This window comes from Microbacterium sp. Leaf288 (genome assembly GCF_001422925.1).
Taxonomy (GTDB): Bacteria; Actinomycetota; Actinomycetes; order Actinomycetales; family Microbacteriaceae; genus Microbacterium.
On the sequence record NZ_LMNI01000001.1, the window covers coordinates 572,864 to 686,497 of the forward strand.

Sequence of the window (113,634 nt, forward strand, 5' to 3'; positions counted from 1 at the left end):
GCATGCGGTGCGGGAAGGCGACGGTCTCGCGCAGCGCCGGGATGCCGGAGGCGTCGAGCACTCCCCCGGTCGCGTGGCGCACGATGTCGAGGGCTTCAAGGGCGCGGCACGCGCCGTTCCACCAGTACGCGTACCCCTCGTCGATGGCGCCGTCGGCCGGCAGCACCGAGACGTATCGGTCGATGCCCTCGATGGCCAGGGCGACGATGCGCGCCCGCTCGTCGGCTTCGGCCGGGTCGTCGAGCAGCCGCAGCGCCGCGGTGATCACGTTGCCGTGGATCCACGGGTTCCAGTTGTGCACGTCGCCGTCGAGGCCGATCCAGTGCCAGTCGCGGCGCTCGATGAACGGCTGGAACACGCGCACGCGCGCCTCGTGGCGGATGCGGGAACGGATGCCGGGGTACCGGGCTTCGAGCCGTGCACCGAGGAGCTGGTCGACCCACGTGAGCAGGGCGACCGCCTCGCCCGCGCCGAGGTCGAGGTACGGGGCGGTCACCGTCGGGAGGACGGATCCGCGCTCTCGGAAGGCGTCGTCGTGGGCCGGCCAGCACCACGTGCTCTGCTCGCAGATCAGCCAGACGCCGTCGAGCACCTCGGCGAGCCACGCGGGGCCGAGCTCGGGGTCGTCGGCGTGGTGCGCGGCGGCGATCGCGGCGCGGGCCAGGCGGAACTGGCGCTCGAAGACGACGGTCTCCCACCCGACGCGGTCGCCGTCGTCGTGGATGCGCGCCGCGGCGGTGGCGAGGGGGACGCCCCACGGGCGGCCGAGATCCGCGTGGGCCCGGGCGAGGACGTCGGCGACGGCGACAGGATCGGCGCTGCCGTCAGGTCCCCAGACGGTGCGGTCCTCGGCGGGTGCCACCGGGAGTGCGCGCTCGGACTCCTCGAGGAGGGAGGCGAGTGCCGCGCCGAAACCGGCGGCGTCGATGCCGGCCTGCCGATGGTAGGCGGCGGCCAGCTCACCCTGGAACGTCGCGGGAGAGGCATCCGTCGCGGTCGTCAAGGTTCCTCCTCGTTGATTCACCATGGGTGGGGGATCCACCCGCAGTGAGGCTCGTTATGAACCCAAAGCGATCATAAACGATCATAACGAATCTCAAACAACCTTGCAATGAACGAATTGGGTTGCTACAGTCCCAAACGTTCGCTTTCCGCTGATCTGATTCCGGCGGCGAGAAGAAGGCATCAAGGGAGATCCCAGTGACGGTCCAGCAGCCCACCACGTCGGCGCACATCGCGACGGGCTTCGATTGGACACGCGACGAATGGCTCGCCTACGCCGACCGCCTGCTCGACACCGCCCGCACCCACGCGTCGCCCGGTGCCGGCCGCATCCACTTCCCGGGCGCGGAGGGCGGCTACGGCCACGCCGTCGACGGGCTCGAGGGGTTCGCCCGCACCTTCCTCCTCGCCGGATTCCGCATCGCGGGGGCGCGTGGGCAGGGTACCGAGGAGCTCGCCGACTTCTACCGCCGCGGAATCGTGACGGGCGTCGACCCCGAGGCCGAAGACCGCTGGGTCCGTCTCGAAGAGCACGCGCAGGCCAAGGTCGAGGCGGCATCGCTCGCGCTCGTGCTCGACATGACGCGCCCGTGGATCTGGGACCGCCTCGACGCTCTCACCCAGCAGCGCGTCATCGACTACCTCGCTCCCGTCGTGGGCGATGCGACGTACCCCAAGACGAACTGGCTGTGGTTCCGCGTCGTCGTCCAGACGTTCCTCCGTTCGGTCGGCGGGCCCTGGTCGCAGGGCGACATCGCCGACGACCTCGCGCTGCACGATGTGCTCGTGCGCGAGGACGGCTGGATCTCGGACGGCTTCGAGCGCTCGTACGACCACTACGTCGGCTGGGCCCTGCACACCTACCCCGTGCTGTGGTCGCGCATGCGGGGCGCTGAAGAGCTCGCCGCCGGCCGCACGCCCGGCGACATCGCGCGCCTCGACCGCTTCCTGCAGGACGCGGTCACCCTCGTCGGCGCCGACGGCTCGCCGCTCGTGCAGGGCCGCAGCCTCATCTACCGCTTCGCCGCCGCCGCCCCGTTCTGGGTCGGCGCGATCGCCGAGGTCCCGTCCGTGCCGCTCGGGCAGCTGCGACGTGCGGCGAACGCCGTGGTCGCGCACTTCGACGACGCCGGCGTTCCGACGGCGGACGGCGTGCTCACCATGGGGTGGCACCACGAGTGGCGCGAGCTCGCCCAGTCCTACTCGGGCCCGGGTTCGCCGTACTGGGCCGTGAAGGGCCTCCTCGGCATCGCGCTCCCCGCGGACCACCCGGTGTGGGCCGCCGAGACCGAGCCGCTGCCGATCGAGTCGGGCGACGAGCTGCGCACCGTGCGCCCTGCCGGTTGGGTGATCTCGGGCACGCGGGCCGACGGCATCGTGCGCATCGTCAACCACGGCACCGACCACGCCGCAGGCGGCAGCCTCGTCGGCGACTCGCCCCTCTACGCCCGCATCGGGTACGCGACGGCGGCGGGCCCGCTCGCGAACCAGCGCGCGTTCGAGGAGCCCCTCGAGCAGTCCGTCGCCCTGGTGGACGCCGCCGGCCGCGCGACGCACCGCGCGGCGATGGACCTCATCGATGTGCGGGTGCAGGACGACGAGGGCGGCCGCGTCGGCATCGCCGCGTCCGTCTCGCGCGCCCACTGGATCGACCTCCGCCCGTCGGCCCAGCGCCACGGCTCCGGCATCGACGGCGAGATCGAGATCGCCGGCCTCGTCGAGGTGCACTCGCTCGTGCGCGGCCCGTGGGAGGTGCGCCTCGTCCGCGTCGCCGCGCTCGAATCCCGCGTCGACGCCGCGTCGCTCCGCCTCCGCGTGGGGGGCTGGGCTCTGGCAGACGCCCACACCCCGCGCTCCTCAATTGAGGAGCTGAGCCGAGATGAGGGAGCACACGCCGGGTCGGCCTCCGCCTCTCAGCTCTCGTCCTCAGATGAGGATGCAGGAGGTGGCACGGATGCTGCCGCCTCGGTCGTCGCGAAGGGGCTGAGCAGCAGCATCCGTCCCCTCCTCGGCGACGGTGAGGCGAGCATCGAGACGCGCGAGGACGCCAGCCCGCTGGGGCCCGTCGCCGGTGTGCCGCTCGTGTCGTTCCCGGTCGAGCCGGGCACGTGGAGCGCGACGCTCGTGGAGCTCACCACCGAAGACCTCGCATCGCCCGCCGATGCCGCACAGGTCGTCCTCGACGAGGACGGCGACCAGACCACCGCCACGGTCACCTGGCCGGACGGAACGGCGACCACGAGTCGCCTTGCACACCCCGGATCCCCCGCGAACCGGTAACCCGATGGGCCCGAGGACGGGTCCGCAATCACAAAGGAGTACCCCCAGAATGAAGCGCTCATACGCTGCCGCGGCCGGCATCGCCGTGGTCGCAACGCTCGCTCTCGCCGGCTGCAGTGGCGGCGGCGACGACGCGGCCGCGCCCGAGGAGTCGTCGGGTCCGGTCACGCTCTCCCTCTCGGGCTGGAGCCTCGACACGACGCCGGAGTTCCAGGCGCTCGCCGACGCGTTCCACGAGGAGAACCCCGACATCACGGTCGAGCTCAAGGGCTACGACGCGGCGGAGTACAACACGCTGCTCACCGCCGACCTCGCTGCGGGCTCCGGCCCTGACATCATCACGCAGAAGGAGGTCAAGTTCGTCCCGACGTTCGTCGAGGGCGGCCAGCTCCTCGACGTGTCGGATGTCGAGCTGCCCGACGGCATCAGCGGCGCCAAGTCGTACGAGGTCGACGGCACGGCGTACGCGGTGCCCTACCGCAACGACTCGTGGGTCCTGTACTACAACAAGGCCCTCTTCGACCAGGCCGGCGTCGAGTACCCCGACGGCTCGTGGACGTGGGACGACTACAGCGACGCCGCGGCGGCGCTGACCGAGGGCATCGCCGCTGCGGGCGGTTCGGCCAAGGGCGCGTACCTCCACAACTGGCAGTCGACCGTCCAGGGCTTCGCGAACGCGCAGTCCGACGGCGACATCCTCAAGGGCGAGTACGAGTACATGGAGCCGTTCTACGACAACGTGCTCGCACTGCAGTCGGCCGGCGACCAGGTGGACTTCAACACCGCCAAGGCGAACCAGCTCACCTACCAGGGCGAGTTCGGCAAGCAGAACGCCGCGATGCTCCAGATGGGCACGTGGTTCGTCGCGACGCTGATCGCGCAGCAGGCCTCGGGCGACGCCGACGACTTCGAGTGGGGCATCGCACCGATCCCGCAGGTCTCGTCGAAGACCGCGGGTCTGGAGAACACCCCCGTGACCTTCGGCGACCCGACCGGCTTCGGCATCAACGCCGGCATCGACGAGTCGAAGGTGGCCGCGGCCAAGAAGTTCCTCGCCTTCGCGGCCGGTGAAGAGGGCGCCCAGGTGCTCGCGAACATCGGCATCACCCCGGCGCTGCTGACGGACTCGGTCGTCGAGACCTACTTCTCGGTCGACGGGGCTCCCACCGACGACCTGTCGAAGTTCGCGTACTCGACGCACGAGGTGCACCCGGAGAACCCGACGTCGAGCAAGACGGCGGCGATCCAGGGCATCCTCGGCGACATGCACACCGCGATCATGTCGGGCTCCAAGAGCGTCTCGGACGCCATCAAGGAGGCCCAGGACCGCGTGGCCAACGAGGTCGGCACCGACTGATCTCTCCGGGCCCACCGGGGCCCGACCCGGTGGCCGGTCCGCACCCTGCGGCGGACCGGCCACCGCCCCCCCCCGACGTCACCACCCCACTGGAGGTCCGCCATGGCGACCATCACCGCCACAGAGGCCGGCACCGCGCCGCCGCCCGTGCGCCCTCGGCGCTCGAAGCTGCGGCTGCGCAACACCCTCATCGGGTGGAGCTTCATCCTTCCGAACTTCATCGGCTTCGGGCTGCTCACGCTCATCCCGATCATCGTGCTGTTCTACATGTCGTTCACGAACTGGAACGTGTTCGGCAAGGCCGACTGGGTCGGACTCGCGAACTTCCAGCGCCTCATCGGCGACGGCAGCTTCCGCATCTCGGTTCTCAACACCCTCTACTACTCGGCGCTGCACATCCCGCTGACGATCCTCGTGTCGCTGGGTCTCGCGCTGCTGCTGAACAACAAGCTCCGCGGCGTCGCCTTCTTCCGCACCGCCGCGTTCTTCCCGTACATCACCTCGATCGTCGCGATCGCGGTCGTGTGGAACCTGCTCTTCAGCCCCGAATACGGCCCCATCAACGAGTTCCTCCGCTTCATCGGCATCCAGAACCCGCCCGGATGGCTCACCTCGCCCGAGTGGGCGATGCCCGCCGTCGTCATCGTCGGCACCTGGCGTGACATGGGCTACTACATGATCCTCTTCCTCGCGGGGCTGCAGACCGTCCCGCGCGAGCTGCACGAGGCCGCCCGCGTCGACGGCGCGAACGTGTGGCAGCGGTTCGTCAACGTGACGCTGCCGTGCCTGCGTCCCACCATGTTCTTCGTCACCGTGATGCTGACGATCAACTCGTTCAAGATCTTCGACCTGATCCTCGTCATGACCGACGGCGGCCCGGGTCAGTCCACCCTCGTGATGTCGCAGTTCATCTACCGCAAGGGCTTCGAAGAGAGCCAGTTCGGCTACGCGTCGGCCGCTGCCGTGGCGCTGTTCTTCATGTGCATCATCGTCACGATCGTGCAGTTCCTCTGGAACAAGAAGCGGAGCAGCTGATGGCCGAGCAGATCGAGAAGGACGCCGAGCTCCTCGTCTCCGACTTCACCGCCCCCGCGGGCGCGCGTCGCGGACTGCGCAAGCTCGCCGAACAGACCCCGGAGCCGCAGCCCCAGGTCGCCTACACCGAGAAGATGACCCCCGGCCGCCGTATCGCCCGGATCGCGATGTACGTCGGACTCGTCATCTTCGCCATCGGACTGCTCGCGCCGTTCGTGTGGATGGTGCTGAGCTCGTTCAAGTCGGCCAACGAGGTCTTCTCGGTGCCGGTGAAGTGGCTCCCCGAGACGTGGGTGTGGCAGAACTACATCGACATCTGGACCGAGTCGAACATGCTCGTCTGGATCCGCAACACGCTGTTCCTGGCCGTGGTCGTCACGTTCCTGCAGGTGCTGACCGGCTCCTTCGCGGCGTACGGCTTCGCCCGCATGCGCTTCCGCGGCCGCGACGTGCTGTTCCTGCTCTACGTCGGCACGATCGCCGTCCCGTGGCAGTCGTACATGATCCCGCAGTTCATCCTGCTCTCGAACTTCAAGGTGTCGAACACGCTGTGGTCGATCATCCTGCTGCAGGCGTTCGGTGCGTTCGGCGTGTTCCTGATGAAGCAGTTCTACGAGACGATCCCCGAGGAGCTCTCCGAGGCGGCACGTCTGGACGGCCTCAGCGAGTACGCGATCTGGCGCAGGATCATGCTCCCGCTGTCGATCCCGGCGCTCGCCTCGCTGACGCTGCTCACGTTCGTCAACACCTGGAACGACTACCTCGGGCCGCTCATCTACCTGCGCAACCCCGACCTCTGGACGATCCAGCTCGGCCTCAAGGGCTTCGTCTCGAACCTCTTCGACACGAACTACGCGCTCCTGTTCGCCGGCCTGACGATCTCGGTCATCCCGATCGCGATCATCTTCCTGCTCGGCCAGAAGTACTTCGTCGAGGGCATCGCGACGAGCGGTCTGAAGGGCTGAGGCCATGAAGAAGCTCAACGGGCTGGTGTCGCACGAGACGTGGGCGTCCCTCATCGGGATGATCTATCTCGGGCTCATCGTGAACCTGCTGCTGGTGGTCTCGTCGCTGCCGCTCGTGGTGCTGCTGGTCACGACCGACCCGCTGTACTCGTGGCCGCTGCTCGCGATCGCCGTGCCGCTCGCCGCCCCCGGTCTCGCTGCCGCGTTCCGCGCGTTCCGCGAGCACGGGGAGGGCGGGCTGGGCCCGATCCGCGCGTTCGTCGCGGGGCTGCGCGCCACGTGGCGCCGGGCGCTCCTGATCGGCGCCGCGGTCGCGGCGGTCGTCGTGGTGCTGCTCGTGGACGTACGGATGCTGTCGACCACGGCCGTGGCCGTGTTCACCGTCCCGCTCCTCGGGGTCCTGGCGCTGCTCGCGATCGCGGTCGGGCTCGTCGCCCTCGTCGCGATCTCGGAGGTGCCGACCGCACGCCTGCGCGACGTGCTGCGGGCCGGCCTCTACCTGAGCCTGCGCCGCTGGTACCTCACGGCAGCGTCGCTGGCGGCCTTGGCGGCCCAGGTCGCCGTGTTCGCCACCGCGCCCGCCCTCGGGCTCGGCCTCACGGCCTCCGCTGCCCTCTTCTTCGCGTGGACCAACTCGCGCTTCACGCTCCGCCCCGTGCTCGATCTCGACGAGAAGGCCGCCGCGCAGGCCTGAGCCCGCGGCATCCGTTCTCTGCATATACCTCAGAAGGAATCTCTCCATGACGTCCACCTCGCCCGCCGCGGGCACCACCGAGACCACGACCGACGCGGCCATCGCCGCCGCGCTGTCGACGATCCGGCGCAACATCGCGAAGTTCGGGGGTGCGTACCCCGACGACACGACGGTGGACGACCGCTACGAGCTGCGTCCTGCCGAGGGCGGCATCCCGCTCGGCGGCAACCGCGGCTGGACCACGAGCTTCCGCACCGGCCTGCTGTGGCTCGCCTGGGAGCTCTCGGGCGATGAGGACTATCGCGACGCCGCGCGGATCGACGCGGCCGACTTCGAGCGTCGCGTGCGCGCCGAGGAGGACCTCGACACCCACGACCTCGGCTTCCTCTACACGCTGTCGACGGTCGCCGCGTGGCGCCTGGTCGGCGACCCGAAGGCGCGTGACGCGTCGCTGCTCGCCGCCGACCACCTGATGCGCCGGTTCCTCGAGCCGGCGGGCATCATCCAGGCATGGGGCGACCTCTCCGACCCCGCCCAGCGCGGACGCACCATCATCGACAGCCTCATGAATATGCCGCTGCTGACATGGGCCCACGAGCAGACCGGCGAGGAGCGCTTCGCGGACGCGGTCGTGCGCCACACCGCGCAGCTACGCGAGCACATCCTCCGCGAGGACGACTCGACCTTCCACACGTTCTACTGGGACGCCGAGACCGGGGAGGCCCTGCGCGGCGGCACCGAGCAGGGCGCGGCCGACGAGTCGTGCTGGGCCCGCGGCCAGGCGTGGGGCATCTACGGCTTCGCGATGAACTACGCGGTGACCGGCGACGAGCGCCTGCTCGAGGCATCCCGTCGCTGCACGGAGTACTTCCTGCGCCACCTGCCGGCCGACGAGGTGCCGTTCTGGGACCTCGTCTACACCGACGGCAGCGACGCCCCGCGCGACAGCTCGGCCGGCGCGATCGCGGTGTGCGGCCTTCTCGAGCTCGCCAAGGTCGAGACGGATGCTGAGCGCGCCGCCGAGTGGACCTCCCGGGCGCACTCGATCCTGGCGTCGCTCATCGCGAACTACACGCCGGTGAACGCCGAGGACTCCGACGCTCTGATCCTGCACTCGGTCTACGACCTGCCGAAGGACAACGGCGTCGACGAGGGCACGCTCTGGGGCGACTACTTCTACCTCGAGGCTCTGATGCGCGTCGCGCGTCCGGAGTGGAGGAAGTACTGGTGAGGCTCGTCACCTACGCGGGGGCGGACGGCGCCCGTCCGGCCGCGGTCGTCGCCGGCGATCGCGTGCTCGACCTCGGCGGGATCGCCGGCTCGGTGACGGAGCTGCTGTCATCGGACGCCGCACTGGACGCGGCGCAGGCTGCGGTGGCGTCGGCGGATGCGGATTCCCTGCGGGTGGTCGATGCGGCGGACCTTCTCGCTCCCGTCGTGCCGGGCAAGATCCTCTGCCTCGGGTACAACTACCGTGGACACGTGCCGGACGGCGTCGACCCGACCGCGAACGACCCGGAGTATCCGGACGTGTTCGTGAAGACGTCGAACACGCTCGCCGGCCCGAACGACGCCGTCGTGATCCCGCCGGGTGCGACGGACGTCGACTACGAGGGCGAGGTGGCCGTGGTGATCGGCCGGCGCGCGCAGCGTGTGTCACTCGAGGACGCCCTCGACCACGTCGGCGGCTACACGATCCTCAACGACGTGTCGGACCGCGCGTGGCAGCGCCGGCAGAGCCAATGGGCGCTGGGCAAGTGCTCCGACGGCTTCGCGCCGCTCGGGCCCTGGGTCGTCACGCCCGACGAGGCGCCGGACCCGCAGGACCTCCTCGTGGAGGTCGTGCGCGACGGGGTCGTCACGGTGTCGCAGTCGACGTCGACCACGATCTTCAGCGTGGCGTACGTCATCCACCACCTCAGCCAGGTGCTGACCCTAGAGCCGGGCGACATCGTCTCGACCGGCACGCCGCAGAAGCTGCCCGCCGCCCAGGACGCGCATCGCCCGCTCGCCGCCGGCGACGCGGTCACCGTGCGCATCTCGGGGCTCGGCGAGCTCACCACCCGATTCATCGCAAGCCTGGAGTCCGCCGCATGATCCTCGATTCGTTCCGCCTCGACGGCAAGGTCGCGCTCGTCACCGGTTCGAGCCGTGGTCTCGGCCAGGGCGCCGCCGTCGCCCTCGCCGAGGCCGGCGCCGACGTGGCGCTCCTCGACCGAGGCGACGCATCGGCCACCGCCGAGCTCATCGAGGCGACCGGCCGCCGCGTCCACCGCGTGCAGCGCGACCTCGTGTCGGCCACGCCCGACGAGCTGTCCGCCGCGGTCGACGAGGTGATCGCCGAGCTCGGCGGCCTCGACATCCTCGTCAACAACGCCGGAACCATCCGTCGCGCGCCGGCCGCCGAGTACCCGCTCGGGGACTGGGACGACGTGCTCGCCATCAACCTCGACGCGGTGTTCCACCTGTCGCAGGCCGCGGGCCGCCACATGCTCGCGAACGGCGGCGGACGCATCATCAACGTCGCGTCGATGCTGTCGTTCCAGGGCGGCATTCTCGTTCCGGCATACACCGCCTCCAAGCACGCCGTCGCCGGGCTCACCAAGGCGCTGGCGAACGAGTGGGCGGCCGCGGGCGTCACCGTCAACGCCGTCGCCCCCGGTTACATGGCGACCGACAACACCGCACCGCTGCGTGCCGACGAGGACCGCGCCGCGTCGATCCTGTCTCGCATCCCCGCAGGACGCTGGGGCGAGGCATCCGATCTGCAAGGCGTCTTCGTCTTCCTCGCCTCCGACGCCGCCGCCTACGTGACCGGCGCCGTCATCCCCGTCGACGGCGGCTGGCTCGTCCGCTGACCCTTACGCACCCCCACGCAGAACCAGGAGAGAACTCGTGACCGAGACGCACATCCCGCAGCGCTACGCGACCAACCCCGCCCAGATCCCGGGCATGACGACGCAGGACCTGCGCGACACGTACCTCATCCCCGACGTCTTCGTGCCGGGTGAGATCCGCCTGACGTACACGCACCACGACCGCATCGTGCTCGGCGGCGCCGTGCCCGCGGGCGCGGTGCTCGAGCTCGGCGGATACCCCGAGATCCGCAGCGACTACTTCCTCGAGCACCGCGAGGTCGGCATCATCAATGTCGGCGGCACCGGCACGGTCACCGCCGACGGCGAGGTCTACACGCTCGTCAAGGGCGCGTGCCTGTACCTCGGCCGCGGCATCCGTTCCGTGTCGTTCGCCGACGCTTCGGGCGAGACGGGGGCGCAGTTCTACCTGTTCTCGGCGCCCGCCCACACCGCGTACCCGGCGGCCCTCGTGTCGCCCGGCGAGGGCACCGTGCGCGAGCTCGGCGACCAGCTGACCTCGAACCGCCGCACGCTCAACCAGTACATCCACGAGAACGGCGTGAAGAGCTGCCAGATCGTGATGGGCGTCACCGAGCTGCACCCGGGCTCGATGTGGAACACCATGCCGGCGCACACCCACGACCGCCGCACCGAGTGCTACCTGTACTTCGACCTGCCCGAGGACGCCCGCGTCATCCACCTCATGGGCGAGCGCGAAGAGACCCGCCACCTCGTGGTCGCCGACCGCCAGGCCGTCATCTCGCCCTCGTGGTCGCTGCACTCCGGGGTCGGCACGTCGTCGTACACGTTCATCTGGGCGATGGCCGGCGAGAACCAGGCGTTCGACGACATGGACGCAGCCCCCGTCACCGATCTGCGATGACGCGGTTCGACGCCGCCGGCAGTGCGCCGGCGGCCGCCGGGATCCGGATCTCCGAGTTTCGCGCGATCCCGCCGGGGAGGGCGACGGATGCTGCAGCCTGACTACGCTGGCGGGGTGCCCCGGACTCTGCTCGCGATCGGCGAGACCATGGCTATGGTGACGCCCGTCATCGCGGCTCCCGTCGCCGACGCCGACGCGTTCCTGCTCGATGCCGGGGGAGCGGAGTCGAACGTCGCCGCGCACGTGGCCGCGCTCGGACACCGCGCCGTCTGGTTCAGCCGGCTCGGCGAGGACGCTCTCGGGCACCGCATCGCGCGTCAGCTGTCGGGGCGGGGCGTTGATGTCTCGGGCGTCGTGTTCGACGACGGGCATCCGACCGGGCTGTACGTGAAGGATCCCGGCAACGGGGTGCTCTACTACCGCCGGGGCTCTGCTGCGGCGCATCTGTCGGAGTCCGACGCGGACGACGTGTCGTTCGACGGCGTCGACCTGCTGCACGTCTCGGGCATCACGGCCGCGATCTCGGCGTCCGCCGCCGCGTTCCTCTCTCGTGTGATCGTTCGCGCCGGGGAGCACGGCGTGCCGGTGTCGTTCGACGTCAACCACCGCGCGCCGCTGTGGGATGCCGCGACCGCCGCGCCGGTGCTGCTCGAGCTCGCCCGCAGCGCCGACATCGTGCTCGTGGGCCGCGACGAGGCCGAGACGCTCTGGTCCACCCCGACCGCCGCCGACGTGCGTGCCCTCCTGCCGGACGTCGCCGAGCTCATCGTCAAGGACGGCGACATCGGCGCGACGGCCTTCGTCGGTGACGACGAGGTGTTCGAGCCGGCGCTCGTCGTCGAGGTCGTCGAACCGGTCGGCGCCGGCGACGCCTTCGCCGGCGGGTACCTCGCGGGACGGCTCTCGGGCGACTCGGTGTCCGACCGCCTGCGGGCCGGCCACGCCCGCGCCGCCCGCACCCTCCAGACCACCACCGACTCGATCGACGAGCCCGCCGCCCCGGCTCCGCCCGCCGCTCCGGCTCCCGCCGCCGGCATCCCGACCCCGACGTGACGGGTTCGGGGCGCGTCCCGAGCGTTCGGGGCGCACGCCGCACGCCCCGAACGCACGCCGTGCGCCCCAAACCCGCAACGATGACCGAACCCGACACCCGAAGGACCCGCGAATGACCTCCCAGCCCACCTCATCGAGCGCGATGGTCCCCACGCCCCCTCCGGTCGCCGCTGGCGCGTCGGCCGGAGCCTCCGGGCGCGTGGGCCCAGCTGCCGCCCAGGGCGCGTGGTTCGACACGGCGTTCGCAGGGGCGCCGCTCATGGCGATCCTCCGCGGCATGGGCGTCGAGCGCTCGGTGCGCCTCTCCGAGACGGCGTGGGACCTCGGAATCGACTCGGTCGAGGTGCCGCTGCAGACCGACGAGGACGAGCGCGCCCTGCGCGCCGTCGTGGAGGCCGCGAACGCCCGCGGCAAGAGCGTCGGTGCCGGCACCATCATCACGCCGGAGCAGGTGACGCGGGCCGCCGACGCCGGCGCGGTGTATCTCGTCTCGCCGGGACTCGATCCGGTCGTCGTCCGGGCGGCCCAGGATGCCGGCATCCCGATCCTCCCCGGAGTCGCCACCCCCAGCGAGGTCCAGCTCGCCGTCTCGCTCGGGCTCACGTGGCTCAAGGCGTTCCCCGCGACGTGGCTCGGCAGCGGTTGGTTCAAGCACATCCGCGGACCGTTCCCGCAGGTGACGTTCGTCGCCACCGGCGGACTCGACGCCTCGAACGTCGAGGAGTTCCTCGACGCCGGGGTGCGCGTCGCCGCCGTCGGCTCGGCCCTCGAAGACGCATCACAGCTCGAGCGCCTCGCCGCACTGCTCCACGCCCGCAAGGCTGCGCGATGACCGCCGGCGCGCGCTCGTTCGCGATCGGCGAGACCGACTTCCTCCTCGACGGAGAGCCCTTCCGGGTGCTCGCCGGGGCGCTGCACTACTTCCGGGTGCACCCGGGACAGTGGGCCGATCGCATCCGCAAGGCCAAGCTCATGGGCCTCAACACCATCGAGACGTACGTCGCGTGGAACGCCCACGAGCCGGTGCGCGGCGAGTGGGACGCGACCGGCTGGAACGACCTCGGCCGGTTCCTCGACCTCGTCGCGGCGGAGGGCATGCACGCGACCGTGCGGCCCGGTCCCTACATCTGCGCCGAATGGCACAACGGGGGACTCCCCGTGTGGCTGACGGCGCTCGAAGGCATCGGCCTTCGTCGTTCCGAGCCTCGCTACCTCGAAGAGGTGACCGCGTACCTCGAGCGGGTGTACGAGATCGTGGCTCCGTACCAGATCGACCGCGGCGGACCCGTCATCCTGGTGCAGATCGAGAACGAGTACGGCGCGTACGGCGACGATACCGCCTACCTCGAGCACCTCGTGCAGGTGACGAAGGATGCCGGCATCACGGTCCCGCTCACCACGATCGACCAGCCGACCGACCAGATGCTCAGCGACGGCAGTGTCGCGGGCGTGCATCTCACGGGTTCTTTCGGATCCCGCGCGGCCGAGCGCCTCGAGACCCTGCGCCGGCACCAGCCCACGGGGCCTCTCATGTGCGCCGAGTTCTGGGACGGGTGGTTCGACTGGTGGGGCAACACGCACCACACGACACCGGCTGCGGCGTCGGCCGCCGAGCTCGACGCGCTGCTGGCGTCGGGCGCGTCCGTGAACTTCTACATGTTCCACGGCGGCACCAACTTCGGGCTGACGAACGGCGCGAACGACAAGGGCCGGTACCTGCCGATCGTGACGTCGTACGACTACGACGCCCCGCTCGACGAGCGTGGAGATCCGACCGAGAAGTACTTCGCGTTCCGTGATGTCATCGCGAAGTACGCGCCGGTGCCCGACGAGGTGCCCGCGGCGAGCGGCCCGGCACCCACGTTCGAGGTGGGGCTGGAGCCGGTCGAGACGGTGGTGGCGGCATCCGTGTCTCGTCACGAGACCCCGCCGACGTTCGAGGATCTCGGACACCTGAGCGCGCTCGTCGCGTACGAGGCCGAGCTCGGCGGCCGCGGGGGAGTGCTCCGCTTCGGCGAGGTGCGCGATCACGCGTGGGTCTCGGTCGACGGTGTGGCGGTGGGGACGCTGTCGCGCACGCGGCACGAGGACGCACTCGTCGTTCCCGCCGGTCGCCGGCTGCGCGTCCTCGTCGAAGAGCAGGGCCGCGTCAACTACGACGTGCGCCTCGGCGAGCCCAAGGGCCTCATCGGGCCGGTGACGCTGGCGGGTGAGCCCCTCACCGGGTGGACCGCGACGCCCATCGACGTTGCCGCTCTCGCTGCTGCGGCGACGGATGCTGCGACCGCTGTCTCCTCGACGATCGGCGTCGCTCCGTTCGTGCTGCGGGGCTCGTTCACGCTCGACGATCCCGCCGACCTCTTCCTCGACACTCACGGCTGGGGCAAGGGCTTCGCCCTCATCAACGGCTTCCTGCTCGGCCGCTACTGGTCGAACGGCCCGCAGCGCACGTTGTACGTCCCGGCTGCCGCGCTGAACGCGGGGGAGAACGTCGTCGTCGTGGTCGAGCTGGATCGTGTCGCCGACGCGATCGCGCGATTCGTCGGCGGGCCCGACCTCGGGCCGCTCGAGGAGTAGCCGGGGACGCAGTCGGCCGGTGCGCCGCGATAGGTTGGCCGCATGCCCGGCTACCTGCGCCCGTCGCCGCCGGCCCGGGAGTTCGTCGACGCATCGGGTGCGCCGATCGCCTACGGCGAGCGGTGGGGCGGTGAGTCGCCGCCCCACGACACGTACTCGGTGACGAGCAATCTCGAGCGGTTCGCGCCCCTGCACGACGTCGCGGATGCTCTGATCACGTGGCTGGCGCAGTCGTTCGACGTCACCGTCGAGGATTCCCCGGAGGCCGCAGCCGATCTCGCGCGGGTGCCCGCTGATGCTGTGCGAGCCGTGCGGGTGCGACCGGCCGACGACGCTGCGTCGCCGTTGACCTTCGTCTTCACGTCGTTCCCCGGCATCCATCTGCACGCCGGCTTCCTCGTCGACGCGTACTTTCCGGTGTGCGGCTGCGACGCGTGCGACGAGACATGGGAGAGCACTGCGGACGAGATGGAGCAGACCGTGTTCTCCGTGGTCGAGGGCGGTCTGTCGGAGCGGTTCACCGAGGGCGCCGAGTTGCCGGTGTCGTTCCGCCTGCAGCGCGGGGACGGTTGGCGCGGCGGCACGAGCCGTGCGCAGGACCACCCCGCTGAGCGCCTGGCCGCGGCGAACTCGGCGCTCGTGGCCGGCCGCACCTGGGTGGCGTGGCAGCCGCGGTAGCGGGCGCCGTCCATCGGAGCAGCTGCGTGGGTCGTCGACGGGGCTGAGGAGCTGGGAGCAGAAGACCGCTGGTTTACTGGGCGGATGCCCCTCGCTGACGCCCGGGTCGCCCTGTGCGGGCCCGCCTCGTGGAACCACCTCATCCTCCTCGACCGACTTCCCGAGCCGGTGCCGCACATGCAGTTCGCGCTCGGTGATCTGCACACCCTCGGCGGGACGTCGGCCGGCAAGGCTCTGCACCTGGCCGATCGCGGCGTCGACGTGGCCCTCCACGCGCTCCTCGGTGCCGACGACGACGGCCGCCGGGTGGCTGAGGCGCTCGACGCGGCGGGCGTGCGGGTCGAGGCCTACCCCTCGGAGCGCACCGAGCGCCATGCGAATCTGATGACCGCCACGGGGGAGCGCGTGAGTCTCTACCTCGCGACGCCGTCGGCGGCATCCGTCGACACGATCGATCGCATCGACGACGCCCTCGCCGGAGCGGACGTCGCGGTGGTCGATCTCAGCGAGGTCGGCGTGGCGATCGTGCACCGCCGACTCACCGGCGCTGCGGGCGTTCCGATATGGACCGACCTGCACGACTACGACGGGACGGCGGAGTTCCACGAGCCGTTCCTCCGCGCCGCCGACGTGGTCTTCATGAACGACGACGCGACCGACGATCCGTGGGCGCTCATGCAGAGCTGCCTCGACCGCGGTCCGCGGCTCGCCGTATGCACCCGCGGGGCGCAGGGCGCTGTCGCGCTCGCCGCGTCGGGCGAACGTGCGACGGTCGCGGCCGTTCCGGTCGACGTCGTCGACACGAACGGCGCCGGCGACGCGTTCTTCGCGGGGTTCCTGGCCGCCTCGCTCACCGGTGAAGGACTGGACGGATGCCTCGCCGCCGGCGCCCACCAGGCGGTCGTGGCGCTGTCGTCCGAGCACCTGCATCCGGCGGTCGCCGCCGGTGGGGTCACCAGCGCGCTTCGGTGACGTTGGCGGGGCTGGTCGACGCGTCGTAGACCCGCACCCACGCCGGGCGGACGACGATGACCGCGAACTCCGAATCGAGCGCGCGCGACCCGGGGAACTGCTCGTTGTAGGCCCCGCCGTACTCTTCGCGGAGCGTTCCGTGCACGATCGTCCCGAAGCCGTCGATCTGGACGGACACCGCGCCGTCCGTCCCGATGACGACGGCGATGCGGTGGTCGTGGCGGAGGTTCTCCGCTTTCCGCGAGAGGGCGAGGGTGTCGAACACGAGCGTGCCGTCGTCGAGCGCGGCGATTCCCACGAGCGCCGCTTCGGGCGCCCCCGACGGCGACACGGTCGCGACGACGCCTTGCGCTTCGGCGCGCACGAAGTCCACGAATGCCGGAACGTCGCGCGGATCGAACGCCATCCGCTCACAGTACGGCAGAGGAAGCCGCCGAGGCATCGGCTTTCAGAACAGCGGATGCCTCCCCGCGGTGTCCGGCCAGAAGCCGGTGTTGAGGGCGAAGATCGGCAACCCTGTTGGCGTGCACGCCCGCACGCCCGCACGCCCACACGCCCACGCCCGCGCCCGCACGCCCGCGCGCCCCCGCCCGGGCCCCCGCCCGCGCGCCCACGCGCCCACGCGCCCGCGTGCCCGCGTGCCCGCGCGTAGCGCCCGGCGTCCTTCGCCGCGCCCGCTTGCCTGTCGGCCCGCGTGTCAGCACGCCCGCACGCCCACGCGCCCGCACGCCCGCACGCCCGCGCGCCACGCACCCGCGTGCCCGCGCGTCGCGCCCGGCGTCCTTCGCCGCGCCCGCATGCCTGTCGGCCCGCATGTCAGCACGCCATGCCTGCGTACGCACTTGTCGCACCGACGCCCCTGCACGTCATGCCGCCTCGAATCGCCGGGGAGACTTCGATCTCAACGCGACGGGCTGGCCGATCTCACCCGTGGCGGGGTCGGGCGGTGGATGGAGCCAGTACGTGTCGGCGTCGGTGAGGGCATCTCGCGTCCGCGTGATGCGCCACCGCTGGTTGTGAAGGCGCAGATGGCAGTTGCGGCAGAGCGCGATCCCATCGTCGACATCGGTGCGCCCGTGATGCTCCCACCAGTGATCGATGTGGTGATACTCGCACTGCGAGATCGGCGCGCCGCAGGACGGCCACATGCAGCCGCCGTCGCGGGCGGCGATGGCGATGCGCTGCTTTCTCGTGAACAGGCGAAGCTCGCGCCCGACGTCGAGCGGGCGCCCATCCGGCCCCCACATCAGCGGGATCACCCCGGACTCGCACATCCGCGCCTCGATGACGCCCCCGGGCAGAGCGTGTCCGCCGTCCTCCAGGTGCCCGACGCCGGTGACGTGCATCTCGCCGCGTTCACCGCCGCCCGTCACCGCGCCCGCCTCGATGACGATTCGCACTCCCGGCTGCCGGTCGCCGAATGCCTGCTGCGGGTCGGCGTTCGCACCCGTGCGCAGCACGGCGATGATCGTGTCGTACTGCAGCTGCTCGTTCGACCGGCTGTCAGCCTCGGCCGCGCGCGTCTTCTCCACGGCGTCGGTGCCGACGAAGCGCGGCCCGCGACGTGGCCGCAAAGCGGCCTGCAGGAGGGCATCCACCCAGGCGCCCGCCTCGTCGTCGAAGAGGATGTGCGCGTGCCGCTGACCGTCGTGGTCGATCCAGGTGCGGAAGGACCGGGCGTCGAAGCGCTCTTCGAAACGGAGCGTGACGCCGACCGGATCGAGCCGATCTCGCGCGATGCGCGCCTGGCTGCGGAGCTCTTCCACGGGCAGCCCGCTCGCTTCTTCGAGCAGCATGTTCACGGCGCGAGCCCACGCCTGCGGGAGGAAGTCGGGCGCCAGCTCCGGGTAGCGGTCGACGGGCGGTTCTCCGAGCCCAGAGCGGATCGCCTGGAACTGCGCCTGCGTCAGACGTCCCGACGCGAGTGCATCTCGAAGCGCGCCCAGCCACTCCTGGACCACCGGTGCCGCCGGAACGCTTGCCCTGGTGACATCGGCTGCCGGCGGCTCCGCCGGGGCGAGTTCCCTGCCCGCGTCCACAGCCCGCGCGACGTCTGCTCTCCCGAGCCCCGTGAGATGCTGCACGAGCGCCGTGCCGGTGCGCAGACCCTTCCGCTGCGCGAGCCCCTCGTATCCGAGCTCGCGTGACGAGCGGCGCGACACCTCGGCCGACGCTCCTGCGACGATCAGCTCGAGCGCCTTCCGCGCCTCCGTCGCGTCGGCGAGCAGCGCCAGGAGATCGTCGTCGGCGAGCCCTCCCACTTCGGCGCCGCCGTCGCCGAGCCGCGAGGCGACCCGAGCCGCAGCATCCGTCAACCGCATCGCGGGGGAGGGTGCGGCTGAGAAGTTCATAGAACAAATATACGAATGGCCTCCGACATCCGCTCGGCGCTGCCGGTGATCCCCGGGCGCCGACGAACACAGCTCGAAGCGGCGCGCAGATCCGCTGCGCGTGAGCCGGAGCAGTCTCGCCGCAACCCGCCGCGCACCCGCAGACAACGACCTGGCTCGTCGACTCGCGGCCCCCGACGCAGACGACCCTGGACGCAGACCCACCCCGGAGCCCGCCCGCGTCAGCCCATGATCCGCCGCAGCAGCTCGTCCCCGAACTCGATCGCGCCGGATCCGCTCGCGTCAGCCCACGATCCGCCGGAACAGGTCGTCCGCCTGCTCCCGCACCTTGCGCTGATCCCGCACCGGCGGCACGCCCTCGAGCGCCTCCGCGCGTTCCAGTTCCTGCGCGGCGAAGCGCGCGAGCACCGCGGGCGCCTCTCCAGAGCCCAGTTCGCGCGTCACCGACTTGAGGGCGATGAGGTCGGCGGCGGCATCCCGGATCTCATCCGACACCGTGGTCTCGGACAGCAGCGTCGGCAGATCCATCGGCGGCACGGCGTCACCCGGGTGGTCGGCGAGCCACCGCAGCGCGGCGGCCGGGCGCAGCACGTAGAAGAACCGCTTCAGGGTCTGCGTTCCCGTCTGCTGGCGCCGCGCCACGTGGAGGTAGTGGCGGGAGATCGCACCGCGCTCCACGACGGCGGCCGCGTACGCCAGCAGCTCGTCGCGGAACGCGGTGTCGCCGCCGTAGACGATGGGGGAGCGCAGCCACTCGATCGGCGTGGCGTTGCCCCGCGCCATCAGCGTGAGCGCCTTGGCGAGGTCCCAGCCGTTGACGTCGAAGACCTTGTCCAGCGGCGTCTCGATCACGTCGCGTGCGGGCCAGAGCGTGAGGTAGCGCTCGCGTCGCCCCACGAACAGGAACCGGCAGTCGTAGTCGCTGTCGGGCGAGGGGAACCCCCACGCCCGGCTGCCGCTCTCGATGGCCCACGGGATCCGCACGCCGTGCTCCGCCGCGACGGACTCCAGGCGCCGGTCGATCTCGCTGACGACCGCCGCGTCGAGACTGTCGGGGATCGCGCGCATCGCTCGACCCTACTCGCGGAGCACCTCGATCGTCACGGATGCTGCGGGCCGCGGCATCCGGATATCCACACGCCCGGCACGCGCGCTGCCGCTTCACCGTCGCCGGCTGCGACCGGTCTCCTCTCGCCGGTACGGCGCGGTGCGGCCTACCGCAGTGTGGCGGCGGGCTCCGGCCGGTGCACGCCGCGGGGCCGGTAGCCGAGCGCATCGGCGACGCCGGCGAGGTCGGCGAGGTACCAGAGGATCGCGAGCCACATCTCGGTGCCCTGCAGTCCCGGCTCGGTCTCGATGAGACCGCGCGCCGCGGGGCTCGGCTCGCGGAACGAGAACCCGGCGCCCGGCACCCACGTCGCCAGGGCGTCGGAGAGCAGGCGCGCGGCGAGCTCTCGCACCTCGTCGTCGCGGTAGCCGGTGCCGCGCGCGAGCCACAGCGGGTGCGCGACGTCGAGCACGTTGCACGCGTTGCGGGCGCCCGGTGCGAACCAGCGCGGGTCGCGGGCGTGGCGCAGCACCGTGTCGATCACGCGGTCGGGGTGGGGCAGCGGCACGCCGAACTGCGCGAACGTGCCGCGCGAGGCGCGGTAGAACCCATTCACGACGGGGAGAATCCCGCGGTCGGGTGTGGCCGAACCCCACATGCCGGTCTGCGGGTCGGTGTTGAGCAGCAGCCACCCGAACAGCGCCTCCTCCACACCCGCCGGAATCGGATGCCCCGCACGCTTCGTCCACAGAATCGCGGTGCCGAAGCCGTCGATGTGGTGTCCGGCGCCCCACGCGTCGGTGGCCCACGGCAGACTCTCGCAGAACTCGACGACCCGTTCGGGGGTCGCCGCGGTCACCCACGTGAGAGGAGCGGGAAATGCCGACCCCAGCAGATCGAGCGCGTAGCCCGTGCTCAGCACGTGATAGGCGACGTCGCCGTGGGAGAAGCCGAGGCCCGCCTGCTGACGCCCGTCCGCATCGAGGGGAGCGACCGCGCCGGTCGTTGCATCCTGCCAGCCCTGCAGGCGGCGGATCTGCGCGTCGACCGACGCCTGCGGCGGCGCCGTGCCGAGCAGCAGATCCGCGATCTCGATCGCGTCGGCCTGGGCGCGTACGGTCGGGGCGGCGCCGGGGCGGTCCGTGAAGAGTCCGAGGTCGTCGTTCCACGCGCGTTGAAGGACGACGGATGCCTCGTCCCTCGCGCGCGCCGCCAGTTCGGCGACGCGTTCGGCCAGGCCGGCGACGTCATCGCTCCCGGTCGAGGCGCCGGCTGCCGTGAAGACGTTGTTCGGCGCTGCGGTCTGGCCGCCGGGCGCGGGGGCCCGGGACGGCGTGTGAGCGGGGTCGGCATCGGGCGGGAGCCCTGCGTCCGGCGCGGGTTCGGACTCGGGCTCGGACTCGGGCACGGACCGGAGCTCGGGCGAGACGGCAGCCTCCGACGCGGCCGTGGCCAGGGCGGCGAGCACCGCCGGCGGCGTCTCCACGGGCTCGCGTGGTTCGGGGGAGTCGGGACGGTCCTCGGTGCCCCGGGCGGCAGCATCCGCCGCCGCATCGGGGTGGATGCCGGTGTCGTCGGGCTCGACGCGCCAGCGGATGAACCGCGCGGGGTTCCCGCCGACGACGGCGCCCGCCGGCACGTCCTTGGTGACGACCGCGCTGGCGGCGAGCACGGAGTGCGACCCGACGCTGACGCCGTCGAGGATCACGACGTGCGAGCCGATCCAGACGTCGTCGCCGATCTCGATGCCCTTCGAGGTCAAGGGCTGGCGGAAGACGGGCGTGCCCGACTCCATCGAGTGGTTGAAGCCGAGGATCGAGGTGTGCGCGCCGATGCGGACGCCGTCGCCCATCGTGACCCGGCCGCGGATCACCGTGTACGGGTTGATGCTGCAGTCGGCGCCGGCCCGGAGGTCGCCGGTGAGGTAGGCGCCTGCCGCGACGTACGTGCGGTCGCCGAGGCGCAGCGATTCGTTGTCGATCGAGGCGAGCTCGGAGAGGAAGCACTGCTCACCGAGCTCTTGGTCGGAGCGGCCCGCGACGACGGTCTGCTGGAGGAGCAGCTGCGCTTCGCGCTCGGACGGGGTCGCCTCGCTCCAGAAATCCCAGGGCGAGTACTCGTGAGCGGCGATCGCGGGAGACATGGAGGGGCTGACGGGAATCGAACCCGCGCTGTCTGCTTGGGAAGCAGAAGTTCTGCCATTGAACTACAGCCCCGGACGCCGGCATCCCGGCGCTCGCGCGCCTGTTACAGCGCCCGGCCAGCATAACAGCACGGTCCGGATAGGCTGGCTCCGTGCTGCTGAGTGACCGCGACATCCGGCTCGAGATCGACGCGGGGCGCCTCGCGCTCGACCCGTGGGACCCCGCGATGGTGCAGCCGTCGAGCGTCGACGTGCGGCTCGATCGGTACTTCCGGCTGTTCGACAACCACAAGTACCCGTTCATCGATCCCGCCGAGGACCAGCCCGAGCTGACGCGCCTCATCGAGGTCGACCCCGAAGAGCCGTTCATCCTCCACCCGGGCGAGTTCGCGCTCGGCTCGACGTTCGAGCAGATCACGCTTCCCGACGACATCGCGGCCCGCCTCGAGGGCAAGTCGTCGCTCGGTCGCCTCGGGCTGTTGACCCACTCGACCGCGGGCTTCATCGACCCCGGCTTCTCGGGCCACGTCACGCTCGAGCTCTCGAACGTCGCGACTCTGCCCATCAAGCTCTGGCCCGGCATGAAGATCGGCCAGGTCTGCTACTTCCGCCTCACCTCGCCCGCTGAGAGCCCGTACGGCTCGGGGCCGTACGGCAACAGGTATCAGGGGCAGCGCGGGCCCACGGCATCCCGTTCCTTCCAGAACTTCCACCGCAGCGACGTCGGCGCGACGGATGCCGGGAGCCGCGGCGCCTGAAAGCTTAGGGCGTGGGCTCGACGATGCCCGGCTCGCGCGCGTAGACGTGCACCTGCTCCCCGTCGAGCACGAACTGCAGCGCCGTGCCCTCGGCGAAGCGTTCGCGCAGCTCTGACGGCGCCTGCCTGCCGACCACCAGTGCCGCCTGTGCAGGGAAAGGGCCTGCGCCGCACGCGCCGCCGAGGTAGGAGGGGTTGTCGCCCACCCCGCTGAAGACGATCAGGCAGGGGACGGCCCCCTGAGTCCCGTCGCCCGTGACCTGCGGCTGCGACAGCACCGAGAGACCGTAGAACGACTCGAAGGCGAGGGAGTCCTCGGTCGGGCCGCCCCAGACCTCCTCCGGCCAGTCGGCGTCGGGGTCCACCCCGAGCACGCCGACCCGGCCCGCCTCCATGGTCTGCACGAGCACCGTCAGTCCGACTCCGACCAGCATCGCGACGACGACCGAGGCTGCCCACACGACGGGTGTGCGGCGCCACCACGGGCGGCCGGGCGCGTTCTCGACAGCGTCGGGATCGACGACGTCGCCACCGGCGTCGCTGCCGGGGTCGGCAGCTGGGCCCACGCGCCCGGAGGCTCCGGCCGACGCGCCAGCGGAGGCTGGAGGCGTGGGGACCGTTCCGCTCGCGAGGTCGTCCGCACCCAGCGCCTCCGCGGGGGAGCCGTGCTCGTCGCGATCCGGGGCGATCGGGTCCGCTGCGGCCGCGGCATCCGTCTCCTCCGATGCGGGCGGGGCGATGGCTTGCGGTTCCGCGACGTCCTCGTCGCCATCGAAGGCGGACCTGCGCGGGGTTCCGCCGTTGGTCGAGACACGTGCGCTCGCCGCGACGTTCGCCGCGCTCGCGGCCGCGGCCTGCTTCTCGAGCTCGCCCAGCCGGGCGAGTGCGGCGGGGTCATCGAGGATGTCGGCGTCGCGTGCGTACGCGCGCCTGCGCAGCTCGGCGAGCTCGTCGCGCGAGGAGTCGGTCGGCGTTGACATCGAGGCCATCCTTCCCCATCGCGCCCGGCGCGCTAGCTTCCGACGACGAGGGCGAGCGATGTGTCGCCGCAGGCGAGCACCGACGTGCCGCCGGAGAGCCTGACGGGGGTCGGCGACAGCGCCCGCACGGCGGCGGTGAGGTCGTCACCGCGGAGCATCGATCCCGGCTCGCGCCGCGCGTCGGTCGAGGTCACGACCCGGCCGGAGGCGTTGACGAGGGTCGCGGGCATCTCGCCCGCGCGCAGCACCGGAAGGAGCACGCGTTCGAGCCGATCGACCAGGGCGTCCGCTCCGACGACGCCGATCATCGAACCCTCGCGCACCACAGGCGTGGTGATGGTGACGGTGTAGTCATCGGTGCACACGTAGTCGACGTACGGGCCGGTGAGGTGCCGCGTGCCCGTCGCCTGCGGAACCCGCCACCACTCCAGTGCGGTGTAGTCGCGGAACTGCTCGTGGGTCGGGTCGTCGATCGTGGCCAGCCGCCGCACCCCGTGGGCCGAACCGGTGGTTCCGAGCCACCAGGCGAGGTGCCATTCGGCGTCGGTCAGAACGCCCGGCGCCGCCACGAATCCCGCGCCGGTGAGCAGCGTCTCTCCCGAGACGGCGGGCACGGCGAACGCCTCGACGAGGGGATCGATCGCCTTCGCCGTCAGCGCGTGGGCCGAGGCGAGCTGCTCCTCGAGCAGATCGCGCCACCCGTCGATCATGGCGAAGATGCCGTCGATGGTCGCGGCGACACGGATCGCCACGTCGGCCGGAGACCTGGTCGCGATGGTGGTCATGGGACGTCCTTCGGGTCGGATGCTGCGTCCTCGGTGCGCGCGTCGATGCGCGCTCGCTCGTCGATGAGCCATTCGAAGGCGCTGTTGATATGTGTGATCGTCTCCGCGCGGGCCTTGTCGGGTGCCACGTCGCGGATGGCGTCGATGACCCGCGTGCGGGCGATGGCGCTGCGGTCACGGTACTCCTGCTCCCGCAGGCACATCCAGAGGAGGGAGCCGGCCTCTCCCTGCAGGCGCATCTCCTCGTGCACGAGGCGGGGCGACTGACTGACGGCCGCGACCTCGAGCCGGAACCGGCTCACGGCTCGCCTCGCGCCGCCGGCCGTCGTGAGATCCGCGGCGTCGGCGATGCGCACGAGCGTCTCGATGTCGTCGTCGCTTGCGCGGCCTGCGGCGGTCTCGGCCGCCGTGCCGGCGATCGCCGAGGTGTGCAGGGCGAAGTCGCGCAGCTCGATGCGGCTGAGCTCGCGCAGGCGCCGCTCCAGCAGGCGGGTCGCGGCGTCGCGGTCGAAGGTGACGAAGCTGCCGCCGTCGCGGCCGCGCCGGGTCTTGACGAGCCCTTTGTCGCGCAGCACCTCCAGCGCCTCGCGCGCGGTGACGAGGGCCACTCCGAGGCTTCGCGAGAGGTCCGCTTCGCTGGGCAGGCGCTCGCCGTCGTGGAGGACGCCGGTCACGATCGCATCGGTGAGCCGCTTCTCGACGAGCTCGGCCCTGCCGGTGCCGTCCAGCGGGGCGAAGACGACGGCGCGGGCGGCGTCGACTCTTCCCGTCGCGTGCGGCATGGGACTCCCGGGTGGACGGCGGAAGAAGGTGTCCTCCGCAACTGTGACCCGACCGTAACACGGCACCCCCTCTTTTGACATATGGCTCCATATGATTAACTTCCATCGACATCGAGGGAGACGTCATGACCGAGCAGCAGCCTGCCATCCGGCTGACCGGACTCACGAAGGAGTTCGGTGCCGTCACGGCCGTCGACCACGTCGACCTCGAGATCGCCGCCGGCGAGTTCTTCTCGATGCTGGGACCCTCGGGATCGGGCAAGACCACCGTGCTGCGACTGATCGCCGGCTTCGAGCAGCCGACCGCCGGCACGATCCAGCTGTTCGGGCAGGACGTCACGAAGAAGGCGCCCTTCGACCGCGACGTGAACACCGTCTTCCAGGACTACGCGCTCTTCCCCCATATGACGGTGCTCGACAACGTCGCCTACGGCCTGCGCGTGCGGGGGATGGGGCGTGCGAAGCGCCGCGACCTCGCGATGACGGCGCTCGCCGCGGTGCGGCTCGACCAGATGGCGGCGCGCAAGCCGTCACAGCTTTCGGGGGGTCAGCGCCAGCGGGTGGCGCTCGCCCGCGCCACCGTCGTGCAGCCGAAGGTGCTCCTCCTCGACGAGCCGCTGGGCGCGCTCGACCTCAAGCTCCGCGAGCAGATGCAGGTCGAGCTCAAGCAGATCCAGCGCGACCTCGGCATCACCTTCATCTTCGTGACCCACGATCAGGAGGAGGCGCTGACGCTCTCCGACCGGATCGCGGTGTTCCATGACGGCCGGATCATCCAGCTCGGCACTCCGCAGGACCTCTACGAGCGACCGGCGTCACGGTTCGTCGCGGACTTCGTCGGCACCTCCAACCTGTTCGACCACGAGCGGTCCGCGGCCCTCATCGGGCGCGAGGGCGAGCACTCCATCCGCCCCGAGAAGCTCACGCTGGCTTCGTCAGCCGCCTCGGCGCCGGGAGAGCACTCGGCCGAGGGAACGGTGGTCGAGTCGATCTACGTGGGAAGCGGCATCCGTCGCGTCATCGATCTGGATGCCGGCATGCGGGTGACCGTGCTCGAACGCAACGACCGCACCCGCCTGGCCGACGACGATCGCGGCAACCGCGTGCACGTGACGTGGCACGACGAGGACGTCGTCTCGTTGATCCCGCCCGGCACCTGATCCCCACCCGACCTGGGCGCCCGCGCCCCGGAGCACACAACAGCACAGCCCGATATCAACAGCACCGAGAGGAAACACCATGTTGCGCACATCACGGGGGCGGCGCATCGCCGCAACCGCCCTGGCGGTCGGTTCGATCGCCGTCCTGGCCGGCTGCGGCACGTCCGGCGGCAGCAGCACACCGACGGAGGCCGTCGACGAGCTCGGCGACTACGAAGGCGAAGTCTCGATCATCGCGTGGGCCGGCTACGTCGAAGACGGCAGCAACGACCCCGACTACGACTGGGTGTCGGGGTTCGAGGAGAAGACCGGCTGCCAGGTCACGTCCAAGACGTTCAACACCTCGGACGAGGCCGTCACCCTGATGAAGACCGGCGACTACGACGTCGTCTCGGCCTCGGGCGACGCGTCGCTCCGCCTCATCGCGGCCGGTGACGTGCAGCCGGTGAACGTGGACCTCATCCCGAGCTACGAGGGCGTCTACGACTTCCTCAAGGACCAGCCGTGGAACACCGTCGACGGCGAGCACTACGGCGTGCCCCACGGGTACGGCGCCAACCTCCTGCTCTACAACACGGAGGTCGTGACCCCGGCACCCACCTCGTGGGACGTCGTCTTCGACAAGGCGGGCGACTACTCCGGCAAGATCACGGCGTACGACAACCCGATCTACATCGCCGACGCCGCCGTCTACCTGATGACCCACCAGCCCGACCTCGGCATCGAGAACCCCTATGCGCTCGACGAGACGCAGTTCCAGGCCGCCGTCGATCTGCTCAAGGAGCAGCGCCAGCACGTCGGAGAGTACTGGTCGGACTACCTGAAGGAGATCCAGGCGTTCGAGACCGGCGACTCCGTCGCGGGCACGACGTGGCAGGTCATCCAGAACGTCCTCGCCGGCGGGGGCGCGACCACGGACGTCGTGCTCCCCGATGAGGGCGCGACCGGATGGTCGGACACCTGGATGATCTCGTCGACGACCGAGCACCCGAACTGCTCGTACGCGTGGCTCGACTGGATCGCGAGCCCGGAGGTCAACGGCGTGGCGACCTCGTACTTCGGCGAGGCGCCGTCGAGCGACGCAGCCTGCGACTACCGCGAGGACTGCGAGGCCTACCACGCCGGCGACGCCGACTACGCGTCGCAGATCTGGTACTGGACGACCCCGATCGCCGAGTGCCTCGACGGTCGCACCGACGTCGAGTGCATGGACTACTCGGCGTGGACCGAGGCCTGGTCCGAGATCAAGGGCTGACCCACGCATCGCGCCGGGGGCGGACGGATGCCTCCGCCCCCGGCCTGAACGGATCCCGAACCCGGAGGCACTCGATGACCGACACCGCGACCGCTCCGCCGCCCGCCCGCACCGTGCCGGCGCCCCGGGCGACGCCCGCGCGACGCTCCTCGGCGTGGCTGAGCGCGCACCCGAGGTTCCGGCTCGCGTTCCTGCTGACCGCGCCGCTGTTCTGGCTGGTCGTCGTGTACATCGTGGCGCTCGCGCTGCTGCTGGTGACGGCGTTCTGGCAGGTGGACTCCTTCACCGGCGAGATCATCACCGACTGGACGCTCGACAACATCATCACGGTCGTCACCGGCTCGCTCTATCAGACGGTGACGCTGCGCACGGTGGGCATCGCGCTGCTGGTGACCGTGATCGACGTCGTGGTCGCCCTCCCCATCGCCTTCTACATGGCCAAGGTCGCGTCCCCGCGCGCGCAGCGGCTGCTCGTCATCGCGGTGCTCATGCCGCTGTGGGCCAGCTATCTCGTCAAGGCCTACGCCTGGCGGGCGGTGCTGTCGCAGGAGGGGATCCTCGAGTGGATCCTCGCTCCGTTCGGCCTGCACACTCCGGGGTACGGACTCACCGCGACGGTCATCACGCTGTCGTACCTGTGGCTGCCGTACGTGATCCTGCCCATCTACGCAGGACTGGAACGCGTGCCGGACTCGCTGCTCGAGGCATCCGCTGATCTCGGGGGCAAGTCCTGGCGCACGCTGGTCTCCGTCGTCCTGCCGCTGGCGTTCCCCGCGATCATCGCGGGCACGATCTTCGCCTTCTCGCTGTCGCTCGGCGACTACATCACCGTCAACATCGTGGGCGGCACCAACCAGATGCTCGGCAACCTCGTCTACACGAACGTCGGAGCGGCGAACAACCTGCCGCTGGCGGCGGCGATCGCGCTCATCCCGATCGTGATCATCTTCGGCTACCTCGCCCTGGTGCGCCGCACCGGCGCCCTGAACAACCTCTAGGAACCCGGCGATGCGACTCTCGCGACTCTCGCGCACTGTACTCGGCGTGGTCACCGTGCTGATCCTGCTGGTCGTCTACCTGCCGCTGTTCGTGGTGCTCGTCAACTCGTTCTCGACGTCGACCTCGCTCAGCTGGCCGCCGCCCGGCTTCACGCTGGAGTGGTGGGGCAAGGCCTTCCAGAGCACCGGGGCGATCGAGGCGGTGGGCACGAGCGTCGCGATCGCGCTGGTCGCGACGGCGATCTCGCTCGTGCTGGGCACCCTCATCTCGCTCGCGCTGCAGCGGTTCGAGTTCTTCGGCCGCGACGCGATCTCGCTGCTGATCATCCTGCCGATCGCGCTGCCCGGCATCATCACGGGCATCGCGCTGAACAACTTCTTCCGCACCATCATGGGGGTGCCGCTGTCGATCTGGACGGTGGTGATCGCCCACGCGACCTTCTGCATCGTGACCGTCTTCAACAACGTCATCGCGCGCCTCCGGCGTACCGGCACGAACCTCGAGGAGGCGTCGGCCGACCTCGGGGCCGGCATCTGGACGACGTTCCGCCTCGTGACCTTCCCGCAGCTGCGCTCGGCGCTGCTCGCCGGGGCTCTGCTCGCGTTCGCGCTGAGCTTCGACGAGATCATCGTGACGACGTTCACCGCCGGGTCCGGCGTGACGACGCTGCCGATCTACATCCTCAACAACATGTTCCGCCCGAACCAGGCGCCGGTCGTCTCGGTCATCGCCGTGGTGCTGGTGATCGTGTCGATCGTGCCCATCTACCTCGCGCAGCGGCTGTCGGGGTCGGAGCAGACCCGGCGCTGACCGGCGGGCAGAGAGATGTGCGGCGGGCGATCCCCAGATCGCCCGCCGCGAAGGCGGTCCCGCGTCCCCACGCGTGAGTCCACCCACGGCGACGGTCCGTGTCCCCACACAGGTTGCCGTGCCGATGCTTACTGCATTCTGCAGTATATGGTCGTTCCTGCGTGCGCGGGGTAATCTTCTTGTTCCGCGACGTGACCCGAGTGCCGACGGGGAAGGAGCTTTGTCGTGCCCGAACGCGAACCCTCGATCACGGGGTACCTCACGCTGGGTCTGCTGGCCGGGCGCGACTGGTCGGCGTACCAGCTCGCCGAGCAGCTCGGGCGCGGTGTCTCCGAGCTCTGGCCCTCGGCCGACCGCGGCCGGTACGCCGTGCTCAACCGCCTCCATTCCGCCGGGTTCGTCGAGACCCGGCAGGAGCACACCGGCAAGCGCGCCCGCACGATCTACTCGATCACGCCGGAAGGGCGGGAGGCGCTCGCCGCGTGGCTGCGCACCCCGGTGCGTCCGCCGACCGTCGAGTTCGAGGGCATGGTGCGGGTGCTGCTCTCCGACCAGGGCTCGCTCGACGACCTCCGCGCGACCCTCGCCCGCACCCGGGAGCAGGCCCTGGCGAACCGCGAGATGTTCGCGCGGTACGCCGCGTTCATCAGCGAGACCGGCGGCACGTTCCCCGAGCGCAAGCATCTGTTCGCGCTCGCCAACACGTTCATGATCGGCCACTACGAGCACGTCATCTCGTGGACCGAGTGGGCCGAGCAGCAGATCGCCGACTGGCCCGACACGGTCGCACCGGCCCGCACCCACGGCGGACAGGTGCACGACATGCTCGCGCCGGGCCGCGAGGCGCTCGCCGGCGACCAGGCCACCGACTGGTGACCCTCGCTCTTACGGCCGCTGGGCGGAGACGACCACGCGGTCGCCGTCGCGGACGAACTGCAGCGTGGTGCCTTCAGGGAACTCGTCGAGCAGCGCCGGAGGCGCCTGCGGGGTGACGACGATCGTCGTCGACGAGGGACCCGACCCGGTGGCGCACGACCCGGCCGACAGGCCGAAGTTGACCGAAGCCGAGTCGTACACCCACAGGCAGGTGCTGTTGGTGCCGTTGCCGAAGTCGCGGGCCGAGGCGATCGCGGTGAGGCCGAGGTACTCCTCGAACGTCACGCCGTCGGGCGGCCGCGGGCCCCACATCTGCTCCGGCCAGAGCCCGTCGGCGTCCTCACCGAGGACGACGACCTGCTCGCGTCCCGTCGGCAGCTGCACCGACGCCACCGCCGCACCGACGAGGACCGCGACCAGCAGCGATGCGCCCCACAGGAACGCGCGGTGTCGCTCCCACCACGGGACCGGCACCACGGAGACCGCGCTGGGCGGTTCCTTCTGCTCCGTGGCCGTCCGTGCGGCCTCGGTGACCCGGGATCCATCGGGCTCCGCCGTGGCGACGGCCCGCGCTTCGAGTTCGCGCAGCCGGCTCAGCGCCCGCGGATCGGCGTCGATATCGGCATCCGGTCCGTAAGCGCGCAGCCGCAGCGCCTTCAGCTCGTCGGCCGCATCAGCGGCCAGATCGTCGGACATCGCCGACATCTTCATCCACCACGGGTCCGGAAACCGAACGCACAGGTGTCCGATCGGTGAACATCCTGCGGCGCGACTCGCAAGCGCCCGCCGGCTCAGTGGGCGGTGCGCACCCCGACGAGATCGTGCACGAGCACGGCGGCCGCCCGAGCGCCCTGGCCCGCGGCGACGATGAGCTGCTGCGGACCCGGGGACGCAGCATCCCCCGCCGCATACAGCCCCGGCACCGACGTGCGTCCGGAGCGATCGGTCACCAGGTTGCCGAACCCGTCGCGCTCGAGGTCGATGCCGCCGACGAAGTCGAGCGCCGGGTGCCATTGCGGGCGCACGAACCCGCCGTCGATCTCGACGCGCGCGCCGTCGGCAAGGCGTACGGCCGTCACCGTGCCGCGGTCGCCCTCGAGGTCGTCGATCACCCGTCGCTCGACGACGATCCCGGATGCTGCGAGCTCGGCCTCTTCGACCGTGTCCACGGCGTCGGTGCCGTGTGTGAAGACCGTGAGCCGGTCGGTCCAGCGGGCGATGAGCCGGGCACGTGCGGCGAGGTCGCGGGTCTCGCCGATGAGGGCGAGCGGCCGGTCCTGGAGTTCCCACGCGTCGCATGCGGCGCAGCTGAAGATCGTCATGCCGTAGAAGGCGCGCAGGCTCGGGATCGCCGGGAGCGTCTCACGCAGCCCCGTCGCGACGAGCACCGAGCGCGCGGAGACGGCCGGCGGGATGCCGGCGCCCCTGCCCTGGAGCGCCGCGAGGAAGCGGAGTCCCTCGCCGCAATCGCGCTCCTGCAGCGCGGTCACCACGGTGCGGTCGAACACCTGCACGTTGGGGTAGGCGGCGAGCTCGGCACGTGCGAGCTTGCGCAGCTCGAGCGGCGGAACGCCGTCGCGGGTGAGGAAGCCGTGCGAGCGCAGGGTCGCGGCGTTGCGCGGGCGACCGGCGTCGATGAGGACGACGGATGCACGGGCGCGTCCGAGGTTGAGCGCCGCCGACAGTCCGGCGGGGCCCCCGCCGACGATGACGACGTCGACCTCGGTCGAGGGCGCGGGCGCGGGAGGAGTGGGATCAGTCATGGCCGTCTCCTTGGGGCGCAAGCGCCGCGATGACCGGGTGGTCCTTCGCGATGACGCCGGTCTTGGCCGCACCGCCGGGCGACCCGATGTCGTCGAAGAACTCGACGTTCGCTGTGTAGTAGTCCTGCCATTCCTCCGGCAGGTCGTCCTCGTAGTAGATCGCCTCGACCGGGCACACCGGCTCGCAGGCGCCGCAGTCCACGCACTCGTCGGGGTGGATGTACAGTGACCGCTCACCCTCGTAGATGCAGTCCACCGGGCACTCGTCGATGCAGGCGCGGTCCTTGACATCGACGCACGGCAGGGCGATCACGTAGGTCACGGGACGAGCGCTCCCCGCGAGATCGCGACCTGCTCGTCGCGGGGCACGACCTTGACGCGCTCGCGCGTGTGGAGGTGGTTCGCACCCAGCTCGCGCTCGTGCGCGTCGAGGGCGAGCCAGCCGTCCCATGTCGTGTAGGCGACCTCGCGCTCCTCCAGCAGGTCGAGCACGTCGCCGTCCACGGTCGGGGCCGACAGGCGCCCGCCCTCGACGTCCGAGACGAGGTGCGCGATGGTCTCCATCGCGTCGGACTTCGTGTGGCCGATGAGGCCGACGGGTCCGCGCTTGATCCAGCCCGTCGCGTAGAGCCCGGCGATCACGGGGGCATCCGCGTCGCCCGTCACCGCAGCATCCTTCACGCGTCCTTCGACGTTCGAGACGACGCCGGCCTTCTCGTCGAACGGCGCGTCGATGACCGGCGTGCCGTAGTAGCCGACGGCGCGGTAGACCTGCTGCACCGCGATCTCGCGGAACTCGCCGGTGCCGCGGACCGCGCTGCCCTCTCCCGTCGGCTCGGTGCGCTCGAAGCGGAGGCCCTCGACCTTGCCGTCGCCGAGCACCTCGACGGGCGAGTGGTAGAAGTGCAGGTGCAGGCGACGGCTCGCGCCGGTCGACTCGCGCGTGCGCCAGCTCTGGAGGATGCGGAGCATGACCTTGAGCTGGTTGTTCGACGGCACGAGGCCCTCGAGATAGGCGAAGTCCTCGTCGTGCACGACGATGTCGACGTTCGGCACCTCGCCGAGCTCGCGCAGCTCGATCGGCGTGAACTTGATGTCGGCGGGGCCGCGGCGGCCGAAGACGTGCACGTCGGTGACGGCCGAGGCCTCGAGCCCGGCGAGCACGTTGTCGGCGATCTCGGTGGAGCGCAGATCGACGGCGTGCTTCGCCAGCACGCGGGCGACGTCGAGCGCGACGTTGCCGTTGCCGATGACCGCGACCTCGCGCTGGTCGAGCGTCCACTCGGTCGGTACGTCGGGGTGGCCGTCGAACCACGCCACGAAGTCGGCGGCGCCGTACGAGCCTTCGAGGTCGATGCCGGGGATGTCGAGCGCGGCGTCGCGGATCGCGCCGGTGGCGAGGATCACGGCGTCATATCGCTCCTGCAGCTCGTCGATCGAGATGTCGCGGCCGACCTCGACGTTGCCGATGAAGCGCGTGGTGCCGGCATCCAGCATCTCGTGCAGCGAGTTGACGATGCCCTTGATGCGCGGGTGGTCGGGCGCGACGCCGTAGCGGATCAGTCCGTAGGGCGCGGGGAGCGACTCGAACAGGTCGATCGCGACGGTGCCGCCCGACTCGACGACCGAGTTGGTGAGGATGTTGCCCGCGTAGATGCCGGCGGGACCGGCGCCGACGATCGCGACGCGGAGGTTCTGGAGGCTCGAGGAAGTCACTGCGTGGGGGCCTTTCGGAGGCGCTCGGGTGCGAGCGGGTCGTACTGGGAGAGATCGAGGGTTGCGAGTTCCGCGGGCGCGTACGGGCTGAGCCGGACGACGTCGCCGACGACCACGACGGCGGGGGAACGGATGCCTCGTTCCGCGGCCTGGTGCGCGATGGTCGAGAGCGTGCCGACCGTGACCCGCTGGCGGGCTCCGTACCCGTCCTCCACGACGGCGACGGGGCAGTCCGCACCGCGCTCGCCGCGGGACAGCGTGATCGCGGAGTTCGCCAGGGTGCCGATCCCCATGAGCAGCACCACGGTGTGGTCGCGGCCGCCGCCGAGGGCGACGATCTGGTCGTGCGCGGTGGCGACGGTGAAGGCCGTCGCGACGCCGCGATGGGTGAGCGGGATGCCGGCGATCGCGGGCACCGAGATCGCGCTGGTGATGCCGGGCACCACCTCGACGGGCACGCCGGCCTCTTGGCAGGCGTAGAGCTCCTCGCCGCCGCGGCCGAAGACGTACGGATCGCCGCCCTTGAGGCGGACGACGGTCTTGCCCTCCTGCCCGAGGTGCACGAGCAGCGCGTTGATGGCGTCCTGCGGCACGGCGTGGTGACCGGGGCGCTTGCCCACGTCGACGACCTCGGCGCGCAGTTCCACCCCGTCGGCGGCGAGGCCGTCGAGCACGGCGCGCGCGCCGAGCCGATCGGCGACGATGACGTCCGCCGCCTCGAGGGCGCGGAGGCCCTTCACGGTGAGCAGCCCCGCGTCGCCGGGGCCGGCCCCGACGAGCCAGACCTTGCCGACCGCGGTCATCGCGAACCTCCCGAGATGAGCAGGCCGCGGCGCTTCAGCATCCGTCGCTCCAGCGGTCCGAAGAAGACGAGCTCGATGAGGATGCCGATCGCGAGGATCACGAGGATCGTGCCGAGCACCCCCGCGAGGTCGGCGAGATCGCGGTTGTTCTGCAGCATCGAGCCGAGGCCGAAGCCGATCGTGCCGCCCATCGCGATGATCTCGGCGGCCATGAGCGAGCGCCACGAGAACGCCCAGCCCTGCTTGAGGCCGGCGAGGTAGCCGGGGAGTGCGGCGGGAAGGATGACGGCGGTCGCGAGCTGCCAGCGGGACGCGCCCAGCACGGTGCCCACTCGGCGCAGCTGCGGCGGCACCTGGTCGATGCCCGCGATGAGGCCGTTGACGATCGAGGGGATCGCGCCCATGAGGATCACGAAGTAGACGGTGGCGTCCGACAGGCCGAACCAGATGATGGCGGCGGGCACCCACGCGACCGACGGCAGCACCTGCAGGCCGGAGATGATCGGGCCGACGGCGCGGCGGATGGGGCGCACCTCGGCGAGCAGCAGGCCGATGGGCGTGCCGACGACGATCGCGATGAGGAAGCCGATGATGCCGCGCTCGAGGCTCGTCGTGACGGCCTCCTGCAGGCGGCCGGAGTCCCACGCCTGGCCGAGGGCCGCGGCGACGTCCGCCGGGCCCGGGATGATGTCGGGGCGGGGCTGCGCGATGACGACGTACAGCTGCCAGACGACGACGAGCAGGATGACGAAGACGATCGGCGGCACGACGCTCGCGGCGAATCGACGCCAGCGGCTCGGGCCGCGCTCGGCGTCGGTCTGGAGCCGGTCGAGCCCAGCTTCCAGTGAACGGAGGTCGTCGGAATGAGCGGACTCGGCCCGATTGCTGTTGTGGGCGGAATCCGTCTTCGAAACGGTCACGGTGTCATGCGGCATTGCGGCGGATCTCCTTCCGCAGCTGCTCGGTGATCTCCACCGAGAGGGCGGCGACCTCGGGCGACTCGATGCGGCGTCCGGTGGTCTTCGTGATCTGCCACTGCTGCACGACGCGGCCAGGGCGGCTGCCCAGCAGCACGACGCGCTGGCCGAGGCGGGCCGCCTCGCGGACGTTGTGCGTGACGAACACGATGGTGCGGCCGGTCGCGCGCCACACGCGCTCGAGCTCCTCGTGGAGGAGGTCGCGCGTGATGGCGTCGAGCGCGGCGAACGGCTCGTCCATCAGCAGCACGGGGCGGTCCTGGGCGAGGGCGCGCGCGAGCGCGACGCGCTGGCGCATGCCGCCCGAGAGCTCGTGCGGGCGCTTCTCGGCGGCATCCGCCAGATTCACGGTGTCGAGCAGGGCGAGCGCCTTCTCGCGGCGCTCGCCGCGGGCCACACCGCGCAAGCGGAGTGCGAGCTCGACGTTCTTGCGGGCCGTGAGCCACGGCATGAGCGCCGACTCCTGGAACATCACGGCCGAGCCCTCGGCCGGCGTCTCGATGCGCCCGGCGCTCGGCTTGTCGAGACCCGCGATGAGGTTCAGGAGGGTGGACTTGCCGCATCCCGACGCGCCCAGCAGGCACACGAACTCGCCGGGGGCGATGTCGAGCGACACGTCCTCGAGCACGATGGGGCCGGTGCCGAAGCGCTTGGAGACGCCGTCGATGCGCACGGCGGGCGTGGGTGCGGGAGCCGCGACGGGCACCGGAGTGACGCTGTCGAAGCTCGGCGCCAGCGGCTTGGTCGGGCCCGCCGGTGCCGGCGTGCCGGAGGAGGCGGGCGCGCCCGCCCCCGGGACCGCGTGAGCGGACCCGGAGGCGGAGGCGGGAGCGGTGCTCATGTTCAGTCCTCGCCGAGCCCTGCTGCCGAGACGGTGTCAGCGCCCTCGGCCTCGAGCTGCTTGTTGAGCAGGCGCAGATCGAAGAGACCTTCGATCGACCCCTTCTTCTGGGTTCCCGCCTCGATGCCGTTCTCGACGAGCGTCTGGAACGTGTCGGCGTGCGGGTCCACCGAGAACGACACGTGCTCGAGCGCACGGGCGATGACGTCGTCCGCCAGCGGCTTGCCGGTGTCCTTCTCGATCTTGTCGTTGATGACGGCGGGCGCCTCGGCGGGGTTGTCGGCGATCCACTGCACGGCGGCCTCGTGGCCCTTCAGCAGGTCTGCGACGACGTCCGGGTGCTCGTCGAGGAACTCCTTGCGCACCAGCAGCACGGTCGTGGGGAACTCGCCGTCCTCCCAGAGGTCGGCCTCGTCCTGCAGCACGTGTGCGCCGGCGTCGATGATGAGGCGCGAGACCCACGGCTCGGGCAGCCACGCACCGTCGAGCTGGCCCTGCTGGAAGAGCGTCAGCGTCTGCGCGTTCTCGGTCGGCGTGATGTGCACGTCGCCGCCGCCCGCGGTGTCGGTCTCGAAGCCCTCGTCCTTCAGCCAGACGCGCGCAGCGACATCCTGCGTGTTGCCGAGCTGCGGCGTCGCGATCGTGGTGCCCTCGAGGTCGGCCGGGTCCTCGATGCCGTCGCGCACGACCAGCGCCGCGCCGCCGGTGGCGGCACCGGCGACGATGCGCGCGGACTCGCCGCCGGACTGGATGAAGGTGTTGATCGACGGGTTCGGGCCGATGTACGTCGCATCGATCGCGCCCGCAGAGAGCGCCTCGATCGCGGCCGGACCGGCGTTGAAGACCTGCGTCGTCACGTCGACGTCGCCGAGGGCGTCATCGAACAGGCCCTCTTCGAGGCCGACGAGCGCCGGCGCGTGCGTCACGTTCGCGAAGTAGCCCAAGCGCAGCTCGGTGACCGATGCGGCGTCGCCGCCGGCGGCGCTGTCGCTCGGGCTCGCCGCTGCGGAGGCGCAGCCGGCCATCATGGCCGCCACGAGTCCCAGGGTTGTGAGTGCTGTCGCAGTGCGGATTTTGTTCACGGTGTCGCCTCCTTAGATTCGGTGTTGCTCAGTGGTGGGTTGTGCGCGACGGATCAGTCGCGCACGATGCCGGCGGCGAGCGTTGCGCCGTCGGACGGATGGATCACGAGGAACGAGCCCCCGTGGCGGCTGGTGGCATACGGCTCGAGCGGCAGGTCGGCCGCCAGCCGCAGCCGCACGCGGCCGATGTCGTTGGTCTCGAGCGTCTGGGCCGGCTCGTGTGTGAGCGCGTCGAGGTCGTAGCGCGACTCGATCTGCGCGACGATGGCCTGCACGGTCGCGGTGCCGTACTTGACGAGGACACGGATGCCGGGGGTCAGCGCCCGCGCGTCGAGCTGGAACAGTTCGGCATCGAACTCGCGGCGACCCGCCGGAAGCGTGCCGGCGGCGACGACGAGCGCGCCGCGCGCGGTGTCGATGTCGCGGTCGAACTCGAGGGAGACGGACTGCGGGGCCGTGGCCTCCTCGACCTCGGTGCCCGCGGCACGGATGCCGGTGACCGTGGTCGCCGAGCCGCCGGGGAAGATCTCGACGCGGTCGCCCACGCGCACGATGCCGCTCGAGATACGGCCTGCCACGGCGCGGTAGTCGCGCAGGCGCTCCGCCTCGGCGGGGTCGATGCCGGGAGCGAGGCCGCCCTGCGGGCGCAGCACGAGCTGCACCGGGAGGCGGAACGGCTCGAGCTCACGCTCGGCGTCATCGGCGGCGGGAAGCGTCTCGAGCAGCTCGAGCAGCGCCGGGCCTTCGTACCAGGGCGTGCGCTCGGAGCGGTCGACGATGTTGTCGCCCTCGAGGGCCGATACCGGGATGACGTGCAGGTCCTCGATGCCGAGCTCGGTCGCCACGGCCTCGGTCTGGGCGGCGACCTCCGCGAACGTCTCCTGCGAGAAGCCGACGAGATCGATCTTGTTGACCGCGACGATGACGTGGGGAACGCGCAGCAGGGCGACCACGGCGAGGTGGCGCTTCGTCTGCTCGAGCACGCCCTTGCGTCCGTCGACGAGCACGATCACGGCGTCGGCGGTCGTCGCACCGGTGACCATGTTGCGGGTGTACTGTACGTGCCCGGGGCAGTCGGCGAGGATGAACGACCGCGCGCCCGTCGAGAAGTAGCGGTAGGCGACGTCGATCGTGATGCCCTGCTCGCGCTCGGCGCGCAGGCCGTCGGTGAGGAGGGCGAAGTCGAACGCGCCGTGCGCGAAGCCGCGGTCGGCCGACGTGCGGGCGACCTGCTCGAGCTGGTCGGCGAGGATCGCCTTCGAGTCGTGCAGCAGACGGCCGACGAGCGTCGACTTGCCGTCGTCGACCGAGCCCGCCGTGGCGAACCGGAACAGCGTGCCATCGGCCCCGGTCGTTGAGCGAGCGAACCGAGACGAAACGCCCTGAGTATCGAGAGACATTTAGAAGTACCCGTCCTTCTTGCGGTCCTCCATGGCCGCCTCGCTGAGGCGGTCGTCGGCGCGGGTCGCGCCGCGCTCGGTGATGGTGGAGATGCCCACCTCGGCGACGATCGCAGCCAGGTCCGCAGCATCCGATTCCACCGCTCCGGTGCAGCTCATGTCGCCGACCGTGCGGTAGCGGACCGTGCGGCGCTCGACCGTCTCGTTCTCACGCGGCGGCGAGAACGGGCCGACGGGGCGCCACATGCCGTCGCGGGCGTACACGTCGCGCTCGTGCGCGAAGTACAGCGGCGGCAGCGCGATGCCCTCGCGCTCGATGTAGCGCCAGACGTCGAGCTCGGTCCAGTTCGAGATCGGGAAGGCGCGCACGTGCTGACCGGGGGTGTGGCGGCCGTTGTACAGGCTCCAGAGCTCGGGGCGCTGGTTGCGGGGGTCCCACTGGCCGAACTCGTCGCGCAGCGAGATGATGCGCTCCTTGGCGCGGGCCTTGTCCTCGTCGCGACGGGCGCCGCCGAAGACGGCGTCGTGGCGGCCGGCGGCGATCGCGTCGAGCAGCGGCAGCGTCTGCAGCGGGTTGCGGGTGCCGTCGGCGCGCTCCTGGAGGCGGCCGTCGTCGATGTAGTCCTGCACGCTCGCGACCTCGAGACGGATGCCGAGACGCTCGACGGTCTCGTCGCGGAAGGCGATGACCTCGGGGAAGTTGTGGCCGGTGTCGACGTGCAGCACGGGGAAGGGCACCTTGCCGGGCGCGAACGCCTTGGTGGCGAGGTGCAGCACGACGACCGAGTCCTTGCCGCCGGAGAACAGCAGCACAGGCCGCTCGAACTCGGCGACGACCTCGCGGATGACGTGGATGGCCTCGGCCTCGAGCAGGTCGAGGGTCGAGAGCGCGGTGGGGGCGGCGATCGTTCCGGTCATTCGTGGAGCCCGCATTCGGTCTTCGAGGAGCCGGCCCAGCGGCCGGATCGGGGGTCTTCGCCGGGCGCGACCGGCTTCGTGCACGGCTCACAGCCGATCGAGGGGTAGCCGAACCCGACGAGGAGGTTCACCGGAGCCTTGTGAGCGGCCGCGTACTCGAGCACGTCGTCGAAGCTCCACGCCGCGACGGGGTTCACCTTGACGAGCCCGTTGCGCTCGTCCCACGTCACCAGCGGCGTGTTCGTGCGGGTCGGCGCCTCGTCGCGGCGCACCCCCGTGAACCACAGCTCGTACCCGCCGAGGGCGTCCTGCAGCGGCGCGACCTTGCGGCGCGCGCAGCACAGGCCGGGGTCGCGCTCGAAGAGCTTCGCGCCGAACTCGGCGTCCTGCTCGGCGACCGTCTGATCGGGGGTGATGTCGACGATCCGCACGTCGAGCGCGCGCTGCACCTCGTCGCGCGTCGCGTACGTCTCGGTGAAGTGGTAGCCGGTGTCGAGGAACAGCACGTCGACACCGGGCAGCTGCTCCGCCACGAGGTGGGGGAGGGCGGCGTCGGCCATCGAGCACGCGACGGCGGCAGCATCCGTCCCGAAATTGCGCGCGACCCACGCGACCACTTCTGCAGCGGATGCCTCATGGTCGGTCAGGCTGCCGAGCTCGATGTTGCCCTGCTCGGCGAGAGCCTGCAGCTCTTCGCGGGTGCGCTTCGTGGCGACGCGGGGGGCGAGGGACACGGTCACTGGAGGGCCTCCTCGTCGGCGCGGTGCGCCCACTGGGCGAACGTCTCGTCGGCGGCGGCATCGCGCTCGGCGAGGAAGCGCTTGACCACCCGCTCGGTGTAGTCGGCGATGCCGTCGGCGGCGACCTTCAGGCCGCGCACGGTGCGGCCGAGGCCGGCGTCGTCGCGGTCGGCGTTCACGAGCCCGCCGCCCAGGTGCACCTGGTAGCCCGGGACCTGCTCGCCGTCGATCGTGACGAGCTGGCCCTTGAGCCCGATGTCGGCGGTCTGGATGCGCGCGCACGAGTTGGGGCAGCCGTTGACGTGCAGGGAGATCGGATGCGGCAGCTCGAACTGCTCGAGACGCTTCTCAAGGTCGAGCACGGCCGCCGTCGCGTACGCCTTGGTCTCGACGATCGCCAGCTTGCAGAACTCGATGCCGGTGCACGCGATCGTGCCGCGGCGGATGAGGCTCGGCCGTGCCGAAAGTCCGAGCTCGTCGAGGCCGGCGATGAACGGCTCGACGTTCTCCTCGGGGATGTCGAGGAAGACGAGCTTCTGGTGCGGCGTCGTGCGCAGGCGCGTCGAGCCATGGGTCTCGAGGAGGTCCGCGAGCTTCGCCAGGGTCGGGCCCGAGACGCGGCCCACGATCGGCGTCGCGCCGATGTAGGAGAGGCCGTCCTTCTGCTTGTGCACGCCGACGTGGTCGCCCTGCGTCAGCGGCTGCGGTGCGGCGGGGCCGTCGGGCAGCTCGTAGCCGAGGTACTCGTCCTGCAGGACCTGGCGGAACTTCTCGGCGCCCCACTCCGCGAGCAGGAACTTCAGGCGCGCCTTGTTGCGCAGGCGCCGGTAGCCGTAGTCGCGGAAGATCTGCGCGACGCCGTGCCAGGCCTGCGCCACCCGCTCCGGCGCCACGAAGACGCCCAGGCGCTCTGCGAGGCGCGGGGTGGTCGAGAGGCCGCCGCCGACCCACAGGTCGTAGCCGATGCCGAGCTCGGGATGCTCGACGGCGACGAACGCGACGTCGTTGATCTCGTGGACGACGTCCTGGCTCGGGTGGCCGGTGATCGCCGACTTGAACTTGCGCGGCAGGTTCGCGAGCGACTCGTCGCCGATGAAGCGCGACGTGATCTCGTCGATCTGCGGCGTCGGGTCGATGAGCTCGTCGGCCGAGATGCCGGCGACGGGCGAGCCGAGGATGACGCGGGGCACGTCGCCGCATGCCTCGGTGGTGCCCAGGCCCACGGCCTCGAGGCGGCGCCAGATCTCGGGCACGTCCTCGACGCGGATCCAGTGCAGCTGGATGTTCTGGCGGTCGGTGAGGTCGGCGGTGCCGCGGGCGAAGTCGGTCGAGATGCCGGCGATGACGCGCAGCTGCTCGGTGGTGAGCTGGCCGCCGTCGATGCGAACGCGCATCATGAAGTACTCGTCCTCGAGCTCTTCGGGGGTCAGGGTCGCGGTGCGGCCGCCGTCGATGCCGGGCTTGCGCTGCGTGTAGAGCCCCCACACGCGGAAGCGGCCGTGCAGGTCGGTCGGGTCGATCGACGCGAACCCGCCCTTCGAGTAGATGTTCTCGATGCGGTCGCGCACGCTCAGGCCGTTGTCGACCTGCTTCCACTCCTCGTTGCCGTTGAGCGGGGTGGTGCCGTCGACCTTCCACTGGCCGTTCGGCTTCGACGACGGGCGCGGCGGGCGCACGGCCGCGCGCGGGCGCTCTGCGGCTGCGCGCGCTTCGGTGTCGTTGATGGTCACGGTGGCCTCCGGGGTGAATCCCGGGGCGTCCCCCGGGCGGGACCCTATCGAGTCCATTGCCTGAGGCTAGAAGCGGGCGCCCGTGAGACCTATCCGAGCGTCAAGTGACGTTAACCGACGTAACGGTGCGTCACACAGTTGCGGCTACGGGCCTTTGTGGACTCGGTCCGACTACGTTGCGGCTTCGTTGTAGCGATCGACGACGATGTCGACGAGGGATGCTGGCGGCTCGTCGTCGCCGAGAAGCGGCGGCGCGACCGGGGCGCCGGCCGCGAGCCGCACGGCGAGGTCGTGGAAGTAGCCCGGGGCGAGGAGATAGTCGGCCACGACGACCTGTTCGGCGCGCGTCCCGGCGTCTGCGACGGCGACGTCGACGCGCGGGTCGGCGGCAGCGAGGAAGCCGACCGTGACATCGCGATCGAGCCGGGCGCTCAGCATCCGTCCGATCTCGCGGCAGTCCTCGTTCGCACGGTCGTCGGTCGAGCCGGCCACAGCGAGCACGAGGGCGTCGTCGGGGCCGAGGGGGTCGAGGCGCGCGAGGAGTGCGTCGACGAGGCGCGGGTCAGGGCCGAGCGCCGGAGCGATGACGACACCGTCGCGCCCCGCGGACTGCTCGATGAGGTCGACCCGCACGTGGTACCCCGCCGAGAGCAGCAACGGCACGATCACGACCGGCGTGCCCTCCGGGATCGCGTCGAGGGATGCCGCGACATCCGGCTGCTGCACGTCCACGTGCCCGAGCCGCACCGTGATGTCGGGCAGCCGCCGTGCGACCGCGTCGACCAGTGCGGCGACCGCGGCCTGCCCCGCCGGCGACGACGTGCCGTGCGAGATGGCGAGGAGCGCGGGCCGTGTCATGTGGCCCATTGTGCCCCGCGCGTGTGACGCGCGTGTGACGGCGTCTCGTCCCCCCCGGGCTGCCCTCGGCCCCCACCCCCCGCCCCCCGCCCCCGGTGCGATGTCCGGACTTCGCAGGATCTCAGGCTGGGTCGCCTGCGAAACCCGGACTGCCGCGGGTCCGCTGGTTGTCTGGGCCCGGTCGGCCTCCGGGCGATGTCCGGACTTCGCAGGATCTCAGGCTGGGTCGCCTGCGGAACCCGGACCGCCGCGGGTCCGCCGGCTGCCTGGGCCCGGTCGGCCTCCGGGCGATGTCCGGACTTCGCAGGATCTGAGGCTGGGTCGCCTGCGAAACCCGGACTGCGGGACACACGCCGAAGGGTGGACCCGCGTGTGCGGGGACCACCCTTCAGAGGGACGGATGCTGCGGCTCAGGCCGCGCCGGACTCCCGGCCGCGGGCGAACCCGGCGTCGAAGCCGCGCTCGTACGCCTGCTGGGTGCGCCGTCCGCCGCGACCGTGGTGGCCGTGACCGCCGTGGCCCTCGTGGTCGTGGTGGCTGTGGCCGGCGTGCGAGTGGTGGCCGTGGCAGCCCTCATCGCCGTGGCCGCGCATGGGGTCGTCGAAGCGCTCGGCCGGGTGGCCGGGGCGTCCGGGAGCGAAGCCGCGGTGGCGGTTGCGGCCGTAGCCGTCGTGGACGTCGGGGTCGAACGGACGCGGGCGCCCGCCGAAACCAGGCCCGAAGCCCCCGAAGCCCGGGCCGAAGCCCGGACGGAAGCCGGGGCCGAACCCGGGGCGCCCGAAGCCGCCGAACCCGCGCTCGCGGCCGGTGGCGTTCTCGTCCCAGCCGAGCTCGCGGGCGATGGCCTCGAGCGAGCCGGTCAGGGCCGCATAGGCCTCGTCGTCGCCGACGGCGGCGACCACACGGGCGCGGAGTCCGTCGACGATCGCCCCGATGCGCTCCCTCTCGGAGCGGCCGAGGTCGGTCAGGACCCACGTGCCGTCGCCCTGCTCCTCGGCCCAGCCGCGTTCCTCGAGGCCGCGGAGGCGCTTGCCCTTGCGGGCGAGACGCTCACGGAACTCGGGGGCGTCGATGTCGCCGGACAGCACGTTGAGCACCATCCAGTCGCGTCGCGTGAGGCCCTCTGCCTCGAGCGCCGTCGCGAACTCGCGTGTCAGCAAGGCGTCGACCGCACGCAGCCAGTAGCCGAGCGGACGGTTGCCGGTGGGGATGTCGTTCTCTTCGTTGTCATTGATGTCGTTCATGGGGAAGTCCTTTCGGGGGCGGCTCGAGGGGCCGCCGGTGATACATGTCGAAGTGCATGTACATGCAGTGTGACATGCATTCCGGATCCATGTCAAGTCGCATGTAAATTGGACTCATGCCGTCCACTCCCGACGACCCCTCCGACGCGATCGCCGCCGCCCTGGCCCGCCTCCGCGGACGACGGGGCCCCCGTCCGCCGTGGATGGAGGGCCCCGGCCCGCACGGGCACGGCCACGCGGCTCCGCACGGCCATGACGCCGACGGCTCGGGGCACGTCCACCCCGATGGCTCGATCCACGGCTTCGCGGGCCGTGGCGGCCGCGGCGGTCCGTGGGGCCGCGGTGGACCGGGCCCCGGCTTCGGCGCACCGCCGTGGCCCGGAGGCGGCCGCTTCGGCGGCCCGGCGCGCATGAGGCTGCTCGAGGCTCTGGCCGCAGCATCCCATCCGCTCTCGGTGGGTGAGATCGCCGATGCCGTGGGCGTCGATCAGCCCCGGGCGTCGCGGCTCGTGCAGCAGTCCGTCGAGCTCGATCTGGTGCGGCGCGAGGCCGACCCCGACGACGCGCGTCGTACGAGGGTCGCGTTGACGGATGCCGGCGCACGTCTGGTGCGCGGCTTCCGCGGCGAGCGGCGCGAGGCGATCGACTCGGCGCTCGCCGCCTTCACCGATGACGAGCGTGCCGAGCTCGCACGCCTGCTGACGAAGCTCGCCGACTCCTGGCCCGGGTCGTCATAGGGGTCGGGGCGGCGTTCCCGCCGACCTCAAATGAGGAGCGTTGCCCAGTTGAGGAGCGACACGCCGACTCCTGCCCCGCATCTCGGCGCACAACCTCAGCTGAGGATGCAGAGACGGCGGCTGCCCAGCGCATACGGGTTGCGCGGCGCGCGCACCCGGCGCCGGGTCAGAAGCTGGTGACGAGGTCGCCGAGCACCGCCTCGAGCTTGGACGGGTCGGTCGCGTCGTAGTAGTGCGCGCCCGTCGCGCTCGAGATGGACTGCAGCGTCGCCACGTCGGCGTCGGCGCCGTAGGCCAGCGTGAAGATGAGCACCGGCGTGGCGTGGTGCATGTCCTTCAGGTTGGCGAGCATCTGGTCGGCGCTGATCGTCGGCGCGTTCGGGGCGTCGTTCTCGCCGTCCGACAGCAGCACGATGGCGTTGATGTGGTCGCTCGACCACGCCGCCGCCTGCTGCGCCGCGAACGTGTCGACCGCCTGGTAGAGCGGGGTGTCGCCCATCGAGGTGAGGCCGCCGAGCGCACCGAGGAAGCCGTCGCGCGACGAGCCGATGTCGGCGACCGGAGACACGAGCCCCGGCACCATGGCCCCGTCCGGCGCCTGCGCGAAGGCCGCGAGGCCCACGTCGTCGCCGTTCGTGAAGTGGCCGACGGCCGCCTCGATCGCCTTGCGGGCCTGGGTGAGCTTCGTGTCGCTCGCAGAGATGGGCTCGTCCATCGACCCCGACACGTCGAGGAGGAAGAGCACGTTCGCGCGCTTGCGGACGTCGGGGAACGACGCCTGCACGGCGGTGACGACGTCCGCTCCGGGGAAGGCGAGGGTGCCGCCCTGGTCGCCGTCGAGCTGCCCGATCTGCTGCACTCCCTCGTCGAGGTCGCGGTTGAGGTCGCGGTAGCCCGCGGCGCGCACAGCAGCCTGACCTTGCGCGGTGTGCGTGAAGCGGATGAAGTCCGCCGCCGCCTCCGACTCGACCGGGTCGATCCACGCGCCAGTGATGCGCATGACCGGGTTGTCGGCCGAGTAGTAGCCGTCGGCAGGATAGATCGGCACGAGCTGCTCCGCCGGCGGCTCGGCCTGCGTGCGCGTGATGCCGTCGCGACTCGTGATGCCGCGGTTGTAGTCCCACACCGACTTCTCGTCGACGATGACCGCCGAGAGGAAGTCGGCAGCGGAACCGGATGCCTCGGCCTGGCGTGCGTGCCAGAGGAAGTGCTCGGGCGTCGCCATGTAGTGGCTCGTCGCCAGTTCGTTCTCATGCACTTCGGCCTGCACGGCGGGGTCCTGCACCTGGGCGGCGGTGAAGTCCGTCATCGATCCGGAGGCGGTCCCGTAGGAGGCGAACATCGCGGCCTCGCCGCTCGTGGCGACGAGCGGGCTCGTCTTGCCGAGCTTGAACGCGCCCCACTCGGGGTGGCCGAGACCGCTCCAGAGGTCGGGGTCGCCCGCCGACTCGAAGATCTGGGCCCAGGTCGGGGCCTCGGCATCCCACCCGATCGCGGACGCGAGGTTCTCGGGCATGGCGAGCACGATGTCGGAGACCGCGACGCTCGTGCCCTCGGCGCGAAGGCTGGTGGCGCCGTCGGCCTGCGCGACGTCGACCCAGGTCGACGAATCGGGCAGCCAGACGGTGGGCTTCTGGTCGTCGGCGAGGTTCGGGAAGCCGGTCGCGACGACGGCGGCGGCCACGCCCGACTTCTCGCGGCTGGTCGTCACCGTCACGCACGAGCCGGCCACGTTGCGCGGCTGACTGTTGTACGCGGCCGCGAGTCCTTCGACCATCTCGGCGTTCTCGAACGACGACAGCACGTTGACGGTCGCGCAGGGCTCCGCGCCGGCGGCGGTGGCGGGCTCGTCCTCGGGGAAGACCATGGGCTCGGCGACGGCCGGCGCCTCGGGGGCGGGATCGGCGGCCGGCTGTTCGGCGCCGGCGAGATTCGAGACGATCGCGTACGACACCGTGCCGATCGAGCCGACCAGCACGACGATGCCGACGATGGTCGCCGCGATGATCCCCTGGCGGCGGCGCTTGCGACGGCGCTCGCGGCGCTCGTCGATCGCGGACGGCTTCGCGGACTTCGGTGCCGCAGCGGGGGTCGAGAAGGTGGGAGAAGGGGTCGGCGAAGAGGCCGAGGGTGTCGGTGTTGTCTTCGGGTCGGAGGTCTGGCCCCTGCGGGGGCCGGGGACGTCCTCGTCGCCGCGCGTTCCATCGCGCATGGGAGCATCCTCAAAAGCGGGTGCGGCCGTGAAGCCGGGCGGGGGGTCACCGGCCGGGTAGTCCGGTCTGGCGACAGCCTAGCCCGAGTGAACGTGCGAGACGAGCGCGAGAAGACCGTGAGATCACCGTGAAGCGGTGTTCAGCATGCCGATCAGAACGGCCGTCCACCAGGCGGTTTGCGATACGACGGCGCTCCAGACGCACCACAACTTCAACCGGGCCGGCAGCGACGAGAAGCGCACCGCGCCAGGCAGCCGGTCGAGTTCGTCGGTCAGCCGCGTCATCGCGACGCCGTTCATCGCGGCCACCAGCACGGCGATCATCTTGATCCCGGTGAGCGGCTGGGAGAGATCGGGCTGGAGGAAGGCGCCGGTCACGAGCAGGCCCGCGATGCCCAGCCAGGCGAGAGCGGTCACGGGGGGCTCGGTGCGCCGCATGTCGTCGAGCGACGTGCGGCGCAGCATCCAGAGCAGTCCGCTCATCTCGAGCAGCACCGCGGCCCCGAGCCCGACGATCACCGATGCCAGGTGGCCGAACAGGGCCGGCGTGTGCAGCCAGTCGTGCGGCACGACCGACGTGCCGATCCACAGCGACAGCAGCCACGCGATCAGCACCCACCAGTACCCGATCGCGCGGCGGTGACGCGCGGCGCGCAGGCGCTCGGCGCGCTCAGCGCGCAGGCGCGGGATCGGCGGGGTCGTCACGGGGCCTCTCGGGTTCGGCGAGGTGAGGGACGCGTGCGCGACGACCCCCCGTGCGCATGCTGCCCGAAAGCGAGGGTATCCGATGCAATGGCTGTCGGGACCGGGGGGGACCGGTCCGCGGGCGTCAGCGGCCGATGTCTTTGGGCCGCAGCTTCACGGGGATCAGGAGCAGCAGCCCGACGAGCAGCACGATCACGATGCCGAGGATGCCGTAGTGCGTCGCGCCGAACGCCGCGATGAACGTCGCCCACAGCAGTGGGGAGAGGAAGCTCATCACCCGACCGGTGGTGGCGTAGAGGCCGAAGACCTCGCCCTGCATGCCGGTCGGTGTGACGCGCGCGAGCAGCGACCGGCTCGACGCCTGCGCCGGGCCGACGGCGGCCGACAGGATGATGCCGCCCACCCAGAACACCGGCTTGCCGCCCTCGCGGAGGAAGAAGACGAACAGGGCGCTGACGATGAGGATCGTGAGCGCGGTGATGATCACCGCGCGTGCGCCGAAGCGGTCGTCGAGACGGCCGGCGATGATCGTCGAGACGCCCGCGACGAGGTTCAGGGCGATGCCGAACGCGATGACCTCCGTCGCGCTGAACCCGAACGACACCGCGGCCAGCACGCCGCCGAACGCGAAGACGCCGGCGAGGCCGTCGCGGTACACCGCGCTCGCGATGAGGAACCAGAATGTCGGCCGGTGCTCGCGGAAAAGCGCGACGATGTCGTGCACGAGCACGACGTACCCCTCGAAGAAGCCGACCTTCCGACGGTCGGGGTCGGCCGGCGACTCGGGCACGAGGAAGACGAACGGCAGGGCGAAGAGCACGGTCCACACCGCCGCGCCGACGGCGATGAGGCGGTAGGCGAGGCCGTCCGACACGTCGAGGCCGAACCAGTCGAACTGGTTGAGGACCACGACGATCGCGAGCGCGATGATGCCGCCGATGTAGCCCATGCCCCAGCCGAGCCCGCTGACGCGGCCGATCGTCTTCGGTGTCGAGACCTGCACGAGCATCGCGTTGTAGTTGACGCCCGCGATCTCGGACGAGACCGACCCGAGCGCGACGAGGATCGCGCCGAGCCAGAAGAACTGCGGCTCGGAGTACACGAAGAAGAGCGCGAACTGCAGAAGCGCCAGCACCGCGGTCGCGCCGACCACCCAGCGCTTCTTCGTGCCCGCTGCGTCGGCGCGCTGGCCCAGCACCGGGGCGAGCAGGAGGATCAGGATGCCGGCGGCGAAGGTGACCCAGCCGTACCACTCCGACAGATCGGCGAGGGCGCCGCAGTACGCGGTCGCCGAATCCGCGGCGCTCGAGCACACCATGTCGCCGTTCGCGTTCTGGGTGGCGACGTCGGGGGGCAGGAACGCGTCGGAGACCAGGTAGAGAGAGACGAAGACGAAGGTCAGGATCACCGAGTTGAAAGGCTGCGTCGCCCAATCCCAGAGCGCCCACGCGAACACCCGCCGACGGGGCACCGGCGTGTCGTCGAGACCGCCGGTGTTCAGGGCCGCGGTCGACAGCACGTGCTCGGTCGAAGCGCCGGGATCCGCCGGTGAAGCGGGCTGCGACGGGGTGCCGGGCTCGTCGGAGCCGGCGGCGGGAGAGCTCATGTCGGTCACACTAAGACCCTTCGGTGAACTGGTGCGGAATCAAAGTAGCGCTCCGAGGGCGCGGGGTGCTTTGCTTCGTTCATGACAGGGGATCCCTCGCCCGAGACGAAGTTCAACGGCCGTCTCGCCATCCTGCTCGCCATGGCGATGTTCGTGCTCGTCGTCGACACGTCGATCATGAACGTCTCGATCTCGGCGGTGGTGAAGGAGCTCGGCACGACCGCCAGCGGCGTGCAGGGCGCGATCGCCCTCGAGGCCCTCGTCTCCGCGGCCTTCATCCTCATCGGCGGCAAGACCGGCGACCTCATCGGACGCAAGCTCGCCTACATCCTGGGCCTCTGCGGCTACGCCGTCGGCGCGGTCGCGATGACGTTCGCGACGAGCCTGACCGCCGTCATCATCTTCTGGGCGGTGATCGGCGGGATCGGGGCATCCCTTCTGCTCCCGTCGATGCAGTCGCTCATCCACGGCAACTTCGCGGGCGCCCACCAGAAGCGCGTCTACGCGCTGGTGGGCGCGTCGGCCGCGATCGCCGCGGCCGTCGGCCCGCTGCTCGGCGGGTTCATCACGACGTTCTGGTCGTACCGGGTCGCCTTCGGCCTCGAGGCGGTCATCATCGCGGTCGTGCTGCTCGGCGCCGGCCTCGTGAAAGACGTCAAGTACACCGGCGACCGCTCCATCGACCTCGTGGGTGCGGCCCTCTCGGTCATCGGCATGGGCGGCGTCGTGCTCGGCATCCTGGTGTGGCAGGAGGGTGGGGGCTACGTCGGCATCATCATCGGCCTCGGTGTGGTCGCGCTGGGCGGCCTGGCGTGGTGGCTCAACTCGCGCAAGAAGAAGGGAAAGCCGGTCCTCCTGGACCCTGCGCTGTTCTCGTCGAAGCCGTTCCGCACCGGCGTGAGCGGGCAGCTGCTGCAGCAGATCGCCCTCGGCGGCACGATGATCGTGCTGCCGCTGTACCTGCAGATGGTGCTCGAGTACAACGCGCTGCAGGCCGGTCTGTCGATCGCGCCGCTGTCGCTCAGCATGTTCGCGGTCGCGATCTGGGCAGGGCGCCGCGCCAAGGGGCGCCCCGCGAACCTCATCCTGCTCGGCTTCTCGCTCGCCGCGGTCGGCCTCATCGCCATCGTGCCGCTGGTGCCCGTCGCCGACACCGGGTGGTGGCTCACGATTCCGCTCATCATCGCGGGCTCGGGCCTCGGCCTCCTGGTCTCGCAGCTCAACAACTACACGCTCTCGCCGATCTCCGACGAGCGCGTCAGCGAGGCCGCCGGCGTCAACTCCGCGGCCGGCTCTTTCGGCCTCTCGTTCGGCCTCGCGTTCGCGGGCGCCATCATGCTGGCGACCCTCGCGGCGTCGTTCACCTCGCTCGCGTACTCGAGCACGGTGCTGACCTCCGAGCAGCAGGAGCAGGTGGCCACGGTGCTCGAAGAGGACGCCGAGCTCATGTCGAACACCGGGCTCGAGCAGCTCCTCGCCGACGAGCCGCCGGAGGCATCGGCGGAGGTGATCCGCATCAACACCGAGGCCCGCCACATCGCGCTCCAGGTGGCCCTGCTCATCCCGATCCTCGCGGCGGTGCTCGGCGTGCTCAACGGCTTCCGCATGCGGCGCCTGCCCGACCCCAAGCCGAACGAGGCCGTGGAGGGGATGCTGGGCGGGTGAGCCGGCGCACGGACCGCGCGCGGGCGCAGCTCGAGCAGGTCGAAGGCGGCGAGCAGGCGATCGTCGCCTACTTCAAGGAGCGCGTGTATGCGACCTTCACGGGCCTCGCCATCGTGCTGGTCGTCTCCTCGAGCGAGCACCCTGAGGCCGACCACGCGTTCTGGGCGCTGATCCTCGGCGTCGTCGGCATCACGGCGGCGGGGTTCGTCTCGGACGTGATCTCGCACCTGTCGGTGCACCGCACGTTCCCGGGCCGCGTCGACCTCCTCATCTCCACGCGGATCGCCGGTGGGGCGCTCGGCACTCTCCTGACCCCCGGCATCCTCCTGCTTCTCGCGTTGCTGGACGTCATGCCGCTCGACGCGGCGCTGCAGGCCTCGGCCATCGTCTACATCGCGACGCTCGCCGTCATCGGCTGGTTCGCGGTGCGCCGCTCCGACCTCGCGTGGTGGAAGCAGATGGTCGCACTCGCCATCCTCGTCGCGCTCGGACTCCTGGTGGTGGGCCTCCAGACCCTTGCGCACTCGATCTGAAGGCAAGTTGAGCCGCCTCGTATCAACTTTGATTTGACGGATGCTGCACCCCAGGCGTATGGTTGAGCCATCGCGACTCAACCTCATGGTGAGCCGCGAGAAGACTTCCCTGTAACCCCGGGTGGCAGCATCCGTCTGCGCCCATATGAAGGAGAGATACACATGGCACGTGCTGTTGGAATCGACCTCGGTACGACCAACTCGGTCGTGAGCGTCCTCGAGGGCGGCGAGCCCAAGGTCATCGCGAACGCCGAAGGCTTCCGCACCACCCCGTCGGTCGTCGCGTACACCAAGGACGGCGAGGTGCTCGTCGGCGAGACCGCCAAGCGCCAGGCCGTCACCAACGTCGACCGCACCGTCTCGTCGGTCAAGCGCCACATGGGCACCGACTGGGGCTTCGACGTCGACGGCAAGCGCTGGACGCCGCAGGAGATCTCGGCGCGCATCCTCCAGAAGCTGAAGCGCGACGCCGAGCAGTACCTCGGTGACACCGTGACGGACGCCGTCATCACCGTTCCCGCGTACTTCAACGACGCCGAGCGTCAGGCCACGAAGGAGGCCGGCGAGATCTCGGGCCTCAACGTCCTGCGCATCATCAACGAGCCCACCGCGGCCGCCCTGGCCTACGGCCTCGACAAGGGCAAGGAGGACGAGCTCATCCTCGTCTTCGACCTCGGTGGCGGAACGTTCGACGTCTCCCTGCTCGAGGTGGGCAAGGACGACGACTTCTCGACGATCCAGGTGCGTGCGACCGCCGGTGACAACCGCCTCGGTGGCGACGACTGGGACCAGCGTCTCGTCGACTACCTGATCAAGCAGTTCAAGGACACCACCGGGGTCGACGTCTCGGGCGACAAGATCGCGCTGCAGCGCCTCAAGGAGGCCGCCGAGCAGGCGAAGAAGGAGCTCTCCTCGTCGACCAGCACCTCGGTCAACCTGCCGTACCTGTCGCTGACCGACTCGGGCCCCGTGTCGCTGTCGGAGACGATCACGCGCGCCAAGTTCGAGGATCTCACCAAGGACCTCCTCGACCGCACCAAGAAGCCTTTCGAGGACGTCATCCGCGAGGCCGGCATCAAGGTCGGCGACATCGACCACGTCGTGCTCGTCGGCGGCTCGACCCGCATGCCCGCCGTGTCCGAGCTCGTGATGAAGGAAGCCGGCAAGGAGCCCAACAAGGGCGTGAACCCGGACGAGGTCGTCGCCGTCGGCGCCGCCCTGCAGGCCGGTGTCCTCAAGGGCGAGCGCAAGGACGTCCTCCTCATCGACGTGACCCCCCTGAGCCTCGGCATCGAGACCAAGGGCGGCATCATGACGAAGCTCATCGAGCGCAACACCGCCATCCCGACGAAGCGCTCGGAGACCTTCACGACCGCCGACGACAACCAGCCGTCGGTCGCGATCCAGGTCTTCCAGGGCGAGCGAGAGTTCACCCGCGACAACAAGCCGCTGGGCACGTTCGAGCTGACCGGCATCGCGCCGGCTCCGCGCGGCATCCCGCAGATCGAGGTCACCTTCGACATCGACGCGAACGGCATCGTGCACGTGTCCGCCAAGGACAAGGGCACCGGCAAGGAGCAGTCGATGACGATCACCGGCGGCTCGTCGCTGCCGAAGGACGACATCGAGCGCATGGTGCGCGAGGCCGAGGAGCACGCCGCCGACGACAAGAAGCGTCGCGAGGCCGCCGAGGTGCGCAACCAGGCCGAGACCCTCTCGTACTCGATCGAGAAGCTCATCAAGGAGAACGAGGACAAGCTCCCCGCCGAGGTGAAGACCGAGGTCCAGGGCGACGTCGACGCTCTCAAGACCGCGCTCGCGGGCGAGGACGACGACGCCGTGAAGGCCGCGTTCGACAAGCTGAATCAGAGCCAGGGCAAGCTCGGCGAGGCCATCTACGCCTCGAGCCAGGCTTCGCAGTCCGCTCCGGATGCTGCGGCCGGCGACGCCGGTGACGGACAGGCCCCGGCCGACTCCGATGAGGACGTCGTCGACGCCGAGGTCGTGGACGAAGAGGACGAGAAGAAGTAACCATGGCGAACAAGGACCACAACCCGGAACCGGTCGAAGAACCGGGCGACGGCGACGAGGTCCGGCCTGAGGATGTGGGGTCGGAGGCGAACGCCTCCGGCCCCGCGCCGCAGGACGGGCAGGACGACGAGCTCACTGTCGACGACATCCTTGGCGCTGCGCAGAACGCCGACGCCGCGGCCGAGGACGCCGTCCTCGCCGACCTCGAGTCGCAGCTGCTGAACGACCTCAAGCGCCTGCAGGCCGAGTACGCCAACTACCGCCGCCGCACCGAGGAGCAGCGCGAGGTCGAGATCGAGCGCGCCCAGGGCGCGGTCGCGAAGGGCATCCTCCCGGTGCTCGACGACCTCGACCGCGCCGAGAAGCACGGCGACCTGGAGCAGGGATCCGCCTTCGCGGCGATCGCCGAAAAGCTCCGCGGCGTCGCCGAGCGCATCGGGCTCACCACGTACGGTGCCGCCGGCGAGGCGTTCGATCCGCAGCACCACGAGGCGATCTTCCAGGTGCCGACGCCCGGCGCGACCGAGACCACGATCGTCGAGGTCGTCGAGATCGGCTACCGCCTCGGCTCGGTGGAACTGCGTCCGGCGAAGGTCGTCGTCGCGGTTCCCGCCGAGTAGCCCGAAGGAGGCTCCATGGCCAGTCAGGACTGGTTCGACAAGGACTTCTACTCGGTGCTCGGCGTCTCGAAGGACGTCAGCGAGGCGGACCTCAAGAAGACGTATCGCAAGCTCGCGCGGAAGTACCACCCCGACTCCAACCAGGGTGACGCGGCCGCCGAGGCGAAGTTCAAGGAGGTCAGCGAGGCGTACTCGGTGCTCTCCGACGCGGAGCAGCGCAAGGAGTACGACCAGATCCGCGCGATGGGCTCGGGTGCTCGATTCACGTCGGGCGGCCCGGGCGGCGCCGGCGGCTTCGAGGACGTCTTCTCGATGTTCAATCAGGGCCGCGGCGCCCGCTACCAGAGCGCCGAGGACTTCGACGACATCTTCGCGATGTTCAACCAGCAGCAGGGCGGCAGCGGCTTCGGCTCCGGGCGTTTCGGGCAGCCGAGCGGCGGTTACCGCGGCTTCGGCGGCCCGACGCGCGGCGCCGACGTCACGGCGCGCACGACGATCGACTTCGTCACGGCGACCAGGGGTGAGACCATCACGCTGGCAGGCGAGGACGGCAAGCCGTTCAAGGTGAAGATCCCCGCCGGCGTCTCGGACGGGCAGAAGATCCGGCTGCGCGGCCGCGGGCGTCACTCGCCCGACGGCGGCGAGAACGGCGACATCGTCGTGCAGGTCACCGTGCGTCCGCACCCGGTGTTCACGCGCGACGGGCTGAACCTGCGCGTCACCGTGCCCGTGACGTTCACCGAGGCTGCGCTCGGCGCCACCATCGAGGTGCCGACGCTCGGCGGCGATCCGGTGCGGCTGCGCGTCGCCCCGGGCACGCCGTCCGGCCGCGTGCTGCGCGTCAAGGGCCGCGGTGTCGAGACGGCCAAGGGCACGGGCGACCTCCTCGCCGAGGTGCAGGTGGCTGTGCCGTCCCACCTCGACGAGGCCGCGCGCGAAGCGCTCGAGCGCTTCCAGAGCCTCGAGTCGAAGGAGAACCCGCGCGCCGACCTCATGGCCAAGGCGCAGGGCTGACCGATGTACACGGTCGTTGAGCGAGCGAAGTGAGACGAGGAGGTGACGAGATGACCGAGCACGACATCGACGAGGATGCCCCGATCTTCGCGATCGCCGTCGCCGCCGAGCTGTCGGGCATGCACCCGCAGACGCTGCGTCAGTACGACCGGCTCGGATTGGTCGTCCCCGCGCGCACGCAGGGCGGATCGCGGCGCTACTCGCTGCGCCACGTGGAGCAGCTGCGCGAAGTCGCCCGCATGTCGTCGGACGGCATCGGCCTCCCGGCGATCGTGCGCATCCTCGAGCTCGAGAACCGCGTGCAGGAGCTCCACAGCCGCGTCCGCGACCTCGAGGACCGCATGCGCGCCGAACTCGAGAAGCGGCCAGGCGCCCGCGTCTTCGCCGCCGGATCGACCGGTGCGGTCGTGACGCTGCGCCACGGCACGCGCGTCCGCCGCGCGACCGAGGTCGTCGTATGGCGTCCGCGCGCGTCGCTCGCGCAGCAGAGCGAACCCCCGGACGAGACCCCGGCGGGCTGATTCACCGAAGAGGGAGGGGACGGATGCCGTCCCCTCCCTCTTCGCGTGCGTTCGCGGTCGCGCGTCAGACGCGTCGGGCGCGTCGGGCGGCGAGAAGGACGCCGAGGGCGATCAGGCCGACGGCTCCGAGCGGGACGAGGGGCGAGAGCCCTCCGCCACCCGTCGCCGGGAGCGGGCGAGTGGACGCCGTGTTCGTGAGCGTCAGCTCCGCCGTCTGGGGCGTCCGCACCTCCGACATCGGCAGCGTGACCTTCCCGTCCTCGTCGGGGACGAGGGCCTCGCCATCGACCGTCCACACCGGCGTCCCCCAGTCGACCCCAGGGATCGATGGCAGGTCTGCTTCGCGCGCCTGGATGATCGTGCCGACGGGGAAGTACGGCGACGTGATCGTGACGTTCGGCTCGAGCTCGATGCGGGGCTGGGCGACGCCGTCGAGCCACCAGTCGGCAGGGAACGTGGTGCTCGCCGGGACCGACGACCCGCCATCGCCCGCAACGACCTTCGTGACGGCCCAGCGGGTCATCGCGACGACGGAGTTCGTGACCTCGAGCACGGGGGGCGTCTCGCCGGGCCCGATCTCGACGAAGCTCGCCGGGCTCCACGTCGTCTCGCCCCACTCGTAGCCCGGGGGCAGTGCGGACGCGTCGGGCTCCTCTTCGAGGAGATTGACGATCGTGCCGATCGGGAAGGAGATCGGGGCGCCTTGGCCGTCGACCGGACCCGCCGGCGTCCCGTCGGCAGGCAGCTCGAACCGGCCCACCAGCACGTCGCGACTCGGCAGGTGCGCCACGTAGTCGATCGTGAACGAGTCGACGAGGAGGTCGTCCGGATCGATGCCGTCCATGTTCTTCTGCACGAGGAACGTTCCCTCGATGAGCGACGCGTCGTTGGTGAGCGTCGCGTGCACCACGGCCTGGTCGTCGACGCCGATCGTGAGCTGTTCGAGGTCGAACGCGGCGCCGAGCCAGGAGAGGTGCCGGATGGTCGGCGTGACCTGCTCCTCATACGTCACGACGGTGCCGTAGGGGAACAGCAGCGGCTCGCCCGCGTCGTCGACGGGGCCGACCGGCGCGCCGTTGCCGGGGACCCGCAGCACGCCCTCCTGGATCACGTCCTCGGGCTCGGTCGTCGGGAAATACGCCGTCCAGGCGACGGTGAACTCGAGGCCCGGGGGCACCTGGTCGGGCGGGACGCCGTCGAACTCCTTCGAGATCGTGAAGGTGCCCTCCTTGAGCGCGTTCGTCACCTCGACCTCGATGTCGGCAGCCGAGTCGGGCGGAAGGGGGATGTCCACGACGTCCCCGAAGCCGTCCGGCTGGTATGGAGTCGTCACGCCGTCGACCGTGACGTTGAAGACGGGCGGCACCCAATCGTCGACGTTCGCCACGGTGTCACCCTCGAACGTCGGCGCAAGCTCGGCCAGCTCCAGCGTCTCGGCGCCCGTCTCGAGGTCCTCGATCAGCTGGGGCTCACCCACCGGCAGGGGAAGGGTCGCCCGCTCAGGGGCGGGGTTCGTGTTGTAGGTGACCTCGTAGCCGAACCGCGGGTCCGCGGCCGAGCCGGTCGCGGACTTGACGATCGTGATCGTGCGGCCATCGTCGGTCGGGGTGACGAGGTTCGTCAGCTCGACCTCCACCGTCGTGCCGGCCCCGGTGATCACGAACGTGCGCCCCGGGTTCCACCCGATGCCGCTCCAGTCGTACCCCGGCGGCGGATCGATGCCGTCGAGGTTCTCGGTGAGGATGATGCGGGTGCCCACCGGGAAGGCGATCGGGGCGCCGTTCCCGTCGACCGGGACGACGGGCGTGCCGGTGAAAGGCACGTTCATCGTGCCGGTGCCGATCTGCTCGCCGCCGTATCGGGCGATCCACGTCACGGGCACCGACCCATCGAGGACCGGAGGTTCGCCCGACGGATCGTCGATCGACTTCGAGACGCTGAAGGTGCCCGTCACCCGGGTCGCCGTATTCGTGACGACCACCTGGGCGGTGCCGGTGCCCACGATCAGCGGGTTCGGGTCGATCTCGACGTCGCCCCATGCCCAGCCGGGGATGGTCTCGGGCGTGATCTCCTCGAAGGTGATCTCCGTGCCCGCCGGGAACCGTTCGCCCGCGGGGACCGGGGTGCCGTCGGCCGGTACCTCGAGTGAGCCGACGGTGACGTTGCCGTCCGGGTCCACGGCGCGGTAGTTGACGGTGAACGTCGCCCCCTCGGGAAGATCGCCGGGCTGGATGCCGCCCGACAGGGCCTTGCGCACCACGAAGGTGCCGCTGGCGTCGTCGCACGAGATCTCGCCGGAGAAGAGGAACGAGTGGACCTCGCCGCCCTGGATGATGACGTTCTGACCGATCACCTGGCCGTCGAGCGGCGCGGCGTTCACGGTGACCGAGGCGTTCGGGGCGTAGATCGAGCCGTCGATGCGGGCCTGGCCGGCGGCCACGGTGACGTCGCCGGTCAGCTGTGAGAGGTCCCACACGATGTACGGCGAGTGCACGCCCTGGGGATCCGCCCGCGCGCCGATCACCTCGGTCGTCCCGGCGGGCACCCGGATGACCAGCGGATTCGACACGCCGGGCGTCGGCCCGGGGGAGAACTGGATGAGCGACGCACCGGCGATATCGGCGTAGTCCACGATGTTCGGCTGGTCCGGGCTCAGCTCCTCGAGGACGACGCGGTCGCCCGCGTCCTCGGCCACGCCGACGTGGTAGCCGACGCCGGTGGTGGGGTCGGCGATGTCGTCGAAGCAGCTCGACGCCTCCTCCCACGACGCATCGCGGTTGGCCTCGACGTAGTCGGCGACCGCGGTGGCGGAGGTGTTCGCCGTGTAGATGCTGCCGTCGCCGGCCGCACCGGACGGGGGCGCAGCATCCGCCGGGTACTGCTGGTGGGTCGCGTCGATCAGCGGGGTCTGGTCGACGTTGGAGGGGTTCTGGTTCAGGCGCAGCCAGTCCGCGCGCGTGAACGCCTGCCAGCCGCCGTCGCGCTGGACCATCTTGAGGTCGCCCCACAGCGCCGGGTCCGTCGTGCCGGCGCTTGTGATGGCGAGGATGCCGGTGCTCGCGGTGCTGTACTCGCCGACGAGGAACCGGGTGGGGTCGCCATCGACCGTCGGCAGATCGTAGTTCCCCGTGCCGGCGGAGACGTGGATGATCGTGTACTGCCCGCTGCTGCCCTGGACCGTGGCGGTCCCGCCCACCGCGATGCTGCCCTCGGTCTCCTGGTTCTGCAGCAGCGCATCTTCCCGGGCGTAGACCGTGAAGCCGCCCGCGATCGCGAAGGGGTTGACGGACTCGGGATAGGCGGCCGCCGCAGGCTGAGGATCGATCGCTCCGGCCAGGACGGCTCCGGTGGTGGCCAGCAGCGCGGCGGTGAGACCGGCGACGAAGCTGCGCATCCGGCGGCGCGGGCGATCGAATCCAGGCATCCGTGGAACCCCCTCCTCGCCCGCACGCGTCGGGAGCGCGGGGCACGGTCCTTCGACCCTATCGGGACACGTCAACCGGACAGCCGGTGGATCTCGCGGTGGACGCTGAGCCGTCACATGATGGACACATGCCGACTCTCGACGACGTCCGCGCCATCGCGCTCGGGTTCCCCGACGTGATCGAGCGCGTCGACGGACACCGCGGCGGGGTGGGGTGGCGCACACCCGCCGGCCTCTTCGTGTGGCAGCGCGGCCCGAGCGGCCGCGACCTCGATCAGCTCGCGGCCCTCGGGCGCGAGTGGCCGCCGGGCGACGTCGTGGGCGTGCGAACGGACGGCGCTCAGGTCAAGGCGGCGCTGCTCGAGACCTACCCCGGCGTGTTCTTCACCATCCCGCATTTCGACGGCTACCCGGCCGTGCTCGTGCGTCTCGACCGCATCGACCTCGCGCAGCTGCGCGAGGTCATCACCGATGCCTGGCTGCTCAAGGTGACCAAGCGCGTCGCAAACGAGTGGCTCGCCGCGCACCCGCCAGAAACCGGATAGCGCTCAGAGGACTCCCGCGTCGTACCTCGTCGCGCCGGCCACCACAGTGCGCACGACCCGGGCGGTCAGCAGCGACTCGGGACCATCGGCGAACGGGTCGGCGTCGATGATCGCGAAGTCCGCGGCCAGTCCCGCCTCGAGCCGCCCGCGCGTGGCGCCGTCGCCCACGGAGGCGGCAGCATCCCTCGTCGCATGTCCGAGCGCCTGGGCGAGGGGCAGCGCGAACTGCGGGTGCCGCGGGGTGAACGAGTCGTCGAGCGCGGAGCGGCGGGTCGCCGCGATGTACATGTTCGGGAGGGCCTCGTGCGGTGCGGTGGGTGCGTCGGTCGAGAAGGCCAGCAGAGCGCCGGCGTCGACGTACTCGGGCCACGCGAACGCGCGGTCGACGCGCTCGTCGCCGAGCATCGCGGCCCAGTTGTCGAAGATGGCCGGGTCGGCGTGCACGGGCTGCATGGATGCCGTCACCCCGAGTCGCGCCATGCGCTCGGCCGTGCCGGGGGAGGCGTACTCGAGGTGCTCGATGCGGTGACGACGCGGGCGGTCGCCGTTCACCGCGGCGGCGTGCTCGAGCGCGTCGAGGGCGATGTCGCTGGCCAGATCGCCGATCGCGTGCAGCGCGACCTGCAGCCCCGCCGCGTCGGCGGCGGCGACGACGGGCGTGATGTCGGCGAGCGACCAGATCGGCTGCGCGTTCGAGCCGTTGGAATACGGATGCCGCATCGCGGCGGTGCACGCATCGATGACGCCGTCGATCACGAGCTTGATGCCGACGATCCGCAGCCAGGGCGAGCGCACCGTCTCGGCGAGCTCGGCGGCCCGGGCCACCTGTGCGAGGTTCGCCGCCTCGTCGCCGGTGTTCTCGACGAACCAGTGGGCGGCGACGCGCACCGGCAGGTGCCCGCCGCGCCGCTCGGCTGCCCGCTGGAACGCCGCGAGTCCGAGGTCGTCGAACGCCATGTCGACCGCTCCGGTCACGCCGGTGGCGGCGTAGGCGGCGAGCGTGCGCTCGACCGCGGCGTCGCGGGCGGTGTCGTCGGTCTGGTCCGCCAGGAACGCCCACACGTGCGTCTGCGCGGCCGTCTCGTACAGCATGCCGTCGGGCTCGCCGTCGGCGTCGCGGCCGATGCGCCCGCCCAGGGGATCGGGGGTGTCACGGGTGATCCCGAGCTCGGCGAGAGCCGCCGAGTTCACCCAGCACGAGTGGTAATCGTTGGCGTCGAGGTAGACCGGCACGTCCGCGACCGCGGCGTCGATCATGGCGGCCGTGGGCCTGCCGCCGGGAACCGAGTCGAACAGCCATCCGCGGCCCAGCACGCGCGCGGCGTCGGGCTGCGCCGCCCGCGCGGAACGGAGGCGCTCCTGGATGTCGGCGAGCGTGCGGGCATCGGTGAGCCCCACCCGCCCGAGGGCCTCGCCCATCATCACGAGGTGCGTGTGTGCGTCGGTGAATCCGGGGAGCAGCAGCCGGCCGTCGAGGTCGACGACGGCGGCCTCCGTGCCCGCCGCGGCGCGGGCGCCCTCCGCATCGCCCGCGAACACGACCCCGTCGCCGGCGACGACGAGGGCCTCGGCCCAGGGCTCCGCGCCCGCGGTGAAGATGCGTCCTCCGGTGTAGATGGTGGCGGTCATGCGTGGAGCTCCTCGGTCTCTGCGGCAGCGGTCTCGACAGCGGCCTCGGCCGCAGCATCCCTCTCCACCCTCGTCGAGACCGCCGCGACGATCGCCGCCGGGATCGCGAGCACGAAGCTCGCCACGCCCAGCACGACGGTGAATCCCTGATAGCCGAACGCTTCGACGAGTGCCGCGCCGATGACCGGCGTGAGCGCCGACCCGACGAGGTACACCGCGAGCAGGGGGCCCGACCAGCGGCCGTCCGCGTCGAGGGCGGCCGAGGTGGAGACGAAGTACATGAAGGCGATCGCGTAGATGGTGTTCCAGACGATGAAGAGCGTGATGAACGCCGTCTGGTCGCCCGCGAAGCCGAGCGCGATCTTCAGGGCACCGCCGGCGACGAGCAGCACCACGAGGGGGACCGCGCGGCCGAGCCGGTTGCCGACGACCATGAGCAGCACGGAGCCCACGAGCCCGCCCGCGGTCGCACCGCTCAGCGCGAGACCCAGCCCCTCGGGGGTGAGTCCCGCCTGCTCGCCGCCCATGACGCCGGCCATGGCCCACAGCGAGTCCTCGCTCGCCGCCCACAGGGCGAAGGTCACCAGCAGCGCGAAGCCGGCCATCGTGACCGTGCGCGACGCCGAGCGTGCGCGGACGCTCCGCACGACCCCCGTCGCGGGGATCGTGACCGGCATGGCTTCGGGCACCGCCGCGGCCGCCTGCGGGTCGATGACGGGCGCCACCGGAAGCCAGCCGACCGCCACCAGGCCGATGAGGCAGAACAGCGCGAGGGCGCCGAAGACGTCGAGCGGTGCGAGGCCGATCAGCGGGATCACCGCGAGCACGATGGTGATGACCGCGCGGTTCGCGAGGCCGTTGAAGCCCGCGACGCGATCCGGGTTGCGGAACGCGGCGAGGGCGGCGCCGGCGGCGGCGACCGCGCAGCCCGCGCCGACGCCGCCGACGAGGAGCCCGGAGATCGCGATGCCCGCCGACGGGACGAGTGCCGCCGCGGCGAACCCGAGGAGCCCGGCCGCCAGGCCGATGCGCGCGACCGTGCGGCGATGCGCTCCGGCGCACAGCGGCGCCGTCGCGAGACCGGTGACCGCGGTGGCGAGCAGCGTCGCGGTGACGATCCAGCTCGCGGTGAGCACGTCCGTGCCGAACCCGGTCTGCAGGGCGGTGATCATGTACGGCGAGAGGTTGACGCCGAGGTAGCCGGCGATGCCGATGGCGAAGGTCGCGGCTGCGGTCGGGAACCGCAGGGGCACGCGAGCGGTGAGGTCGTTCATACGGGATCCTTCTGTCGTTTCCTGCACGACGGTGTGCGACACCCGGCCAGCCTGGCCGGTAAACGAACGGTATTCGTTTATTGTTGCACGGGTGTAACGGATCCGGGAAGCCCCGATGACGGCGAAGCTAGGCTGACCGGGATGGAGGGAGACGGATGCCGCGTCCTCGCGTGAACCTGCTGTCGGTCGATCTCATCGCCGACGCCGCGATCGAGCTCGCCGACTCCGGCGACACGTTCGGCGTCAACGCCCTCGCCCGCAAGCTCGGGGTCACGCCGTCGTCGCTGTACAACCACGTCGACGGCAAGGACGCCATCATCGAGCTCATGCGCTCACGGCTCGGCGCGCGGTACTTCCCCGAGCCGATCACGGGGGAGTGGGACGAGATCGTGACGGGGACGGTGCGGGGCCTGCGCCACCTGTATGCCGATCACCCGCTGATCGTGCCGCTCATCGTCGGCAAGACGATCACCGATCCCGGTGTCATCGGCAGCTACGACCGGCTCGCCACCGCGCTCGTCGGCGCGGGCGTGCCCGACGACGAGGTGCTCGCGATCGTGGCCATCGTCGACGCCTATGCGATCGGCTTCGGCCTGGACCTCGCGTCGCCCGACGAGATCTGGCAGCCGACGGTGCCCACCGCGACGCTCGGACGACTGATCACGGATGCCGCGCACGGCGCCGAGCGCAGCGACGCCGCCTTCGAGATCGGTCTCGAGATGCTCGTCGCATCGCTGCGCCTGCGGCTGCAGAACCGCCGCTGAGCCTCAGCTCGCCGCGTCGACTCCGCGGTGCGTGCGGAACAGCTGCCAGTCGGCGCGTGAGAGGTCGGCGTACGCGTACGCCCACTCCAGGATCGCCTCGCCCGCCACGCGGCCCCCGCCGACGTAGCCCGCCACGGCCGCGGAAGCGGGGGACTGGCCGTGCGCCCGGGCCAGCGTCGCCGCGCACGCGTCGGCGTACCAGAGGAACGCGGAGTCGTCGAGCTCGTCCATGTCGAATCCGCCCTTCTTGTCGCGGAACTGACGGACATAGAAGTCGCGCTGGGCGCCGTACGTCGTGCGGCGGACGAAACCGAGGAAGGGGTCCGACACCGACTGGAGGATGCGCTGCATGCCGACCACGCGGCCTCCGTCGCCGTACTCGTCGATGAACCGCGTGACGACGTCCGGCTGCTCGGCCTTGCCGTACTGGATCAGCACGCTCTTGCCCGCCTCCTTGCCCTGGAGCAGCAGCACGCCGTCGTCGCCGTCCTGCATCGAGATCACGAAGCAGCGTGTGCCGACGCTGCCCACCCCCACGACGCGCAGGGCGATGTCCGACATACGGTACTTCTGCAGCAGCGCGCGGATGTCGATGTTGGCCGACTGCACGTACTGGTCGAAGACGCCGAGGACCCGCTCCTCCGACTGGGCGTCGATGTGGGTCATCGTCGGCGGCGCCTCGACGAAGACGACCCTGCCCTCCGCGTCGACCTGAGTCATCTTCTTCGCCGCGCGGGCGCCGGTGCGCTTCTCGGCCTCCTTGATCGCGGAGTCGATGGCGGCGCGGGTGTCGGCGTCCACGGCTCGCTCGGCGGCCATGGCGTCGAAGCGGTCGTAGTAGCGTTTCAGCGGGCTGCGCTTGGCGCCGGTGCTGATCGCACGCGCATAGACGCGCACCGCGTCCAGCGATGCCTCACGCACGACGGAGTCGGCACGCCCGGTCGATTGCCCGGCGATGACGATGCTGGTGACCAGGCGCTTCACGTCCCACTCCCACGGCGCCCAGGCGGACTCGTCGAAGTCGTTGAGGTCGAAGACGAGGGTGCGCTGCGGTGACGCGTACAGCCCGAAGTTCGACACGTGCGCGTCGCCGCAGGACCCGACGCTCACTCCGCTGCTGGGCGATCGCGAAAGGTCCGCGGCCATCAGGGCGGCCGTCCCGCGGTAGAAGGCGAAGGCGCTCGCGGCCATGCGCTCGGTGCGCACCGGCACGAGCTCGGGAACCCGGTCCGCGTCCTGTGCGTCGAGGATCGCCATCGGGTCTCGGTCGTTCGTCGGCAGCTCGGCGAGCGACTCCCGGGGAGTGTGCTCGCGGGCGGCGCGGCCATCGGCGATGTGGTCGGCGTACGACGGCAGAGGGGCCCACGTGCGGCCGATGGGCGAGGCGTCGATCGGAGACATGGGCCCAGTGTGGCACTGAGCAGCACCGGCCGGGAAGAGCGGTACCCTGGCGCCGTGACCCGCGCCGCGCAGCCCGCTCCGCCCCCTGCGATCTCGCCGGGCCTGCGTGTGCTCCTCGTGCTGGCCGCCACCGTGATCGTGCTCGCCGGCGTGTACTTCGCGCGGAGCCTGATCGGGCCGCTGGCGCTCGCCATCGTCCTCGTCGTGATCTGCGAGCCCGTCCGTCGTCCGCTCGAGCGCCGCGGCTGGCCCCGCTGGGCGGGTACGACCGCTGTCATTCTGCTCGCCTACCTGGTGCTTGCGGTCATGGGCGTGCTGCTGTGGGTCGCCGGCGTGCAGTTCGCGGGCCTCGTGTCGGACTACCTCGACCAGCTGCGCGGCAGCCTCGACGACTTCCTCGCGTGGCTGCAGTCCGCCGGCCTGGATCAGCAGGCGACGGATGCTGCGGCCTCGGTGCTCGACCCCAAGGCGCTGCTGGGACTCGTGGGGAGCATCGGGGGCACGGTGATCGGGGTGGTCACGGCCCTCTTCTTCGTCGTCTCCTACATCATCTTCACGGCGGCCGACGCGGCGCGGTACCGCGACGCGGAGCGGGTCTTCGGCGCCGGCCGCCGCCCGGTCCTCGCCCGGATCGGACGCCTCAACACCGGTGTCCGCCGGTACTACGTCGTCAATGCGTCGTTCGGCGCGATCGTCGCGATCATCGACGGCCTGGCGCTGTGGGCCCTCGGCGTTCCCGCGCCGATCGTGTGGGCGGTGCTCGCGTTCGTGACGAACTTCATCCCCAACATCGGGTTCGTCCTCGGCCTCATCCCGCCGGCTGTCCTCGCGTTCGTCGTCGGCGGCTGGCCGATGTTCCTCGCGGTCATCGCGATCTACTGCGTCGTCAACGTGGTGCTGCAGGTGCTCGTGCAGCCGAAGTTCGTGAGCGACGCGGTCGACCTCAGCCTCACGCTGAGCTTCTTCTCGGTCGTGTTCTGGACGTTCGTGATCGGCCCGCTGGGTGCGATCCTCTCGATCCCGCTGACATTGTTCGTCAGGACGCTGGTGCTCGAGGGCGACCCTGGCTCACTATGGCTGCGGTGGCTGTCCGGAGACCGCACGGCCACTCCCGCGTCCGCCGCCCGTGAATCACTCTCCGATTCCTGACCCACCTCTCGCCCGCACCACTCGAGTCCTCCCGGAGCCCCCGATGACCCAGACCTCGCTCGATCGACCCGCCCCCGGGCAGCCTGCCTCGCCCCGCCGGAGCGGGGGAGTGTTCGACGCATCGAGTGAGCGATCGCTCGAGTCGCTCGCCCTCGGCGTCGGCGCGGTCTCGTTCGTCCTCGTCGCCCTCATCTCCCTGATCGCGTTCCAGTTCCAGGCCGCGCCGATCTCGGGACCGGGCTCGGTCGGCCAGTTCGCGGCGATCGCCTCGGGCGTCGTCGCCTTCCTAGCGGTGATCGCGGGCCGGATCGTCGTGCACCGTCATGAAGGAGCCGACCGCCTGCGCGTGCTGGACTACATCGACGTCGCCGCCCTCGCCTTCGCGCACGGCGTGATCGCGCTGCTCGGATGGACGCTGCTCGCGGTCATCCTCGAGCAGGCCTTCATCGGCGCGACGGTCTTCGCGCTGCCGGTGCTGCTGCTTGCGGGCGCCACCGCCGCGATGACCGGCTATCTCGCGTTCTACTCCGCCACGCACATGGACCTGCAGCTGCTGGCAGTGGTGCTCGCCGTGTTCCTGGTGTTCGGCGTCCTCGCCAGCATGCTGACCGCGAGCGACCCGGACTGGTGGAAGGACAACCTCAGCGCCCTCGGCATGTCGTCGAACGTCTCGGCCTTCGCGTTCAACATCACGATCATCGTCGCCGGCTTCCTCGTGACGACGCTCGCCCGCTACTCGACGCGCGGCATCCCGACGGAGAACCCTAAGGGGATCGGGCGCGTGCGCGTGACCCTCATCGTGCTCGGCGTGTTCCTGGGGCTCGTGGGCGTGTTCCCGGTGGACCAGTTCTTCGCGCTGCACACCGGCGTCGCGTCGGGCATGGTCGCGGCGTTCGGCGTGCTCGTCATCGCGCTTCCGAAGTGGATCACCGGCATCTCGCGGGCCTTCGTCGTCCTCGGCTGGCTCTTCCTCGCGGTCACCCTGCTGCTCGCGGTCTTCTTCTTCATCGGCTACTACACGCTGACCGCCGTGGAACTGGTGGCGGGCATCCTCGTGTTCACGTGGATCGTGCTGTTCATCCGCAATGCGGGGGCGCTGCAGCAGGACTCGCGGCAGGCGGCGTCAGCGGACTGAGGCCGCCTGCTCCCAGGGGAGGCGGGCGGGCGTGCGCTCGCGCGCGAGGTCGTCGGGCGTGATGAGCATGTCGCGCGCCCGCGTCACGACCAGCCATGTGGGCAGAACGATGATGCAGAGCATCGGCAGCACCGTGATGTCGTCCACGAGGGCGACGGCCACGAAGAGCGCGACCCAGCCGTCGCGCGCGATCGCCAGGACGACGCCGAGGATGCCGCACGCCACCGCGAGTGAGAGCGGGAGCCCGGGGAGGAGCGCGCCGCCCAGCAGGCCCGCCGCCACGCCGAGGAAGACCGCGGGGAAGATGCGACCGCCGCGGAATCCCGCCGAGGCCGCCACCACGAGCGCCGCCATCTTGACGAGCAGGATGATCGTGAGCTGTCCGGGCGGGTAGGCGTCGGGGTCGGCGAGCAGCTCTGCGCTCTGGTCGAGGCCCTTGAACAGGGTGATCGGTCCGCCGATCGCGCCCAGCAGGCCCAGCACCACGCCCCCGAGCGCGGTGAAGAGCAGTGGATGCCGCAGCGCGTGGAACGCGCGGTGCACCAGCGGGAAGAGATAGATGCCGACGAGGCCGAAGGCGGCCGCGCCGCACGCGATGAGCGACCCGGTGAGCAGATCGAACGGCTGCGGGCTGCCGTACGGGTCGAACGGAGACTGCGCTCCGAAACCGCCGCCGAGAAGGTAGGTCGTGACGGACCCGGCGCCTGCGGCGACAAGCGGGAGAAAGAGCTTGTCCCACAGCGAGCCGCCCATCTTGAACTCGCCGACCATGCCGGTGAAGACGAGCGCCGCCGCGACGGGCGTGCCGAACAGCGCACCGATCGTCGCCGAGATGGCCAGCGCGCCGATGAGGGCGGGCGGCACGGCCTTCGAGATCCGGGCGATGATCGCCACTGCCAGGGAGACGTTGATGGCGATGATCGGGTTCTCGGGGCCGAGACTGACGCCGCCGGCGAGGCTGAGGATGACGACGACCGCGAGCCCGGGCAGCACCGACAGCTGGAGCGGCGTTGCCGCGAGCTCGGTCGTCGCCGAGTCGGGGCCGGCGTGGCCGGGTACGAGCCACACCACCAGCCCGACCGCGATTCCGGTGAACGTCAGCACGGCGAAGATCCACCATGGCGAGTCCGACGCGATACCCAGCGACTTCGGCAGGTTCGTCCAGAGCCCGTCGTCGAGCTGATCGGCGAGGAGGTCGACGGCGCGCAGCGAGAGCGCTGACAGGACGCCGATGAGAATCGCCGGGATCGACAGCAGCACCAGCCGGCGGACAGTGAGCTGCGGTCCCGGCGGCGTGGCCGGTGCGGGCGAGGCGGTGGACGGGCCGGGCATGGGCACACGATATCGGCAGGGGGTCACCATCGCGAGGATCGCAGGCGACACGATCGTGCACCGTGGGGCGCGTCCACGCGCACCACGGAGCGGCATGCGCCATGATTCGGCTGTGGACGAGCACACCTGGCACAAGCGGACGCAGACTCCGCTGATTATCGCGAGTCTCGCGTACCTCGTGGCCTATTCGTGGCGTGTGATCGGCGACCTGCAGGGACCCGGCTGGACCATCGCCACGGTCGTGGTGCTCGTCACCTGGGCGATGTTCATCGCCGACTATCTCGTGCGCCTGAGCCTCGCCGAGAACAAGCGGGTGTGGTTCCGCAGGCATCTGCCCGCGCTGGCGTTCGCGCTGGTTCCGGTGCTGCGGCTCGTCCGCCTGCTGCGGTTCCTGACGCACATCCCGGGGATGAAGACGACCGCCGGCGGTGTACTGCGCACGCAGATCCTCGTCTACGGCGTGGGCGCATCGCTGATCCTGATCTACATCGCGTCGCTTGCCGTGCTCGAGGCCGAGCGCCACGCGCCCGGCGCCAACATCACGACGTTCGACATCGCGATCTGGTGGTCGTGCGTGACGGTCACGACAACCGGCTACGGCGACTACACGCCCGTGACGGGTGCCGGCCGATGGGTCGGCGTCGGGCTCATGTTCGGCGGGGTCGCGCTGGCCGGAGTGATCACGGCGACGCTGGCATCGTGGGTGCTCGAGCGTGCTGCCCGCGACCACGACGACGAGGAGCCCGCGACGCGTGCACAGCTGCGTGCGCTGATCGAGAGGATCGACGCGCTCACGTCGCCCCCCACGCAGGGCGGCGCGCCGGGACCGGAGCGCGGACCCGAACCGAGGGGCGACGGCGGCGACGACCGCCCGGGCGGCTGAGCAGCGGCGTTCGTCAGGTCGAGCCGAGGCATCCGCGCCGAGACCGGGGACGTTGCCATCGGTTTCGGCGGGAATCCCTCGGCTCGGCGAATCGGGGCGGACCTCAGGCGCACACCGCACCGGCGGGCGCAGCATCCGTCCCTCTCCTATGCAAGAAGGCCGCGTCCCCGGCGGGGGTCGCGGCCTTCTCGACGATGCGCGTCAGGAGAGCAGCTTGGCCTTCGCGGCCGCGAACTCCTCGTCCGACAGGATGCCCTGAGCGTGCAGCTGCGCGAGCTGCGTGATCTTGGCCATCATGTCGTCCTGAGCGGGCGCAGCGGCCGGCGCGGGCGCCTGCGTGGCCTGGGCGTTGGCGACGGCCTGCGCCGCCGCCTGGTCCATGGCCGCCTGCTGAGCCTGCGCCTCATACGCCTGCTGCTGCGACTGGTCGTAGTACTTCTGCTGCTGGTGGCGTGCGACGCTGCCCGAGACGGCCGTCGCGGTTCCTGCGACGACAGCGGTGCGGGCGGCCATGCCGATCAGGCCGGGACGGCCCATTCTTCCGAGTGGCATGTGTCTTTCCTCCTTCAGTCCGCGTTCTCGGCGAGGAACGCGTTGACGATCGGTGCCGGGATGCCCTCGCGGGCGATGACGGCGCCACCGGCGTCGTAGAGCGCCGCGGCGAACGACTTCGCCCACAGCAGCTCGATGACGAGGATCGCGGCCGACGAGCCCGGCTCGAGGTTCTCGGCGAGGTAGAGGATGTCGTCCTGGCCCGCGAGTCCGGCGAGATCGAGCGCCGGGGCGCCATCGTCGATCGTGTCGGAGAGCTCGAGCACCTCGATCTCGCCCTCGGGCGAGCGGCGCGCGAACACGAGGTCGAGCACGTTCACCGTGCCCGAGGCGACGAGGTCGTCGATCGCCTGGAGCACCGCCGGACCCGGGCGGTCGCCCTCGAAGCCGATCGCGTAGAACTCGATCGGGCCGTAGTCGAAGGTCGTCATGTCTTCTCCTGTTCCGGTGCCGGCTTACGCCGCCAGCGCCTTGGCCTTGAGGGCGTCGAACTCGGCCTGAGAGATCGCGCCCGAGTCGAGCAGCGACTTGGCCTTCGCGATGTCGTCGGTCGCGCTGGAGCCGCCGGACCCTGCGGTCTGCCGGATGTAGGCGTCCTGTGCGGCGCGGAGCTCCTGCGCCTGTGCGATCGAGCGCTTCTGCATGCCGTTGCCGCGGGCGATGAGGTAGACCAGCGCGGTGAGGAACGGGACGAAGATCAGGAACAGGATCCAGATGGCCTTCAGCCAGCCGTTGAGCGAGTCGTCGCGGAACAGGTCGCCGATGATCGAGAAGAGCACCATCAGGTACGCGACGAAGACGAAGATCCAGAAGAACCAGAGGATGAAGTCCCAGATGCCGCCACCCATGTCACACCAGCTTTCTCGACGGGACGAGCCGTCGAATCGATTGTCGGAGGGACCGACCATGTCGTGGCCATCCCCTGGCAGAACCGTACTACCTAAACGCGGCAGACGAGCAACGAAAATCCGTGCCGCGTCGGACTGTTCCCCCGGCGTTCAAAGGCCCCATTATTAGGGCATGACCGACCCCGCCGAACCCGTCACGTCGTCCGTGTCCGCCGAGGAGGTGGTCGCGGTGACGCAGGAGCGTCCCCACCGCTTCCCGAAGGTGCTGGCAGGGCTCGACCATCCGCTCGCGACGGGCTTCATGGTCACCATCGGCGTTCTGGGGGCGATCGTCCTCGGATCGGCCATCGGGTCGATCTCGACGATCCTCGTCTACATCATCCTGGGCATGTTCCTCGCCATCGGCCTCGACCCCATCGTGCGGATGCTCGAGCGCCACAAGGTCAAGCGCGGCGCCGGCATCGCGATCGTGTTCGCCGGCTTCGCGCTGGTCATGGTGGCGTTCTTCGTCTTCGTTCTGCCGCCGGTCATCGCCCAGATCGTGCAACTGGTGCAGGCGATCCCCGAGCTGGTCGAGAACATCCCGCAGTCCGAATGGTTCGCGCGGCTGAGTCCCGACGCGCAGGTCGCGGTGCTCGGAGCCCTCGAGCAGATCGCCACGTGGATCTCGGCGCCGTCGACGCTCGCGGCACTCGGCGGCGGTGTGCTGGCGGTCGGCGTCGGCTTCGTCGCGGCGATCTCGGCGAGCTTCGTCGTCATAGCGCTGACGCTGTACTTCCTCGCGTCGCTGACGGCCGCCAAGCGTGCCTTCTACGACCTCGCCCCGGCCCACAGCCGCGTGCGCCTCGCGGACCTCACCGAGCGCATCACCGACTCCGTCGGCAGCGCCCTGATCGGCTCGGTCATCCTCTCGTCGATCAACGCGGCCGTGGTGTTCGTCCTCCACGTCGTGATCCAGCTGCCGTTCCCCGCACTCATGGCCGTCATCGCCTTCGTGGTGACGCTGATCCCGCTGTTCGGCTCGGTGATCTTCTGGATCTTCGCGTCGATCATCGCGCTGTTCACGAGCCCGGAGCAGGCGCTGATCTTCTTCATCGCGTACCTCGTCTACATCCAGATCGAGTCCTACGTCGTCAGCCCGCGCGTCATGAACAAGGCGATCGAGATCCCCGCCGCCCTCGTCCTCATCGGCGCCCTCGCCGGTGGCGCGCTCGCCGGCATCGTCGGCGTCCTGGTCGCCCTGCCCGTGATGGCATCGATCCTGCTGATCATCCGCGAGGTCGTGGTGCCGCGCCAGAACCTCAAGGTCTAGCGGGTTCTCTGCGTGTGGGGGACGGATGCCTCGGGCCGAGGCATCCGTCTTCCCCTACAACCCCGCGCGGCGCGTCCAGCGCGGGGCGCAGGCCTCCTGCTCCTCAACTGAGGACCATCGCCGAGTTGAGGAGTGCACAGGGACGGATGCTCCGCATCTCGGCGCACCTCCTCATTTGAGGAAGCGGATCGAGTCCCGGCGCACGGCGTTTCCGCGGCTCCGGCGCGGCGCCGTCCTCAATTGAGGAGCGTTGCCGAGTTGAGGACCGTCCGCCGCGGACAGGCTCCGCATCTGGGCGCAGCTCCTCAACTGAGGAGCACACTCTCGTCGTGCGCCGAAGCAGGGCCGTGCTGACGGTGCTGTTCGGCAATACGTCGGGATCGCGGGGTCAGCGCGCGAGGTGCAGACCCTGGGCGACGGCGTTCATCACGAGCTGCTGGACATGAGGCCAGTCATCCATGACCTGTCTGTAGCCGACGCGGATCACGTGGTAGCCGCGGAGCATGAGCTCGGCATCGTGCCGGTTGTCGGAGTCGCGCTGGAGTCCGACATGGTGCCCGCCGTCGATCTGCAGGACAAGCCGGTCGCCGATGAGGAAGTCGACGCGATGCCCATGAAGCCAGATCTGGTGGAGAATCCGCACGCGGAGCCAGCGCAGTCGACGCGGCACGATGGTCTCGAGCCCCGAGTCGGCGAAGGGCGTCGCTTCGGCGAGGATGTCGCGGGCAAGACCGGGCAGTCTCAGGCGCGCGAGCACCTCGCGGTCGATCAGGCTCTTGTTCAGCGCGGATTCCCACACGGCGAGCGCATGTTCGAAGGGCTGACACTGCGCGATCGCGACAAGGGTGTTCTCGATCCCGTCTTCCAGCACATGCGGCGTGCGGGCGACGACGGGTACGAACCAGTGGACGATCGCCTTCGGAGCTCCCGTGCTCCCCTCCGGCTCCAGCCGCACGCCTCCAGAGCTCGGCGGAGCACAGACGTGTTGCCGTGACGTGTCGCCGTGCACCCACAGCCCGAGCCGTTGGGCCTGCGTGATGCACCCCAGGACGACCCCTGCGCGTGCGGCGGCGACCAGCTGCGGATCAGCGCTCGGCAGCGCCAGCCAGGACCGGCGGATGCGCCAGAGCGACCCTGCTGCCACCGCGTCGGCCAGATCGCGTTTGCTCGTGTCCCTGCCGAGGAGGGCTGACTGGCGGGCGATCCCGTTCTGGGCGTGCAGCCGCTGCATCCACGGAGGCTCCGACGTCGCTGTTCCCATCGATTCAGGGTGGACGCCCGACGCCGTCGACTCTCCCCGTTCACAGAGATCCGATGAGAACCGCCGCTGCGGGCGCCCTGGGGAGGAGGCGAGGTCGAGCTGTGTGTAACCTCCCACGACCGCTCCTCAATTGAGGATCTCGGCCGAGATGAGGACCGAATGGGCGAGGGCCGACCTCATCTCGGCAACGGTCCTCAAATGAGGAGCCGGGGGACCGCGGGCCGCACACACAGCGGAAGGAGCGGGGGCCTCGGGCGGCAGAGACATCAGAAGGAGCCGGGGGACCTGGGCCGCACACACATCAGAAGGGACGGATGCCGCGGGCCGAGGCATCCGTCACCAGAAACCTCAGTTCAGCGCAGAGGTGAGGCGCATCAGTCCGTCGAGGAACGTGGCCTTGGCGGGCTCGCGTCGCCACTCTTCCAGGGTGAGCTCGCGGCCGGCGTCGCGGTAGGCCTGCTCGACCTCGCGCATGCCGGCGACGAAGGACTCGCCCCGCACCATGAGGGAGACCTCGCTGTTGAGGCTGAACGAGCGGATGTCCATGTTGCTCGAGCCGATGACGGCGATGTCGTCGTCGATCGAGAAGTGCTTCGAGTGCAGGATGAACGGCTCGGGGTACAGGAAGATCCGCACGCCCGCCTCGAGCAGCACCTGGTAGTACGACCGCTGCGCGTGCCACACCATGAACTGGTCGCCGATCTCGGAGACGAACAGCTGCACCTCGAGGCCACGCTGGCACGCGCTCGTGATCGCGTAGACCATCGCCTCGTCGGGCACGAAGTACGGGCTCGTGAGGATGACCTTCTCGGTCGCCCCGTAGATCAGCGACAGGAACAGGCGCAGGTTGTTCTCGGTGTCGTAGCCCGGTCCGCTCGGCACGACCTGGCATTGCAGCGCGTCGGGGGCGGTCGACACCGGCAGCTGGGCCGCCGGCACCTGGGCCGTCTGCGACAGGTCCTCGCCAGTCTCGATGAGCCAGTCCGACAGGAAGACCGTGTTGACGGATGCCACGACCGGGCCGGTCAGCCGCGTCATGAGCTCCTGCCATTTGAGGCCGCGCTTGATGTTCTTCGGCGAGTCGTAGTGCCGGGCGATGAGGTTCTGCGAACCCATGAACGCGACGCGTCCGTCGACCACGACGATCTTGCGGTGGTTGCGCAGGTCGGGGCGCTGGTACTTGCCCTTGAAGGGCTCGACCGGGAGCATCCACGCCCACTTCACGCCGATGCGGTCGAGCTCGGCCAGCATCTTGTCGCTGCCGGCCACCTTCTTCGTCGCGACGTAGTCGGCCAGGAGGCGAACGGTGACGCCGCGCGCGACGGCGCGCTCCATCGCGGCGAAGAATCCGCGGGTGGTGTCGTCCCATCCGACGATGAAGAACTCGATGTGGACGAAGTCCTTCGCGGTGTCGACCTCGGCGGCCATCGCGTCGATCGACTCCTGGTAGTGCGGCAGGAGCGTCGCTTCGTTGCCGTCCGAGGCGGGAAGCGCCGTCAGCTTCTGGTTCTGCTGCACCACGCGCTGGAACCACCGCGGCCACGAGGCATCCGTCTCGTCCAGTGCGTTCGCGGTCACTCTGCCGCGGATGATCTCGTCGATGCGCGCCTGCTCGGCACGCCTCTTCGCAGGCAGACGGAAGTTGCCGATGACGAGGTAGAGCACCACGCCGACGCCCGGCAGGACGACGATGAGCAGGATCCACGCCATCGCCGCCGTGGGCTTGCGCCCGCGCGGGATGACGATGAGCGCGGTGATGACGATCGCGGCGTGCACGAGCGCGGCGAGCGACCAGGTCAGGTTGGCGAGAAAACCGGAGTCCACGGGGTAAGTGTGGCACCGCCGGGGTCCGCGACGCGTCGTTCAGAGCGCGCGATCTCGCGGCGCGTCGCACGCGTCCGGGGCGGGAGACCGCCCTTTGCGGCAGGTGAGCAACGGACCGGGTCAGAACGAGCCGATGCCCTTGCCGATGAGCGAGACGCCGATGACCAGCAGCAGCACGGCCATGATCACCGCGTTCTCCTTGCCCAGCCACACGCGCAGCGCGTCGAGCGGGCCACGGAGCTTCTCGGCGGCGATGAGGTAGCCGACCACCGGAACGAGGACGGTGGATGCTGCGATCAGCGTGAACACCACGATCACGAGCACGATCGACCCGACGTCGAGCCCTGCCGACCCGATGTCGACACCGGCCGCGGCGGCCATGAGGAGATTCTTCGGATTGATCGCCGACAGCAGGAAGCCGAGGCCGAACGCGACGGGGAAGGTGACCTTGTCGATCGCCTGCATCCACTTCGGCATCTGGGGCTCCTCGCCCGCCTTCGGCCGCCCACGCCACTGGCGCAGCGCGAGCAGGAGCAGTCCCAGGCCGAGGAGCAGCTGGATCACGGCCTGGATCGGCTTCGAGGCATCCGCGTCCTGCTCGGGGAGGATCGACGACAGCAGCGTGAACACGGTCACCGCGACCACGATGCCCAGCACCCAGCCGAGCAGGAACCCGACGCTCGTGACCCGCGCCTTCGGCGACAAGAGCATGAGGATCGCCGCGATGACCGGGATCGGGCTGATCGCCACACCGAGGGCGAGGGGAAGGATCTCTCCGATGACGGCGCCCATGGGCGTCCTCCTGAGGGTTGTCGAGCGATACCGGCCTGGCTAACGTATCGGCGGGTCGCCCTCAGTCGCCGTTGATCCGGTCGCGCCACTCCAGGAGCGCCTTCACCGGCGCGAGGTCGTAGTCGGGTCCGTCGATCGCCGGGACGATCAGCCGGAAGCCGAGGTCGTACAGGCGGGACGCCGCATCCGCGTTCTCGAGCAACGGGCCGAATCCCCGCACGGTGTACCCGGTCGACAGCTCGATGTCGGCGGGGTCGCGACCCTCGCGGGCACACCACTCGTGGAGCACGCCGATCTTGCGGTCCAGGTCGTCGAGCCTGGTGAAGGTGTGCCAGATGTCGGCGTGCTGAGCGACGAGTCGCAGCGTCTTGCGCTCGCCCTGACCGCCGATGAGGATCGGGATCCGCCGAGTGGGCGGCGGGTTCAGGCGGTCCCAGCGGGCGCGCACGCGGGGGAGGTCCTCGGCGAGGTCGTCGAGCCGCGAGCCGACGGTGCCGAACTCATAGCCGTACGCGTCGTAGTCGGGCTGCGCCCACCCTGAGCCGGTGCCGAAGATGAGCCGGCCGGTGCCTGTCGCGCGGGAGCTGATGTGGTCGACGGTGCGCGCCATGTCGGCCTGCAGATCGGGGTTGCGATACGAGCTGCAGTTGACGAGCGGGCCGAACTCGACGCGCTCGGTCTGCTCGGCCATCGCGGCGAGCACCGTCCACGCCTCGAAGTGCGCGGCCTCGAACGGCTCGGTGAGCGGGAAGAAGTGGTCCCAGTTGAAGACGACGTCGACGCCGAGCTCCTCCGCGCGCAGCACGGCGTCGCGATAGGCCGTGTACGACCCGTGCTGCGGCGCGAGCTGCACGCCGATCCGCAACGGACGATGGTCAGCGGGATGCCTCGACGAAGTCACGTCGAAGAGCCTCTCAGTTCTTCGGCTCGATGCGGAGCACGTCGGGCGACTCGCCGACCGTCAGATCGTCGACGACGCGGAGGGTGCGCGCGAGGTCGTCGACGCTGCCGATCACGGTGCCGAAGCGCTCGCGGTCGGAGCACACCGCGGTCACGGTGACGAAGTGCGTGCCGGTGTCCCACGTGTACGTGGCGAACGGAGGGGTGCGCTGGTCGGAGGGGAGCGGCATCTCGAGCTTCTCGCCGACGCCGAGGTAGAGGCTCCGGAAACTCTCGGTGTCGTCGTACTCCATCGGCATCATGGCGCGGGCGGCACGGAGGTCGTTGGTGGCCAGCTGCACCTGCGCCATCACGACGACGAGCTCGGCGTCGGCCTTCCACACCCAGACCAGCACGCGTCCTGCGGCCTTGCGCATCAGGAACGGTGCGGCCTGACTCATCGCCCAGGCGGCGAAGCCGTTCCCGGGGCGAGGCTGCCCGTTCGCGCCGCCCGGCGACTCGATCGACGTCGCGCCCGCAGGGCCGATCATCAAGCCGCCGGCCTGGTTCAGCAGCATCCGTATCGCGGTCTTGCGGTGACGGCGCCCGCGGAAGCCGAGCGATTCGGTCACGGGCACCCAGAGGTTCGGGTCGGCGTCGGCCTGCAGGCGGGGCATGCGACCAGGGTACGTGCCTCCACTGGCGCGTTCCTGGGGAGCCCCCGGAAAGCCCTCGGGTAGGGTGGAGGCGCGTGGCGCCAGCCGCTGCCGCGCGTCCCCCGCCGCACAGACAGGCCCCCCAACCCGTGACCGATCCTGCGACGCCCGACGACACCCCCGCCGACGCCGCGAGTCCTCGCGCGCTGACGATCCTCTACGGCGCCGACACGTTCCTCCCGCACGTGAACGGCGCCGCCCGCTTCGCGGAGCGCCTCGCCGCCGGCATGGTCGGCCGCGGTCACGAGGTGCACGTGATGGCGCCCAGCAAGCGGCACCGCGACCACGGCACGTTCACCGAGGTCATCGAGGGCCAGCCGATGACGATGCACCGGCTGCCGTCGTGGCGCTGGTACCCGCACGACTGGCTCACCTTCGTGCTGCCGTTCCGCTCGAAGTACTACGCACGCCGCGTGCTCGACAAGGTGCAGCCCGACGTGGTGCACATCCAGTCGCACATCGTGATCGGCCGCGGTCTCACCCGCGAGGCCCGCAAGCGCGGCATCCCGGTCGTCGCGACCAACCACGTCATGGCCGAGAACGTGCTCGACTTCACCGTGCTCCCGCCGTCGTGGACGCGGTACGCGGTCAAGCTGGCGTGGGAGGACGCCGAGCGCACGTTCAAGATGACGCGCGCCGTCACCACGCCCACCCGCAAGGCCGCCGAGTTCCTCGAGCGCACGATCGACATCGACGGCGTCATCCCGGTCAGCTGCGGCATCGACGCGTCGAACTACACGGCCGACCTCACTCCGCGCGACGCCCATCGCCTGGTGTTCGTCGGCCGCCTCACCACCGAGAAGCAGATCGACGTCGTGCTGCGCGCGATCGCGAAGCTCGACCCGGCGCTCGACGTGCGGTTCGACATCGTGGGCTCGGGCGACCAGCGCCGCAACCTCGAGCAGCTCGTCGCCGAGCTCGGTCTCGGCGACCGCGTCCATTTCCACGGTCACACGACCGACGAGGAGCTGCGGGCGCTGCTCACCGACGCGAGCCTCTTCGTGATCGCGTCGATCGCCGAGCTCCAGTCGATCGCGACGATGGAGGCGATGGCCTCGGGCCTGCCGATCGTGGCCGCCGACGCGGTCGCGCTTCCCCACCTCGTCCACGACGGCGAGAACGGATACCTGTTCCGCCCCGGCGACGTCGACGACCTCGCCGCGAAGCTCACGACGGTGCTGACGCAGACGCCCGAAGAGCGGGCGCGCATGCAGCAGTGCTCCCTCGAAGGCGTCAAGGTGCACGACATGAAGCGCACGCTCGACACGTTCGAGGCGCTGTACCGCGACGAGCCTCTTCCCGAGTAGGCCATCGTGCACGTCGTGATGTTCGGCGACCAGCACGCCGAGTCGCTCGGCGGGGCGCAGGTCTCGATGCGCCTGCAGCGCCGCTTCCTCGAGAAGGCCGGGCACACCGTGACGATGGTCGCGCCGGCGATGCGCGGCCCGCGGGCACGTGCGGCCGCGGATGACTCCGCCTACGTGGACCTGCCCTCGATCCCCATCACGGTGGACCGCGAGTACTCCATGACGTGGCCGGGCCGGCGTACGGATCGGTGGCTGGATGCTGCGATGGCGGGCCGCCCGCCGGTCGACGTCGTGCACATCCAGGGGGACTTCTGGGGCGCGTTCATCGGCGTGCGGTACGCGCAGCGCCACGGCATCCCGATCGTCCACACGATGCACAACCGGCTCGACGTCGGCATCGAGGCGACCACTCCGTTCCCGAAGACCGTGCTGCGGGTGCTGAACGCGTGGCAGCGCCGCGCGCTCGGACGCCGCGTCGGCGCATCGGAGCCGGGCCACGACGGCTGGGCGTACCTGCGGCGTTTCGCCGCCCGCGCCGCCGCGATCACCGCGCCGTCGGCGCACTTCGCGCACCGGCTCGAGGCGAACGGGGTCCTGCCCGCGGCCGGCGCGCCGGCGGTCGACGTCATCTGGAACGGCATCGACGACGACGTGCTCGACGAGGTGCTGTCGCTCCGCCCCGATGCCCCTCTTCCCCCCAGTTCCCCTGCCGAAACACGGGTCGGTGACGCGACACGCCAGGCCGAGGCATCCGTTTCCGGCGTGTCGTCGTCACCGGCCCGTGTTTCGGCGCTGGAGCGGCGGCCGCGGTTCGTGTGGCTGGGGCGCATGAGTCCCGAGAAGCGTCTGATGCCCTTCCTGGAGGCGCTCGCCGCGTCGGGCGTCGAGGCCGAGGTCGAGATCATCGGCGGCGGCGGTCAGCTGCGCGCCGCCCGACGCCTCGTCGAGAAGCTCCGGCCCCGCGCGACCGTGACCTTCGCGGGACGGATGCCGTATGCCCAGACTCTGCGGCGCATCGCGGCCGCCGACGCCGTCGTGCAGACCTCGATCGGCTTCGAGACTCAGGGCATGACGATCTTCGAGGCGGCCTCGCTCGGCACGCCGTCGGTGGTCAGCGACCCGGATCTGGCCGCAGAGCTCGGCGAGGGCTTCTGGGCTGTGGGGGACGGCGTGACCGCGGATCCGTCGGTCGCCGCGCTCGCTGACGCGCTGCGGGCCGCAGCATCCGATATCTCCGCCGGAACGCCGCGCGTGCCGGACCCGACCATCCGCGAGCGCTTCCGGCAGTCGTCGCGCACCGCGGCGATGGTCGAGGTCTACGACCGCGTCACCGCCTGAGCCGGCCCCCTCGTTTGTGTCGCCCGGCCCCGCGTTTGTGTCGCCCGGTCCCCGCGTCGCGTCGCCCGGTCCTCATTCGAGGACGAGAGCCGGGATGAGGAGCGAATCGCGGGATCTGCTCCTCATCCCGGCTCTGATCCTCATCTGAGGAAGGGGGCTGGGGTGGCCGGCGCCGGTCAGGGGAGGCGGGTGCGGTCGGTGGGGAGGCGACGGTAACCGTCGTTGCGAAGGGCGGCGATCGTCGATGCGAGGGCCACCGCGGACAGGGCTGCGAGAAGAATCACCATGAACATGGCAGAAACGCTACGCTTGCGTCAGTCCTGCCACGAGTGGCAGAATGGACACACATCGCACGAAAACTGCCAGTCGCGGAGGTTCGCATGAAAACGGTGGCCTGCATCGTCACGGACGGCTTCGCGCCGTTCGAGTTCGGCGTCGCCTGCGAGGCTTTCGGCCTCGATCGGTCCGACGACGGCATCCCCAACTTCGACTTCCGCGTGGTCACGCCCGACCCGGGCGCGGTGCAGTCCAAGATGGGCTTCTCGATCAACGTCGACGCGGACCTCTCGTTCGCGTATGAGGCCGACCTCGTCGTGGTGTCGCCCGTCCCGCACCAGTACTGGGGCAACGTCGACGACCGTGTGCTCGACGTCATCCGCGCCGCGGTCGCCCGCGACGCCTGGGTGCTGAGCGTGTGCAGCGGGTCCTTCGTCGTCGCCGCCTCCGGCGTGCTCGACGGCCGCCGCGCCACGACGCACTGGATGTACGCGCAGAAGATGAAGGAGATGTACCCGTCCATCGACGTCGACCCCGACGTGCTCTACGTGCAGGACGGACGCATCATCACGAGCGCCGGCACCGCGGCCGGTCTCGACGCCTGCCTGCACCTTCTGCGCCAGGAGCTCGGCGCGGAGCTCACGAACATCATCGCCCGCCGCATGGTCGTGCCGCCGCAGCGCGACGGCGGCCAGGCGCAGTTCATCGCCAACCCGCTCCCCGCTACCACCTCGCTGTCGCTCGCGCCGGTCACCGACTGGATGCTCGACAACCTGCGCCTCGACCTCACCGTCGACCAGCTCGCGACGAAGGCGCACATGTCGCCGCGGACCTTCGCGCGTCGCTTCAAGGCCGACTTCGGCGCGACGCCGGCGGCATGGCTCGCTCGGCAGCGGATCATCCACGCCCAGCGCCTGCTCGAGAAGACCGATCTCGGCCTCGACCGCATCGCGTACGAGAGTGGGTTCGGCTCGGCGGCGGTGCTGCGGCAGAACTTCGCGCGCGTGCTCGGCACCACGCCGACCGCGTACCGCTCGCGCTTCACCTGCCACCTCGATGAGATGACGGATGCCTCGGCCTCCGCCGAAGCGGGGGCCGAGGCATCCGATCTCGTGTCCGTGGCGTAGGGCGTGCTCACGCCCTACGACGGGGTCAGGCCTTCTTGGCGTCGATCTCCTTGCCGTGCACGGTGAGCGCGTAGATCACGAGGATGTCGACGGCGAGCAGTGCCAGCGACAGCCACGGCTGCACCGAGATGAGCGTGATCTGGCCGATCGCGTTGATCGCGACGAGCACGATCGCGGTGACCCGCGCCCAGGTCGCGCCCAGGAGCAGGAAGACGCCCACGAGGATGAGCAGTGCGCCGGCGATCAGGTGCCACCAGCCCCAGCCCTGGACGTCGATCGAGAAGAGGGCCTCCTGCCCGAGGAAGTAGGCCGTGTCAGGGCCGATGAGCGCCTGCAGGCCGTGGAATGCGTCGATGGTGCCACCGACGATCAGCACGACGGCGGCGAAGACGCCCCATCCGGCCCATCCGGAAGTGTTGACATCAGAGTTGGTCATGGCGAGGTCCCTTCATGTCGGCCGGGGAGGCCGTTCAGCGTCGGGCGTCGCGGCGCCCGTGCGGTGTTGGTGCCGCTAGGCGTCAGACTAGCCATCCTGGGAGAATCCTGGGAAGGGTCTTCTTCCTGCGGGTCGCGTGAATGACGCGCGATGTCGGTGCGCGTCGAAAGGTTCCCGCCGCGCGCGGGGAGGCCTTCGCTAGCGTGTGACACGTGGGGTTCGATCCGAGATCGTGGTTCTCCCGTAAGACGTTGCGCAAGGACGCCGTCGCGGGTGTGATCCTCGGCGTCGAGGCGGTGCCCGACGGACTTGCGGCTGGGCTCCTCGCCGGGGTCAATCCGCTCGCCGGCCTCTACGGCTACCTCTTCGGCATGGTGGGCGCAGCGGTGCTCACGAGCAGCGCGTTCATGGCGGTGCAGGCGACCAGCGCGATGGCGCTCGTCGTGTCGGATGCCGGGCTCGAGAGCCTCCCCGATCCGGATCGCGGGCTCTTCACCCTCGCGATCCTGACCGGCATCATCATGGTGATCGCGGGCCTCCTGCGCGGCGGGCGGCTGATCAGCTTCGTGCCCACGCCGGTCATGACCGGGTTCGTCACCGCGATCGGCGTCAACATCATCCTCGGCCAGCTGTCGAACTTCACCGGCTACCAGGCCGAAGGTGCCAACCGGCTGCTCAAGACGATCGATGTGCTCGTGCACATCGGACAGTGGAACATCTCGTCCCTGGTCGTGGGCGCGATCGCCGTGCTCATCATCGTGGTGCTCCTGCCGACCCGCGTCGGGAGCATGGGGCTCGTCATCGCCGTGGTGGTGGGCTCGGTGTGCGCGGTGCTGCTGAATCTGTGGGTGCCGAACTCGGTGGTGCTGCTGCGCGACATCGTCGACGTGCCGCGCGGGCTGCCGGCGCCGGTGCTGCCCAGCATCGCCGACGCGCCGAACCTGCTGATCCCCGCCCTGTCGCTGACGTTCATCGGCCTCGTGCAGGGCGCCGCCGTCTCCGCGGGCATCCCGACCGCCGACGGCAGGCGCGCCGACGCGAACCGCGACTTCATGGGTCAAGGACTCGGCAACGTCGTCTCGGGGCTGTTCCAGGGCATGCCGGTCGGCGGGTCGATGTCGGGCTCGTCGCTCATCGTGCAGGCGGGGGCGAAGACGCGCCTGTCGCTGTTCGTCGCGGGTGCTGTGATGGCCGTCGTCATCTTCGCCCTGGCCGACGTCGTCGCGTTCGTGGCGATGCCGGCACTCGCCGGGCTGCTGATCGTCGTAGGCTGGCGCGCGATCAAGCCGAGCCGCATCTACTCGGTGATCAAGTCGGGCCTGCTGCCGACGACGATCATGGCGGTGACGTTCGGACTGACGCTGATCATCCCGCTGCAGTTCGCCGTGCTCGTCGGTGTGGGGCTCGGCGTCATCCTGTACGTCGCCGAGCAGTCCAACAGCGTGCGGGTGAGGGCCGTCGTGATCGCCGACGATGGTCGCATGCGCGAGACCGATCCCCCCGCGGTCGTCCCGCCGGGCGTGGTGCTGGTGCTGCAGCCCTACGGCAGCCTCTTCTTCGCCAGCGCGCCGGTGTTCGAGCGGCAGCTGCCCGACGTCAGTCGCGAATCGAGCGGCTCGGTCGTCATCGTGCGCCTGCGCGGCACCGACGAGATCGGCCTGTCCCACGTGGAGGTGCTGCGGCGGTTCGCGGCGGAGCTGCGCGACGCCGACTCGACACTCAAGGTCGTGGCCACGGAGGACCGCGTCATCTCGCAGCTCGACGCCGGTGGGCTCACCGCCGACATCGGCGCCGACAACGTCTACCGCGGCACCGAATGGGTGGGCGAGGGGCTGCGCCGTGCCTACGCCGATGCCCGGGCGGAGATCGAGGACTAGCGTCGCGTTGCTCGGCGAGCGACTCGCTGGTAAACTTGAGCCATGACGACTCAACTTTGACGAAGAGTTGAGGTCCGCAGATTTCAGGAGACAGATGAACGCCACGCAACAGCCCGGGCAGGAGGACGCGCAGAGCGCCCTCGAGCAGTTCGGGATCAACCTCACAGACCGTGCCCGGCAGGGCAAGCTCGACCCCGTCATCGGGCGGGACAGCGAGATCCGCCGCGTCAGCCAGGTGCTGACCCGCCGCACCAAGAACAACCCCGTCCTCATCGGCGAGCCCGGCGTCGGCAAGACCGCCGTCGTCGAGGGCCTCGCCCAGCGGATCGTCGCGGGCGACGTCGCCGAGTCGCTCAAGAACAAGGAGCTCGTCACCCTCGACATCTCCGCCCTCGTCGCCGGCGCGATGTACCGCGGCCAGTTCGAGGAGCGCCTCAAGAGCGTGCTCAAGGAGATCACCGAGTCCGACGGCCGCATCATCACGTTCATCGACGAGCTGCACGTGCTCATGGGCGCTGGCGGCGGCGAGGGGTCGGTCGCAGCATCCAACATGCTGAAGCCGATGCTCGCCCGCGGCGAGCTGCGCCTGATCGGCGCGACCACGCTCAACGAGTACCGCGAGTTCATCGAGAAGGATGCTGCGCTCGAGCGTCGCTTCCAGCAGGTCTACGTCGGCGAGCCCAGTGTCGAAGACACGGTCGCGATCCTGCGCGGACTCAAGGGCCGCTACGAGGCCCACCACGGCGTCACCATCAACGACGGCGCGCTGGTGGCCGCGGCATCCCTGTCCCACCGCTACATCCCGAGCCGCCAGCTTCCCGACAAGGCCATCGACCTGATCGACGAGGCGATGAGCCGGCTGAAGATGGAGATCGACTCGAGCCCGCTCGAGATCGATCAGCTGCGGCGCCAGATCGACCGCATGCGGCTCGAGGAGCTCGCCCTCAAGAAGGAGAAGGACTCCGCGTCGAAGGAGCGCCTCGCCACGCTTCGCGAGCACATGACCACCGCCGAGGCGGAGCTGTCGGTGCTCGAGCAGCGCTGGCAGCGCGAGCGCGCCGGCCTCAACCGCGTCGGCGAGCTCAAGAAGCAGCTCGACCAGGCGATCATCGACCGCGACCGCGCGCTGCGCGAGGCCGACTACACGCGGGCGTCGAAGCTCGAGTACGAGACCATCAAGCGCCTCGAGGTCGAGATCGCGCAGGCCGAGCAGGCCGAGGCGGCGTCGACCGAGGAGCGCATGGTCAACGAGCAGGTCACCGACGAGGACATCGCGGCCGTCATCGCGGCGTGGACCGGCATCCCGGTCGGCCGCCTGCTCCAGGGCGAGAGCGAGAAGCTGCTGCACCTCGAGGCGGAGCTCGGCAAGCGCCTGATCGGGCAGAAGGCCGCCGTGAAGGCGGTGTCGGATGCTGTGCGCCGGTCTCGTGCGGGCATCAGCGACCCCGGTCGCCCGACCGGCTCGTTCCTGTTCCTCGGCCCGACCGGCGTCGGCAAGACCGAGCTCGCCAAGGCGCTCGCGGAGTTCCTCTTCGACGATGAACACGCCATGGTGCGCATCGACATGTCGGAGTACGGCGAGAAGCACTCGGTTTCGCGCCTGGTCGGCGCCCCTCCCGGCTACATCGGCTACGAGCAGGGCGGCCAGCTCACCGAGGCCGTGCGCCGGCGTCCCTACTCGGTGGTGCTGCTCGACGAGGTCGAGAAGGCGCACCCCGAGGTGTTCGATGTGCTGCTGCAGGTCATGGACGACGGCCGCCTCACCGACGGCCAGGGCCGCACGGTCGACTTCACGAACGTGATCCTCATCCTCACGTCGAACATCGGCTCGCCGATCCTCATCGACCCGGTGCTGTCGGCCGACGAGAAGCGCGACGCCGTCATGGCGATCGTGCGGCAGGCGTTCAAGCCCGAGTTCCTCAACCGGCTCGACGACATCGTCATGTTCGCCGCGCTCAGCCAGGACGACCTGGCGCAGATCGTCGAACTCGCCGTGTTCGCGCTGCAGCGTCGCCTCAAGGACCGTCGCCTCACCCTCGCGGTGACGCCCGACGCCCGCGCCTGGCTCGCCGAGCGCGGCTACGACCCGGTGTTCGGAGCGCGGCCGCTGCGCCGGCTCATCCAGTCCGAGATCCAGGACCGCCTCGCGATGGCCCTGCTCTCGGGCGGCGTGCGCGACGGCGACGTGGTGCGGGTCGACGTGGCTGCCGACGGCGCTTCGCTGGTGCTGACCAGCGACGGCCCGGCCGCGGCTGAGCCCCCGACGGAGGACGACGACGTGATCGAGGCCGAGCTCCTCGACGATTGACGCCTCGCTCCGCGCCTCGGTGAGACGACAGCTCGCGGACGAGACCGTGGGGATCACCCGCGGTCTCGTCCGTGCGCTGGGGTCTCACGGCTGCGCGGGCGGCGGAGGAACGAAGAGACGGATGCCTCGGCCCGCAGCGGCGGGTCGAGGCATCCGTCTCGCGGATCGGGGTGGATCAGTCGTTCACGAGCACCGAGTCGGCGGCGGGGCGGCGCACGCGCGGGGCGTTCTCGCGGGCCTGCAGCTCTTCCGACGCGAGGCGGATGTCGCCGAGCTCGCCGACCGCCATGACGGTGACGGGCGTGAAGTCGGAGCCGAGGTCGAAGCCGGCGGCGATGGCGTCGCGGTCGAAGCCGCCCATCTGGTGCGTCGACAGCCCGTCGGCGTGGGCCTGCACGGTGAAGTGCGCCGCGACCTGGCCGGTGTCGTACTGCGCCCAGCGCATCGGCTCGCCGTCGCGCGTGGTCTCGGCGACGAACACGACGAGCACGGCGGCGTCGCCGGCCCAGGCGGAGTTGAAGCCGGCGAGCGAGCCGAGCACGGTCGCGTGCGCGGCCGAGCCGCGGCGGGCGACGATGACGCGCCACGCCTGCGTGTTGGCGGCGGTCGGCGTCCAGCGGGCGGCCTCGAGCGCGCTCGTGAGCGCGGCCTCGTCGATGACCGACTCGCGGTCGAAGATGCGGGTGCTCCAGCGCTCGGCGAGCACGTCGATGATGGGGGCGTCGGTCTCGGCGGTGCGGGCGGTGAGAGTGGACATGGGGCTGCTCCTCTGGGGTCGAGCGATCTCGGTCGGGACCCCGTCGGCCCAGATCCATGCAACGACATGGACCTGGGAACATTCCCTCCATGTCCTCCCGTGTCGCCGAGCGGCCCGTGAGAGCATCGACCCGTGCGCACCGTCCGTGCTCTGTGGGGTTCTTCGCATCCGGGGCCGACGCTCGTCGTGACCGCCCTCGCCCTCGCCCTGGGCATCGCGACGGGGCTCGAGACCTGGCGGTTGGCGCTGCTGACGACGTCGGTCTTCGCCGGGCAGCTGTCGGTCGGCATCTCGAACGACGCCCTCGACGCGGAGCGCGATCGCGCGGTGGGGCGCACCGACAAGCCGATCGCGCGCGGCGACGTGTCGGCGCGGGTCGCGTGGGGCGCCGCGCTCGGCCTGCTGGCGACGGCGCTGCTTCTGTCTGCCCCGTTGGGATGGCGGATGCTGGCGGCTCACGCGCTCGCCCTCGGCTCGGCGTGGGCCTACAACGCCGGCCTAAAGTCGACGCCGTGGTCGATCGTGCCGTTCCTCGTGAGCTTCGGGATCTTCCCTTCGCTGGCGACGCTGTCGGCGCCCGACCCCTCGTTCGCGGCGGGATGGGCGTGGATCGCCGGTGCCGCCCTCGGCGCCGCCGTGCACCTGACCAACGTGCTGCCCGACCTCGACGACGACGCGCGCACCGGCGTGCGCGGGCTCCCGCACCGGCTGGGACCGCGGGTCGCGGCGATCGTCGCGGCGCTCGCGGTGGTCGGCGGTGCGGTCGCGGTGCTGCTCGGCGCGGCGGGGGGTGATCTCGGCGCGATCTCGCCGGTGTCGTGGGTCTTCTTCGCCGCCGTCGTCGCCGTGGCGGCGGTCACGGCGTGGCGTGCGATCTCGAGGCCGCCGACGCGCGCGCTGTTCCGCCTCGTGATGCTCGCGGCCCTGCTCCTGGCGGCCCAGCTCGTCGCCTCGGGTAGCGCCTTCGTCGCGTGACGCGGGGCCCGGGGTCGAGGCATCCGCTCGCGGGGTCAAGGGTGGCGCCATCCCCTCCCGGCCGGGTTCGGGGCGTGATGCCTCCGTTGGGGCGGTGTCTATGCGCCCCAACGGACATTGTGCGCCCCGAACCCACAGCCGGACCCCGGCTGACCTCGGGCCGGCGGCGCGTCAGGCGTCGACGTCGAATCCCATCGAGTAGGCGCGGGCGAACACGCGGGCCGACGGGCCGGAGAGCATCGCTCGCACGGCCGTGCGCCTCAGCGCGTCGCCGCGACCGCTGGGCCGGCCGAGCGCGGTGTTCACACTCGCCAGCGCCGCGGCGCGTCGCGCCGACTGGACCCGACGGGCCTCCCACCGCAGCAAGCCGAGGTCGGGGGCACGGCCGGTGTGCGCCCAGGAGGCGAGGAGAGGTGCCAGGGTCACCGCGTCGAGCAGGCCGAGGTTCATGCCCTGCCCGCCGATCGGGCTGACCTCGTGGGCGGTGTCTCCGATCGCGAACACGCGACCGTGGCGCAGCCGGGGCGCGACGACACGGCGCACGCCGAACGACGTCGCCGCCGTCACGGCATCGGCCGCCGCAGCCTCCCCGCGACGGGCCAGCGCGTCCCGCAGCCGCTGGGTGCGGGCCTCGGGGTCGTCGCCTCTGCCCGGCGGGTCCCATGCGACGAACCGGCGGCGACCGCCGGGCAGCGGGAAGGACTCGAGCACGCCGTCAGGATCCAGGTGGATCACCGCGAGCTCGCTGTCGGCGTCGGCGGCAGCATCCGTCATCAGGTACCGGTCGCGGTAATCGCGCGCCGGCACTGCACTCGGACGGTAGACGAGATCACGCGCGGCGCCTCCGCCCGCGACGACGACGATGCGGCTCTCGTACTCGATGGGGCGGCCGAGGAGTCCTGCCCGCACCACCACCATGTCGCGGTGCGGGATCACCGCGAGCACGTACGCGCCGCGCAGCGGCTCGGGGGCCGCGCCGCCGAGCACGGACTCCGTGGCCGCCTGCGGGAGGGTCGCCACGAAGGGGAAGCGCGCCGGCAGCACGTCGAAGTGCACCGTCCCGAGCAGGCGCCCGCGCGATCGGGCTTCTCCACGCCGCACGCGCACCGCCGCGGCGAGGAGGCGGTCTGTGAGCCCCGACGGTTCGAGGGCGGCCAGGACGGGGGAGTGGATGCCGATGGCCCGGGTGCCGTCGCCGACAGCGGGTCGCCGCTCGAGGAGCTCGACGTCGACCCCGCGGCGGGCGAGCTCGCCGGCCAGCAGCAGCCCGACCGGGCCGGCGCCGACGACGGTGACGTCACGCACGGCCGCGCCCGACGGCGACGAGGCGGAAGGGCACCGGCGTCTGCACCGTCCACGCGCCCGGACTGCTGCCCTCCAGCGCGGCCGTGAGCTCGGCGCGCGTGTAGCTGCGGCGAATCGAGCGGAGGCCGTCGGTGCGGAGGAACGTGCCGCGTTCGAACGGTGTGATCCCGACGGCGTAGAGCCCGTACCCCAGCCGCGAGCGGGCGATGTCGCTGTGCAGCACGATGCCGCGGGAGAGCGCGCAGGACTCCTCGACGAAGTCGCCGAGGCCGTCGCCCAGGTGATGGAGGACGTGGTTCGACAGCACCGCGTCGTACGTGCGTCCCTCGGCGACCAGGGTGGCGGCATCCGCTCTCCGGAAGCTCGCGCCGGCGATCGGCCCGCGGGCCGTGGCGACCTCGTGCGCGCGAGGGTCGGGGTCGATGCCCGTCCAGGTCACCTCGAGCCCGTCGCGCCGGGCGGCCGCGGCGAGGCGCGCGACGAGGTCTCCGCCGCCGGAGCCGATGTCGAGGACGTGCGCCGGCCGGCCCAGCGCGGCGAGGCGAGGGCGCAGCCGCGTGCGGTAGACGACGCCCCAGCCCGAGACGAGGCGGTTGATCGTGCCGAACCGCCGCAGGGTGGCGCGCAGCGCGTCCGGATCGCAGTCCGGGTCGTCCATGAGCTCGGCGAGCCGGTCGTCGCGGACGGCGAGGCTCATGCCGGCACCGCCGCCGTCACGCCGAGGCCGCCAGGGCGAGGCCGACGTCCTCCGCGGTCGTGACCGCCCGGCGGCGCCGGGTCATCAGCGCCGACTCGACGGTGAGACCCGGGCCGAAGGCCAGGCCGGCCACCCGCGCGCCGTCGGGGACGTCGTCGTCGCGCAGGAGCGACGCGAGGATGAACAGGATCGTCGCGCTCGACATGTTGCCGAAGTCGCGGAGCACGGCGCGCGACGCCGCGAGCGCGTCGGGCGGGAGATCGAGCCCGGACTCGACCCGGTCGAGGACGCTGCGCCCGCCGGGATGCACCGCCCACACCTCAGGGGGTGCGTCGCCGCCCAGGAACCTGCCCACCGCGCCCTGGATCTCGCGGCCGATGATGCGCGGCACCTCGGCGGAGAGGATCATCTCGAACCCGTTGTCGCCGATCGTCCAGACCATGTCGGTCTCACCCTCCGCGGTGAGGGCGGTGCCGAACCTGTCGAGGTCGAGCCCGCCGGGGTTCCCCGCGGCCGGATCGGCGGTGACGACCGCCGCCGCCGCGCCGTCGGCGAAGACGGATGCTGCCACGATCTGCTGCGGATCGTTCGAGGGCCGCAGATGCAGCGTGCACAGCTCGGTGCACACGACCAGCACGACCGCATCCGGTCTCGACGCCGCCAGAGCCGAGGCGACCCGCAATGCGGGCAGCGCCGCGGCGCACCCGATGAAGCCGAGGTGGCACCGCTCGACCGTCGGGCGCAGGCCGAGGTCGCGGACGAGGCGATAGTCCGGGCCCGGAGCGAAGAGGCCGGTGCACGAGACGGTGACCACGTGGGTCACCGCGGACGGATCGATGCCGCCGTCGGCCAGGGCCGTGCGCGCGGCGGCGGCCGTGAGCTCCGGGGCCGACACGATGAAGCGCTGGTTGCGCGCGCCGGTCGTGGGGGAGAGGAGCCGGCCCCCGGCGTCGACGAATGCGGCATCGTCGGGCGCGGCGGCGGGCGACGCGAACTCGGCCAGCACGGTGTGCCGCTGTTCGATCGCAGACACGTCGAAGACCGCCTGGATGCGGCGCCGCGCGAGCCGGTCGGCCCCCTCCTGCGCCGCGAAGATGTCGCGCGCGACCGCCTGCGCGATGCGGGTGGGCGGAACAGCTGTGCCGATCGAGACGATGCGGGCCGTCATGGTGCAACCTAAGCACGCCTATGCCCCGAAGAGCACGACCTCGCCGGAAACCAACAGGTCGCGCGCCGCTCGGCGGACGGGGGAAGGATGCCTCGGCCCGTACCCTGCGCGGCGGGCCGAGGCATCCTGGTCTGTCAGCCGGCGGGTTCGTGGTCGGTGTGCTCGGCGTGCGCGTCGGGGAGCTCCCGCATGCGCCAGAAGGGGCCGATGACGACGAACAGGCACGCGAAGAGCTCGCCGCATGCGGCGATCCACAGCGTGGGAACCGTGCCGATCCACGTGCCGAGCGCGCCGGCGAGCAACGCCGAGATCGGCATGACACCCCACACCACGAAGCGCACCGAGGCGTTCATTCGTCCGAGCAGCCGGGGTGGGGTGATGCGCTGGCGGAAGGTCACCTGGGTGATGTTGTAGAGCAGCACCGTGAAGCTCGTCAGGAAGAACTGGATGGCCAGCAGCGGGAACGCGAGCGCGGGCACCAGCGAGATCGCGGGCAGGAAGAAGGGGGTCACCGAGAACGCGATCGCGCTGATCGGGATCGCTCGGGCCTCGCCGATGCGCTCCACGATGCGGGGGGTGGCGATGGCGCCGAGGAGACCGCCGACGGCCGACACCGTGAACACGATGCCGAACATCTGAGGGGTGAGACCCAGCTCGCGCAGCGCGAAGATCGGCAGGAGGGTGGCGGCGATGGTCCCGAAGAAGTTCGCGGTGCCGGTGGTCAGCACGATGCGGCGCAGCAGCGGGTTGCCGAAGACCCAGCGCAGCCCCTCGCCGATCTCGTGGATCAGGGGCTTGTGGTCCTCGGGAGCGCGGAGCTGCTCGTGGTCACGGGTGAACAGCAGCGCCACGAACGAGGCGAGGTACGTGCCGACCGTGATCAGGACCGCGAGCGGCGCGGCGAGGATCCCGAGCAGCCAGCCGCCCACCGCAGGGCCGGCAAGGCCCGCGAGCTGCTCGGTGGACTGGAGCTTTCCGTTCGCCTCGGCGATCTGGTTCGCGCGCACGAGCGAGGGCACGATGCTCTGATTGGACACGTCGAAGAACACCGTCGCGACGCCCATGATCAGCGCGACCAGGATCATGTGCCAGATCTGCAGGATCCCGAGCAGGGTCAGCACGGGCAGCGTGGCCAGGGCGGCGGCGCGGACCGCGTCGGCGACGATCATGACGTGCCGCTTTCGCATGCGGTCGATCCACGCGCCCGCCGGAAGTCCCACGATGAGGAACGCCGCGACCTGCGCGGCGCTGAGCACGCCGACCTCCCACTCCGTGGCGTTCAGCGCCAGCACCGCGAGCACGGGGAGCGCGAGCTCGGTGATCTGCGCGCCGAACTGGCTGAGCGCCTGGCCGCTCCACAGGGTCATGAAGTTGCGGTCCCGCCACAGCGAGCCCTTCGGCGCGGGGGCGGGCGCTGCGGTGGCCGCAGCATCCTGATCCGCCTCGACCGCCTCGTCGGCACCCGCGCGAGAGGTCAGAACGGATGCCTCGGCCCGGGCCTCTGCGAGGACGGCGTCGTCGATCGCCTCGGCCTCGCGGATGTCGTCTGATTGGGACATGTCAATCAGTGTGAGCCACCCATTGAGAACTGTCAATCAGCCTTGTACGCTGACCACGTGACAGGGGATCGCGAGGAGCGGATCGAACTGCGGCACGGGGATCCAGAGGCGGAGGCGCGCATGCGCGCGCTGAGCTCGCCCCTGCGTCTGCGGGTGCTGCGGCTGTGCGCGTTCGAGTCGCGCACCAACAAGGAGCTCGCCGAGCTGCTCGGCGTGAACCCCGGCACGATGCTGCACCACGTGCGCACGCTCGTGCAGACCGGCTACCTCGCCGCCCAGCCCGAACGCACCGGAGCCCAGGGGGCGCGAGAGGTGCCCTACCGTGCGACCGGCCTTTCGTGGCGCACGTCGATGCCCGGTGGCTCGCCCGTGCTCATCGAGACGTTCCTGCAGCAGATCGAGGGCGTCGACCCCGACGATCTCGACACCACCTGGCTGGGACTCAAACTCACCCCCGAGCACCGGGAGGAGTTCCAGCGGCGTCTCTACGAGCTCGTCAGCGAGTTCAAGGAGCGCGACCCCGACCCCGACGGCGACACCTACTCGTTCTTCAGCACGCTCCACCCCGATATCAACCCGCCCGCTCCCGCCTGACGCCCCTTCTTGCGGTTCGCAGAAGGGTGCGCGAACTTCTCTTCCTGACGGATGCCTCGGGGCACAGCACCCGTCATAGCGTCAGAGCATGACCACCGCGACGGCCGACCTCTACGACGAACGCGCCGACGAGCTCGACTCGCTCGCGCTGCAGCTGCACGACATCGGCGGGCGCGTCGCGTTCGACGGGCCGATCCGCACCGTGAGGTGCCACCGCGACAACGCGCTCGTGAAGGCGCTGCTCGCCACCCCGGGCGAGGGTGCGGTTCTCGTGATCGACGGCGGCGGATCTCTCGAGTCCGCGCTGGTCGGCGACCTCATCGCGGCCTCGGCGGTCGAGAACGGCTGGGCGGGGATCATCGTGCACGGCGCGATCCGCGACCGGGTCGCGATCGGCGAGCTCGACCTCGGCGTCAAGGCGCTCGGTTCGAACCCGCGCAAGAGCGCGAAGGCAGGCGTCGGCGAGGTCGACGTGCCGGTGGTCATCGCGGGCGTCGCCTTCGTCCCGGGCACGCACGTGTGGGCCGACGCGGACGGGGTGCTCGTCGAGCGGTGACGGCCCTGCGCGTGGGGGTGGTGCGCGCGGCGCGGTGCGCTCGTATGGTTGGGCTGATGTCCACCACCGACGGGACGCCCGCCCGCTACCTCGCCCGGGCCATAGAGATCGCGACCGAGAACGTCCGCAACGCGGGCGGTCCGTTCGGGGCGGTCGTGGTGTCGGCCGACGGGCAGGTCTTCGAGGGCGTGAACCGCGTGACGGCCGACCTCGACCCGTCGGCGCACGCCGAGGTCGTCGCCATCCGGCGCGCGTGCCAGGGACTGGGGACGTTCGACCTCACCGGAGCGACGCTCTACACGAGCTGCGAGCCGTGCCCGATGTGCCTGGGCACCGCGCTCTGGGCCCGCGTGGACCGGGTGTACTTCGCCGCCGACCGTGAGGATGCCGCCGCCGCGGGCTTCGACGACGCGGTCTTCTACCGCTACTTCGACGGCCACGCCGAGCACCGCGACATCATGCCCGTGGAGTCGATCGACCTCACCCCCGAGCACCGCATCGCCCCGTTCACCGAGTGGGGCCGGACCTCGACGCGCATCGAGTACTGACGGCCGCAAACCCCCCGTGCCTGGGTGCCCGACCATTCGTGGCGAGACCGCACGACAGCACGTGAAGTGCGCCGAACACGGTGCTATCGCGCGGTTTCGCTGCGGGCGGTGACGGGGGCGGACGCTTCGATGAGCTGCAGCAGCTGGGCGGAGACGCTCACCGCGATCGTCGCGGGCTGCTTGCCGGGGATCTCGGGCAGGCCGATCGGCGTCGTCACCCTGGCGAGGGCGGCCTCGTCGTGGCCGGCCTCCTGGAGGCGAGCGCGGAAGCGGGCCCACTTGGAGCGCGAGCCGATGAGGCCGATCGAGGCGATGCCCTCGGTGCGCAGCGCCTGGTCGACGATTGCGAGGTCTTCGGCGTGGTCGTGGGTCATGACGAGCACGTGCGTCCCCGCCGGCACCGACGCCAGCACGGCCTCCGGCACCGGAGCCTGGTGCACGTGCACTCCCGCGACCGCGTCGGCGAGCGGCCCCGGCGCACCGTCCACCCCCAGGCGCGTCGGCGAGAGCATGGCCGCGCGGGAGTCGACGAGATGCAGGTCGAGGTGCTGGCGCGCCAGGATCCGCGCCACCTCGAGTCCCACGTGTCCCATTCCGAACACCGCGACCGACGGCACGACCCGCACGGGCTCCAGCATGAGCGTCACCTCTCCTCCGCAGCACTGCACGCCGTACTCCGTGGTCTCCTTGTCGCTCAGGGTGAGCGTCAGCAGCTGCGGCTCGGCGGTTCCGGAGGCCAGCATCGCGCGGGCGCGCGCGACGGCGGTGGCCTCGAGGTTGCCGCCCCCGATCGTCTCGAAGACCTCGCCCGGCGAGACGACCATCTTGGCGCCGCCGTTGCGCGGGGCGTGGCCGCGCACCATCGCGAGCGTCACGATCACCGCGGGCGTGCGGGCGTCCCGCAGGCTGCGCACCGCGTCGAGCCAGTCCACGGCCGGCCTCAGCGGCCCGCCGTGAGCAGTCCGGGCTCCGCCGAACCCGAGTCCTCCGTGTCACTCCGGGACGCAGCATCCGTGCCATCGGGAGAAGCGGATGCTGCCGCCTCGTCGCCGGCGCCACGTGCGGCCTCGATCGCCCAGAACACCGCCTCGGGGGTGGCGGGTGAGCCGAGCTCGACGCTGCGCCCGGCCGGTCCGAACGCACCCACCGCCTGCCGCAGCGCCTCGCGCACGCTGAAGGCGAGGAGCAGGGGAGGCTCGCCCACGGCCTTGGAGCCGTACACGGCGCCGTCCTCGCGGGCGTCCTCGAAGAGCGCGACGTGGAACTCCTCCGGCATCTCGGAGAAGCTCGGCAGCTTGTACGTGCTGGCCGACGGGGTCTGCAGGCGGCCGCGCGTCGGCCCGTCGCCGGTGTCCCAGCGCAGCTCCTCGAGGGTCAGCCAGCCGGTGCCCTGCACGAAGCCGCCCTCGATCTGGCCGATGTCGAGCAACGGCGAGAGCGAGTCGCCGACGTCGTGCACGATGTCGACGCGGCGGAGGCGGTACGCGCCGGTGAAACCGTCCACCTCGACCTCGGCGGCGGCGCAGCCGTAGGCGAAGTACTTGAACGGCGACCCCTGCTGGCGGTCGGCGTCCCAGTGCAGCCCCTCGGTGCGGTAGTAGCCCGCCGCGAACAGCTGCACCCGCTGCAGGTACGCCGCCGCGACCACGTCGGCGAACGGCATCCGTTCCGCGCCCCCCAGTGCGCTGACGTGGCCGTCGGAGAACCGCACGTCTCGGGCGTCGACGCCGAGGAGGCGCCCCGCGACCTCGGCCAGCCGGCCGCGGATCTCCTCGCACGCGAGCTTGACGGCGCCGCCGTTGAGGTCGGCGCTCGACGACGCGGCAGTCGCCGACGTGTTGGGCACCTTGTCGGTGCGGGTCGGGGCCACGCGCACGGCCTCCAGCGGCACGCCCAGAGCGGTGGCCGCGACCTGGAGCATCTTGGTGTGCAGGCCCTGGCCCATCTCGGTGCCGCCGTGGTTGATCAGCACCGAGCCGTCCTTGTACACGAGCACGAGGGCACCGGCCTGGTTGAACGACGTGAAGGTGAACGAGATGCCGAACTTCACCGGCGTCATCGCGAGCCCGCGTTTGCGGTCGGTGTGCGTCTCGTTGAACCGCGCGACCTCGCGCAGCCGTTCGTCGAGATCGCACGAGCCGCGGAGCCGGTTCCATATCGCGGAGAGGCGCTCGGCGTCCTTCACCAGCTGCCCGTAGTGCGTCGACTGGCCCGGCCGGTAGAAGTTCTTCTCCCTCAGCTCGAGCGGATCGATCCCGAGCACGGGTGCCGCGCGGCCCAGGATGTCTTCGATGAGGAACGCGCCCTGCGGGCCGCCGAAGCCGCGGAACGCCGTGTTCGACGGCTTGTGCGTCTGCGCGACCCGGCCATGCACCCGCACGTTCGGGATCCAGTAGGCGTTGTCGACGTGGCAGAGCGCGCGGCCGAGCACCGGCTCGGAGAGGTCGAGGCTCCAGCCCCCGTCCGCCGTGAGCGTCGCGTCGAGCGCCCGCAGGTACCCGTCGGCGTCGAAGCCCGCGCGCCAGGCCAGGTGGAACGGGTGGCGCTTGCCCGACATCGTGATGTCCTGCGTGCGGTTCAGCCGCAGGCGCACGGGGCGTCCGGTGAGCTTCGCCCCCAGGGCTGCGATCGCCGCGAACCCGTGCGGCTGCATCTCCTTGCCGCCGAAGCCGCCGCCCATGCGGAGGCACTCGACGGTGACCTCGCTCGACGCCACGCCGAGAACGTGCGCCACGATCTCCTGCGTCTCGGACGGGTGCTGCGTCGAGCACTCCACGAAGTAGCGCCCGTCGGGGTCGCGCACGGCGAACGAGGCGTGCGTCTCGAGCGAGAAGTGCTCCTGCCCGCCGACCACGCTCTCCCCCTCGAAGACGAACGCGGAGGATGCGAGGGCGGATGCCGCGTCCCCGCGCGCGATCGTGCGGGGTACGCCCTGGAACGACCCGGCGTCGATCGCCTCCTGCACCGTGATCAGCGACGGCAGCGGTTTGTACGACACCGTGACGGCGGCAGCGCCCTGGCGCGCAGCATCCGTCGTCTCTCCCAGCACCCACACCAGCGCATGGCCGAAGAACATCGCCTCGGTCGGGAAGAGCGGCTCGTCGTGCTTGACCCCCGCGTCGTTGACGCCCGGCACATCGTCGGCGGTCAGCACCCGGACGACGCCGGGCACGTCGTAGGCGGGCGCGACGTCGATGGTGACGCGGGCATGCGCGACGGTCGACGGCACCGGCCAGGCGGTCAGCACGCCGTGGGACCGCGCGGCGATGTCGTCGGTGTAGACGGCCGCGCCGGTCACGTGCAGCGCCGCGCTCTCGTGCACCGCAGGGCGTCCGACGACCGGATTCTCGGGGTGATCGGCGAGCGAGCTCATGCGGTCGCCTCCTCGTCATCGGCCGACGCCGCGAAGAGCGCCGGCAGCGCGGTGCCGAGCATGCGTGCGCGATACGCGGCGCTCGCGCGGTGGTCGTCGAGGGGCGTCCCCTCGCGCTGCAGGACCATGGATGCTGCCGCCACCGTCGAGGCGTTCCACGGGCGCCCCTCGAGCACCTGCTCGGTCGCGTATGCGCGGAGGGGCGTCGCGGCGACACCTCCGAGGCCGATACGCGCTCTCGTGACGGAGCCGCCGTCGAGCTCGAGGGCGAAGGCGACGGCCACCGACGAGATGTCGTCGAACCGCCGCTTCGTCACCTTGTGGAACGCGGTGAGACCCGGCGTCGGCAGCGGGATCCGCACCGTCCGGATGAGCTCGTCGCGACGCCTGACCGAGGTGCGATACCCCGTGAAGTAGTCGGCGAGGTCGACCTCGCGCTCGCCGCCGTCCGCCGAGACGAGCACGACGCCCGCCCCGAGCGCGAGCAATGCCGGAGCCGCGTCGCCGATGGGGGAGGCGGTGCCGAGGTTGCCGCCCAGCGTCGCGCGGTTGCGGATCAGGCGCGACGCGAACTGGGGGAGCAGCTGTGCGAGCAGCGGCACCCGCTCGCCGACGCGGCGCTCGATCTCCGACAGGGGCACCGCGCCGCCGATCTCGACGGTGTCGCCGGTGATGTCGATGCCGCGCAACTCGGGCAGGCGGTCGATCGCGACCACGAGTGGCGCGCGGGCGCCGCGCAGGTTGACGTCCACGCCCCAGTCCGTGCTGCCGGCCACGGCGAGTGCCTCCGGCTCGTCGCGCAGCAGCCGCAGGGCCTCCTCCAGCGTCTCCGGGCGGATGAAGCGCCCGTCGGCAGCTCGCAGCTCGGTGGCGACCGGAGCCGGCGCCGGCGCGGACAGCCGCTCGCGGAGCGGATCATCGGGCAGAGGCATCCCGAGCCGGAAGGCCGCGTCGCGGATGGGCCGGTAGCCCGTGCAGCGGCAGAGGTTGCCGCTCAGCGCATGCAGCTCGAATCCGTTCGCCCCGTGCTCGGCGTCGGCCGGGCCCGCCTCGCGGTCGGACCGGTAGAACTCGGCGGCCATCGCGCACGCGAACCCGGGCGTGCAGTAGCCGCACTGCGAGCCGCCGCCGGCCGCGAGCTGCTGCTGCACCGGATGCAGGTCGTCAGGTGAACCCAGGCCCTCAGAGGTCACCACCTCCTGCCCGTCGAGCGCATGGACGGGCACCAGGCAGGAGTTGACGGGGGTCCACACGGCGGTGCCGTCGGGGCCGGCGGTGGCGACCAGCACGGCGCACGCTCCGCACTCGCCCTCGGCGCAGCCCTCCTTCGCGCCGGTCAGTCCGAGGCCGCGCAGCCAGTCCAGCGCGGTGGCGTGTGCGACCGCGCCTGCGAGCGGGACGACCCGCCCGTTGACGGTCACAGCGCTGTCACGGTTCGTACGGATGCCGGGAGTATACGCCGCGCTCCCGGCGCAGCGAAGGTGCGCCGCGACCCCTCTGGACATGCCCTGCGGGCAAGAGGATCGTTGGCGGCGGCACAACCACTGGGAGGCTGTCATGTTCACACCCGATCGGCCGTTTTCTAGCTTCGCCGTACCCGACATCGGCGCAGCTGCGGCCTTCTACCGCGACACCCTGGGGCTCGACGTCACCGTCTACGAGGAGATGGGCGGAGGCTTCACCATCGCACTGCCCGGCGGGGGCAGCATCTTCGTCTACCCGAAGGAGGATCATGAGCCGGCCGTGTTCACGATCCTCAATTTCAGCGTCGCCGACGTCGATGCCGCCGTCGACGATCTGAACAGGCGGGGTGTCGTCACGAAGATCTACACCGACCCCGACTACGGCACCGATGAGAAGGGCATCTCGCGCGGGTTCGAGGGCGGCCCCGACATCGCGTGGTTCACAGACCCTGCGGGCAACGTCATCTCCGTCGGCCGCATGGAGCCGCAGATGATGGGCGGGCAGTAGGCGCTCCTCAGGGAAGCGCGGGCCACCCGGCGGGACCGAGCGACCCCGCCGGATACTCGTCGAGCGGCACGTCGCCCGCGCGCCAGGCCGCCAGCACGGGGTCGACGATGCGCCACGACTCCTCGGCCGCGTCGCCGCGCACCGCGAGGGTCGCGTCCGCGTCGAGGATGCCCGACAGCACCTCGCCGTACGCCTTGAGCGCACCCTCGCCGAGGTCGGCCTCGAGCAGCGCCCGCTCGAGTTCGAACGGGTCGTCGCCGCCGTTGACGTTGAGTTCGAGGTCCATCCGGTCGGGGCCGAGGGAGAAGCGCAGCACCGAGCCGGGCGCCGCCCCGGTGAGGCCCTCGGGGACGTGGTTCACGGGACGGAACGTCACCACGACCTCGCCGTCCTTGCCGGCGAGCGCCTTGCCCGACCGCAGGGTGAAGGGCACGCCCTCCCACCGCTCGTTGCGCACCTCGCACGTGACCTCGGCGAGCGTCTCGGTCTCGCGCGACGGGTCGACGCCGTGCTCGTCGGTGTAGGACGGCAGCTCGCGGTCGCCGACCTTCCCGGCCGTGTACCGTGCCCGGCGCGAGGCCTTCGCCGGATCGTCGCCCCACACGCGGGTCGCCCGCAGCACGGCGGCCGTCGCATCGCGGAAGTCCCGCTCGTTCAGGGTCGCGGGCGGCTCCATCGCGAGCACGGCCGTCACCTGCAGCAGGTGGCTCTGGATCATGTCGACGAGCGCGCCCGCCCGGTCGTAGTAGCCGGCTCGGCCCTCGAGGCCGAGCGCCTCGTCGTAGCGGATGACCACCGACTCGACGTCCTGCGCGCGCCACACCGGCGCGAAGACGCGGTTCGCGAACCGCACACCGAGGAGGTTCAGCGTCGTCGACCGGCCGAGGAAGTGGTCGATGCGGAACACCTGCTCCTCGGGCACGAGACGGGCGAGCGTCGAGTTCAGCGCGTGGGCGCTCGCCTCGTCGACGCCGAACGGCTTCTCGAGCGCGAGCACCGTGCCCTCGGGGATGTCCACGCCGACGAGCGCCTCGCACGCGGCCTTCGCGACCGCGGGCGGCACGGCGAAGTACAGGGCGATCCGCCCGTCGTGGTCGGCGAGCAGCCGCTCGAGGTCCTTCGCGTCGGTGATGTCGGCGCGCGTGTACGTCGTGTCGGCCACGGCGGCGACGGCGTCGGCGAACCCGGCCGACTCGAAGGACGAGCGCACGGTCTGCCGCCAGTGCTCGTCGTCCCAGTCATCGATGCCGGCGCCGCGCAGGCGCACCGAGCGCTGCGGCTCCCGGGCCAGCAGCTGGCCGAGCGCGGGCAGCAGCAGCCGCGAGGTGAGGTCGCCCGAGGCGCCCAGGATGAGCAACGTGGTCTGCGCCGACATGCGCCTCACGCTACCCACACGCCCGTGCTCGGGGCAGGGGCTTGCGCCCGTGCGCGTTGCGCGTGTGTTCGCATCATGTGCTCTCACCGAGGACACACGTCGTGTGCGTGCAGATCCTGTGCGCTCGGCCAGAGCACACGAAGCGCGCAGAGGACAGAGGGATGCTGCGGCCCGGCGCAGTGCGCAGGGCCGCAGCATCCATCATCCGAGGTGACCCGGGTCAGCCGGCGAGGGCCTCCGAGAGCTTCACTCGACCGCCCATGCGCAGCAGCGAGTTCTCGTAGATGCGGGCGGCGACGAGGATCGCCGCGACGCACGTCGCCATGAGGATCACGATCGACAGCAGCGGCTCCCACCACTGCGCCTGCCCGAGGAAGATGCGCATCGGCATGCCGACCGGCGCCGAGAACGGCACGTACGACATGATCGCGAGCACCAGCGGGTTGTCGTTGAAGAAGATGACGAGGAAGTACGGCGCCATCACGAGCATCGTCAGCGGCATCGTGGTCGAGCCGATGTCCTCCTGGCGCGACACCATCGATGCCGCGGCCGCGAACAGCGACGCCAGCAGGATGAAGCCGAACAGGAAGAAGATCGCGAACCAGGCGATGGGCGCGCCGAGCCCCTGCAGCAGCGCCGTCTGATCGGTGACGGTGAGCCCGATGATCGCGATGGCCGCGAGGATCAGGATCTGGCCCATCGCGAGCACCGTGTTGCCGATGACCTTGCCCGCCAGCAGCGACCGCACCGGGATCGCCGAGATGAGCAGCTCCACCACGCGGGTCTGCTTCTCCTCGACGACGCTCTGCGCGATCGTGCCGCCGAACAGCGACGCGGCGAGCAGGAACACGATGCCGAAGCCGACTGCGGCGATGTAGCCGAGCGCCGCGTTGCCCTCCTCCGGAGCGAGCAGCTCGACCGGCGGCACCTGCGCGAGCTGCAGCATCAGCGACGTCGGGGCGGAGGATTCGGCGATGATCGCGAAACCGAGCGGCGACGACGAGTCGCCCACGACCGCGGCGTCGACCTCGCCGTCCTTCACGAGCGCCTCGGCGGCCGCGCGGTCCGCCACGTCGGTGACGTCGAGGCCCTCGGCCTGGGCGACGTACTGCTGCGCGTCGGCGGTCACCGCGACGGGCGTGCCGCTGTTGTTCGCCGCCTGGAAGCCGCCCCAGATGACGAGGGCCAGCGCGCCGATGAACAGGATCGCCGTCGAGATGACGAACGCCTTGCTGCGCAGCTTCGAGCCGATCTCACGCTCGGCGACGAGCCAGATCGCCTGGCCTGCGCCCAGCGTGCTTCCGCCGCGGCGGGTGTCGGTGGTGCTCACTGGATGACCTCCTTGAAGATCTGGGCGAGGGACGGATGCTGCGGCGCGAAGCTCGCGACGTCCCCGTTGGCGACGGCCCGACGCAGCACGCGCTGCGCGGTCTCGTCGCTGTCGGCGTCGAACACGGCGTACCCGCCGTCGAAGTCGAGCACCTCCACGCCGGGCTCGGTGCGCAGCCACCCGGCGTCCCCGGCCGAGACGAGCTCGAAGCGGCGCGTGGAGTGCTGCGCGCGGAGGGTGTCACGGGCGCCTGCCGCGCGGATGGTGCCGCCGGCGATGATCACGAGGTCGTCGCACAGGCGCTCGACGACGTCGAGCTGGTGCGACGAGAACAGCACGGCGGCGCCTTCGGCCGCGCGCTGCTGCAGCACCCCCGCCACGACGTCGACCGCGAGCGGGTCCAGGCCCGAGAACGGCTCGTCGAGGATCAGCACCTGCGGGTCGTGCACGAGCGCGGCAGCGATCTGGGCGCGCTGCTGGTTGCCCAGAGAGAGCGTCTCGACGTTGTCGTTCAGGCGCTCGCCGAGCCCGAGCTGCTCGAGCAGCGCACGAGCGCGGGTCGAGGCATCCGTCTTCGAGAAGCCGTGCAGCCGCGCGAGATAGGTGATGTGCTCGTGCACCTTCATCTTCGGATACAGCCCGCGTTCCTCGGGCATGTAGCCGAAGCGGCGGCGGTCGGAGGCGGTCACCTCGGCGCCGTCGAGGGTGACGGTGCCGGCGTCCCCGGCGAGCACCCCCAGCACGATCCGCATGGTGGTGGTCTTGCCCGCGCCGTTCCCGCCGACGAAGCCGGTCAGCCGGCCGGGCCGCACGTCGAACGACACGTCGTCGAGCACGCGGCGCCCTCCGTAGCTCTTGCCGATACCGCGAAGCTGCAGCATCCCTGTCTCCTCTCGATCCCCCTGCCACAGACGCTACGGACCGGAGTGCTCGGCGTCCTCCCCCGTGGGGTGGATTCGGGCTTCCTCCGCCGTGCGGGGGAGGAGGTGGATGAGAGATCTTTCATGCACCGGAATAGAAGGAGCGTGCATGTGCTTGCATGGATGTGGAACGTCCACGGTGGTCCCCACCGGGGACGCCTTTGCTTTTCAAGGAGAACCCCACATGTCCGAGCGGACCATCGGCTACATCGTCGGCAGCATCTCGTCGACCTCCATCAACCGTCGTCTCGCGAAGGCGCTCGAGCGTCTCGCCCCGGAGGGCACCACCCTCGTCGAGATCCCGATCAAGGACCTCCCCTTCTACTCGCCCGACCACGACGCCGACTTCCCCCAGGTCGCCCGCGACTTCAAGCAGGCGATCGCCGACGTCGACGGCGTCATCATCATCACGCCCGAGTACAGCCGCTCGATCCCCGGCGTGCTGAAGAACGCCCTCGACTGGTCGGCCCGTCCGTGGGGCCAGGGCTCGTTCGACGGCAAGCCCACCGCCGTCATCGGCACCTCGGGCGGCGGCATCGCCACCGCGGCGGCGCAGCAGCACCTCAAGGCGATCCTCAGCCACTACAACGCCCCGACGCTCGGCCAGCCCGAGGGCTACGTGCAGACCACCCCGGGCCTGTTCACCGAGACCGGCGAGGTCACCAGCGAGCAGACCGCCGACTTCCTCATCGGCTACCTCCAGGCCTTCGGCGCGCTGATCGACCGCTACGCCGCGGTCCCCGTCGCCGCCTGATCCTCCCCCCGGTCGGCCTCACCCCGGGCCGATGACCCGTTCCAGCACCCCGGATGCCCCGGCCCGGCGCCCTTTCGCGGCGCCGGTCCGGGGCATCCGTCAATCGGGGGTTCGTCCGTGCCATCCGTCCTTCGCGGCGTCCGTCCGGGGCATCCGTCCTTCTCGCGGCGCCCCTGCCGGCCCCCGCGTGCGCCCCGACGCGACGTCCCGCCGTTCCGCAGTCAGTTTTGGCGACGTCCCGACGCCAAAGGGCGCCATTTCCGACTGCGGAACAGAGGTGGCAGGGGTCAGGCGAGGCCGTGGCGGTGGGCATAGACGACGGCGGCGACGCGGTCGCGGGCGCCGAGCTTCTGCAGCACGTTCGAGACGTGGGTCTTCACGGTGGCCTCGCCGATGTAGAGGCGCTGCGCGATCTCGGCGTTGCTCATCGCCTGCGCGACGAGCTGCAGTACCTCCCCTTCGCGCTCGGTGAGCTCGACCGCCGGCGGCGCCACCGCCAGAACCGGTGAGACGACAATCTGTGGACCAGACCTTGGGTGAACCCCACCGTCTCGTCCCGCTACTGGGGTCTCACCCGCGGTGGGGGCGGGGGCGGGGGCGGGGGTGGCGGAGGCGAAGCGGGCGATCACGCGGCGCGTCACCTCGGGCGCCAGCAGCGCGTCGCCGGCCGCGGCCACCCGCACGGCCGAGATGAGCTCCTCGGGGCCGGCGTTCTTCAGCAGGAACCCGCTCGCGCCGGCCGCGAGCGCGTCGAACAGGTAGTCGTCGCGGTCGAAGGTCGTCACCACCACCACCGCCGCCTCCGCCGATGGGTCGCCGACGATGCGCCGGGTCGCCTCGAGGCCGTCCATGTCGGGCATCTGCACGTCCATGCAGATCACGTCAGGACCGAGATCGGATGCTGCCGCCACAGCCTCGACGCCGGTCGAGGCCTCGCCCACCACGGTGATGTCTCCCGCGGACTCGAGGATCATGCGGAAGCCGGCCCGCATCACGGCGTGATCGTCCACGAGCAGGACCCGGATCACGCGCCGACCGCCTCGGCCGACACGGTCAGGGGCACGCGCAGTCGCACGAGGAAACCGCCGCGGGCGCGCGGCGCGGCCTCGAGCTCGCCGCCCGAGGCGGCGGCCCGCTCGCGCATGCCGACCAGGCCGAGGCCGGGCCGCATGGGCGCGGCGACGGCGCGGCCGGTGTTCACGACCTCGAGCTCGACGGCATCGGGCGCGTAGCGCAGGCGGACGTCGGCGGCGGCATCCGGTCCGCCATGCCGCCGTGCGTTCGTGAGCGCCTCCTGGGCGACGCGGAACACGTTGACCTGCACGAGCTCGGGCAGATCGACCTGGTCGCCGACGATCGTGAGGGTCGTGGGCAGGCCGTTGTCGTTCGCGTGGGCGACGAGTTCGGCGAGCGCTGACAGGTGCACGGTGGATCCTCCTTCGGCGTCGCCGCCGGAGGTGCGGAGGGTCTCGAGCAGCTGGCGCAGCTCGACGAGCGCGGAGCGGGCGGACGACTCGACTCCGAGCAGCGCGGTGCGCGCAGCATCCGGATCCCGATCCAGCACGGCGCGCGCGGCACCGGCTTGGACGCCCATCGCCGAGACGTGGTGCGCGACGACGTCGTGCAGCTCGCGGGCGATGCGCACGCGATCGAGCGCCACGGCCTGCGCGGCGGTGACCTCGCGCTCGCGCTCGAGCTCGCGGGTGCGCTCCTCGAGCACCGCGCGCGCCATTGCGGCGGCGTACGCGCGATCGCCCATGTAGTACGCGCCGCCGAAGAATCCGGCGTTGATGAGCAGCTGGATGAGCATCATCGCGGCGAACGGCGAGAACAGTCCCGCCCTCGACAGGCTCTCGTCGGACGGATCGATCGCCGCCTGGAACATCGTGATGAGCAGCCACACGAACATCGCGATGATCACGCCGACGCGCACCCACATCGCGCGACGGCGGTCGTCGACCCAGGCGCCCACGGTGTACATCGCGATGAACATGGCGATGTTCGAGACGTAGAGGTCGGGGATGCGGAAGGTCACGCCCATGAAGAACACCACGGCGATCGCGACCACGACGAGCTCGGGGAAGCGCCGCCGCACGGCCAGCGGGGCGGTGAGCCCGAGGCTGTAGAGCAGCGCCCACTGCATGCCGGCGTTGGCGTCGGCGCCGTAGATCCCCGCGACCGAGCCGAGCGCGGTGCTGATCACCGCGGCGACGAAGAGGGCACCCGCGAGCCAGACGTCGTTGCGCAGCTCGCCCGCGGTCGGCGCCGGGCGTCGCGCGGGGTGCGCGGAAGGCAGGTCGGACATCCTTCCACGCTACGGGGGCGCCGGTCCCGCGGCATCCCCCGCGAGACGGAGAATGCTCCCCACGCCCCCTCCAGACGCCGCCGGCGCGTCGCAAGGAGCCTCGGGGCGCGTGCGCCCAGCTGCGCCCCGAGGCCCGCGCCGGGTAAGTTAGCGAGCGTTCACCTCGCGTCGACAGGGGATCCCGTGCACGACCGCAACGCGGGGCTCGACCCCGAGACCCAGTTCGTCGAGATCTACCGCAACCTCGGCACCTACGACTTCGCGTGGGACCTGAACCAGTCGCTGAGCTTCGCGCTGTTCCGCACCTACGCGGTGCCGTCGATCGGGCGCCTGCTCGACGCGACGGGCGAGTTCGAACGCGCGACGCAGAAGCGCTACGACGACACGTCCCTGCTGCTCGAGGTGCCGCTTCTCGAGGGGTTCGAGAGTCCTCGCGGTCGCGCGGCGATCCGGCGCATCAATCAGATGCACCGCATGTACGACATCTCGAACGACGACATGCGGTACGTGCTGTCGACGTTCGTCGTCGTGCCGGTGCGCTGGCTGCACGCGTTCGGCTGGCGCCGGCTCACCGCCGGCGAGCTCCTCGCGTCGGTGCGGTACTACCAGAGCCTCGGCCGGCACATGGGCATCACGGACATCCCTGAGACCTACGCGGAGTTCGCCACCCTGATGGACGAGTACGAGCGCGTGCACTTCGCGTACGACGCCGCATCGGCGCGGGTCGCCGACCGCACCTTGGCGCTGCTGGTCTCGTTCTACCCGCGGCTCTTCGCCCCGGTCGTGGAGGTCTTCAGCCGGGCGCTCATGGATCCGCCTCTGCTGCGGGCGTTCGGCTACCGCGAACCGGGCCGGAGCGTACGCCGCCTGTCCGCGGGTGCGCTCCGCCTGCGCGCCCGGGCGGTCGCGGTGCTACCGAAGCGCCGCGCCCCACTCCACGTGATCGATCTGCCCCGCATCCGCAGCTATCCGAACGGCTTCGACATCGAGCAGATGGGGACGTTCGCGCCCGGATGCCCCGTACCGCACGCGAAGCGGTGAGGTGCAGCATCCGTCGGCTACTTGCTATTGACAAGCTTGCTTGTTTTTTGCAACCATCGTGATGTCGGCGGTCCGGTCGACGCCACGGTGACAAGGAGCAAGGCAATGACGCACATCTTCGTCAACATCCCGACGAACGACCTCGAGCGCTCGAAGGCGTACTACACCGCCCTCGGCTGCGCGCTGAACCCGCTCTTCACCGACGAGAACGCCGCGTGCGTCGTGTGGAGCGACCAGATCTTCTTCATGGTCCTCACGAAGGAGTACTTCGCGACGTTCACCGACAAGGAGTTCGCCGACCCGAAGACGCACGCCCAGGTGCTGCTGTCGATCAGCCGCGAGACCCGCCAGGACGTCGACCGGATCGTCGAGGCGGGCGTTGCAGCCGGCGGCACCGCACCGGGSGAGCCGCAGGACTTCGGCTTCATGTACGCTCGCGACCTCATCGACCCGGACGGCAACGGCGTCCAGTTCATGTGGATGGACCCCGAGGCTGCCGCCAAGGGTCCCGAGGCCTACATGGCGGAGCAGGCGCAGGCGTAAGTGGCGTCCCGCAGCTACGGGCAGTACTGCGGGGTCACGACCGCCGTCGAGCTGATCGGGGAGCGGTGGGCGCTGCTCATCGTCCGCGATCTGCTCGTCGGCCCCCGGCGCTACACCGACCTCAAGCAGGGGCTGCCCAAGATCCCGACCAATATCCTCTCCACGCGGCTCAAGGAGCTGCAGGAGGGCGGTGTCGTGCGCCGCGTGCCGCTCCTGCACTGCGGGCTCGTGTACGAGCTGACGCCCTACGGGCGCGAGCTCGAGCCGATCGTGCTCGCCCTCGGCCGGTGGGGGTTCCGGCAGATGGGCGACCCCCAGCCCGAGGACGTCGTGACGGCGGACTCGCTCACGATGGCGCTGCGAACGGCATTCCGGACGGATGCTGCGGCCACCCTGCCACCCGCCGACTATGAGCTGCACGTGGCCGACGTCGTGCTGCGCGTGCAGGTCGACGCATCCGGGCTGCGGATCGCACAGCTCCAGCCGGCCGGGCGCCCCATCGACCCGCGGCTCGGCACGCAGGCTTCGACCTCGGGTGAGCCCGACCTCGTCTTCGCGGCGGGTCCCGGCATCCGTCGCCTCATCTCGGGCGAGCTGACCCCGGCCGCCGCGATCGACCAGGACGTGCTGGCCGTCGTCGCCGGCGACGGCACCCTGCTCGAACGCTTCGCCCGGACATTCCACATCCCGATCGACCCCGAGGTCGTGCTCGTCGCCTGAGCCCGACCCCGCCCTGGAAGGAGGCGGCCATGACCGGTCGCATCTACATCGACCTGTTCACCACCCTCGACGGCGTCGCGCAGGCGCCAGGCGGCCCGGAGGAGGACCCCTCGAACGGCTTCCCGTACGGCGGGTGGCAGGCGCCGTTCCCCGACGAGGTCATCGGCGCCTCGATCGGCAAGGGCATCTCCGAGCTCGACGCCCTGCTGCTCGGGCGACGGACCTACGACATCTTCGCGGGCTACTGGCCGCACCAGTCCGGCAAGATCGCCGACGCCCTGAACAGCGCACCGAAGTACGTCGCCTCGCGCGGCCTTCCCACGCTCGAGTGGGAGGGATCGTCGCAGCTCGGCATCGACCTCAACCGGGAGGTGGAGGCGCTGCGCGAGAAGCACGAGAGCATCCACGTCATCGGCAGCGTCGACTTCGTGCAGACCCTGCTGAAGGAGCAGCTGTTCGATGTGCTGACGCTCTGGGTGTACCCGGTCGTGCTCGGGCAGGGCAAGAAGGTGTTCCCCGAAGGCGCGCATCCCGCGAACGTCACGCTGCTCGAGCCGGCGGTGACCGGCCCGCTCGGCGTGCTGCAGCTGCGGTACGGGCCGGCGCCGGGTGAGCCGCAGACCGGTGAGATGGGCCCCGAGGACTGAGGTCGTCCTGGCAGCCGAGGCGTTCCGGACCCCCGGTGAGGGGGAGGGCGGCAGTGCCGGCGCCCCCCGCGCCGGCACCCCGCCAGAGGCGCCCTCAACGCCTGCTTCCCCAGAGCCGGACGCCCCGCCACCCCCGGAGGGCGTTCCGGCGATCACCGCTGCCACGGCCGGAGTGGCATCGGTGGTGGAGACGAGGCCCCAGCCCCGGGGATCTCAGAAGATCATCGGGCGATCTTCGTCGTCCGGGCCTTCGAGGTCGAGGTCGACGACGACCGGCACGTGGTCGCTCGGGGCCTCGCCCTTGCGCTCGTTGCGGTGGATCGTCGCCCCCGTGACGGCGTCGGCGATCGCGTGCGAGCCGAGGATGAAGTCGATGCGCATGCCCTCGTTGCGGGGGAAGCGCAGCTGCTTGTAGTCCCAGTAGGTGAACCCGGTCGGGATGAGCGGGCGCACGACGTCCTGAAGTCCCGCCGCCTCCAGGGCGGCGAACGCCTCGCGCTCGGGCGGCGAGACGTGGGTCGCGAAGCCCTGCACGACGGTGGGGTCGCCGTTGTCGGCATCCGTCGGCGCGATGTTGAAGTCGCCGACCAGGGCGAGCGCGAGGTCGGGGTTCGCGGTCAGCGACTGCGCCGTGTACTGCTCGAGCGCCGACAGCCAGTCGAGCTTGTAGTAATAGTGGGGGTCGCCGAGCGACCGCCCGTTGGGCACGTACAGGCTCCAGACCTCGACGCCGCCGATGGTCGCGCCCATCGCCCGCGCCTCCTGCGGGGCGTCGGGGCCGTTGTGCCCCTTCTCGAATCCGGGCATGCCCGGGAAGGCGGTGCGCACGTTCGTGAGCGGTTCGCGGCTGGCGATGGCGACGCCGTTCCACTGCGAGAAGCCGTATGCCTCGACGTGATAGCCGGCATCTTCGAACCGGTCGAACGGGAACTGCTCGGTCTTGCACTTGATCTCCTGCATCGCGAGCACGTCGATGTGCTCGCGCACCGCGAAGTCGACGATGCGGTCGACCCGCGCGCGGATCGAGTTGACGTTCCAGGTGGCCAGGCGCATGGGATCAAGCCTAGGCGGGGTGGCGGACGCCGAACGGCGCTGCGGATGCTGTGACCCCTGGCGTATCAGTGCTCCGAGGAGGATTCTCCTTTGTGTCAGCGGCCGCGTCCGCGGTCGGGAAAGCGAGACCCACCATGGACCACGACTGCGGCTGCGGCCACGCGGCCTCCGCCGCGCACGACGACACGCCCCTCGAGTTCGACGCCGACGGCGAGCTCGTCACCGGGCCGATCATCCGGCCCGAGCTGCCGACCCGGCCGTGCCCGCTCGGCACGCTCGACGGCTCGTGGCTGCTCGAGCTCGAACGGCGCACCGTGTTCGCCCCCGAGGTGCGCGGCGCGCTGCGCATCGAAGTCGGCGCCTCCTCGCTGCGCATCTCGGGTGACATGTACTCGCGGCGGGTCTTCCCACCGGTGCTCGGTGAGGTGCAGCGCCCCGTGCCGATCCCGGATCCGGGGCCGGCCGCAGGCGCCGATGCCGCGGCCCGCGATCTCGGCCCGGACGACGATCCGGCGGTCGCCGACGTCCTGCCGGTGCGCCTGCGCACCTACCCCGCATTCCCCAAGGCGGAGTACTCCTGGTACTTCCGCTCCCACGGCGCCACCTACGTCGACGGCACCCTCACTGTTCAGATCGTGCGGCACCTCTGGAACCGCTCGACGCAGGAGTTCGTCACCACCGACACCGGTACGCTCACGCTCCGCTGCCGGCGGCCGCTCGTGCTGGCGCCCGCGTCCGCGCTCGTGGCGCCCTCGCAGCGCATGACGGGGACGCTCTCCATCGGCGGCACCGTCACCACCGTCACGGCGAGCAAGACGTCGCCGATGTACCGCGGGTGCCGCATCGAGGTGGATGCCATGGTGAACCGCGTGTTCCCGGCATCCGCCACCATCGGCTCGGGGGCCGCGGCCAATGTGCGCTCGGTCTATGCCTCGGCCGGCTGGGACGTCACCGTCGTCACGGACGAGATCGACGTGCCGAACGACGCCGATCTCACGAACGCCGAGCTCGCGACCCTCATGTCGGGGCACCGCCAGACGGTGGCCGGTGAGCAGTGGCGGCTGTGGCTGTTCGTCGGCTCATCGCAGGGCGGGCTTTTCGGGATCATGTTCGACGACGACACGGTGCCGCGCGAAGGCGCGGCGGGATTCGCCGATGTGACGCTCGGCAACGACTCGTTCATCGCCGCGGCGGCACGGAACCGTCCGCTGGACGAGGTGCCGGCGGCGTTCCTGCGCACGCTGGTGCACGAGGCGGGCCACGCGTTCAACCTGTGGCACCCCAAGCACGACGTCCACAACCCGGGCATCGGCATCGAGATCATGAACCAGACGGGCGACGTCATGGGCTTCGCCACGGTCGCCAACCCCTACCCGGGCAACGCGGCGTTCGTGTTCTCGGAGCACGACCGCACGTCGCTCATCCACTCGCCCGACCCGCAGGTGCGGCCCGGCTGGAAGAACTTCGGCTGGGGCCACGGCAATCTCTCGGCAGGGCTGCCGGCGCCGGTCGACGTCGCGGGTCTTGCGGGCGACACGGGCGACGATGCGCTGCAGCTGACCGTCACCATGCCCGCGCAGGCGTTCGTCGGCGAGTATGTCACCGCCGAGGTCGCGCTCACGAACGTGTCGGACCAGCCCCGCACGGTCACGACGCTGATCAACCTGTCGGAGGGCGACCTCGTCTTCCTCCACACCTCGCCCGACCGGTCGCTCGAGCACCTCGTCGACGTCGCGATCGGCTGCGGCCCTCGGCCGACGACGGTGCTCCAGCCGGGGGAGTCGATCCGCAACCACGTGCAGGTCTTCTTCACGAACCAGGGGGTGACCTTCACCGAGCCGGGACGCCACACCGTCGCCGCGCAGCTGGAAGTCGATCCGGTGACGACCGTGCGCTCGGCGCCGGTGACGGTCGACGTGCGCGGCCCGGCGTCCGAAGCCGAGGTCGACATCAGCGCGAAGACGCTCACACCGGGCGTCGGTCGCGCGATCGCCCTGGGCGATTTCGCGACGGATGCTGCCGCCCGAAGTGTGCTGACCGCCCTGGCCGAGCAGCACAGCGACACCGACACGGGCGCCGCCGGGGCGCTGGTGCTCGCGAACTCGCTGGCGCGTTCGTTCACCGACGTCCGCGCTCGCGGCGTGCGGGACGCGGCGCCGGACGAAGCGGCGCACTTCCTCGAACTGGCACTGGCCGGCCGGTCGGCCGAACGCGTCGCCGCTCTCGCCGTGACCGTCGCGAGCCCGACCGAGAGGAACGCGCCGGTCGTCGCCGACACGGTGGCGGCGCTCAAGGCGCGCACGAAGGGCGGCGCGAGGTCGGCAGCAGGGAAGGACGTCGCGGCGGCCGAGCAGATCGCCGAGGACTTCGTGTCGCCGCAGGGGCGCTGACCCGGTGACAACGGCGCTGCGCGGGGGAAGGATCGACGTGTGACTTCCGATGCGCAGGGCGGCGGCGGGCTGGAGCTCCGGCTCCGGCTCGCGGCCGCGACCGTTCCCCTCGATCGCGTCGCCTTCGCCGAGGTGGAGGTCGCGGCGGTCGGCGGTGCGGAGACCGTGAGCGCCCGGCTCAACCTCATCGAGGGCGACCTCGAGGTGGAGGTGACGGGGCCCGACGGGCGCGTCGCCCGCGCCACCTGGCCGTGGCCTGCCGACTCGGCGCCGCGCTCGGTCGCACTCGCGGCGGGGGAGCGCCTGGTCGCTGCGGTGCCCCTCGTGTCGGAGGGCAGCGAGCCACTCTTCCCCGTGACCGGCCGGTACGAGGTGGTGGCGCGCTTCGCCGTTCGACCGGGCGAGACGCTCACGTCGAATACGGCGGTGCTCGTGCGCACCGCGGGCGAGGACGCCGCGCTCGCCGCGGACCTCCGCGATCGCGATGTCGTGCAGAGCCTGCTCGGAGCAGGAGTCATCGGCGCTGCAGAGCCGGCACTCGAGCGTCTCGCCGAGTCGGAAGACGCGGGCACCGCGGCGGCCGCCCGTCTGGCGCTCGCATGCACGGACGCCCTCGCCGAGGCTGCGGCGGATCCCGCGGTGTCGCGA

Annotated in this window: 103 protein-coding genes and 1 tRNA gene (2 of these 104 only partly in view); 50 read left to right on the forward strand and 54 right to left on the reverse strand. The window is 70.9% G+C overall.

Annotation, left to right across the window (positions count from 1 at the left end; genetic code table 11):
- Positions 1-1,003 carry the 5' portion of a heparinase II/III domain-containing protein gene (locus tag ASF40_RS02375; RefSeq protein ID WP_235560102.1) on the reverse strand. The gene continues 992 nt to the left of window position 1, outside the view, so the window shows 1,003 of its 1,995 coding nt (coding positions 1-1,003); the start codon lies at positions 1,001-1,003; its stop codon lies beyond the left edge, outside the window.
- A gap of 197 nt (positions 1,004-1,200) precedes the next feature.
- On the opposite strand from ASF40_RS02375, the gene ASF40_RS02380 reads away from it, so the two are divergent.
- The 14 genes from ASF40_RS02380 to ASF40_RS02445 all read left to right on the forward strand — a co-directional run bounded on the left by ASF40_RS02380 (position 1,201) and on the right by ASF40_RS02445 (position 16,354).
- Complete coding sequence (locus ASF40_RS02380; protein WP_056365813.1) at positions 1,201-3,282, forward strand: DUF2264 domain-containing protein; 2,082 nt, start codon at positions 1,201-1,203, stop codon at positions 3,280-3,282.
- A 49-nt stretch (positions 3,283-3,331) separates the two neighbouring features.
- Positions 3,332-4,639: an ABC transporter substrate-binding protein gene (locus tag ASF40_RS02385; protein ID WP_056365816.1), complete on the forward strand. Its 1,308-nt coding sequence runs from the start codon at positions 3,332-3,334 to the stop codon at positions 4,637-4,639.
- 102 nt (positions 4,640-4,741) lie between these two features.
- The gene (locus ASF40_RS02390; RefSeq protein ID WP_056365819.1) at positions 4,742-5,674 is read left to right on the forward strand and encodes a carbohydrate ABC transporter permease; all 933 of its coding nucleotides are present in this window, start codon (positions 4,742-4,744) and stop codon (positions 5,672-5,674) included.
- Positions 5,674-6,639 (forward strand): carbohydrate ABC transporter permease, encoded by a 966-nt coding sequence (locus ASF40_RS02395; RefSeq protein ID WP_082496801.1) that lies wholly within the window; start codon positions 5,674-5,676, stop codon positions 6,637-6,639. The genes ASF40_RS02390 and ASF40_RS02395 overlap by 1 nt, the downstream gene beginning before the upstream one ends.
- A 4-nt stretch (positions 6,640-6,643) precedes the next feature.
- On the forward strand, positions 6,644-7,333 hold the full coding sequence (locus tag ASF40_RS02400; protein ID WP_056365822.1) for a DUF624 domain-containing protein: 690 nt from the start codon (positions 6,644-6,646) through the stop codon (positions 7,331-7,333).
- Positions 7,334-7,379: 46 nt separating this feature from the next.
- Entirely contained in the window at positions 7,380-8,564 is a 1,185-nt protein-coding gene (locus ASF40_RS02405; RefSeq protein WP_056365825.1) for a glycoside hydrolase family 88 protein, read from the forward strand.
- The gene (locus ASF40_RS02410) at positions 8,561-9,430 is read left to right on the forward strand and encodes a fumarylacetoacetate hydrolase family protein (RefSeq protein ID WP_056365828.1); all 870 of its coding nucleotides are present in this window, start codon (positions 8,561-8,563) and stop codon (positions 9,428-9,430) included. Before ASF40_RS02405 ends, ASF40_RS02410 begins: the two co-directional genes overlap by 4 nt.
- Positions 9,427-10,191, forward strand: coding sequence for a 2-dehydro-3-deoxy-D-gluconate 5-dehydrogenase KduD (gene kduD, locus ASF40_RS02415; protein WP_056365831.1), 765 nt, complete (start codon positions 9,427-9,429; stop codon positions 10,189-10,191). Before ASF40_RS02410 ends, kduD begins: the two co-directional genes overlap by 4 nt.
- Before the next feature lie 37 nt (positions 10,192-10,228).
- Positions 10,229-11,074, forward strand: a complete 846-nt coding sequence (kduI, locus tag ASF40_RS02420) for a 5-dehydro-4-deoxy-D-glucuronate isomerase (protein WP_082496802.1) — start codon at positions 10,229-10,231, stop codon at positions 11,072-11,074.
- A gap of 114 nt (positions 11,075-11,188) precedes the next feature.
- The gene (locus tag ASF40_RS02425; RefSeq protein WP_235560103.1) at positions 11,189-12,127 is read left to right on the forward strand and encodes a sugar kinase; all 939 of its coding nucleotides are present in this window, start codon (positions 11,189-11,191) and stop codon (positions 12,125-12,127) included.
- Positions 12,128-12,239: 112 nt separating this feature from the next.
- Positions 12,240-12,959 carry a bifunctional 4-hydroxy-2-oxoglutarate aldolase/2-dehydro-3-deoxy-phosphogluconate aldolase gene (locus tag ASF40_RS02430; RefSeq protein WP_235560104.1) on the forward strand — a complete coding sequence of 240 codons (720 nt, stop codon included), beginning with the start codon at positions 12,240-12,242 and terminating at the stop codon, positions 12,957-12,959.
- Positions 12,956-14,704, forward strand: coding sequence for a glycoside hydrolase family 35 protein (locus ASF40_RS02435; protein WP_056365835.1), 1,749 nt, complete (start codon positions 12,956-12,958; stop codon positions 14,702-14,704). Before ASF40_RS02430 ends, ASF40_RS02435 begins: the two co-directional genes overlap by 4 nt.
- A 42-nt stretch (positions 14,705-14,746) precedes the next feature.
- The gene (locus ASF40_RS02440; RefSeq protein WP_056365839.1) at positions 14,747-15,382 is read left to right on the forward strand and encodes a DUF6226 family protein; all 636 of its coding nucleotides are present in this window, start codon (positions 14,747-14,749) and stop codon (positions 15,380-15,382) included.
- Positions 15,383-15,466: 84 nt separating this feature from the next.
- A complete protein-coding gene (locus ASF40_RS02445) occupies positions 15,467-16,354 on the forward strand; it encodes a carbohydrate kinase family protein (protein ID WP_056365842.1) in 888 nt (295 codons plus the stop codon).
- Here the strand turns inward: ASF40_RS02445 and ASF40_RS02450 are convergent.
- The 5 genes from ASF40_RS02450 to ASF40_RS02470 form a co-directional block, all read right to left on the reverse strand.
- The gene (locus ASF40_RS02450; protein ID WP_056365845.1) at positions 16,335-16,760 is read right to left on the reverse strand and encodes a pyridoxamine 5'-phosphate oxidase family protein; all 426 of its coding nucleotides are present in this window, start codon (positions 16,758-16,760) and stop codon (positions 16,335-16,337) included. The two genes, ASF40_RS02445 and ASF40_RS02450, sit on opposite strands and share 20 nt — an antisense overlap.
- A gap of 460 nt (positions 16,761-17,220) precedes the next feature.
- Positions 17,221-18,705 (reverse strand): HNH endonuclease signature motif containing protein, encoded by a 1,485-nt coding sequence (locus tag ASF40_RS02455; RefSeq protein WP_056365848.1) that lies wholly within the window; start codon positions 18,703-18,705, stop codon positions 17,221-17,223.
- 282 nt (positions 18,706-18,987) lie between these two features.
- On the reverse strand, positions 18,988-19,773 hold the full coding sequence (locus ASF40_RS02460; RefSeq protein ID WP_056365849.1) for a nucleotidyltransferase domain-containing protein: 786 nt from the start codon (positions 19,771-19,773) through the stop codon (positions 18,988-18,990).
- 146 nt (positions 19,774-19,919) lie between these two features.
- On the reverse strand, positions 19,920-21,896 hold the full coding sequence (locus ASF40_RS02465) for a DapH/DapD/GlmU-related protein (protein WP_056365852.1): 1,977 nt from the start codon (positions 21,894-21,896) through the stop codon (positions 19,920-19,922).
- Positions 21,896-21,969 (reverse strand) — tRNA-Gly (locus ASF40_RS02470). Before ASF40_RS02470 ends, ASF40_RS02465 begins: the two co-directional genes overlap by 1 nt.
- Positions 21,970-22,048: 79 nt before the next feature.
- Here ASF40_RS02470 and dcd point away from each other — a divergent pair.
- Positions 22,049-22,654, forward strand: a complete 606-nt coding sequence (gene dcd, locus ASF40_RS02475; RefSeq protein ID WP_045299427.1) for a dCTP deaminase — start codon at positions 22,049-22,051, stop codon at positions 22,652-22,654.
- A gap of 4 nt (positions 22,655-22,658) precedes the next feature.
- Here the strand turns inward: dcd and ASF40_RS02480 are convergent, their stop codons facing one another.
- Genes ASF40_RS02480 through ASF40_RS02490 form a run of 3 tightly spaced genes read right to left on the reverse strand, consistent with a single transcriptional unit; the run spans position 22,659 to position 25,200 of the window.
- Positions 22,659-23,633 (reverse strand): hypothetical protein, encoded by a 975-nt coding sequence (locus tag ASF40_RS02480; protein WP_056365855.1) that lies wholly within the window; start codon positions 23,631-23,633, stop codon positions 22,659-22,661.
- Between the two features lie 32 nt (positions 23,634-23,665).
- On the reverse strand, positions 23,666-24,418 hold the full coding sequence (locus ASF40_RS02485; protein ID WP_056365858.1) for a cache domain-containing protein: 753 nt from the start codon (positions 24,416-24,418) through the stop codon (positions 23,666-23,668).
- Complete coding sequence (locus ASF40_RS02490; protein ID WP_235560105.1) at positions 24,415-25,200, reverse strand: FadR/GntR family transcriptional regulator; 786 nt, start codon at positions 25,198-25,200, stop codon at positions 24,415-24,417. The genes ASF40_RS02485 and ASF40_RS02490 overlap by 4 nt, the downstream gene beginning before the upstream one ends.
- A 125-nt stretch (positions 25,201-25,325) precedes the next feature.
- Here ASF40_RS02490 and ASF40_RS02495 point away from each other — a divergent pair, with 125 nt between their 5' ends.
- The 5 genes from ASF40_RS02495 (at position 25,326) to ASF40_RS02515 (ending at position 30,300) form a co-directional block, all read left to right on the forward strand.
- Positions 25,326-26,360 (forward strand): ABC transporter ATP-binding protein, encoded by a 1,035-nt coding sequence (locus ASF40_RS02495; protein WP_056365860.1) that lies wholly within the window; start codon positions 25,326-25,328, stop codon positions 26,358-26,360.
- Positions 26,361-26,439: 79 nt separating this feature from the next.
- The gene (locus ASF40_RS02500) at positions 26,440-27,615 is read left to right on the forward strand and encodes an ABC transporter substrate-binding protein (RefSeq protein ID WP_056365864.1); all 1,176 of its coding nucleotides are present in this window, start codon (positions 26,440-26,442) and stop codon (positions 27,613-27,615) included.
- A gap of 74 nt (positions 27,616-27,689) precedes the next feature.
- On the forward strand, positions 27,690-28,613 hold the full coding sequence (locus tag ASF40_RS02505) for an ABC transporter permease (RefSeq protein ID WP_082496803.1): 924 nt from the start codon (positions 27,690-27,692) through the stop codon (positions 28,611-28,613).
- Positions 28,614-28,623: 10 nt separating this feature from the next.
- Positions 28,624-29,424 carry an ABC transporter permease gene (locus ASF40_RS02510; protein WP_056365867.1) on the forward strand — a complete coding sequence of 267 codons (801 nt, stop codon included), beginning with the start codon at positions 28,624-28,626 and terminating at the stop codon, positions 29,422-29,424.
- Positions 29,425-29,649: 225 nt separating this feature from the next.
- A complete protein-coding gene (locus ASF40_RS02515; RefSeq protein WP_056365871.1) occupies positions 29,650-30,300 on the forward strand; it encodes a PadR family transcriptional regulator in 651 nt (216 codons plus the stop codon).
- Between the two features lie 9 nt (positions 30,301-30,309).
- On the opposite strand, the gene ASF40_RS02520 is transcribed toward ASF40_RS02515, so the two are convergent.
- The 14 genes from ASF40_RS02520 to ASF40_RS02585 all read right to left on the reverse strand — a co-directional run bounded on the left by ASF40_RS02520 (position 30,310) and on the right by ASF40_RS02585 (position 44,372).
- Positions 30,310-30,996 (reverse strand): hypothetical protein, encoded by a 687-nt coding sequence (locus tag ASF40_RS02520; RefSeq protein WP_157549355.1) that lies wholly within the window; start codon positions 30,994-30,996, stop codon positions 30,310-30,312.
- Positions 30,997-31,091: 95 nt separating this feature from the next.
- Entirely contained in the window at positions 31,092-32,063 is a 972-nt protein-coding gene (locus ASF40_RS02525; protein ID WP_056365877.1) for an NAD(P)/FAD-dependent oxidoreductase, read from the reverse strand.
- Positions 32,056-32,385: a ferredoxin gene (fdxA, locus tag ASF40_RS02530; protein ID WP_056365880.1), complete on the reverse strand. Its 330-nt coding sequence runs from the start codon at positions 32,383-32,385 to the stop codon at positions 32,056-32,058. The genes ASF40_RS02525 and fdxA overlap by 8 nt, the downstream gene beginning before the upstream one ends.
- Positions 32,382-33,779, reverse strand: coding sequence for an FAD-dependent oxidoreductase (locus ASF40_RS02535; protein ID WP_056365883.1), 1,398 nt, complete (start codon positions 33,777-33,779; stop codon positions 32,382-32,384). Before ASF40_RS02535 ends, fdxA begins: the two co-directional genes overlap by 4 nt.
- Entirely contained in the window at positions 33,776-34,582 is an 807-nt protein-coding gene (cobA, locus tag ASF40_RS02540) for a uroporphyrinogen-III C-methyltransferase (protein ID WP_056365886.1), read from the reverse strand. Before cobA ends, ASF40_RS02535 begins: the two co-directional genes overlap by 4 nt.
- A complete protein-coding gene (locus ASF40_RS02545) occupies positions 34,579-35,517 on the reverse strand; it encodes an ABC transporter permease (RefSeq protein ID WP_082496804.1) in 939 nt (312 codons plus the stop codon). The genes cobA and ASF40_RS02545 overlap by 4 nt, the downstream gene beginning before the upstream one ends.
- Entirely contained in the window at positions 35,507-36,400 is an 894-nt protein-coding gene (locus ASF40_RS02550) for an ABC transporter ATP-binding protein (RefSeq protein ID WP_082496805.1), read from the reverse strand. The genes ASF40_RS02545 and ASF40_RS02550 overlap by 11 nt, the downstream gene beginning before the upstream one ends.
- A 2-nt stretch (positions 36,401-36,402) precedes the next feature.
- Positions 36,403-37,482 (reverse strand): ABC transporter substrate-binding protein, encoded by a 1,080-nt coding sequence (locus ASF40_RS02555; protein ID WP_056365889.1) that lies wholly within the window; start codon positions 37,480-37,482, stop codon positions 36,403-36,405.
- Positions 37,483-37,535: 53 nt separating this feature from the next.
- A complete protein-coding gene (locus tag ASF40_RS02560) occupies positions 37,536-38,882 on the reverse strand; it encodes a sulfate adenylyltransferase subunit 1 (RefSeq protein WP_056365892.1) in 1,347 nt (448 codons plus the stop codon).
- On the reverse strand, positions 38,883-39,800 hold the full coding sequence (gene cysD / locus ASF40_RS02565; RefSeq protein WP_235560106.1) for a sulfate adenylyltransferase subunit CysD: 918 nt from the start codon (positions 39,798-39,800) through the stop codon (positions 38,883-38,885).
- Positions 39,797-40,540, reverse strand: a complete 744-nt coding sequence (locus ASF40_RS02570; protein WP_056365898.1) for a phosphoadenylyl-sulfate reductase — start codon at positions 40,538-40,540, stop codon at positions 39,797-39,799. The genes cysD and ASF40_RS02570 overlap by 4 nt, the downstream gene beginning before the upstream one ends.
- Complete coding sequence (locus ASF40_RS02575; RefSeq protein WP_056366748.1) at positions 40,537-42,264, reverse strand: nitrite/sulfite reductase; 1,728 nt, start codon at positions 42,262-42,264, stop codon at positions 40,537-40,539. Before ASF40_RS02575 ends, ASF40_RS02570 begins: the two co-directional genes overlap by 4 nt.
- Before the next feature lie 177 nt (positions 42,265-42,441).
- Positions 42,442-43,128: a sirohydrochlorin chelatase gene (locus ASF40_RS02580; RefSeq protein ID WP_056365901.1), complete on the reverse strand. Its 687-nt coding sequence runs from the start codon at positions 43,126-43,128 to the stop codon at positions 42,442-42,444.
- 410 nt (positions 43,129-43,538) lie between these two features.
- Positions 43,539-44,372: a MarR family winged helix-turn-helix transcriptional regulator gene (locus tag ASF40_RS02585; protein WP_056365904.1), complete on the reverse strand. Its 834-nt coding sequence runs from the start codon at positions 44,370-44,372 to the stop codon at positions 43,539-43,541.
- Positions 44,373-44,488: 116 nt separating this feature from the next.
- On the opposite strand from ASF40_RS02585, the gene ASF40_RS21400 reads away from it, so the two are divergent.
- Positions 44,489-45,109 (forward strand): MarR family winged helix-turn-helix transcriptional regulator, encoded by a 621-nt coding sequence (locus ASF40_RS21400; protein WP_235560107.1) that lies wholly within the window; start codon positions 44,489-44,491, stop codon positions 45,107-45,109.
- Between the two features lie 166 nt (positions 45,110-45,275).
- Here ASF40_RS21400 and ASF40_RS02595 read toward each other — a convergent pair whose 3' ends face one another.
- The 3 genes from ASF40_RS02595 to ASF40_RS02605 all read right to left on the reverse strand — a co-directional run bounded on the left by ASF40_RS02595 (position 45,276) and on the right by ASF40_RS02605 (position 49,632).
- Entirely contained in the window at positions 45,276-47,321 is a 2,046-nt protein-coding gene (locus ASF40_RS02595; RefSeq protein WP_056365907.1) for a vWA domain-containing protein, read from the reverse strand.
- Positions 47,322-47,444: 123 nt separating this feature from the next.
- Positions 47,445-48,026: a hypothetical protein gene (locus tag ASF40_RS02600; protein WP_056365910.1), complete on the reverse strand. Its 582-nt coding sequence runs from the start codon at positions 48,024-48,026 to the stop codon at positions 47,445-47,447.
- A gap of 124 nt (positions 48,027-48,150) precedes the next feature.
- A complete protein-coding gene (locus ASF40_RS02605) occupies positions 48,151-49,632 on the reverse strand; it encodes an MFS transporter (RefSeq protein WP_056366753.1) in 1,482 nt (493 codons plus the stop codon).
- Positions 49,633-49,713: 81 nt separating this feature from the next.
- Between ASF40_RS02605 and ASF40_RS02610 the strand changes: the two genes are divergently transcribed.
- The 6 genes from ASF40_RS02610 to ASF40_RS02635 all read left to right on the forward strand — a co-directional run bounded on the left by ASF40_RS02610 (position 49,714) and on the right by ASF40_RS02635 (position 56,016).
- The gene (locus ASF40_RS02610) at positions 49,714-51,297 is read left to right on the forward strand and encodes an MFS transporter (RefSeq protein WP_056365914.1); all 1,584 of its coding nucleotides are present in this window, start codon (positions 49,714-49,716) and stop codon (positions 51,295-51,297) included.
- Complete coding sequence (locus ASF40_RS02615) at positions 51,294-51,830, forward strand: hypothetical protein (protein ID WP_056365917.1); 537 nt, start codon at positions 51,294-51,296, stop codon at positions 51,828-51,830. Before ASF40_RS02610 ends, ASF40_RS02615 begins: the two co-directional genes overlap by 4 nt.
- A 162-nt stretch (positions 51,831-51,992) precedes the next feature.
- Entirely contained in the window at positions 51,993-53,861 is a 1,869-nt protein-coding gene (dnaK, locus tag ASF40_RS02620) for a molecular chaperone DnaK (RefSeq protein WP_056365919.1), read from the forward strand.
- A gap of 2 nt (positions 53,862-53,863) precedes the next feature.
- On the forward strand, positions 53,864-54,481 hold the full coding sequence (locus tag ASF40_RS02625; RefSeq protein WP_056365922.1) for a nucleotide exchange factor GrpE: 618 nt from the start codon (positions 53,864-53,866) through the stop codon (positions 54,479-54,481).
- 15 nt (positions 54,482-54,496) lie between these two features.
- Positions 54,497-55,495 (forward strand): DnaJ C-terminal domain-containing protein, encoded by a 999-nt coding sequence (locus ASF40_RS02630; RefSeq protein WP_056365924.1) that lies wholly within the window; start codon positions 54,497-54,499, stop codon positions 55,493-55,495.
- Positions 55,496-55,545: 50 nt separating this feature from the next.
- The gene (locus tag ASF40_RS02635) at positions 55,546-56,016 is read left to right on the forward strand and encodes a heat shock protein transcriptional repressor HspR (protein ID WP_056365926.1); all 471 of its coding nucleotides are present in this window, start codon (positions 55,546-55,548) and stop codon (positions 56,014-56,016) included.
- A 64-nt stretch (positions 56,017-56,080) separates the two neighbouring features.
- Here ASF40_RS02635 and ASF40_RS02640 read toward each other — a convergent pair whose 3' ends face one another.
- Complete coding sequence (locus ASF40_RS02640) at positions 56,081-59,440, reverse strand: collagen-binding domain-containing protein (RefSeq protein ID WP_082496807.1); 3,360 nt, start codon at positions 59,438-59,440, stop codon at positions 56,081-56,083.
- Positions 59,441-59,568: 128 nt separating this feature from the next.
- On the opposite strand from ASF40_RS02640, the gene ASF40_RS02645 reads away from it, so the two are divergent.
- Positions 59,569-59,985, forward strand: a complete 417-nt coding sequence (locus ASF40_RS02645; RefSeq protein ID WP_056365932.1) for an MmcQ/YjbR family DNA-binding protein — start codon at positions 59,569-59,571, stop codon at positions 59,983-59,985.
- 3 nt (positions 59,986-59,988) lie between these two features.
- Here ASF40_RS02645 and ASF40_RS02650 read toward each other — a convergent pair whose 3' ends face one another.
- Together ASF40_RS02650 and ASF40_RS02655 are read right to left on the reverse strand one after the other, a co-directional pair.
- Entirely contained in the window at positions 59,989-61,614 is a 1,626-nt protein-coding gene (locus ASF40_RS02650; RefSeq protein WP_056365936.1) for an amidohydrolase, read from the reverse strand.
- A complete protein-coding gene (locus ASF40_RS02655; protein WP_056365939.1) occupies positions 61,611-62,888 on the reverse strand; it encodes an MFS transporter in 1,278 nt (425 codons plus the stop codon). The genes ASF40_RS02650 and ASF40_RS02655 overlap by 4 nt, the downstream gene beginning before the upstream one ends.
- Positions 62,889-63,043: 155 nt before the next feature.
- Here ASF40_RS02655 and ASF40_RS02660 point away from each other — a divergent pair, with 155 nt between their 5' ends.
- On the forward strand, positions 63,044-63,652 hold the full coding sequence (locus ASF40_RS02660; RefSeq protein WP_056365942.1) for a TetR/AcrR family transcriptional regulator: 609 nt from the start codon (positions 63,044-63,046) through the stop codon (positions 63,650-63,652).
- Positions 63,653-63,655: 3 nt separating this feature from the next.
- On the opposite strand, the gene ASF40_RS02665 is transcribed toward ASF40_RS02660, so the two are convergent.
- Positions 63,656-65,053 carry a DUF2252 domain-containing protein gene (locus tag ASF40_RS02665; RefSeq protein WP_056365944.1) on the reverse strand — a complete coding sequence of 466 codons (1,398 nt, stop codon included), beginning with the start codon at positions 65,051-65,053 and terminating at the stop codon, positions 63,656-63,658.
- A 54-nt stretch (positions 65,054-65,107) separates the two neighbouring features.
- On the opposite strand from ASF40_RS02665, the gene ASF40_RS02670 reads away from it, so the two are divergent.
- Positions 65,108-66,202 carry an AI-2E family transporter gene (locus ASF40_RS02670; protein WP_056366756.1) on the forward strand — a complete coding sequence of 365 codons (1,095 nt, stop codon included), beginning with the start codon at positions 65,108-65,110 and terminating at the stop codon, positions 66,200-66,202.
- A 43-nt stretch (positions 66,203-66,245) separates the two neighbouring features.
- Positions 66,246-67,337 carry a DUF998 domain-containing protein gene (locus ASF40_RS02675; RefSeq protein WP_082496808.1) on the forward strand — a complete coding sequence of 364 codons (1,092 nt, stop codon included), beginning with the start codon at positions 66,246-66,248 and terminating at the stop codon, positions 67,335-67,337.
- Here the strand turns inward: ASF40_RS02675 and ASF40_RS02680 are convergent.
- Positions 67,326-68,669 (reverse strand): ion channel protein, encoded by a 1,344-nt coding sequence (locus ASF40_RS02680; RefSeq protein ID WP_056365950.1) that lies wholly within the window; start codon positions 68,667-68,669, stop codon positions 67,326-67,328. The two genes, ASF40_RS02675 and ASF40_RS02680, sit on opposite strands and share 12 nt — an antisense overlap.
- 112 nt (positions 68,670-68,781) lie before the next feature.
- On the opposite strand from ASF40_RS02680, the gene ASF40_RS02685 reads away from it, so the two are divergent.
- Complete coding sequence (locus ASF40_RS02685; RefSeq protein ID WP_056366760.1) at positions 68,782-69,552, forward strand: potassium channel family protein; 771 nt, start codon at positions 68,782-68,784, stop codon at positions 69,550-69,552.
- Between the two features lie 201 nt (positions 69,553-69,753).
- Here ASF40_RS02685 and ASF40_RS02690 read toward each other — a convergent pair whose 3' ends face one another.
- The 3 genes from ASF40_RS02690 to ASF40_RS02700 are packed head-to-tail and all read right to left on the reverse strand — an operon-like array spanning position 69,754 to position 70,952.
- On the reverse strand, positions 69,754-70,089 hold the full coding sequence (locus tag ASF40_RS02690) for an SHOCT domain-containing protein (RefSeq protein ID WP_056365953.1): 336 nt from the start codon (positions 70,087-70,089) through the stop codon (positions 69,754-69,756).
- Between the two features lie 29 nt (positions 70,090-70,118).
- Entirely contained in the window at positions 70,119-70,535 is a 417-nt protein-coding gene (locus tag ASF40_RS02695) for a DUF6325 family protein (protein WP_056365956.1), read from the reverse strand.
- 24 nt (positions 70,536-70,559) lie between these two features.
- Positions 70,560-70,952 carry an SHOCT domain-containing protein gene (locus tag ASF40_RS02700; RefSeq protein ID WP_056365958.1) on the reverse strand — a complete coding sequence of 131 codons (393 nt, stop codon included), beginning with the start codon at positions 70,950-70,952 and terminating at the stop codon, positions 70,560-70,562.
- Between the two features lie 172 nt (positions 70,953-71,124).
- On the opposite strand from ASF40_RS02700, the gene ASF40_RS02705 reads away from it, so the two are divergent.
- Entirely contained in the window at positions 71,125-72,264 is a 1,140-nt protein-coding gene (locus tag ASF40_RS02705; protein ID WP_056365961.1) for an AI-2E family transporter, read from the forward strand.
- A 388-nt stretch (positions 72,265-72,652) separates the two neighbouring features.
- Here ASF40_RS02705 and ASF40_RS02710 read toward each other — a convergent pair whose 3' ends face one another.
- The 5 genes from ASF40_RS02710 to ASF40_RS02730 form a co-directional block, all read right to left on the reverse strand.
- Positions 72,653-73,495, reverse strand: coding sequence for an endonuclease domain-containing protein (locus ASF40_RS02710; RefSeq protein WP_056365966.1), 843 nt, complete (start codon positions 73,493-73,495; stop codon positions 72,653-72,655).
- 378 nt (positions 73,496-73,873) lie between these two features.
- Positions 73,874-75,349: a cardiolipin synthase gene (gene cls / locus ASF40_RS02715; RefSeq protein ID WP_056365969.1), complete on the reverse strand. Its 1,476-nt coding sequence runs from the start codon at positions 75,347-75,349 to the stop codon at positions 73,874-73,876.
- A gap of 120 nt (positions 75,350-75,469) precedes the next feature.
- Complete coding sequence (locus ASF40_RS02720; protein ID WP_056365972.1) at positions 75,470-76,141, reverse strand: GAP family protein; 672 nt, start codon at positions 76,139-76,141, stop codon at positions 75,470-75,472.
- A 61-nt stretch (positions 76,142-76,202) separates the two neighbouring features.
- Positions 76,203-77,042 (reverse strand): LLM class F420-dependent oxidoreductase, encoded by an 840-nt coding sequence (locus tag ASF40_RS02725; protein ID WP_056365976.1) that lies wholly within the window; start codon positions 77,040-77,042, stop codon positions 76,203-76,205.
- Between the two features lie 13 nt (positions 77,043-77,055).
- Positions 77,056-77,697 carry a hypothetical protein gene (locus ASF40_RS02730; protein ID WP_056365979.1) on the reverse strand — a complete coding sequence of 214 codons (642 nt, stop codon included), beginning with the start codon at positions 77,695-77,697 and terminating at the stop codon, positions 77,056-77,058.
- Between the two features lie 128 nt (positions 77,698-77,825).
- Between ASF40_RS02730 and ASF40_RS02735 the strand changes: the two genes are divergently transcribed.
- From ASF40_RS02735 to ASF40_RS02745, 3 genes are all read left to right on the forward strand, one after another.
- Complete coding sequence (locus ASF40_RS02735) at positions 77,826-79,043, forward strand: glycosyltransferase (RefSeq protein WP_056365982.1); 1,218 nt, start codon at positions 77,826-77,828, stop codon at positions 79,041-79,043.
- A gap of 6 nt (positions 79,044-79,049) precedes the next feature.
- Complete coding sequence (locus tag ASF40_RS02740) at positions 79,050-80,381, forward strand: glycosyltransferase (RefSeq protein ID WP_056365985.1); 1,332 nt, start codon at positions 79,050-79,052, stop codon at positions 80,379-80,381.
- A 380-nt stretch (positions 80,382-80,761) separates the two neighbouring features.
- Positions 80,762-81,784 (forward strand): GlxA family transcriptional regulator, encoded by a 1,023-nt coding sequence (locus ASF40_RS02745; RefSeq protein ID WP_056365987.1) that lies wholly within the window; start codon positions 80,762-80,764, stop codon positions 81,782-81,784.
- A gap of 25 nt (positions 81,785-81,809) precedes the next feature.
- Here ASF40_RS02745 and ASF40_RS02750 read toward each other — a convergent pair whose 3' ends face one another.
- The gene (locus tag ASF40_RS02750; RefSeq protein ID WP_056365991.1) at positions 81,810-82,220 is read right to left on the reverse strand and encodes a DUF7144 family membrane protein; all 411 of its coding nucleotides are present in this window, start codon (positions 82,218-82,220) and stop codon (positions 81,810-81,812) included.
- 212 nt (positions 82,221-82,432) lie between these two features.
- Between ASF40_RS02750 and ASF40_RS02755 the strand changes: the two genes are divergently transcribed.
- Both ASF40_RS02755 and ASF40_RS02760 read left to right on the forward strand, forming a co-directional pair.
- Entirely contained in the window at positions 82,433-84,097 is a 1,665-nt protein-coding gene (locus ASF40_RS02755; RefSeq protein WP_056365993.1) for a SulP family inorganic anion transporter, read from the forward strand.
- A gap of 94 nt (positions 84,098-84,191) precedes the next feature.
- Positions 84,192-86,405 (forward strand): ATP-dependent Clp protease ATP-binding subunit, encoded by a 2,214-nt coding sequence (locus tag ASF40_RS02760; RefSeq protein ID WP_082496809.1) that lies wholly within the window; start codon positions 84,192-84,194, stop codon positions 86,403-86,405.
- 175 nt (positions 86,406-86,580) lie between these two features.
- Here the strand turns inward: ASF40_RS02760 and ASF40_RS02765 are convergent, their stop codons facing one another.
- On the reverse strand, positions 86,581-87,162 hold the full coding sequence (locus ASF40_RS02765) for a nitroreductase family protein (RefSeq protein ID WP_056365996.1): 582 nt from the start codon (positions 87,160-87,162) through the stop codon (positions 86,581-86,583).
- A 132-nt stretch (positions 87,163-87,294) separates the two neighbouring features.
- On the opposite strand from ASF40_RS02765, the gene ASF40_RS02770 reads away from it, so the two are divergent.
- Positions 87,295-88,137, forward strand: a complete 843-nt coding sequence (locus tag ASF40_RS02770) for a UbiA family prenyltransferase (RefSeq protein WP_056365999.1) — start codon at positions 87,295-87,297, stop codon at positions 88,135-88,137.
- A 171-nt stretch (positions 88,138-88,308) separates the two neighbouring features.
- Here ASF40_RS02770 and ASF40_RS02775 read toward each other — a convergent pair whose 3' ends face one another.
- The 4 genes from ASF40_RS02775 to ASF40_RS02790 form a co-directional block, all read right to left on the reverse strand.
- On the reverse strand, positions 88,309-89,442 hold the full coding sequence (locus ASF40_RS02775) for an FAD-dependent oxidoreductase (protein ID WP_056366002.1): 1,134 nt from the start codon (positions 89,440-89,442) through the stop codon (positions 88,309-88,311).
- The gene (locus ASF40_RS02780; RefSeq protein WP_056366005.1) at positions 89,435-90,139 is read right to left on the reverse strand and encodes a methyltransferase domain-containing protein; all 705 of its coding nucleotides are present in this window, start codon (positions 90,137-90,139) and stop codon (positions 89,435-89,437) included. The genes ASF40_RS02775 and ASF40_RS02780 overlap by 8 nt, the downstream gene beginning before the upstream one ends.
- A gap of 16 nt (positions 90,140-90,155) precedes the next feature.
- Complete coding sequence (locus ASF40_RS02785; RefSeq protein ID WP_056366007.1) at positions 90,156-91,307, reverse strand: type III polyketide synthase; 1,152 nt, start codon at positions 91,305-91,307, stop codon at positions 90,156-90,158.
- Between the two features lie 134 nt (positions 91,308-91,441).
- On the reverse strand, positions 91,442-92,866 hold the full coding sequence (locus tag ASF40_RS02790; RefSeq protein ID WP_056366011.1) for an MFS transporter: 1,425 nt from the start codon (positions 92,864-92,866) through the stop codon (positions 91,442-91,444).
- A gap of 57 nt (positions 92,867-92,923) precedes the next feature.
- Here ASF40_RS02790 and ASF40_RS02795 point away from each other — a divergent pair, with 57 nt between their 5' ends.
- From ASF40_RS02795 to ASF40_RS02805, 3 genes are all read left to right on the forward strand, one after another.
- On the forward strand, positions 92,924-93,460 hold the full coding sequence (locus tag ASF40_RS02795; RefSeq protein ID WP_157549357.1) for an ArsR/SmtB family transcription factor: 537 nt from the start codon (positions 92,924-92,926) through the stop codon (positions 93,458-93,460).
- An 88-nt stretch (positions 93,461-93,548) separates the two neighbouring features.
- A complete protein-coding gene (gene rraA, locus ASF40_RS02800) occupies positions 93,549-94,016 on the forward strand; it encodes a ribonuclease E activity regulator RraA (RefSeq protein WP_056366017.1) in 468 nt (155 codons plus the stop codon).
- Between the two features lie 56 nt (positions 94,017-94,072).
- Positions 94,073-94,564 (forward strand): nucleoside deaminase, encoded by a 492-nt coding sequence (locus tag ASF40_RS02805; RefSeq protein ID WP_056366020.1) that lies wholly within the window; start codon positions 94,073-94,075, stop codon positions 94,562-94,564.
- Between the two features lie 83 nt (positions 94,565-94,647).
- On the opposite strand, the gene xdhC is transcribed toward ASF40_RS02805, so the two are convergent.
- The 3 genes from xdhC to ASF40_RS02820 are packed head-to-tail and all read right to left on the reverse strand — an operon-like array spanning position 94,648 to position 99,358.
- Positions 94,648-95,496 (reverse strand): xanthine dehydrogenase accessory protein XdhC, encoded by an 849-nt coding sequence (gene xdhC, locus ASF40_RS02810; protein WP_056366023.1) that lies wholly within the window; start codon positions 95,494-95,496, stop codon positions 94,648-94,650.
- An 8-nt stretch (positions 95,497-95,504) separates the two neighbouring features.
- Positions 95,505-97,937 carry a xanthine dehydrogenase molybdopterin binding subunit gene (gene xdhB, locus ASF40_RS02815; protein WP_056366027.1) on the reverse strand — a complete coding sequence of 811 codons (2,433 nt, stop codon included), beginning with the start codon at positions 97,935-97,937 and terminating at the stop codon, positions 95,505-95,507.
- On the reverse strand, positions 97,934-99,358 hold the full coding sequence (locus tag ASF40_RS02820; RefSeq protein ID WP_235560108.1) for a xanthine dehydrogenase small subunit: 1,425 nt from the start codon (positions 99,356-99,358) through the stop codon (positions 97,934-97,936). The genes xdhB and ASF40_RS02820 overlap by 4 nt, the downstream gene beginning before the upstream one ends.
- 136 nt (positions 99,359-99,494) lie before the next feature.
- On the opposite strand from ASF40_RS02820, the gene ASF40_RS02825 reads away from it, so the two are divergent.
- Positions 99,495-99,908 carry a VOC family protein gene (locus ASF40_RS02825; RefSeq protein WP_056366030.1) on the forward strand — a complete coding sequence of 138 codons (414 nt, stop codon included), beginning with the start codon at positions 99,495-99,497 and terminating at the stop codon, positions 99,906-99,908.
- Positions 99,909-99,915: 7 nt separating this feature from the next.
- On the opposite strand, the gene ASF40_RS02830 is transcribed toward ASF40_RS02825, so the two are convergent.
- The 3 genes from ASF40_RS02830 to ASF40_RS02840 form a co-directional block, all read right to left on the reverse strand.
- Positions 99,916-101,283 (reverse strand): glucose-6-phosphate dehydrogenase, encoded by a 1,368-nt coding sequence (locus ASF40_RS02830; RefSeq protein ID WP_056366033.1) that lies wholly within the window; start codon positions 101,281-101,283, stop codon positions 99,916-99,918.
- Positions 101,284-101,503: 220 nt separating this feature from the next.
- A complete protein-coding gene (locus ASF40_RS02835) occupies positions 101,504-102,613 on the reverse strand; it encodes an ABC transporter permease (RefSeq protein WP_056366036.1) in 1,110 nt (369 codons plus the stop codon).
- Entirely contained in the window at positions 102,610-103,494 is an 885-nt protein-coding gene (locus ASF40_RS02840) for an ABC transporter ATP-binding protein (RefSeq protein ID WP_056366039.1), read from the reverse strand. The genes ASF40_RS02835 and ASF40_RS02840 overlap by 4 nt, the downstream gene beginning before the upstream one ends.
- 223 nt (positions 103,495-103,717) lie before the next feature.
- Between ASF40_RS02840 and ASF40_RS02845 the strand changes: the two genes are divergently transcribed.
- Positions 103,718-104,287 (forward strand): NADPH-dependent FMN reductase, encoded by a 570-nt coding sequence (locus ASF40_RS02845; RefSeq protein WP_056366042.1) that lies wholly within the window; start codon positions 103,718-103,720, stop codon positions 104,285-104,287.
- Between the two features lie 287 nt (positions 104,288-104,574).
- Here the strand turns inward: ASF40_RS02845 and ASF40_RS02850 are convergent, their stop codons facing one another.
- Both ASF40_RS02850 and ASF40_RS02855 read right to left on the reverse strand, forming a co-directional pair.
- On the reverse strand, positions 104,575-105,279 hold the full coding sequence (locus ASF40_RS02850) for a response regulator (RefSeq protein WP_442922682.1): 705 nt from the start codon (positions 105,277-105,279) through the stop codon (positions 104,575-104,577).
- Positions 105,280-105,311: 32 nt separating this feature from the next.
- Positions 105,312-106,592, reverse strand: a complete 1,281-nt coding sequence (locus tag ASF40_RS02855) for a sensor histidine kinase (RefSeq protein ID WP_056366046.1) — start codon at positions 106,590-106,592, stop codon at positions 105,312-105,314.
- Between the two features lie 183 nt (positions 106,593-106,775).
- Here ASF40_RS02855 and ASF40_RS02860 point away from each other — a divergent pair, with 183 nt between their 5' ends.
- From ASF40_RS02860 to ASF40_RS02875, 4 genes are all read left to right on the forward strand, one after another.
- Positions 106,776-107,633, forward strand: coding sequence for an oxygenase MpaB family protein (locus ASF40_RS02860; protein WP_056366049.1), 858 nt, complete (start codon positions 106,776-106,778; stop codon positions 107,631-107,633).
- 105 nt (positions 107,634-107,738) lie between these two features.
- Positions 107,739-108,176 (forward strand): VOC family protein, encoded by a 438-nt coding sequence (locus tag ASF40_RS02865; RefSeq protein ID WP_056366052.1) that lies wholly within the window; start codon positions 107,739-107,741, stop codon positions 108,174-108,176.
- On the forward strand, positions 108,177-108,896 hold the full coding sequence (locus ASF40_RS02870; protein WP_056366056.1) for a winged helix-turn-helix transcriptional regulator: 720 nt from the start codon (positions 108,177-108,179) through the stop codon (positions 108,894-108,896).
- A 29-nt stretch (positions 108,897-108,925) separates the two neighbouring features.
- The gene (locus ASF40_RS02875; RefSeq protein WP_056366059.1) at positions 108,926-109,543 is read left to right on the forward strand and encodes a dihydrofolate reductase family protein; all 618 of its coding nucleotides are present in this window, start codon (positions 108,926-108,928) and stop codon (positions 109,541-109,543) included.
- A 213-nt stretch (positions 109,544-109,756) separates the two neighbouring features.
- Here the strand turns inward: ASF40_RS02875 and ASF40_RS02880 are convergent, their stop codons facing one another.
- On the reverse strand, positions 109,757-110,596 hold the full coding sequence (locus tag ASF40_RS02880; RefSeq protein ID WP_056366062.1) for an exodeoxyribonuclease III: 840 nt from the start codon (positions 110,594-110,596) through the stop codon (positions 109,757-109,759).
- A 134-nt stretch (positions 110,597-110,730) separates the two neighbouring features.
- Between ASF40_RS02880 and ASF40_RS02885 the strand changes: the two genes are divergently transcribed.
- Together ASF40_RS02885 and ASF40_RS02890 are read left to right on the forward strand one after the other, a co-directional pair.
- On the forward strand, positions 110,731-112,986 hold the full coding sequence (locus tag ASF40_RS02885) for a hypothetical protein (protein ID WP_056366065.1): 2,256 nt from the start codon (positions 110,731-110,733) through the stop codon (positions 112,984-112,986).
- Between the two features lie 39 nt (positions 112,987-113,025).
- Positions 113,026-113,634, forward strand: the 5' portion of a protein-coding gene (locus tag ASF40_RS02890) for a hypothetical protein (protein WP_056366068.1). Its footprint extends 144 nt past the window's final position; only the first 609 of its 753 coding nucleotides appear in the window; the start codon lies at positions 113,026-113,028; the stop codon falls past the right edge of the window.

Coding starts and splice junctions, on each gene's coding strand:
- ASF40_RS02880 (WP_056366062.1), bottom strand. CDS start 110,596: ATGCGCCTGGCCACCTGGAACGTCAACTCGATCCGCGCGCGGGTCGAC.
- ASF40_RS02440 (WP_056365839.1), top strand. CDS start 14,747: ATGCCCGGCTACCTGCGCCCGTCGCCGCCGGCCCGGGAGTTCGTCGAC.
- kduD (WP_056365831.1), top strand. CDS start 9,427: ATGATCCTCGATTCGTTCCGCCTCGACGGCAAGGTCGCGCTCGTCACC.
- ASF40_RS02510 (WP_056365867.1), top strand. CDS start 28,624: ATGCGACTCTCGCGACTCTCGCGCACTGTACTCGGCGTGGTCACCGTG.
- ASF40_RS02430 (WP_235560104.1), top strand. CDS start 12,240: ATGACCTCCCAGCCCACCTCATCGAGCGCGATGGTCCCCACGCCCCCT.
- ASF40_RS02635 (WP_056365926.1), top strand. CDS start 55,546: ATGACCGAGCACGACATCGACGAGGATGCCCCGATCTTCGCGATCGCC.
- ASF40_RS02445 (WP_056365842.1), top strand. CDS start 15,467: ATGCCCCTCGCTGACGCCCGGGTCGCCCTGTGCGGGCCCGCCTCGTGG.
- ASF40_RS21400 (WP_235560107.1), top strand. CDS start 44,489: ATGCCGTCCACTCCCGACGACCCCTCCGACGCGATCGCCGCCGCCCTG.
- ASF40_RS02695 (WP_056365956.1), bottom strand. CDS start 70,535: ATGACGACCTTCGACTACGGCCCGATCGAGTTCTACGCGATCGGCTTC.
- ASF40_RS02545 (WP_082496804.1), bottom strand. CDS start 35,517: ATGCCGCATGACACCGTGACCGTTTCGAAGACGGATTCCGCCCACAAC.
- dnaK (WP_056365919.1), top strand. CDS start 51,993: ATGGCACGTGCTGTTGGAATCGACCTCGGTACGACCAACTCGGTCGTG.
- ASF40_RS02675 (WP_082496808.1), top strand. CDS start 66,246: ATGACCCAGACCTCGCTCGATCGACCCGCCCCCGGGCAGCCTGCCTCG.
- ASF40_RS02480 (WP_056365855.1), bottom strand. CDS start 23,633: ATGTCAACGCCGACCGACTCCTCGCGCGACGAGCTCGCCGAGCTGCGC.
- ASF40_RS02630 (WP_056365924.1), top strand. CDS start 54,497: ATGGCCAGTCAGGACTGGTTCGACAAGGACTTCTACTCGGTGCTCGGC.
- ASF40_RS02885 (WP_056366065.1), top strand. CDS start 110,731: ATGGACCACGACTGCGGCTGCGGCCACGCGGCCTCCGCCGCGCACGAC.
- ASF40_RS02405 (WP_056365825.1), top strand. CDS start 7,380: ATGACGTCCACCTCGCCCGCCGCGGGCACCACCGAGACCACGACCGAC.
- ASF40_RS02500 (WP_056365864.1), top strand. CDS start 26,440: ATGTTGCGCACATCACGGGGGCGGCGCATCGCCGCAACCGCCCTGGCG.
- cobA (WP_056365886.1), bottom strand. CDS start 34,582: ATGACCGCGGTCGGCAAGGTCTGGCTCGTCGGGGCCGGCCCCGGCGAC.
- ASF40_RS02460 (WP_056365849.1), bottom strand. CDS start 19,773: ATGCGCGCGATCCCCGACAGTCTCGACGCGGCGGTCGTCAGCGAGATC.
- rraA (WP_056366017.1), top strand. CDS start 93,549: ATGACCACCGCGACGGCCGACCTCTACGACGAACGCGCCGACGAGCTC.
- ASF40_RS02745 (WP_056365987.1), top strand. CDS start 80,762: ATGAAAACGGTGGCCTGCATCGTCACGGACGGCTTCGCGCCGTTCGAG.
- ASF40_RS02525 (WP_056365877.1), bottom strand. CDS start 32,063: ATGACTGATCCCACTCCTCCCGCGCCCGCGCCCTCGACCGAGGTCGAC.
- ASF40_RS02760 (WP_082496809.1), top strand. CDS start 84,192: ATGAACGCCACGCAACAGCCCGGGCAGGAGGACGCGCAGAGCGCCCTC.
- ASF40_RS02650 (WP_056365936.1), bottom strand. CDS start 61,614: ATGACCGCCACCATCTACACCGGAGGACGCATCTTCACCGCGGGCGCG.
- ASF40_RS02435 (WP_056365835.1), top strand. CDS start 12,956: ATGACCGCCGGCGCGCGCTCGTTCGCGATCGGCGAGACCGACTTCCTC.
- ASF40_RS02710 (WP_056365966.1), bottom strand. CDS start 73,495: ATGCAGCGGCTGCACGCCCAGAACGGGATCGCCCGCCAGTCAGCCCTC.
- ASF40_RS02395 (WP_082496801.1), top strand. CDS start 5,674: ATGGCCGAGCAGATCGAGAAGGACGCCGAGCTCCTCGTCTCCGACTTC.
- ASF40_RS02645 (WP_056365932.1), top strand. CDS start 59,569: ATGCCGACTCTCGACGACGTCCGCGCCATCGCGCTCGGGTTCCCCGAC.
- ASF40_RS02495 (WP_056365860.1), top strand. CDS start 25,326: ATGACCGAGCAGCAGCCTGCCATCCGGCTGACCGGACTCACGAAGGAG.
- ASF40_RS02720 (WP_056365972.1), bottom strand. CDS start 76,141: ATGGGCGCCGTCATCGGAGAGATCCTTCCCCTCGCCCTCGGTGTGGCG.
- ASF40_RS02610 (WP_056365914.1), top strand. CDS start 49,714: ATGACAGGGGATCCCTCGCCCGAGACGAAGTTCAACGGCCGTCTCGCC.
- ASF40_RS02780 (WP_056366005.1), bottom strand. CDS start 90,139: ATGAGCCTCGCCGTCCGCGACGACCGGCTCGCCGAGCTCATGGACGAC.
- ASF40_RS02450 (WP_056365845.1), bottom strand. CDS start 16,760: ATGGCGTTCGATCCGCGCGACGTTCCGGCATTCGTGGACTTCGTGCGC.
- ASF40_RS02690 (WP_056365953.1), bottom strand. CDS start 70,089: ATGGGCCGTCCCGGCCTGATCGGCATGGCCGCCCGCACCGCTGTCGTC.
- cysD (WP_235560106.1), bottom strand. CDS start 39,800: ATGACCGGAACGATCGCCGCCCCCACCGCGCTCTCGACCCTCGACCTG.
- ASF40_RS02585 (WP_056365904.1), bottom strand. CDS start 44,372: ATGAACGACATCAATGACAACGAAGAGAACGACATCCCCACCGGCAAC.
- ASF40_RS02750 (WP_056365991.1), bottom strand. CDS start 82,220: ATGACCAACTCTGATGTCAACACTTCCGGATGGGCCGGATGGGGCGTC.
- ASF40_RS02825 (WP_056366030.1), top strand. CDS start 99,495: ATGTTCACACCCGATCGGCCGTTTTCTAGCTTCGCCGTACCCGACATC.
- ASF40_RS02550 (WP_082496805.1), bottom strand. CDS start 36,400: ATGAGCACCGCTCCCGCCTCCGCCTCCGGGTCCGCTCACGCGGTCCCG.
- ASF40_RS02605 (WP_056366753.1), bottom strand. CDS start 49,632: ATGAGCTCTCCCGCCGCCGGCTCCGACGAGCCCGGCACCCCGTCGCAG.
- ASF40_RS02625 (WP_056365922.1), top strand. CDS start 53,864: ATGGCGAACAAGGACCACAACCCGGAACCGGTCGAAGAACCGGGCGAC.
- ASF40_RS02660 (WP_056365942.1), top strand. CDS start 63,044: ATGCCGCGTCCTCGCGTGAACCTGCTGTCGGTCGATCTCATCGCCGAC.
- ASF40_RS02385 (WP_056365816.1), top strand. CDS start 3,332: ATGAAGCGCTCATACGCTGCCGCGGCCGGCATCGCCGTGGTCGCAACG.
- ASF40_RS02705 (WP_056365961.1), top strand. CDS start 71,125: ATGACCGACCCCGCCGAACCCGTCACGTCGTCCGTGTCCGCCGAGGAG.
- ASF40_RS02665 (WP_056365944.1), bottom strand. CDS start 65,053: ATGTCTCCGATCGACGCCTCGCCCATCGGCCGCACGTGGGCCCCTCTG.
- ASF40_RS02830 (WP_056366033.1), bottom strand. CDS start 101,283: ATGTCGGCGCAGACCACGTTGCTCATCCTGGGCGCCTCGGGCGACCTC.
- ASF40_RS02390 (WP_056365819.1), top strand. CDS start 4,742: ATGGCGACCATCACCGCCACAGAGGCCGGCACCGCGCCGCCGCCCGTG.
- ASF40_RS02455 (WP_056365848.1), bottom strand. CDS start 18,705: ATGAACTTCTCAGCCGCACCCTCCCCCGCGATGCGGTTGACGGATGCT.
- ASF40_RS02875 (WP_056366059.1), top strand. CDS start 108,926: ATGACCGGTCGCATCTACATCGACCTGTTCACCACCCTCGACGGCGTC.
- ASF40_RS02400 (WP_056365822.1), top strand. CDS start 6,644: ATGAAGAAGCTCAACGGGCTGGTGTCGCACGAGACGTGGGCGTCCCTC.
- ASF40_RS02700 (WP_056365958.1), bottom strand. CDS start 70,952: ATGGGTGGCGGCATCTGGGACTTCATCCTCTGGTTCTTCTGGATCTTC.
- ASF40_RS02845 (WP_056366042.1), top strand. CDS start 103,718: ATGTCCGAGCGGACCATCGGCTACATCGTCGGCAGCATCTCGTCGACC.
- ASF40_RS02485 (WP_056365858.1), bottom strand. CDS start 24,418: ATGACCACCATCGCGACCAGGTCTCCGGCCGACGTGGCGATCCGTGTC.
- ASF40_RS02765 (WP_056365996.1), bottom strand. CDS start 87,162: ATGTCCACTCTCACCGCCCGCACCGCCGAGACCGACGCCCCCATCATC.
- ASF40_RS02855 (WP_056366046.1), bottom strand. CDS start 106,592: ATGTCCGACCTGCCTTCCGCGCACCCCGCGCGACGCCCGGCGCCGACC.
- ASF40_RS02790 (WP_056366011.1), bottom strand. CDS start 92,866: ATGTCCCAATCAGACGACATCCGCGAGGCCGAGGCGATCGACGACGCC.
- ASF40_RS02490 (WP_235560105.1), bottom strand. CDS start 25,200: ATGCCGCACGCGACGGGAAGAGTCGACGCCGCCCGCGCCGTCGTCTTC.
- ASF40_RS02465 (WP_056365852.1), bottom strand. CDS start 21,896: ATGTCTCCCGCGATCGCCGCTCACGAGTACTCGCCCTGGGATTTCTGG.
- ASF40_RS02805 (WP_056366020.1), top strand. CDS start 94,073: ATGTCCACCACCGACGGGACGCCCGCCCGCTACCTCGCCCGGGCCATA.
- ASF40_RS02840 (WP_056366039.1), bottom strand. CDS start 103,494: ATGCTGCAGCTTCGCGGTATCGGCAAGAGCTACGGAGGGCGCCGCGTG.
- ASF40_RS02505 (WP_082496803.1), top strand. CDS start 27,690: ATGACCGACACCGCGACCGCTCCGCCGCCCGCCCGCACCGTGCCGGCG.
- ASF40_RS02785 (WP_056366007.1), bottom strand. CDS start 91,307: ATGACGGCCCGCATCGTCTCGATCGGCACAGCTGTTCCGCCCACCCGC.
- ASF40_RS02580 (WP_056365901.1), bottom strand. CDS start 43,128: ATGACACGGCCCGCGCTCCTCGCCATCTCGCACGGCACGTCGTCGCCG.
- ASF40_RS02655 (WP_056365939.1), bottom strand. CDS start 62,888: ATGAACGACCTCACCGCTCGCGTGCCCCTGCGGTTCCCGACCGCAGCC.
- ASF40_RS02680 (WP_056365950.1), bottom strand. CDS start 68,669: ATGCCCGGCCCGTCCACCGCCTCGCCCGCACCGGCCACGCCGCCGGGA.
- xdhB (WP_056366027.1), bottom strand. CDS start 97,937: ATGAGCTCGCTCGCCGATCACCCCGAGAATCCGGTCGTCGGACGCCCT.
- ASF40_RS02560 (WP_056365892.1), bottom strand. CDS start 38,882: ATGTCTCTCGATACTCAGGGCGTTTCGTCTCGGTTCGCTCGCTCAACG.
- ASF40_RS02595 (WP_056365907.1), bottom strand. CDS start 47,321: ATGCGCGATGGAACGCGCGGCGACGAGGACGTCCCCGGCCCCCGCAGG.
- ASF40_RS02730 (WP_056365979.1), bottom strand. CDS start 77,697: ATGCCCCGCCTGCAGGCCGACGCCGACCCGAACCTCTGGGTGCCCGTG.
- ASF40_RS02850 (WP_442922682.1), bottom strand. CDS start 105,279: ATGCGGGCCGGCTTCCGCATGATCCTCGAGTCCGCGGGAGACATCACC.
- ASF40_RS02640 (WP_082496807.1), bottom strand. CDS start 59,440: ATGCCTGGATTCGATCGCCCGCGCCGCCGGATGCGCAGCTTCGTCGCC.
- ASF40_RS02520 (WP_157549355.1), bottom strand. CDS start 30,996: ATGTCCGACGATCTGGCCGCTGATGCGGCCGACGAGCTGAAGGCGCTG.